Here is a 114,410-nt window from a genome sequence, read left to right as displayed (position 1 = left end):
GTCCGAAACGGCGCCAGGTGCGGCGACCTGCGCGCACAGGTCCGGATTCGCACTCGCGTCCTCCGAGGGCGATGCCTCGGGGTCGCCGGCGCAACCAGCGAGCATCAGCGCCGACACGGCGATGGTGGATACAACGGCAAGGGGGCGCAGGCGCACGATAGAACCTCGAAGCTCGTGGACGGGAGACCTCCATCCTGGCCCACCCGGCTTTGTCGCCGCTGAACGCGCCGCTGTCGAGCGCACACGGCGGGCGTCATTCCCGGTTCGGCATACGCGCTGGGTAGGATCATTCGAGTGAGTTCTGAGCAGACGGCATCGTCCCCCGAAGAATCGGAGTCCTCAGAAGAGGCGGAGAACAGCTCCCCGAGGCACGCGGGATTCAAGTACGCCGTCGGGCGTTCCATCGCCGCGCCACTGGCGCGACTGATCTACCGCCCCCGCATCGAGGGACGTGAGAACGTGCCCCGTGACGGCGCGGTGATCCTCGCGAGCAACCACCTCTCGTTCATCGATTCGATGGCCATTCCCGTCGCTGCCCCTCGCCCGGTGCACTTCCTCGCGAAGTCCAGCTACTTCGAGGGCACCGGGTTCAAGGGAGCCCTGTCCCGGGAGTTCTTCACTTCGGTCGGTGCCATCCCGGTACGCCGCGGAGCCGGACAGGCGGCGCTGGACGCACTGGATCAGCAGCGCCAGCTGCTGGACGAGGGGCTGGCCGTCGCCCTGTACCCCGAGGGCACCCGCTCGACCGACGGGCGCCTGTACAAGGGCCGCACTGGTGTCGCTTTCCTTGCTCTGCAGACCGGCGCTCCTGTCGTACCCGTGGGCTTGATCGGCACCGACCGGGTGATGCCCGTCGGGGCCACGATGCCGTCCGTGAAGGAGCGCGTCACGGTCAGGTTCGGCGAACCGCTGGACCTGTCCAAGCACGGCCCAGCCACCAGTGGCAAGGCCCGGCGTCATGCGACCGACGAGATCATGGCGGCGATCCACGCGCTGAGTGGTCAGGAACTGGCGGGCGTGTACAACGAGCCGCCCGCGGCCACCCCGATCGAGAAGATCAAGCAGGCACTCCCCCACGAGCGACGCTGAGCGCACTCACGCTGTCACGACGGCTTCGTGGAGCACGGGGAAGTTGACCGAGTTCGCGATGAAGCACCACTGGTTGGCCTGATGGTGGGCCTGCTGCGCGGCTTCGATCATCGATGGGTCGGCCACGCGCACGTGCGGGCGCAGCGTCACTTCGACGAACGCGCCGCCGCCCCGGCCGTCCTCGCGCATGAGTCCGGTCGCCTCATCGCGGTACTCGGTCACGACGACCCCGGCGGTCACACAGGCGTGCAGGTATGAGAGCAGGTGGCATTCCGACAGTGCCGCCAGGAGAAGGTCCTCGGGGTTCCAGCGGCTGCGGTCGCCGCGAAACGGCCGATCGGCGGATGCCAGCAGTTCGGGCTTGCCGTCGATGCTGATCGTGACGTCGCGCGCGTAGTCGCGGTAGCCGGACGTACCTGTGCCGCGGTTGCCGGTCCAGGTGGCGGTCAGTGCGTAGCGGTGATCTCCGAGGGGCATGCAGTCAGTCTGCCACCGACCGAGAGTCGCAGCGCGAGCCCGCGTTAGGCTGGTGTGGTGCTGGAGACTCTGACTGTTCGTGATGCTGTCGAACTCGCCGTCGTGGAGCGCAGCGGCTTCGTGGAATCCCGCCATGCGGGCGCCGCGGTCGTGCTCTCCCCCGATGGCGACGTCGTCGCCGTCCACGGCGCCGCGGATGCCCTCATCCTCCCCCGGTCGAGCCTGAAGCCCCTGCAGGCGATCGCCGCCGTCACGGCGGGCGCCGCGCTGAGCGGTGATGAGCTCGCGCTGGGTACGGCGAGCCACAGCGGCACCGACCGCCACGTCGAGGTGGTGCGTGAGATGCTCGCCGCCGGCGGACTCACAGAGGATGACCTCGGATGCCCGCCCGCCTGGCCGTCGGATGCCGCCACGCGCCGCGACATGGTGCGCGACCACGGCGAGGCGTCCCGCATCCGGATGAACTGCTCGGGTAAGCACGCCCTGATGCTGCGTGCGTGCGTCGCGACCGGCTGGCCGACCCAGGGGTACCTGGACGCCGAGCACCCGCTGCAGGTGCACATCCGTGAGGTCGTCGAACGACTCGCCGGCGAGAAGGTCGCACACACCTCGGTGGACGGCTGCGGCGCACCGGTGCACGCGATCACGCTCACGGGGCTGGCTCGCGCCATCCATCGCATCGGTTCAGCCTCGGAACGTTCACCGTTCGCCCTGCACCGGGTGGCCGGCACGCTGGTGCGCGCCGTGCGCGAGAGCCCCTGGACCATCGCCGGTCCGGGCGAGCCCGACACGATCGCCATCGAGACGCTCGGTGTCTTCGCCAAGGGCGGCGCGGAGGGAATCATGGTCATGGTCGCCCCGAACGGCTCGACCGTGGCGTTGAAGATGCTGGATGGCAACGGACGCGCGGCGACCCTCGTCGCGGCTCACCTGCTTTCCCGCGCCGGCGCACTCACCGAGTCGGATGTGCAGACACTGGCATCCGCTCTTCCGCTTTCCGTGCTCGGTGGCGGCCAGCCAGTCGGCATGCTCCGCGTGGCTCCCGGCCTCTGACCCGGACTCCTACCCGAGCAGGACACGCCGCGGTCGTTGTCCGGCGCTGACCGCCCAAGCGCGATCGGCGTGCATCCGCGCGAACGACGGCAGCTCACGTGCTCCCGCCAGCTGTCGTAGCTCGGCGGCGTGCTCGGCCGCCACGACCAGTTCGCCGCCGGTGCGCACGTTCTGCAGCAGCGCCCACTTCGCCCGCCATTCCTCCGGATCGCCGATGAGGATCGTCGGCGACGCCGGGTCGCCGGGCATCGGATGCCCGAGTGCGTCGGCGTCGGCCAGACCGAGCACGCGGTGGTCGGGGTACGCGGCAGCGAGCATCCGTCTGGTCGCATCGACTGCCCCGGTGACGACCCCGGCGAGGTTTGCCGAGGACCGCCAGGTGGGCGGCTCTCCCGTGCACCCGCCGTGCTCGTTGCGCCCTTCCCCGCTCTGCGGCGGGACGCACAACTGCACCTCTCGTCCGTCCCACCACGCGCGTCCCGCCGGTCGGGCCCGGTCGAAGGCATCCGGTTCTCCCCCGGACGCGATGTGCTCGACCTTGCTCGTCATGCGCAGCAACGCGCGCTTCGGCAGCGCGTCGACGAGCCGACCCACCGGGCCCGATACCCGCGACAGCGTGATCACCGCGCCGTGCGGCAACCGGACGATACGCTCCCACCTGCTGAGGAACAGCTGCGCATAGTCCGGCGGATACGACGACACGAGCACGTCGAGGTCGTCACACAGCACCGGTCCCGCTGCCCCTGCCGTCCCCTCGGCGAGCCGCTCGACGTGGTCCCATGCCTGCTCGGGGTCGGACGGGATCACCGTGACTCGGCTCGACTGCGCGGCCAGCATGGCGACCGCGCTGCTCTTGCCCGCACCGGGTCCGCCGATCACCGCCAGCCCATCGCCCGGTCGGAGAGTCACCCACGGCTGACGCTGCCGTTCGGGTTCATCGGCCAGGCCCAGCACGATGGCATCCGCCGGCGGCGACGCAGGCAGCGCGAGCGTCGATGGAAGCGGCGGCAGCCACGGACTCACGGGCGCGACGTGCCCGGCCCAGTGCTCGGTCGTCTCACGCAGGTCATCGGGCGCGGTCAGCGCGATGCGCGCAGCGTGCGCCTCGCCGTCGCTGGGTCGCCGCACGAACGCGAGCCCCCGTGACACGGTGCCACCGGGCAGCTGGGCGGCATCGTCGGACCCGATGACGAATCTGCTGTCGGCGGACTCGGCCACCCGCAGGCTCATCCGCAGCGGACAGTTCGCAGCCAGCGCGTCACGAATCACGCCGCTCGCGCGCTGCGTGCCCAGCACGAGATGCATGCCCAGCGCGCGGCCGCGCGCCGCGACATCGGTGAACACCGCGCCGAGGTCGGGATGCTCCTGAAGCAGCGCCGCGAACTCGTCGACGACGATCACGAGCCGCGCGAGATCCGGGCATTCGCTGACATCCCGCGCGCCGCTGTCGGCGAGGGCCGCCTCGCGCCGGCGCAGCTCCGCAGAGAGACTGCCGACACCGCGCCGGGCCCCGTCCGCATCAAGATCGGTCACGACCGCGACGACATGCGGGAGCACCCGCAGCGGATCGAACGCCGTACCGCCCTTGAAGTCGATCAGGACGAACGCGACCTGCTCGGGAGGATGCGCGGCCGCGATCGCCGCCACCCAGCTGATCAACAGCTCGCTCTTGCCCGTTCCCGTCATACCGGTGACGATCGCGTGCGGGCCGTCATCGATCAGATCGATCACGAGGTCACCGCGCTCGCCACGGCCGAAGATCGCGGCGAGCCCGCGCTGGTGTGCCGTGTCGAGCTCATCGAGCGCGACACGGTCGGGTACCTGTGCCTCGGTATCCGCACGGGCGGCGATGCCAGCCCCCAACGCGAGCGCCTGCTGCGCCGACAGCGCTTCCGTCACCAACTCGATGCTGCCCTGCGGCGTGCGGGCACGTGCTCGCGCCGGCACCCCGCAATCGATCACGGTGGTCACGCCGTCCGGTGGCTCCTCCCCCGGAGCGCGAACGCAGATCATCGCGTCCGCCCGGTCGCCATCCTCCCCCAGACGCAGCCGGAACCGCGCTCGGCGACGCCCGGCATGCGGGAGCTCCGCGAGCCCCCACCGGCTGACACCGTCTCCGGTGAGGCCGAGCTGCGCCGGCCCGAATCGCAGGCACAACTGCATCACCAGCGCGCGCACCACCGCGGCTGCCACGGGCTCCGCCGCCCGCACGCAGATCCCACCGCCGAGCGGTACGCAGATGGGGGCGTCGTCGAGCCGCGCCGCGCGTTCCCGAAACGACCGCGAGCGATCATCGTCGCCGCCCGTGGCGCGCACGCGACTGCGGGCCTGTCCCCGACCGATCACGACCGCCGTGTCGCAGTCAAGATCCGTGTGCCCACGCAAGGGCGGTTCGTCCACAGCACTCGCGACATCCGGGTCGCTGCGCCACACCTCGGTGTGCTCCTCGAGGTGCAGACGCTCCAGTTCCGCCTCGGCGCGCTCCCAGGCGGCATCCGCCTCGAGCTGCGCCCGCTTGCGCTCCCGGCCCCGCGACCGCAACCCATCGAAGAACGACGCCACCAGCATCAGCGGCCCCAGCGCGGCGAAGCACAGCGCGAACAACGACCCCGTCACGAGCCACAGCACGACGCCGGCGATCACGGGGACGATGGCCGCCAGCAACGGCAGCGACGGCTTGCGCGGCGGGGCGGGATCCGAGGGCAGAACGATGGTGGTGGCATCCATGCTCCCTATTCGAGCGCATCGGATGCCCGAGAAACGGCCTGTCCACAGGCCGATGGCGCTACTGCTGGATGTCGTCCTGTGTGGACGACGAGTCGGCAGCATCCGCCGAGGTGATCTCAACACGCACGACGATCATGGTGACGTTGTCGCGACCGCCGTTCTCGAGCGCGGCATCGACCATCGCATCAACAGCGGCAGCCGGATCGGTGTTCTCGCGCAAGAAGTGCAGGATGCCGTAATCGGTGAGCTCCTTGGTGAGCCCGTCCGAGCAGATCACCAGACGGTCCTGGTCCTGAAGGGGAACCGTCACGTAGTCCGGCGGAACGAGCTCGCTCGCCCCGACCGCGCGGGTGATGACGTTGCTGTAGGGATGCCCATCCGCTTCTTCCGGGCTGATCTTGCCCGACGCGATCAGCTCCTGCACCACCGAGTGATCCGTCGTGACCTGCAGCAAACGGTTCTCGCGCTCCAGATACACACGGGAATCGCCGATGTTCAACACGACCCACTGCCACCGGCCGTCCTCATCGTGCGTGAGGTAGGCGCCGGTCAGGGTCGTTCCGGTTCCCTCATCGGTGGTCTCCGGATGGGAGCGGATGTCGTCGACCGCGCTGTGCAGCGACTGCTCGATGGCCTCAGGAGATACGTCTCCGGCGTCAACCATCTCGCCCAGTCGCGCGACCGTGCTCTGGCTCGCGATCTCTCCCCCGGCATGGCCACCCATGCCATCCGCCACCACGAAGAGAGGGTACTTGACCAGGAACGCATCCTGATTGTTGTCCCGCCGGCGGCCACGGTCGGTGGTTCCCGCCCACGAGAGCTGCAGGTCGTCGCTGACGCGATACGTCTGCGTTGTCGTCTCAGGCACGAGTGTCTCCGTCAGGCCGGCGGGCGGCACCTGGCCGCGGGGCATTCATCCATCGTATCGGTGCTGCCGGTCACATCCGCGCCGCAGGATCCTCCGGCAACGGGAAGAGTGCGTCGATCGCCGCGAGATCGGCTGCATCCGGCGTCCATGCGTCCGCAGCCGCGGCATTGGCCTCGACCTGCGCCGGAGTCGTCGCGCCCGCGATGACGCTCGCAACGGCAGGGCGCGCCAGCAGCCATCCAAACGTCGCCTGGAGCATCGTGATGCCGCGCTCGTCGCAGAACCGCTGATATGCCTCCAGTGCATCCCAGGGCGCATCGGCCCAGATGTGCCGGCGCGTGTCCATGATGCGGGTCCCCGCAGGCCCGCCCTCACGGGTGAATTTGCCCGTGAGAAGCCCGTTCTTCAGCGGGAAGTACGGAAAGAAGCCCAGCCCGAAGCGTTCGGCAGCCGGAAGCACCTCACGTTCGGCGGCTCTCGCGAGCAGTGAGTAATGGTTCTGCGCCGAGATGAACCGACCGGTCGAGCGGGTCGCGGCGGTGAAATCGGCCTCGGCGATCTGCCAGCCGTCGAAGTTGGAGTGCCCGTAGTACCGGATCTTGCCCTCCGCGACAAGCTCGTCCAGGGCATCGATCGTCTCGGCGATCGGCGTCTGCGGATCCGGCAGATGCAGCTGGTACAGATCGATCCAGTCGGTGCGCAGCCGTCGCAGTGACTGCTCGACGGCATGGCGCACATAGCGTCGCGAACCGCGTCCACCGGGGAAGCCGTAGCCCATGTCGCGCTCATGCCCGAACTTGGTCGCGAGCACGGCCCGGTCACGGCGCCCTTCGAGCACCTGCCCCATCAGGTCTTCGCTGCGGCCGGCCTCGGCGCCGTACATGTCGGCGGTGTCGAAGAAGAACACACCATTGGCCAGAGCGGCATCGATCACGGCCCGGGTGCCATCAAGCGTCTCGGTCACCGTGCCGGCACGACCGAAGTTGTTGCATCCGAGTCCTGCTGCCGACACGACCAGACCGGATGCGCCGACGTGGCGCTGCGAAGTTGCCATGGCTCCACCGTATCGAACCGCGTGCCCGCAACGACAAGACGCCCCCGAACGGATCGGGGGCGTCTTGGTGATCAGGCCGGGGGCTGATTCGGGTCGCGGGGCTCTTCGGGAGCGGCTGCGGGAGGAGCAGGCGGCGCGGCCGGTGGTGCGGGCGGTGCCGTCGGAGGTGCCGGCGGCGCGGCGGGCGGCGGCACGGGTGCACCGGGGGCGGGCGGCATCGGAGCGCCGTACCCGGGCTGCGCAGGAGCTGCCTGACCGGGCTGCGGCGGAGCCGAGTAGCCGGGCTGAGCGGGCGGCTGGTAGCCCTGCGGGGGCGCGTACCCCTGGGGCGCAGCACCGTAGCCGGGTGCCGGCGGAGCGATGCTCTGGCCAGGCTGAGCGGGCACGCCCTCCCAGGTGGTCTTGTCGGCGAAGAACGCGTTGCCGGCCCACGGGGCGGGTGCGATCATGGCGTTCCATCGCGACTTGTCGAAGGCGAGAATGCCGAGCCAGACGGGGCTGAGGAACACGTAGAGGAGAACCCAGACGGCTTCCTTCTGCAGCTTCAGTCCCACGCGCCAGGCGGCCAGCGCTGACAGCGCGAATGCCGCGAGGCCCACGAGCTGACCGATCACGGGGATCCAGCTCAGGAACAGGCTCGCGCCAATGGCGTAGAGCACCAGCCACGGGCTCAGGTCACCGAGCTTGAACAGGATCATCGCGTTGTAGACGGGCACCCAGGCGCGCCACTTGCCCTCGACGCCGGCCTTTTCGAAGACCTTCATCAGGAAGAGCGAGACGACCACGTACATGATCGGGCCCAGGATCAGCAGCAGCAGGCTGACCAAGGCGATCATCGCCGAGAACGCCCCGTAGCCGTACGGATCGTAGTCCATGAGTCTTTTCACATCCCTTGTTAGGCGGAAGCCGGGTCGCTCCCGGGCGACGTCTGCCGCATCGGCCCCATGGTAGCGGGACGCGCACGCGGCGGGCAACGCACGACACGCGCTCGATACCGACCGGATATCACGCGGTGACGACGAGTTCCCACACGCGAGGGACGTCGGATGCCCGCAGGATGACGTCATTGTGCTCTGCCCATGCCAGCAGGTCGGACGTGCCTGTGATGACGGCGCCGGTCGTCGCGAGCGCCCGCACAAGCTCGCCCTTCGCCTTCTTGTTGAAGTGGTTCAGGGCGCGACCTGCCGCGGTGACGACACGAATGTACGCCGATTCGGCGCCGTCCGGCACCGGCCCAAGAGCGACATAGGCCTCGCTTCTGAGATCGAGCAGGAAACCGGCATCTGCCAAGGCCGCCGAGGTCGGCTCGGCCCAGAATCTGCGCAGCGGCGGAACGCCCGGCAGCGCGATTCCCGCGGCAAGGCGGTACGGCGGAATCTCGTCGAGAGCCGAGACCGGTCCGAACGGGGCCGAGTGGATCAGCACCTGGCGTCCGAGCCACGCACGGGACTGTTCGTCGAGCGTGGCCGCATCGAGCGCATCGAACAAGACACCCGTATAGCGATCCACGGCCGGCATCGTGGGCGCATCGAACAGCATCCGGTTGTGCTCGATATCGCCGGCCTGCCGGTCACTCAGCTTCAGCACGCGTTGCGCCTCAGCGGGGTCACCGGCGAGGGTGACCAGGGCGTGCGTTACCGCAAGGCGCTGGTCGAGCAATGACGATAGCGCGAGCGCATCGAGCCGCAACGGCGCACCGCTGCCTCCCGGGCGCTTCGTCTCGGACGGCGGCAGAAGGACCTTCATACTCTCCCCTACAGACAAAGACGTCCGCCCCGGCCCGTGCAGATACACGGTGCCGAGGCGGACGCCTCAGTGCTTTATCGTCAGGCGATCAGCGCGGCATTGCCGGCCACGATCGTCAGGGCGTCGCCCTCCATGGAGAGGAAGCCGTCCTGCGCGTTGGCGAGCACCTTGCTGCCGTCGGTCTTGGTGATCCGGACCTGGCCCTCGGCGAGGATGGCCAGCACCGGCTCATGACCGGACATGAAGCCGATCTCGCCCTCGACGGTCTTGGCGACGACGAGCGACGCCTCTCCCGTCCAGACCTCCGCGTCGGCGGAGACCAGACTGACATGCAGTGAGCTGGCAGAGTGCGCCATGATCAGGCGTTCTCCTTCTGGATCTTCGCCCATGCCTCTTCGACGTCCGAGATGCCACCGACGTTGAAGAAGGCCTGCTCGGCGACGTGGTCGAAGTCACCGCGGCAGATCGCATCGAACGACTCGATGGTCTCCTTCAGCGGAACCGTCGAACCCTCGACACCGGTGAACTTCTTCGCCATGTAGGTGTTCTGCGAGAGGAACTGCTGGATGCGGCGTGCACGCGACACGACGATCTTGTCCTCTTCCGACAGCTCGTCGACACCGAGGATTGCGATGATCTCCTGCAGCTCCTTGTTCTTCTGCAGGATCTGCTTGACCGTGGTGGCGACGCGGTAGTGGTCCTCACCCAGGTACCGCGGGTCCATGATCCGCGACGTCGAGGTCAGCGGGTCGATGGCCGGGTACAGACCCTTCGACGCGATCTCACGCGAGAGCTCGGTCGTCGCGTCAAGGTGCGCGAAGGTCGTCGCCGGAGCGGGGTCGGTGTAGTCGTCAGCGGGGACGTAGATCGCCTGCAGCGACGTGATCGAGTGACCACGCGTCGAGGTGATGCGCTCCTGCAGCAGACCCATCTCGTCGGCCAGGTTCGGCTGGTAACCCACGGCCGAGGGCATGCGGCCCAGCAGCGTGGAGACCTCAGAACCGGCCTGCGTGAAGCGGAAGATGTTGTCGATGAACAGCAGCACGTCCTGCTTCTGCACGTCACGGAAGTACTCCGCCATCGTCAGAGCCGAAAGGGCCACGCGCAGACGCGTCCCCGGGGGCTCGTCCATCTGGCCGAACACCAGCGCGGTCTTGTCGAAGACGCCGGCCTCTTCCATCTCGTGGATCAGGTCGTTGCCCTCACGGGTACGCTCACCGACACCGGCGAACACCGACACACCACCGTGGTCCTGCGCGACGCGCTGGATCATCTCCTGGATCAGAACGGTCTTGCCGACACCGGCGCCACCGAACAGACCGATCTTTCCACCCAGAACGTAGGGGGTGAGGAGGTCGATCGACTTGATGCCCGTCTCGAACATCTGGGTCTTGGACTCCAGCTGGTCGAAGCTCGGAGCCTTGCGGTGGATCGGCCACCGCTCGCTGACCTCGATGGTCTCGCCGGGCTCGAGGTTGAGCACCTCGCCGATCACGTTGAACACCTTGCCCTTGGTGACGTCACCGACCGGAACCGAGATCGCCTCGCCGGTGTCGCGCACCTCCTGCCCGCGGACGATGCCGTCGGTGGGCTTCAGAGCGATGGCGCGGACGAGGTCGTCGCCAAGGTGCTGCGCGACCTCGAGCGTGATCTCGGTGGACTCCTCGCCGATCGTGATCGTGGTCTTCAGCGCGTTGTAGATGTCGGGGATCGAGTCGTGCGGGAACTCGATGTCCACAACCGGACCGTTGACGCGTGCGACGCGCCCGACGACCGCGGTCGCGGCCTGGTCAGCCGTTGCGGTGGGGGTCATTTCTTCGTCTCTTTCCTGAGGGTCTGTCAGCTCGAAGCCAGAGCGTCGGCGCCACCGACGATCTCGGCGATCTGCTGGGTGATCTCGGCCTGGCGCGCGTTGTTGCGCAGGCGGGTGTAGTCGGTGATCAGCTTGTCGGCGTTGTCGCTGGCCGACTTCATCGCCTTCTGCGTCGCCGCCTGCTTAGCCGCGGACGACTGAAGCAGGGCGTTGAACACGCGGCTCTGGATGTAGACCGGCAGGATCGCGTCCAGCACGGTCTCGGCGTCCGGTTCGAACTCGTAGAGCGGGTAGACGGTCTTACCCGCCTCCGACTCGTCGGACTCCGCGATCTCCAGAGGCAACAGACGCACGTTCTCAGGCGTCTGCGTCATCATGCTGACGAAACGGTTGTACACGAGGGTGATCTCGTCGACACCGCCGGCCTCTCCCCCGCGGGAGAAGGCATCCAGCAGAGTCTGAGAGATCTCCTCAGCGGTGTGGAACGACGGCGTATCCGTGTCGCCGGTCCACTCGGCAGCCGATGCGATGCGACGGAACTGGAAGTACCCGACGGCCTTGCGGCCGACCAGGTAGAACACCGGCTCCTTGCCCTGCTCGCGCAGGAGCTCGGCAACTTCGAGACCCTCACGGAGGATCTGCGAGTTGAAGGCTCCGGCCAGACCGCGGTCCGACGAGAAGATGACCACCGCGGAGCGGCGGATCTTCTCGGGCTCGCGGGTGAGCGGGTGATCGACGTTCGAGTGCGTCGCGACGGCTGAGACGGCCCTCGTCACGGCCCGCGCGAAGGGGGTGGACGCCTTGACGCGTGCCATCGCCTTCTGGATGCGCGAAGCCGCGATGAGTTCCATCGCCTTCGTGATCTTCTTGGTCGTCTGAGCAGAAGAGATCTTCTGCTTGTAGACCCTGAGTTGAGCGCCCATGAATCAGTACCTCACGCGATTACGCGCGACGACCCTTGACGATCTTCTCCTGGTTGACGTCCTCCGCGTCCGCGGCGGCGTGCTCCTCGTGGCCGGGAGCGCCGATCGCGTGCCCCTTGCCACCCTGGAACTCCAGGATGAAGGCGTCCGTCTGCTTGTCCAGCTCGGCAACCGTTGCGTCATCGAGGACGTTCGTCTCGCGCAGCGTGTCGAGGATGCTGGTGTTGCGACGCAGGTAGTCGAGCAGGTCGCGCTCGAAGCGCAGCACGTCTTCGACCTCGATGGTGTCGAGCTTGCCGTTCGTTCCGGCCCAGATCGAGACGACCTGCTCCTCGACGGGGTACGGCGAGTACTGCGGCTGCTTGAGCAGCTCGGTCAGACGAGCACCGCGGGACAGCTGACGACGCGAGGCCGCGTCGAGGTCGGATGCGAACATCGCGAATGCCTCGAGCGAGCGGTACTGGGCGAGCTCCAGCTTCAGTGTTCCGGAGACCTTCTTGATCGACTTGACCTGTGCGTCACCACCGACTCGCGAAACCGAGATACCCACGTCGACGGCGGGGCGCTGGTTGGCGTTGAACAGGTCGGACTGCAGGAAGATCTGGCCGTCGGTGATCGAGATCACGTTGGTCGGGATGTACGCCGAGACGTCGTTGGCCTTGGTCTCGATGATGGGCAGACCCGTCATCGAGCCGGCACCGAGCTCGTCGGACAGCTTGGCGCAACGCTCCAGCAGACGGGAGTGCAGGTAGAAGACGTCACCCGGGTAAGCCTCGCGGCCCGGCGGGCGGCGCAGCAGAAGCGACACGGCGCGGTACGCCTCAGCCTGCTTCGACAGGTCGTCGAAGATGATCAGGACGTGCTTGCCGCCGTACATCCAGTGCTGGCCGATGGCAGAGCCCGTGTAGGGCGCCAGGTACTTGAAGCCGGCCGGGTCGGATGCGGGAGCGGCCACGATCGTGGTGTACTCCAGAGCACCGGCCTCTTCCAGCGCGCCCTTCACGGAGGCGATGGTCGAGCCCTTCTGACCGATGGCGACGTAGATGCAGCGCACCTGCTTGTTGACGTCGCCCGACTCCCAGTTGGCCTTCTGGTTGATGATCGTGTCGATCGCGATCGCCGTCTTACCGGTCTGGCGGTCACCGATGATCAGCTGGCGCTGGCCACGGCCGACGGGGATCATGGCGTCGATCGCCTTGATACCGGTCTGCATCGGCTCGTGCACCGACTTACGCTGCATGACGCCGGGCGCCTGCAGCTCCAGCTCGCGGACACCCTCGGACTCGATGGCGCCCAGGCCGTCGATCGGGTTGCCGAGCGGGTCGACCACGCGGCCGAGGTAGTTGTCGCCGACAGGAACGGAGAGGACCTCTCCGGTGCGGGTGACTTCCTGACCCGCTTCGATGCCGGTGAAGTCACCGAGCACGACGACGCCGATCTCGTGCTCGTCGAGGTTCAGAGCGAGGCCCTTGGTGCCATCGGCGAAGGTGACGAGCTCGTTGGCCATGACGCCCGGCAGTCCTTCGACGTGCGCGATGCCATCGGCCGCGTCGATGACGGTGCCGACCTCGGTCGCCGCGGCCCCGGTGGGCTCGTAGGCGTCGGCGAAGTTCTTCAGCGCGTCACGGATGACGTCGGGGCTGATCGATAGTTCTGCCATTGTCTTCCCTTTATGTGTCTGGGTGTGCGCGGTTCCCCGCGGCGAGTAGTTCAGCTCGCGAGCTTCTGGCGAAGGTCTGCGAGTCGGGCGGAGATGCTGCCGTCGATGACGTCATCGGCGATCTGCACACGCAGACCTCCGACAACCGTGGAGTCGATCACCTGGTTGATGGAGATCTCCCCGCCATAACGACCTGCGAGCGCATCACGGAGACGGGTCTCCTGTGCGGCGTTGAGCGGTGCTGCGGTGTAGACCGTGGCGACGGTGCGGCCGTCCTGTGCCGACACGATGCGGATCGCACGGCTCAGCAGCTGGCGCACGCGACGCTCACGGGGCCGGCGCACGAGCGATGACACGATCAGCACCGTGCCAGGCGCTGCCGACGCACCGAGAACACGCTCGACGAGCGCACCCTTCGCGTCAGCGTCGCCGAGCCGGCTGCCGAGTGCGAGCTCGAGCTCGGGGTTTGCCGCGACGACGCGCGAGAAGCCGAACAGCTCACCGGAGACGTCGACGCCAGTCGAGGCGATCGCCGCTGCGCGGATAGCGAGCTCCTCGACACCGTCGACGAGATCGGATGCCGATGACCAGCGCTGTGCCGCCACGGCGGTCAGCAGCGCGCGCACCGGAGCCGAAGCTGCGGCAAACACGCCGTCGACCAGGGCCGTACGCGCCTCGGCGGGAGCCGAAGGGTCGGCCAGCGCGCCGCTCAGCTGACCCGAGTCCCCGATGGCGCGGGCTGCTGCGAACAGCTCGGCCGCGCTATCGAGAGTCAGGGCCGACGCTGCGGCAAGGGCGTCCGTCGATGCCGCGAGTGCCTGAGTGGTCGCGCTGCCCATTACTTCGCCTTCTCGAGGTCGGCCAGGAAGCGGTCCACGACGGCCGTCGCACGCGTGTCGTCGGCAAGGGTCTCGCCCACGACGTTGCCTGCCAGGTCGATCGCCAGCGTGCCGACCTCGCTGCGGAGCGAGACGAACGCCGCCTGGCGCTCGGCCTCGATCTGCGTGTGAGCGGCCGCGGTGATGCGGTTCGCCTCGGCAGTGGCGGCGTCCTTCGCCTCGGTCACGATCTTCTTGCCGTCCTCACGGGCGGCCTCGCGGATCTCACCGGCTTCGGTGCGCGCCTCGGCGAGCTGGCGGGTGTACTCCTCCAGCGCCTCCTCGGCCTGCTTCTGCGCCTCGTCAGCTTTGGCGATGTTTCCTTCGATGGCGGCCGAGCGCTCGTCGAGCATCGCGTTCAGTCGCGGAAGAGCGACCTTCCACACGACGACGAGGATGATGACGAACCACAGGCCCGACCAGATGATGTCGTACCAGGCCGGGATGAGCGGGTTCTTCGGCTCTTCCGCGGCGAGGTTCGTGACAAGAGCGTTCAGCATCCTGTCTCCTTCAGAACTCGGGGCGGATTACGGGAAGGGGATGAATCCGACGGCGATGCCGACGAATGCAAGCGCCTCGGTGAAGGCGATACCGATCCACATGAGGACCTGCAGGCGACCGGCCAGCTCGGGCTGACGGGCGACGCCCTCGATCGTCTTGCCGACGACGATGCCCACACCGATGGCCGGACCGATCGCTGCGAGGCCGTAACCGACCGAAGCGAGGTGACCGTTGATGTCAGCGAGAACCGTAGTTGCGTCCACGGGGGTGTTTCCTTTCGGTTTCGAACAGCGGGAAGCTGCTCAGATCAGTGCTCTTCTGCGACCGCGAGCTGGATGTAGATCGCGGTGAGGACGGTGAAGACGTAGGACTGCAGGACGACGACGAGCAACTCGAAGACCGTGAACGCGCCGCCGAAGGCAAGCGTTCCGACACCGAGCAGGGCCCATCCGCCACCCGCAGTGAAGAAGAAGAACTGGGTGGCCGCGAAGCACAGCACCAGGATCATGTGGCCGACGACCAGGTTCATCATCAGACGCAGCGTCAGCGTGACGGGTCGGATGATGAAGGTCGAGATGAACTCCAGCGGCGTGACGATGATGTACACCGGCCACGGCACGCCCGACGGGAACAGCGAGTTCTTCCAGAACCCGAGCGGGCTCTTCTTCATGCCGGCGTAGATGAACGTCACGTAGCTGATGATGGCCAGCGTGAGCGGGACGGCGATGATCGCGGTGCCGGGCATGTTCAGGAACGGGATGATCCCGGTGATGTTCATGAACAGGATCATGAAGAACATCGTGGTCAGGATCGGCAGGAAGCGATCGCCGTCCTTGCGGCCGAGCAGGTCGTGGGCGATGCTGCCGCGGACGAAGCCGAGGCCCATCTCGACGAGGCTCTGAAAACGGCCGGGGACGACCTTCATGCGGCGGGTGCCGAGCCACAGCAGCAGAACCACGGCGGTGACCGAGAGCAACTGGATCAGGTGGATCCGGTTGACGTCGATCACGCCGAAGACCTGGAACAGCGTCTCGGGGAAGAACTCGTCCATCGAAGGACCGTGGAATTCACCGTCACCGGCAGTAGGACGAAGGGTCATGGTCGCAGCGAGGTTCAACAGCGCGGGCTCCAGCTTCGGGTCACCGGTCAGAACCGGGGCGACGAGGGACGGTGTGCATCACGGCGCAAGCGCTCGCGGGACGAGCGGCGGGCACCTGTAGAACACTACCAGACTCATTTCCCGTCCGATGCCGCCGGCGGGGTCTCACCGGCCTGATCGGTGGGCTCGTCCTCGGGATTGGTGGTCGGCAGGGTGATGTCGCTGACGTTCGGCAGCCGCATCCGGGTGAGGACGATGACGTCGACGATCAGCGACATGGCGACGCCCGCCACGATCGACAGGAAGAACACCAGCGGAACGACCCAGTCCTGGCTGCTGAGCAGCATCATCACGACCAAGAAGATGCCGAGCTTGAGCAGCCAGCCACCCAGCACGATCGCGAAGAACAGCTGTACGTAGATCGGGTCGCCGAACCAGCGGTTGGCGAACAGGATGCTTCCGGCGGTGATGCCGAGGAACAGGACGGCCAGCACCACGCCGAGCAGGCCGCTCCACAGGCCGTTGACGCCGGCCACGGCGAAGCCGATGCCCCCGGCGACAAGACCGAGCACCAGGGCGGAGACGGCCGACCAGATCAGGGTGCGGCGCAGGATCGGATTGCTTGAGACAGGGCTCGGGGTCATCGGGGCTCCAAGGGTTCGGAAGAGGCAGGTGCGGGCGCGCGGCCGGGCTTGCGGTGCCGCCCGGAGGGCAACAGGGTGACGACCAGGCAGGCGGCACTGCCCACCACGCCGAAGGCGATACCCATCAGGTATCCCCCGGGCCAGTCCTGGCGGGTGGCGATGTACATCAGCAGGACCGACAGCGAGATCACGGCCGTCCAGGCGTAGAAGATCAGCACCGCATCCCGATCGCGGTGGCCGAGATCGAGCATCCGATGGTGGAGGTGCTTGCGGTCGGGAGAGAAAGGGGACTTCCCGGCGCGCATGCGCCGAAAGACGGCCAGTCCGAAATCGAGCAGGGGCAACATGACGATCACCAACGGCAGCACGATCGGGATGAACGCACCGAGCAGCTGGGAGCGTCCGAACTGTTCCGGGTCGAACGCGTTGACGTCGCCCTGTCCGGTGAGCGCGATCGCGGATGTCGCCATGAGCAGGCCGAGCACGAGCGCGCCCGAGTCGCCCATGAACAGCTTTGCGGGGCTCCAGTTCAGCGGGAGGAATCCCAGGCACGCTCCGATCAGCACGGCGGCCAGGAACGTCGCCAGGTTGAAGTACGTCGTCGCGCCGGAGTCACGCGTGAGGATGTACGCGTACACGAAGAAGATGCCATTGGCGATGAGGCATACGCCGGCGACCAACCCGTCAAGACCGTCGATGAAGTTCACGGCGTTCATCACGACGACGATCGCGAACATCGTGATCGAGATGCTCACCCAGCTGGAGACGAGGATCATGTCACCGACCGGCAGAGTCAGGATCTGCAGACCACCGCCGACGGTGATGATCCCTGCGGCCAGGAACTGCGCCGCGAGCTTGATCATCCAGTCGAGGTCGACCAGGTCGTCCACGACGCCGATGACGGCGATCAGCACCGTCGCTGCCAGGATCGACCAGAGCGTCTGCGGCGGGATCCACATCCGCTCGAAGAAGGGGTTGGCGGCCGAGATCAGGATCGCCGAGGCGATCCCGAAGAACATCGCCACTCCCCCCAGCCGCGGCGTGGGGGTCTTGTGCACATCCCGTTCACGGATGCCGGGGTAGAGCTTGAACTTCAGGCTCAACCGCCAGACCACCCATGACAGCGCGAAGGTGATCGACGCCGTCAGGATGATCGTGAACAGATACTGCTTCACTCTTCGTCGACCGGACCCTGGTCGACGGCGTCGGCCGGCATGACGTCGCCGGGCTGCTCTTCAGGCTCGAGCAGGTCGCCGAGCACCTCGGCCAGTTGCTCCCTGCTGATCGCGCCCTCCCGCAGGATGCGCACGCTCGGGGTCTCGTCCTCAGTCGCGCCGACAAGCGAGGTCGCGTCGATGATCGTGGACGGGACGCCGTCATCGCTGTAGCCGTACTCGAGGTACACGGCGACGCTCTCACCGAGCATCTCCTGAGCGTCCGAGGCGATCACGGCAGCGGAGCGGCCGGTGAGGTTCGCGCTCGAGACAGCCAGCGGTCCGGTCTCGGCGAGAAGTTCCAGAGCGATGCGGTGATCGGGCATCCGCACCGCGACCGTGCCCTGAGTCTCGCCGAGGTCCCACGTCAACGACGGCTGCGCGGGCAGCACGATCGTCAACCCACCGGGCCAGAAGGCGTCCACGAGCCTCGTGACGGGCTCGGGAACCGTCTCGACCAATGCGGTGAGCACGTCGCGTCCAGCGACCAGCACGGGCGGCGGCATATCGCGCCCGCGTCCCTTCGCGTCCAGCAGTCGCTGCACAGCGGCCGGCGCAAAGGCATCGGCCGCGAGGCCGTAGACGGTGTCGGTGGGCAGCACGACCAGCTCACCGCGGGCGATGGCCTGGCGCGCGTGGCGCATGCCGGCGAGGATCTCGGAATCGTCGCGGCAATCGAAGACAGTTGACATGGCGTGCCCATTCTACGGTGGTCGCCGGTGGACGCCCCCGACAAGGCTCAGTCGCACTCAGCCGCGCAGCGCGGTGGTGACCCGATCGCGTCGGGTCAGATCCTCGTGCGTCGCCGCGGCGCGCCATCCGTCCGCGGTGAGGATGCCACGGATCGCCTCACCCTGGAGCTCTCCGTGCTCGAGCACGAGCAGCCCTCCCGCGTGCAGCAGATCTGCTGCGCGTCGGCTGATGATGCGCACCACATCGAGCCCATCGGGCCCGCCGTACAGAGCCGCCGCCGGGTCGTGGAGCCGCACCTCCGGGTCACGAGGAACCGCCTCATCCGGAACGTAGGGCGGGTTGGAGATCACGACGTCGACGTGCCCCCTCAACTCGTCGAACGCCGTTGCGAGGTCGCCATGCACCAGCGTGAGGTTCTCGACACCCGTGACGTTGCGCTTCGCCCACGCGTACGCCTGCTCCGAACGCTCGACGGCGAACACCCTGGCATGGGGAACCTCTGTCGCCATGGCCAGCGCGATCGCACCACTGCCCGTGCCCAGGTCGATCGCCAGCGGCGAGTCCGAGGCGTTCTCCAGGAGTGCGTCGATCGCGTACTGCACGACGGTTTCAGTCTCGGGACGCGGTACGAACACCCCCGGACCGACAGCCAGTTCCAGGTTGCGGAAGGCGGCGAGCCCCGTGAGGTGCTGCAGGGGCTCACGATCGGCGCGGCGGGACACCAACTGTGTGACGGCCTCGGCGGCCTCCGACGAGATCGCATCACCGCGCAGTGCGGCGGCCTGCACACCGCCGCGGCTCTGCCCGAGGATGTGGCCGGCCAGCAGTTCGGCATCCACCGATGGATCGGGGACACCGGCCTCGGCGAGGCGCTGAGCGGCGGCACGGAGGAATGCGGCAAGGCTATCGGGCATCTGTTCAGCGTATTTCGTTACGCGCCTCCGGTCATATTCGTGCCGACCACCTCGGTGCGCCGTAGGCTTGTGGACGCTGCATCCGGCAACGAAAGGCCCGAACATGACCGGCATCCACTCCGATATCACGACTGCATTCGGCAACACCCCGCTGGTGCGCTTGAACCGGCTGACCGAGGGGCTGGACGCGACCGTGCTCGTCAAGCTCGAGTCGTACAACCCCGCGTCGAGCGTGAAGGATCGCATCGGCATCGCGATCATCAACGCCGCCGAGGAGTCCGGTGATCTGCAGCCCGGTGGAACCATCGTCGAGGCCACCAGCGGAAACACCGGCATCGCACTGGCGATGGTCGGCGCGGCGCGCGGCTACCGGGTCATCCTCACGATGCCCGCGTCGATGTCGAAGGAGCGCCGCGTTCTGCTCAAGGCGTTCGGCGCCGAGCTCGTGCTGAGTGACCCGACCAAGGGCATGAGCGGTGCGATCGAGGCCGTCAAGGAGATCGTCGACAGCACGCCGGGTGCGATCTGGGCTCGCCAGTTCGAGAACGCCGCGAACCCTCGCATCCACCGCGAGACCACGGCGCAGGAGATCCTGCGCGACACCGACGGCGACGTCGACGTCTTCATCGCCGGCGTCGGCACCGGCGGAACAGTGACCGGTGTCGGACAGGCGCTCAAGGCCGCCAAGCCCGACGTGCGGATCATCGCCGTCGAGCCGACCGACTCCCCCGTGCTGACCGAGGGCCGCCCCGGTCCGCACAAGATCCAGGGCATCGGCCCGAACTTCGTGCCGGCTGTACTCGACCGCGATGTGATCGACGAGGTCATCACCGCCGGGTTCGACGAGGCACTGAGCACGGCACGCGATCTCGCCGCGAAGGAGGGCATGCTGGTCGGCATCTCCAGCGGCGCCGCGGTCGCACAGGCGCTGAAGGTCGCCGCGCGTCCCGAGAACGCCGGCAAGATCATCGTCGTCGTCGCCCCCGACACCGGGGAGCGCTACATCTCGACGGCACTGTTCGAAGACCTGCGCGAGGCGTGACCGACAGGTGAGCACGATCTCACGGATCCGCGAGGACATCGCGGCCGCCCGTCACCGCGACCCCGCTGCTCGCAGCGGGGTCGAGGTGGCTCTGCTGTACCCCGGACTGCATGCCATCTGGGCGCATCGGGTGTGGCATCGCCTGTGGCGCCGAGGCCTGCGGTTCCCGGCGCGCATGGGCTCACAGGTGACCAGGTGGTTCACCGGGATCGAGATCCACCCCGCCGCGCGTATCGGCCGACGGTTCTTCATCGATCACGGCATGGGCGTCGTCATCGGCGAGACCGCCGAGATCGGCGATGACGTGATGCTGTACCACGGCGTCACCCTCGGCGGCCGCGGTCCGTCGCACGGCAAGCGTCACCCGACACTCGAGGACGGCGTGGCAGTCGGCGCCGGCGCCAAGGTACTCGGTGCGATCACGGTCGGCGCGCGCTGCACGATCGGCGCGAACGCCGTGGTGACGAAGGACTCCCCAGCGGACAGCGTTCTGGTCGGAGTCCCGGCGAAGCCGCGACCCCGCAAGCCGGAGCAACCCAGCCGGGCCGTGCTGACGGCGCCGGACTACACGATCTGACGTCTCTGCGTCTGAGGTCTCTGTGTCGGGGCACGCCCCGGCGCAGAGCGGATCATTCGTCCGAGTTCTTCGCCTTCTGCACCGTCTTGCGCAGGAACAGCATCGGCAGAAGAAGCGTGGCCAGGGCCGTCACGGCCCAGATGATCACGGCGCTGAGGGTCCACGCCACGATTCCGCTGATGCGCAACCCGTCGATCGGCAGCAGCACGACCACGATCAGGGCGATCAACGTCGAGAAGATCCCGACTCCACCCAGCAGAGTCGGTGCATGGCGACGGGCGATCTTCACGACCCAAGGGCTCAGGATGCTCTGCAGCACCGCGAAGATCACGACGCACAGCACGAAGCCCCACCACCGGCTCCACACGATGGTGAAGTCAGGCAGAAGCAGGTCGGCGACGATCAGACCGAGCGCGGCGGAGGCGACGAACAGCACGCCCCGAATCAGAAGAGTGATCACCCGCTGAGCATAGCGCTCTGCGGTCGGGTTACGCGGCGTCGCCGCCGAGCGCGGCGAGCCGGGCCTCTTCATCGGCGTGGATCGCCGACTCGATGATCGGATCGAGCGCGCCGTCCATGACCTGATCCAGGTTGTAGGCCTTGTAGCCGGTGCGGTGATCCGCGATGCGGTTCTCAGGGAAGTTGTAGGTGCGGATCCGCTCGGAACGGTCCATCCCGCGGATCTGCGAGCGGCGGGCATCGGATGCTGCCGCGTCGAGCTCTTCCTGCTGCTTGGCGAGCAGGCGGGCACGAAGCACCCGCATGCCGGCTTCGCGGTTCTGCAGCTGCGACTTCTCGTTCTGCATGGACACGACGATCCCGGTGGGCACGTGCGTGATGCGCACGGCGGAGTCGGTGGTGTTCACCGACTGCCCGCCGGGCCCCGAGGAGCGGTAGACGTCGATCTTGAGGTCGTTCGGATCGATCTGGATCTCTTCGGGCTCATCGACCTCGGGGAACACCAGCACGCCGGTGGTCGAGGTGTGGATACGCCCCTGCGACTCGGTGGCCGGCACGCGCTGCACGCGGTGCACGCCGCCCTCATACTTCAGATGCGCCCAGACGCCCTGCGACGGATCGGTCGAGGATCCCTTGATCGCCACCTGGACGTCCTTGTATCCGCCCAGATCAGACTCGTTGCGCTCGAGCAGTTCGGTCTTCCAGCCCCGGTGCGCCGCGTACTGAATGTACATGCGCAGCAGGTCCGCCGCGAACAGCGCCGATTCGGCGCCGCCCTCCCCCGCCTTGATCTCCATGATCACGTCACGGGCGTCGTCGGGATCTCGTGGGATGAGCAGACGGCGCAGCTTCTCCTGCGCCACGCGGAGCCCCTCTTCGAGGACCGGGACCTCTTCGGCGAACGCATCGTCCTCGCGGGCGAGCTCACGGGCCGCGTCAAGATCCTCAGATGCCGACAACCAGGCCTCGTGCGCGGCGACGATGCGGTTGAGTTCGGCGTAGCGACGATTGACCCGCTTGGCGCGGGCGGCGTCGGCGTGCACCGCCGGGTCGGAGAGTTCCTCCTGCACCCGGCGGTGTTCCTCGATGAGGGCGTGGACGGATTCGAACACGTCTCTGTTCCGTTGCTCGATCAGCTCCGCGGCCGGATCAGCGGATGCTGTTCTCGTGCGCGTGCGACGAACCGGTCGACGTCGGTGCCGGGATCGACTTCTGCATCTGGAACAGGAACTCGACGTTCGAGCCGGTTTCCTTCAGCTTGCCGAGGACGACCTCCAGTGCCTGCTGCGGGTCGAGGCCCGCCAGGGCGCGACGCAGCTTCCACGTGATCTTGACCTCGTCGGGCGAGAGCAGCATCTCTTCGCGGCGCGTGCTCGAGGCGTTGACGTCGACGGCGGGGAAGATCCGCTTGTCGGCCAGCGCACGAGACAGACGCAGCTCGCTGTTGCCGGTGCCCTTGAACTCCTCGAAGATCACCTCGTCCATCTTCGAGCCGGTCTCGACCAGAGCGGTGGCGAGGATGGTCAGCGATCCACCGTTCTCGATGTTGCGCGCGGCGCCGAAGAAGCGCTTGGGCGGGTAGAGCGCCGAGGCGTCGACACCACCGGTGAGCACACGGCCCGAGGCGGGTGCCGCGATGTTGTAGGCACGACCGAGGCGTGTGATCGAGTCGAGCAGCACGACCACGTCGCGGCCGAGCTCGACCAGGCGCTTTGCGCGCTCGATGGCCAGCTCGGCGACCGTGGTGTGGTCCTCGGCAGGGCGATCGAAGGTCGAGGCGATGACCTCGCCCTTCACGGTGCGCTGCATGTCGGTGACCTCTTCGGGGCGCTCGTCGACGAGCACGACCATCAGGTGCACCTCGGGGTTGTTCTGCGCGATCGCATTCGCGATCTGCTGCAGCACGATGGTCTTGCCGGCCTTCGGCGGCGCGACGATCAGACCGCGCTGCCCCTTGCCGATCGGCGCCACCAGGTCGATGATGCGCTGGGTGAGCTTCTCGGGCGCCGTCTCCAGTCGCAGGCGCTCCTGCGGGTAGAGCGGGGTCAGGTCGCCGAACTCCACGCGGGTTTCGGCATCGTCGGTCGACAGACCGTTGACCGAGTCGACCTTGACCAGCGCGTTGTACTTCTGGCGCCCCTGCTGCTCGCCCTCACGCGGCTGCTTGATGGCGCCGACGATGGCGTCGCCCTTGCGCAGGTTGTACTTCTTGACCTGGCCGAGCGACACGTAGACGTCGCTGGGGCCGGCGAGGTAGCCGGTGGTGCGCACGAACGCATAGTTGTCGAGCACGTCGAGAATGCCCGCGATCGGGATGAGAACGTCGTCCTCGCCGATCTCGGTCTCGAACTCGTCGCCTGCCGCGTTGCCGCCGCCGCGGCGCTTGTTGCGCTGGCGGGTGCGTCCCGAGGACTGCTCGTCGTCGGAGTTGTCGGCGTTCGCGCCGCCCTGTCCGTTGCCGTTCTGCGTGGCGCCTCCGCGTCCGCGGCTGCGGCTGCGGCTACGGCTACGGCTGCGGCCACTGCCCTCGCCGTCCGACGAGTCGGCGTCCGAGGACTCGGAGCTGTCCGCCTCATTGCCCTTGGCGTCGTTCTTGGGCTCGTTGTTCTTGGCGTCGCCCTTGGACGTGTTCTTGCTCGCGCCGCCCTTGGAACGCTGGTTGCCGCGCGGGGAGTCTGCTTCCGTCTCCTTGGCGCCGCTCTCCTGCTCGGCGCCGTCCGAGGCGCGCTCGGCGGTCTGCGCGGCAGTGCTCTCGGCAGCGGCATCCGGCGCCGTCTCGTCGGCCGGCTTATCTGCGGTCTTCGCGTTGCGACGACCGCGTGCGGGGCGCTTGGCGGGTGCCTCCGCGGCGGCGTCGGTCGCTGCCGCGTCGCCCGCCTGCTCTGCCTTGGGCGCGTCGGATGCCACGGAATCGGATGCTGCGGATTCGTCGGCCGTCGCCGTCGCAGTCTTGGCCCTCGACGGGCGCTTGCGCGCCGGCTTGGCCGGAGCAGCGTCGGCGGGTGCCTCGGTAGCCGTCGCTTCCACCGCGGGTGCGTCGGCGGCCGGAAGGTCGAGCGTCTCGGCATCGGCCTTCTTCGCCCGCGTGCGCCGCGGTGCCTTGGCCTTGGGCTCGGCGGGCACGTCGGACGCCGTCTGCTCAGCGGCGGGCGCCTCGGCGGGCTTCGCCTCGTTCGCCGGCTCGGCCGTTGCAGCAGCGGCGGCGGCTGAGGCGGTGGTCGCACGGCGCGGGGTGCGCTTGCGTGCCGGTGCCGCCTCAGAGGCGGGGGCGGCCGTCTCAGCGGCCGGAGTGTCGTTCTGGGTCTCGGAGAAGTTCTCCACGAGTACTCCCTCATATGTCGTGGGAAATGAGCAATCCGATCAGCGCACGGCAACAGCCGCGCGCATCACACGCGCCGACGCAGAGCGTCTGCCAGCCGGTATCAGGATGATTCCAGGGTTTGCGTGCGGATTTCGCAGATGCGCGATGGGGCGAGATTCACGAAGTTACGTGGAGCCCTCCGCTCGATCCCTAACTGTACCACCACGCACGTCGACGGCCAGCATGTGCGCATCCCAGGGAGTGTCGGTCATCTCATCGGCAACCTCGACAGCTCTGGCGCGCGCGCCCGGGCCGTCGGCGAGCACCAGCACGCTGGGGCCGGCGCCCGAGACGACCGCGGCGAAACCCGCCGCACGCAGCGCCTGCACCAGGCGCAAGGTCTCGGGCATGGCGGGACCGCGATAGTCCTGATGCAGACGGTCGGCCGTGGCGTCGAGCAGAAGCTCCGGACTCTGCATGAGAGCCGCCACGAGCAGGGCCGAGCGCGACACGTTGAACACCGCGTCCTCACGCGATACCTGCGGCGGTTGCAGCGATCGGGCGAGCGAGGTCGACATCGTGAACCCGGGCACGAAGACGACCGGCGCCACACCGCGGTGCACCAGCAGCTTCTTGTGCTGCGGCCCGCTGTCGCCCGTCCAGGCGATCGTGAGGCCGCCGAACAGCGCGGGCGCGACATTGTCGGGGTGCCCTTCGAGTTCCGTGGCCAATCGCAACAGCGCGTCGTCATCGAGATCGACGTCGCCGGCCAGCAGGCCCTTGGCGATCAGCACGCCCGCCGCCACCGCGGCACCGGACGAGCCGAGCCCCCGGCCGTGCGGCACACCGTTCTCGGCGTGGATACGCAGGCCCGGCATCGTGCGGCCAGCATCCGCGTACACGTGCGCGATCGCGCGCACTACGAGGTTGCTCGCATCCCGCGGGATCTCCTCGGCGCCTGAACCATGCACGTCGATCTCGAGCCGAGCATCGTCGAAAGCCGACACGGTGAGCGTGTCGTAAATGCTCAGTGCCAGTCCAAGCGTGTCGAACCCGGGTCCGAGGTTCGCGCTCGTCGCCGGTACGGTCACCGTCACCGTGCGCACCGCGCCGTCGACCGCCGGGGCGATCGAGACCACGGGCTCGAGGTCGGCGGGGACGACCGAGACGCCCACTCTCACTCCCCCTCGACGCGCAGCACCGAGACGACGCGCTCGACGACGTCGCTCGCGGTGAGGCGCTCGACCGCGGCGCTCAGGGCGCTGTCGGCGGCACGGTGCGTGCCGATGATGAGGCGGGCAGTGGTGCCCTCAGCGCCGTCCTCACCGGCGACAACGGTCTGCACCAGGGTCGCGACCGAGACGCCGCCTTCGCTGAGCAGGCCGGCGATCGTGGCGAGCACACCGGGCTCATCGGCGACCTCGAGAGTGATCTGGTAGCGAGTCCAGACGTGGCCGATCGGAACGACCGGCAGGTTCGCCCTGGTCGACTCGCCCACACCCGTGCCACCGGCGATGTGCCGACGCGCGGCCGAGACGACATCGCCGAGCACGGCGGAGGCGGTCTGCACGCCACCGGCGCCGGCGCCATAGAACATCAGCGATCCGGCAGCCTCGGCCTCGACGAACACGGCATTGTTCGCACCGTGCACCGAAGCAAGCGGGTGCGTGCGCGGAACGAGTGCCGGGTAGACGCGCACCGAGATCGACTCGGTGTCCTCGCCGCTGAGTCGTTCGCAGACGGCGAGCAGCTTGATGACGAAGCCGGCGGCGCGCGCCTCTTCGATCATGGCCGCCGTGACGCCGGTGATGCCCTCACAGTGCACGGCGTCGAGCGGCACAGCAGTGTGGAAGGCGAGGGATGCCAGGATCGCTGCCTTCTGCGCGGCATCATGCCCCTCGACATCGGCGGTCGGGTCGGCCTCGGCGTACCCCAGGCGCTGTGCGTCCGCGAGCACGTCGGCGAAGTCGGCGCCCTCGGAGTCCATCCGGTCGAGGATGTAGTTGGTGGTGCCGTTGACGATGCCCATGATGCGCACGACGCGGTCCCCCGCCAGCGAATCGCGCAGCGGACGGATGATCGGGATCGCCCCGGCGGCGGCGGCCTCGTAGTACACCGAAGCCCCGACCCGATCCGCCGCCTCGTAGATCTCGGGCCCGTGTGTGGCCAGCAGCGCCTTGTTGGCGGTGACCACGTCGGCGCCGGAGCCCAGCCCCAGCAGAATGTTCGAACGCGCCGGCTCGATGCCGCCCATCAGCTCGATGACGATGTCAGCACCGGTGATCAGCGCCTCGGCATCTGTCGTGAACAGTTCACGCGGCAGGTCGACGTCGCGCGGCGCGTCGACATCGCGCACGGCGATGCCGACCAGCTCAAGCCGCGCCTCGGCGCGGTCGGCGAGCTCGTCGCCGTGACGCAGCAACAGGGACGCCACCTGCGATCCCACGGCACCGGCACCCAGCAGGGCAACGCGAAGTCGGCGATAGTCAGTCATCTGGGCTCCTCAGCACATCGGATGTGTTGGTCGTCGGGCGCGGTCGCCGCGGACGTCCGCTCACGGGGTGATGCCGGCGTCGCGCGCCAGCAGGTCTGCCATGCTCTCGCCACGCACGATCACATGCGCGGCGCCGTCGCGCACGGCCACGATCGGCGGCCGGGTGACGTGGTTGTAGTTGCTCGACAGCGGCGCGCAGTAGGCGCCGGTGGCCGCGACGGCGAGCAAATCGCCCGGTGCGACGTCGCCGGGCAGATACTCGTGGTCGACGACGATGTCTCCGGATTCGCAGTGCTTGCCGACCACCCGTACCAGCGCGGGCGCCGCTTCACTCACGCGAGAGGCGAGCCTCGCGGAGTACTGCGCGCCGTACAGCGCTGGTCGGGCGTTGTCGCTCATGCCGCCGTCCACGCTGACGTAGCGTCGGATGCCCTGATCGAGTGTGACGTCCTTGATCGTGCCGACCTCGTAGAGCGTGACTCCCGCGTTTCCGACGATCGCTCGCCCCGGCTCGAACGACAGCGCGGGCACCGCGATGCCGCGGCGTGCGCACGTCTCGGCGACCGCCGCGACGATCCCCTCGGCGAGTTCGGTGATCGGCACCGGGTCGTCGACGCGCGTGTAGGCGATGCCGAAACCTCCGCCGAGATTCAGCTGCGGCACGTCCCCGCCGGTCAGGAGCTGTTCGTGCAGCGCAAGAACGCGCTCGGCCGACTCGCGGAACCCGGCGACGCCGAAGATCTGCGAACCGATGTGGCAGTGCAGACCCACGAAGATCAGGCCCGGTGTTCGCCGGATGAGGGCGACGGCCTCGGGGGCGTCGACGAGCGGGAAGCCGAACTTCTGATCCTCGTGCGCCGTGGCGAGGAAGTCGTGCGTCTCGGCGTGCACGCCGCTGTTGACGCGCAGCATCACGCGCTGCTCGGCACCGCGGTCGGCGACGACGCGGCCGAGCCGCTCGATCTCGACCGTGCTGTCGATGATGATCGTGCCGACGCCGGCCTCGACGGCCCGTTCCAGTTCGGCGACGGATTTGTTGTTCCCGTGGAAGCCCAGACGCGCAGCATCCGCCCCCGCGCGGAGCGCGACCTCGAGCTCGCCCCCCGTGCACACGTCGACGTTCAGGCCCTCATCGAGCATCCACCGCACGATCGTCGTGTTCAGCAGCGCCTTGCCCGCGTAGTAGATGCGCGCGGAGGTGCCGTGCGCGGCAGTAGCCGCGTCGAATGCGTCGCGCAGGGCGGCGGCGCGACGCCGCACCTCACCCTCGTCGAGCACCTGCAGGGGCGTGCCGTGCTCACGCACCAGATCGCTCGCGGGGACGCCGCCGATCACGAACTCGCCGTCCTCGGTGCGGTGCGCCGATGCCGGCCACACCGCCCTGGCGAGGTCGTTGGCGTCATCGGGGGTGACGAGCCACTCGGGGGCGGGTGAGGCGGAGGTGGATTGCACAGAGCACCGATCTATCGCGAGGGAGTCGTGGGCTCCTCGCGCGGTTCGTACGGCGAGGATGCCCCCGATTCTAAAGCACCCCACGTGCTCGTCCCGCGCAGATCACGGCGGGTGACGCACCTGTTCCGCGACCACGGCGTCTAGTGTGAAGACGATGGACAGCTCGACGGGCACCGATTCCCGCCCCGCAGGCATCAACAAGGTGGCGCGGGCGCGGTATCTGCTGGTGCGATGGTTGCTGCGTCAGCGTCTCGTCCGCGCAGCGCTGCTCTACACCGGCAGCAGAGGCCCGGTTCTCGCCGACGCGGTGACCTACCGCGCCCTGTTCAGCGTGTTCGCCGGGGTGCTGCTGGGCTTCTCGCTCGCCGCGCTCTGGCTCACCCAGGACGACGGGGCGTGGGAGGCCGTCGTCGGTGCCGTGGATGCGGCGATCCCCGGCCTGCTCACGACCGCCGGCGGCGCGGGCATCGTCGACCCCGACACGATTCGCGCCCCGACAGGGCTCTCGGTCGCCGGCGCCATCTCGCTGGCCGGCCTGATCGGCTCGGCACTGGGCGCGATCAGCTCGTTGCGCACCGCCATCCGCACCGTGACCGGTACCGTGTCGGCGGATGTCGCCTGGTACCTGGTGGTGCTGCGCAACCTGCTGCTGGCCGCGTTGATCGGCCTCTCGTTCGCCGGCGCTGCGGCGCTGACCTTCTCCAGCGGTGTGCTGGTCGGTACGGCGTCGGATGTGCTGGGCGTGCCGGACGGCTCGGCGGTCGCATTCTGGACGACCCGGGTGCTGTCCCTGCTGGTCGTGCTCTCGCTGAATGCGGTGCTCGTCGCAGCGGCGTTCCGCATCCTCTCCGGGGTGCGCGCATCAGCGCGGGCGCTGTGGAGCGGCGCGTTGCTCGGCGCCATCGCGCTGCTCGTGCTTCAGGAGCTTTCGGGGCTGTTCGTCGGCGGAGCTCGTGCGAACCCACTGCTGGCCTCGTTCGCGTCGCTACTGGCGCTCTTGCTGTGGCTGAACCTGTCGACGCAGGTGATTCTGTTGGCGAGCGCGTTCATCACCGTATCGGTGCGCGAGGAGCACGACCGCGTCGCCAGCAGGTTCGGTGCCGAGACCTTCGCCGAGGCAGCGTTGTACGGCGCCGAGCAGAACGTGCGGACTGCCACGGTCGCGCTGCGCGCGGCACAACGCGCGGTCGCCGAGGAACGCGACAAGGACTGAGCCTCGACGGCGCTGCGTGGCTACGGGCAGACGCCTGGTTCGAGAAGCGCCTCGTCGACGGCGATCCGACCGTCCGCCGAGATCTCGGCCACGACGCTCGTGCCGTCGATGCGCAGACCGGTCAGCGTGATCCCGGTCGGCAGCTGATCCGCGATGCACACTCGTTGCGGCCCCGCCAGGGCCGCACCGATGTCGCCGAACATGCCGGCCAGCCGCTGCAGGTCGACGTCGGCACCGGCAACCTCAACGGCGATCGGCGTGAGCATCAGATCGCCATCATCGGCGCCCGGCGTCATGGTCAGCGACAGCGGGATCTCGGCGCCGAGTACGGAAATGCCACCGTGAACGGTCACGTCGGGCTCGTCGAGGGTGATCTCGGTGATCGGCAACTCGACGCGTTCGAGCAGGCCGGCGAACTGCGACTGGTCGATACTGACCGTGCCCTCGGCGCCGGCAAGCGCACCACCACGTAGCGGAACCTGCGTCGCTATCACCTGGGCCGCGCCGGTGACAACGCCGATCGTGACCTGATCGGATGACAGGCGCAGTTCATCGAGCGTGCCGCCGAGCAGCTGCGGCAGCAGCACGCCCTGCGTCTCGACATCGAGTTGCTGGTCGGCCGGCAGGTCGAGCGCGTCGATCACCAGTCCCCGCACGGTCGCCGGGACGACCGCGCGGGCGATCACCTCTGCGGCGACCACGAACACGGCGAGCAGCGTCACGACGACGAGCACGACCCACGGCCACCGGGCACGCCGTCGCGCCCGTCCGACCGCGGCCGTGTCGGTCATGTCACATCCGCTCGGGCGCCGAGACGCCGAGCAGCTCCAGTCCGTTGCGCAGCACCTGGCCGGTGGCATCGTTCAACCACAGCCGCGTGCGGTGCACCGTCTCGAGCGGGTCGTCGCCCTTCGGGATCACACGGCAGTTGTCGTACCAGCGGTGGTACAGACCGGCGAGTTCTTCGAGGTAGCGGGCCACACGGTGCGGTTCGCGCACCTCAGCGGCGAACGCCACGATGCGCGGGAACTCCTGGAGGGCGCCCAGCAGCGCGCTCTCGGTCTCATGCGTCAGCAGCTCGGGCGCGAACTCGGACCTGTCGACGCCGGAGTCGGCGGCGTTGCGGGCGACGTTGTGCGTGCGCGCATGCGCGTACTGCACGTAGAAGACCGGGTTGTCATTGGTGCGCTTCTGCAGCAGCTCGGGGTCGAGGTCGAGCGGCGAGTCGGCCGGCGAGCGCTCCAGTGAGTAGCGCAGGGCATCCGCCCCGAGCCAATCGAGCAGGTCGTCCATCTCGATGATGTTGCCGGCACGCTTGCTGAGCCGCGCTCCCCCGATCGACACCATCTGACCGATGAGCACCTCGATGTTCTTGTCGGGGTCCTCGCCCGCGGCGCCCGCAACGGCCTTGAGGCGGTTGACGTAGCCGTGGTGGTCGGCGCCGAGCAGGTAGATCTTGTTCTCGAAGTCTCGGTCGCCCTTGTTCAGGTAGTACGCGGCGTCGGCGGCGAAGTAGGTGTACTCGCCGTTCGAGCGCCGGATGACGCGATCCTTGTCATCCGTGAAGTCGGTGGTGCGCACCCACACCGCGCCGTCCTCGTCGAAGACATGCCCCTGCTCGCGCAGGCGGTCGATCGCGCGCTCGATCAGGCTGGGGCCGCCGTCCTCGGCAGCCGCGTGCAGTGTGCGCTCCGAGAACCAGACGTCGAAGGGCACGTTGAAGCGCTCGAGCGAGTGCTGGATCTCGGCCAACTGGTAGGTGTACGCCTGGTCGCGCGCGACGACGAGCTGTTCGTCGGCGGGCAGGTCCAGCAGCCCCGGATGCGCGTCGAGCACTCGACGGGCCAGGTCTGCGATGTACTCCCCCGGGTATCCGCCCTCGGGGGTCGGCTCGCCCTTGGCTGCGGCCAGCACCGACTGGCCGAAGCGCTCCATCTGGGCGCCGGCGTCGTTGATGTAGTACTCCCGCACGGCGCGCGCACCACTGGCGAGCAGCAGTCGCACGATCGAGTCACCCAGCGCGGCCCACCGTGTGTGCGCGATGTGCAGCGGCCCGGTCGGATTGGCCGACACGAACTCGACGTTCACCGAGACGCCCGCTTGGGAATCATTGGTTCCGTATGCCGCGCCCGCGTCGACGATGGTCTTGGCGAGTGCGCCGGCGGCACCGGCCTCGAGCCGGATGTTGATGAATCCCGGACCGGCCACGTCGACCGAGGCGATGCCATCGGTCTCGACCAGCCGGTCGGCGATCTGCTGCGCGAGTTCGCGGGGGTTCGCGCCGAGTCCCTTCGCCAGCCGCATGGCGATGTTGGTCGCCCAGTCGCCGTGGTCGCGGTTGCGCGGGCGGTCAAGGACGATGTCGGATGCCGTGAGCTCCAGCTCTTCGTCGGGTCGTCGCGCGGCCGCGATCGGGACGAGGACGGCGAGGACTGCGGCGGAGAGGGATTCTGGACTCATATCCGCTCCATTCTATGGCTCGCGGCAGCCCGCGAGGATCAGCGGAATGCGGTGAGGGTGTCGGTCAGACGCGTGAGCATGTCCTCATCCGGCCGACCGCCACCGGCTCGCACCGCGAGCATGGCCGCGCCCACGGCACCGTCGCTCACCGAGCGCATCTGCACCTGCTCAGCGCGGTCTCCCAGCCGCGCGAGGAATGCGTTTCGCAACGGTCCGGGCTGTGCCAGGACGCTCCCGCCGATCACGAGGGGGCCGGGGTCGGTGAGCACGGCGGCGAGTGTGTCGGCGAGGCTCTCGCCCGCGGCGGTCAGGATGCCGAGCGCGACGTCGTCGGGGTCATCGAACGCGAGCGGTGCGAGGCCGGCGAGATCGATCGGCGGATGCGAGTACAGCACGCCGATGATCTGCTCCAGCTCCGGCGACCGGCCATTGTGGCGGATGGTTGTGCGCGCAAGCCCGTGACGGGCGAGCAGGTGCTCGGTCAGGCGGGTGCGGGGCCCCGTGCCGTCCAGGTCCTGCACGACGGCCCTGGCGATGGCCTGGCCGATCCAGAAGCCGCTGCCACGATCACCCAGCAGCCAGCCCAGACCGTCGGCTGCTCCGTCTATCCGCCCGTCCTGCACGCGGATTACGCAGGCTCCTGTGCCCGAGACGAGGGCGTAGCCGAACGTCGATGCTGTTCCGCTGAAGTACGCCGCGAGCAGATCGGCTTCGAACGAGAGCACGCCGCTGAATCCCCGTTCGATGAGCCGGTCCTTCAGCCACGCGTCACCTCCGGCGGCACGCATACCCGCCATCGCCGCCACCACGACCGTCACGTCGGCGAGTGTGCGTCCCGTAGGCGCGAGCGCGGCATCGATGGCCGCCAGCACGCCGTCGGCGGCGAGCGCGGGTCCGGCTGAAATGGGGTTGCCCCGCCCGCCGACGCCGTATCCGAGGCAGTTGCCGGAGGCGTCTGTAAGCAGCGCACGGGTGGAAGTCCCCCCGGCGTCGAGGCCGATGAGGAGCGGTTCGTGATTCATTTGTGATCTTGTCCTGTTTGACGTTTTCGTCGCCTGAGAATAGTTTTCATTCCTACAGGGATCCGGATCGACGACGAGCCGGGCCACTTCGGAAGAAGTTGGAGGCAATGGTGCCACGGACCAACGGCGACGGCAACGGCCGCGGGATGACGATCGCCCGCCGCATCGCGGCACGGCGACGCACGATGCCCGCCGCGATGAGCAAGATCGCCGACGTCGTCACCGAGCATCCGACGGCGCCGGTCGAGCTGACGATCACCGAACTGGCCGAGCGCGCGGGTACCTCCGCTGCGACGGTGACCCGATTCTGCCGCGCGCTCGGGTTCGACGGCTACACGCAGTTCCGCGTCGGCGTGGCGAGCGAGATCGGCCGCGGCGGAGCCGATCAGAGCTGGCAGGCCGATATCGGCCGGGAGTTCGGTGCACACGACGAGGTCGGCAAGATGCTGCAGACACTGGTCGTGTTGCATGTGCAGAGCCTCGAGACCACCGCCGAGCACCTCGATCTCGATGCCGTCCTGCGCGTCGGCGATGCGATCGCCGCGAGCGACCATGTCGATATCTACGGCGTCGGCGGCAGCGGAGTGATCGCCCGGGAATTCCAGGCGCGGCTGTACCGCATCGGCGTCAGGGCGCACAGCTGGTCGGATGTGCACGAGGGGCTCACCAGTGCCGTCATGCAGAACCAGGACTCGGTCGCCATCGGTATCTCCAGCACGGGACGCACGGAAGAGACCGTGCAGATGCTGTCGCAGGCACGAGCGGCCGGCGCGTTCACCGTCGCCATCACGCACGACGCCGAATCGTGGTTGGCCGGCCTCGCCGATGTCTCACTGTCCACTACCGCGCCGACCCCGTATCTGCGACCGGATGACCTGTCGGTCAAGCACTCGCAGCTGCTCGTGCTCGATCTGCTCTACCTGCTGGTCGCGCAGCAGACGTTCGGCGTCGCCACCACACACCTCGCGGCGAGCGCGATGGCCGTATCCGGCCACCGCCGCGCCACCCGTACCGCTAAGACACCCGTGTTCCAGGAGGAGACCCGATGACCGCCACCCCGACCGACCTGCTACGTGAGGCGACGACCCGTCTGGAACGCCTCGCGGCGGATGCCGAAGCGGGCGCTCTCGACGACGCCATCGCCCTGATGGTCGGCGCGCTCGATGCCGGCGGCATCCTGCACGCGTTCGGCACGGGGCACTCCGAGGCGTTCGCGATGGAGATCGCCGGGCGCGCCGGTGGATTGATCCCCACGAACAAGTTCAGCCTGCGCGACATCGTCATGTTCGGCGACCGGGACGTCGCCGTACTCGACGGTGAACCACCGCTGGAGCGCGAACCCTGGGTGGTCGACGAGTTGATGGCGACCGTGACGGTGCAGCAGCACGATGTGTTCCTCATCGCTTCGAACTCCGGCGTGAACGGCTCGATCGTCGGCACAGCCCTGTGGGCCAAGGAGCACGGCCACCCGGTGATCGCCGTGACCAGCCTCGAACACACTGCGCGGGTCGAGCCCAAGCATCCGAGCGGCAAGCGACTCAGCGAGATCGCTGACGTCGTGATCGACAACCTCGCCCCCTTCGGCGACGCCACCCTCGACGTCTCCGACGGCGTCAGCGCCGGCGCGATCTCGTCGATCACCGCCGCGTTCATCGCGCAGTTGCTCACGCTGGGCGTGGCCCGCACGATCGCCGCGCGCGGTGAGACACCCCCGATGTACATCTCCGCCAACATTCCCGGCGGCGATGAGCACAACTCCGCCCTCGTGGATCGCTATCGCGACCGCATTCGGCGGGGAGCCTGATCGGGATCCCGGTCGGCCCGAAACCCACACACCGATCAACACATAAACGGAAGGTATAGAGATGGAACTCAACGAAGCATCCATCAGCCGTCGCAACCTGCTGCGCGGCGCGGCCGCCGCAGCGGTGCTGCTGCCGTTCGGCGCGACCCTCGCGTCCTGCGCAGCCCCCGGCGGTGGCGGCGGAGGCGGAGACGAACCGGCTGGCGAGGTCACCTCCGACAACCCGTTCGGCGTCGCCGCCAATTCGACCGTCGACGCCGTGATCTTCGACGGCGGCTACGGCATCGACTACGTCCAGAACGCAGCGAGCATCATGGAGGGCAACGCCGGTCTTGACGGTGTCACCGTCAAGGTCTCCGCCTCGACCAAGATCGCCCAGGAGCTGCAGCCTCGGTTCGTCGGCGGCAACCCGCCGGACCTCATCGACAACTCCGGTGCGAACTCGATCGGCTTCAACACCATCCTCGACCAGCTCGAGGACCTGTCCGAGGTGCTCGAATCGAACAACCTCGAAGGCGAGAAGATCGCCGACACACTGTTCGACGGTGTCAAGGCCCCGGGGACGTTCGGCGACAAGTTCGCCGCACTCAACTACGTCTTCACGACGTACGCGGTGTGGTACTCGGGCAGCCTGTTCGAGGAGAACGGCTGGGAGCCGCCGAAGACGTGGAAGGACCTCAAGGCTCTCGGTGCCGCCGCGAAGGAGAAGGACAAGTACCTCTTCCTGTGGGGCAAGGAGGCCGCGACCTACTACCAGACGTTCGTCGTCGACTCGGCGGTCATCCAGGCGGGCGACGATGTGCGTCTGCCGCTGGAGAACCTCGAAGAGGGCTGCTGGTCGCACCCGGCGCTGCAGGGCATCCTCACCGAGCTGCACAGCCTCATCGAGGCGGGCTACGTCAAGCCCGGCGGTGCCGGCACGCAGTTCACGCAGGCTCAGGCGCAGTGGAGCCTCGACCAGGAGGCGCTGCTGTACCCGTCCGGCTCGTGGATCGAGAACGAGATGAAGGACACCACGGCCGAGAACTTCCAGATGATGGGCGTGCGCGAGATGCCGCTCGACGACAGCGCGACGACCCCGGCGGGCTACATGCGTGCCGAGGCCGGTGAGCCGTTCATCGTGCCCACCAACGCGAAGAACCCTGCCGGTGGCAAGGAGCTGCTGCGCACGATGCTGTCGAAGCAGGCGGCATCCGACTTCTCGAAGAACAAGCTCGCCCCCACGGTCGTCAAGGGCACCGTGCCCGATGACGGTTTCGGGTCGACGGCGCTGGTGTCGCAGGTCGAGATGATCGACGCCGCCGGTTCGGGCATGTTCACCATCAAGTCGTTCAACCTGTACGGCATGAACTCCGACCAGCTGCCGATCTGGAACTCGTTCCTCGACGGCAAGATGAGCGTCGCCGAGATCACCAAGCAGCTGCAGGATCTGACCGACCGGATCCGCAACGACAGCTCCATCGAGAAGATCGAGATCAAGTGACCTCGCAGACCGCCTCTGGTGGTCCCCAGCTGCAGACCGCTGCGGCGACTGCAGCACGCACGGGGCGGCGCAAGCCGCCCCGTGCGGGGGTCCCGCGCAAACTCACGCTCGACTACGTGTCGTTCCTGATCGTGTTCCTGGGTCTCCCGGTCGCGATCTTCCTGATCTTCGTGATCTCGCCGTTCGTCCAGGCCGTCTACTACTCGATGACCAACTGGACCGGGTTCTCGGCGACCATGGACTTCATCGGCGTTCAGAACTTCGTGCGGCTGTTTCAGGATCCGACGTTCCTGCAGGCGATGGGCAACAACGCGCTGCTCGCGATCGTCGTGCCGCTGATCACGATCGCGATCGCCCTGATCTTCGCGAGCATGATCACCGTCGGTGGTCCGAGCCACGGACAGGTGCGCGGGCTGAAGGCCTCGAGCTTCTACCGGGTGGTGTCGTTCTTCCCGTACGTCATCCCCGCGATCGTCATCGCGATCCTGTGGAACATGATCTACACCCCCAGCGGTCTGCTCAACGGCCTGATCGGGCTGCTCGGCATCGATATGAACGAGTACGCCTGGCTCGGCGACGAGCGCACGGCCATGGGCGCGACGATCTTCGTGATCGTGTGGAGCATGGTCGGGTTCTACATGGTGCTGTTCGTCGCCGCGATCAAGGGCATCCCCTCAGAGACGCTCGAGGCGGCTCGCATCGACGGCGCAGGTCGATTCCGTACAGTGATCTCGATCCTGCTGCCGCAGATCCGCGACAACGTGCAGACCGCGTACATCTACTTGGGCATCCTCGCCCTCGACGCCTTCGTCTACATGGCCGGTCTGAACGCGACCGGCGGACCTGGCAACAGCACGCTGGTGATGAGCCAGTACCTGTTCCGCACCGCGTTCGAGAAGGGCCAGTTCGGACTGGCCAGCGCGATGGGTGTCGTCCTCGCCGTGCTTACCCTGCTGTTCGCCGCGCTCGTGATCGGCGTGTTCCGCCTGATCGGCGGCAAGGATGAAGGAGGTCGCGCATGAGCACCGACACGCGCGCCGCGATCACGATCGACCCGAAATCAACCTCGCGCAAGGGCCTGCGCACACCGAAGGACACGACGAGCGACAAGGTGGTCGGCGGTCTCTCGCATGGCGTCCTAGCGGTCTGGTCGATCGTGGTCATCCTGCCGATGCTGTGGACCCTGGTCGGCTCGTTCAAGACGACCAAAGAGATCTTCGCCTCGCCGTTCGGACTACCCGCCGACTGGAACTTCGACAACTACGTCAACGCGTGGGTGAAGAACAACTTCGGCGGCATGTTCCTGAACACCGTCATCGTCGTGGGCGTCGCCCTCGTCCTGGTGATGGTGCTCGGTGCCATGTGCGCCTATGTGCTGGCGCGCTTCGCGCTCCCCGGCAGCCGAGTGATCTACTACCTCATGCTCGCGGGCCTGACCTTCCCGGTCTTCCTCGCGATCGTGCCGTTGTTCTTCATCCTGCAGGGTATGGGGCTGCTGAACACTCTGCCGGGTCTGATCATCACGTACGTGGCGTTCGCCCTGCCGTTCACCGTGTTCTTCCTGTTCTCGTTCTTCAAGTCGCTGCCGTACGAGATCCAGGAAGCTGCCTACGTCGATGGCGCCGGCGAGTGGCGGACGTTCTTCCAGGTGATGCTCCCGATGGCCAAGCCCGGGATGGCCGCCATCGCGATCATGAACTTCCTGGGCCTGTGGAACCAGTTCCTGCTGCCGATCTCGCTGAACACGAACCAGGACAACTACGTGCTCTCGCAGGGTATGGCCAACTTCGCCTCGGCCGCCGGCTACCAGGTCGACTTCGGTGCGATGTTCGCCGCGGTGATCATCACGATCGTCCCCGTGCTCGTGGTGTACGTGCTCTTCCAGCGTCAGCTGCAGGGGTCCGTCTCGCAGGGCACGTCGAAGTAGCATCCGTGTTCGCCCGGATCGCCCCTGCCCGCTTCAGCGGCGCGGGGGCGATCCGTGTCTCTTCGTCCACCGCGCCCGAGTTCGCTCGACGCGCCGACTCGCCTACACTCGCCCCATGACCCTGCACCCGCCGACCCGACGGCGCCGCATGGTCATCGCGCTCGTCGGCGCATTCGCCGTCGTCCTCGCGGTGGTCATCGGCATCACACGCCCCTGGAACACACCGGCGGAGACCACGCCGATCGCCGCGGGGCAGGACGGTGCCGTGCCCGCTCCGCTGCACCTTGCCGAACGGCCCCGGGTGCTCGTGTTCGGCGACTCGTGGACGTATGGCTCGGCGGCGACCGAGCCGACGCTCGGCTATGCGTATCTGCTCGCCGACCTGATCGGCGGCGAGACCGTGGTCGCGGGGGTTCCGGGAAGCGGCTATCAGCGCCCCGGCCGCAACGGCCCGGCGTACGGTGAGCGCGTGGCGGCCCTGGATGCCACGATCGCGCCCGACCTCGTGATCATGCAGGGATCGATCAACGATCGCCGCGAGGATGCCGCCGGCTACCGCGCCGCTGTCACCGCCGTGTGGGACCAGCTGGTCGCCGTGTTCCCAGACGTACCCGTTGTCGTGCTCGGCCCCGCACCGCATGAGCTTCCCGTCGGCGCATCGACGGCGCGGATCGACCGGGACCTCGCGGACCTCGCCGCCGCGCGCAACTGGTGGTACATCTCGCCGGTGCAGCACGAGTGGATCACCGACCGGAACTACCTGGACGTGATCGATGTCGGCCCCGGGCGCAAGCACCCCTCGAACGCCGGCCACGAGTACCTCGCCGAAAAGGTCGCCGAGGCTCTGGCAGAGTTCGCGGATGCGCCTGTGACGGCCGCGGACGGCCCCGAGGAATCGCCTGTCGAGTAGCGACCATCGGTCGAGGCCGGAGACGAAGAAGACCGCCCGGGAACCCGGACGGTCTCTCTGTGTGTGCCCCCGACAGGAGTCGAACCTGCGACCTACGGTACCGGAAACCGGCGCTCTATCCACTGAGCTACGGAGGCGAACTCAACGAGCTTATCAGTTGCCGGGGCCGCCTCTGCGCACCCTCGGCGCGCCCGGATCGGCTCCGATCAACTGACCTGGCTCGGTCAGCTGACCTGCAGAGTGGTGATGCACGTGGGCGCCTCGGCCCCCCGTGTGGTGATCTCGACGCTACCGGCTTTGCCCTCGGTGGTAACCGCCACGGTCGCGTCGACGTCGCGGGGCAGCCAGTAGCCGATGAATCCGTTGTCGTAGGTCTCGGCCTGCTCGTCGACGTAGACCTCACCGGTGTCGGCGTCGGTGATGGTGATCTGAATATCGGTCTGCTGCATCTCGCCCACGCAGGAGTTGGGTGCGTGGAACGTGCAGTCGTGGGTTTGGGTGGCGAAAGGGGCGAAGGCGATGTAGACCTCGTCGTCGGGCATCGGCAGCAGCACGTCCTGGCCGGACTCGTCCACAAGAACCAGCTCGTCGGGGCGGATCGACGCCTGCAGTGTCTGCGGCCGATCGGTCAGCGCGGTGGTGTCGAGCTTCTCGATGACCTGCTTGGCGTCGAGTCCGTCGAGACCGTGCGCGCTCAACACATCGCTCTGCGAGGCGACGGAGCCGGCTGGTTCAGCAGCGGGCGAGCATCCGGTGATCAACAGGGTGAGGGCGAAGACGCCGGCGGCGAGCGCCGTGAGACGGGTACGCATGGCGCCACGGTAGTCACGACGTCTATGAACGCCCTGGTGCGCGGATCGGCTCAGACCAGAAACATCGGCAGCATGCCGGGGTTGTGCGCGTGCACCAGCACGGCGAAGACGACCGCGTCGAACAGCAGATGCACCGTGACCACGTACGCCAGGGAATGCGTGCGCAGGAAGATCCACCCCTGCAGAAGCGCGAACGGGATCGTCAGCAGCGGTCCCCACTCCCGGTACCCCAGTTCCCACAGGAACGACACGAACACGACGGCCTGCAGGATGTTCGCAGGCACAACGGGCATGTGCCGGCGCAGCAACGCGAAGACCGTGCAGATGAAGAACAGCTCATCCCAGATCCCTACCGCTCCGACGCCGACGAAGAGACGCGCGATGAGGTCGGGAGTGTCGACGACCGGCCAGTTCTGGTAGACCCCGCTGGTGATGAAGTAGAACGGCAGGATCAGCCAGCCCAGCGCCAGCACCCCGAAGAGCCAGATCCATTGCCAGCGCGCCCACCGCTGCCCCGTGCGCCACGGGAACGAGATCGCCCGGTCGCGGTACACGAATCGCGAGATCAGGTACGGCACCAGCACGGCACCGCCCAGCGCCAGCGTGAAGCGCAGCATCGCGAGGTCGTCGAGCTTCGCCTCGAGCGAGATGGCGTGCACGATCACCATGCCCACGGCGATGAGCGACAGGTCGCGTGTCAGCGAGGGGTCGGATGCCAGCATCCGACGTCTCTCGGCGACCGCGGCCGTCCCGATTCCGGTGATGAGCAGCACCCATCCCTGCCACGTCCAGCCCAGCACGAAGAACGCCGGTGCCGCCGCGCACACCAGCGCGGCGGCGAGGACGCTGCGCCAGGCGGTGACCGTCACGCGCGCGGTACCCGACGGTACGTGAGGTCGCGGATGTCGCGCCCCTTCGCGATGCCCTTGCGTTCGAACGCGGTCATCACGCGTCCGTCGAAGCGGTCGGCCCACTCCCCCTCGAACGCGCGCTCGAACTGCGGTGCCTCATCGAGCACCTCGCGCATCTGCAGGGCGTAGTCCTCCCAGTCGGTGGCCAGGCGCAGCAACCCGTCGTCAGCGATCGCCCGCGCGGCGATCTCGGGGAAGCCAGGCCGGATCATCCGCCGCTTGGTGTGGCGCTTCTTGTGCCAGGGGTCCGAGAAGAAGATCCAGACCTCGGATGCTGCCGCCTCGGGCAGGTACGTCGACAGCACCTCAGGGGCGTTCGCCTCGGCCAGGCGCAGGTTGCGCGCACCGGCCTTGTCGGCATCGAGCATGGTGCGGGCGAGTCCGGCGCGGAACACCTCGACGGCGAGGAAGTCATCGTCGGGTCGTGAGGATGCCGCCGAGACGATCGCGTGGCCCTGTCCCGAACCGATCTCGACGATCAGCGGTGCGGTGCGTCCGTATGCGGATGCCACGTCCAGCCGCGCCTGCGGGTGCACGGATGTGAAGGCGACGTCGCGCGGCACATCGAGCAGGTAGAACGGGGCGAGCTCGGCGAATGCCCGCTCCTGCCCCTCCGACATCCGGCCGCTGCGGCGCACGAACGAGACCGGTTCGTCGCGGAAGGTGCGTGGTTCTGGCATCCCTCCAGGGTACCGGCGCGGGTGTTCAGCCGCGGGCGTGCGGCTCGGTGACGAAGTCGATGAGCTCTTCGACCCGCCCCAACAGGGCGGGCTCCAGGTCTCGGAAGGTGGTCACCCGCGACAGGATGCGCTTCCAGGCGTGCGCGATGTCCGTCTGGTCGTCGGCGGGCCAGCCGAATGCCCGGCAGATGCCGGTCTTCCAGTCGGTTCCGCGCGGGATCTGCGGCCACGCACGGATGCCCATCGCCGTCGGTGTCACGCACTGCCAGACGTCGATGAACGGATGACCGACGATCTTCAGGTGGGCCCCGTGCGGGCCCCGCATGATCTGATCGACGATCCGGGTCTCCTTCGAGCCGGCGACGAGATGGTCGACCAGCACCCCATATCGGCGCGTCGCCGTCGGCGGCGCCTCGGCCAGCAACTCGTCGAGACGATCGAGCCCCTGCAGGTACTCCACGACCACGCCCTCGACGCGCAGATCGGCACCCCAGACCTTCTCGACCAGTTCCGCGTCGTGGCGGCCCTCGACCAGGATGCGGCTCGGCAGCGCCGTGCGTGCCCGGTCGTCAGCGGGTGCGTACGACCCCGACGCGGTGCGCCGCGGGCCCGACGGGGCGCGGGCGGGCATGACCAGGCGCACCGGACGCCCCTCAATGAGAAAGCCGCCACCGAGCGGGAAGCTGCGCCGGCGCCCCTTCCAGTCCTCGAGTTCGACCAGCCCCGCCTCGACGCGGGTGATCGCCCCGCAGTATCCGTCGTCGGCGACCTCGACGACGAGATCCCTCTGCGCTGCGACGTCGGTCGTCGTGGGTACACCCCGCTTGCGCCATCCGTCGGCGAGGACGTCGGTGCCGTATCTGTCGTCCATGCCTTCCAGCGTATGCGTCTGCGCCGACAGCGAACGCCGCACGCGCGGATGCTGTCGCGCGTCGGTCGCAGTGCATAGACTCGACGCATGGGGGCTCGGCAGCCGAGTGGAGGGAACACTATGCGAACACGGTGGCTGCTCTCTGCCGCCCTGCTGCTCAGCGCGGCGCTGACTGCCATCACCGGTTCAGCGGCCTCGGCAACCGCTCCGGTGACGCTCGATGCGGGCTACGTCACCGATACCGCCGGGGTGCTCTCGCCCGCGCAGGAGGAAGCCGCCGAACAACGCCTGCAGGAGCTGACCGAGAACTCCTCGGCCGATCTGTTCGTGGTGTTCGTCGACGAGTTCTCGTCGCCCGCCGATCGCGTCGCCTGGGCCGACACGGTCGCCGAGCAGAACAACCTCGGCCCCGAGCAGTATCTGCTCGCCGTGGCCGTCGAGCAGCGGGCGTACTACATCTCGGCAGCCAGCGGCGGCCCGCTCAGCGACAGCAGATTGAGCGCCATCGAGGACAGCATCCAGCCCCTCCTCGCTCAGAACGACTGGAGCGGCGCGATCATCCTCGCCGCCGACGAGATCCAGGGCGACGGCGGCGCGGGACTGCTGCGCGTCGTGCTGGTGCTGGTCGCCATTGCGGCCGTCATCATCGTCGTCTGGCTGATCGTGCGCGCCATCCGGCGACGCCGACGTGCGGCCGCGATCCGTGCCCGCGGGGCCATGCCCGCCACCCCAGACCCGAACGATCCGTTCTCGACGCTCACCGACGAGCACGTGCAGACTCAGGCGGGCTCGGCACTGGTGCAGGCGGACGACGCGATCACCTCGAGTCGCGAGGAGTTGGGATTCGCGATCGCTCAGTTCGGCGACCAGGCGACCGAGGGATTCGCACAGGTCGTCCAGACGGCACGCGAGAAGCTCTCCGAGGCCTTCGGCCTTCGCCAGAAACTCGACGACGAGATCGAGGACTCCATCCACGACCGGCGCGCGTGGAACATCCGGATCATCCAGCTGTGTGATGAGATCGAAGACCTGCTCGATGACAACACCGAGGCGTTCGAGGCGCTGCGCGCGCTGCAGCAGAACGCACCGGCCGAGCTCGAACGCGTACGTGCCGAGCGCGCCGCGCTCACGCCGTTGCTGGCACACGTCGGCCCGGCGCTGACGGCACTGCACGGCGAGTATGACGCGGATGCCCTCTCGACCGTCGCGGACAACCCCGAACAAGCGCACGAGCGGGCGATGCTCGCCGACCACGCCATCGAATCCGCCGCGGCGTCGATCGCCGCCGGACAGACCGGCCCGGCAGCATTCGGCATCCGCACCGCCGAGCAGGCCGTCGCGCAGGCGACTCAGCTCGTCACGGCCGTCTCGACGCTCGGTGACGAGCTGCACGCTCTCGAGACGCAGGCCCAGGCGCTCGTCTCTGAGCTGCAGGCCGATGTGACCGCCGCACAGGCCCTGCCCGACCCGGACGGGCAGATCGCCGCCGCCGTGAACTCCGTGCGCTCCCGGCTCGCCGAGGCCGCCGCGAATCTCAGCGGACAGTCGCGCAGCCCGCAACGGATGCTGAGTGCGCTGACCGCCGCCAACACGCAGATCGACGCCGCGATCGCCCGGGGGCACGAGACACTCGCACAAGCCCAGCGCCAGAAGGCGCTGCTGTCGCAGACTCTGGCTCAGGCAAGCTCCGAGGTGCGCGCCGCGCGCACCTTCATCGACACCCGTCGCGGCGGCATCGGCTCCACGGCCCGCACGCGCCTGTCGCAGGCCGAGGCGGCGCTGGACCAGGCGATCGCGGTTCAGCCCTCCGACGAACGCACCGCGCTCTCCGAAGCTGAACGCGCCCTTTCGCTCGCCCGCCAGGCTTCACAGCACGCTCGCAGCGACGTCGACGCGTACGCCCGCCGCGGCGCTCAGGACGGCTGGGCGAGCTGGGGCGGCGACCCCTTCGGCGGCGGCTCCGGTCGCAGCTCGGGCTCCGGAATTGCAGGAGACATCGTCGGCGGCATCATCGGCGGGCTGATCGCCGGCGCAAGCTCCTCACGACGTTCCTCCGGTGGTTCGCGCTCCCGCGGCTTCCGCTCGGGCGGCGGCGGTTTCCGCAGCTCAGGCTTCGGCGGCGGGCGGTCAGGAGGCCGCAGTGGCCGCTCCGGAGGAGGCCGATTCTGACCCCCGCTCATTCCGACTCGACTTCATGATCCCGTCCCCTGAAAGGAACAACCCATGACCAAGCAGTCCATCTTCGGGCGCATCTCGACCCTCGTCCGCGCAAACATCAACTCGCTCCTCGACTCCGCCGAGGACCCGCAGAAGATGATCGACCAGCTCGTGCGCGACTACACGAACAACATCGCCGAGGCAGAGTCGGCCATCGCCGAGACCATCGGCAACCTGCGCCTGCTCGAGCGCGACCACCAGGAGGACGTGCAGTCCGCCAAGGACTGGGGCAACAAGGCCATCGCAGCCAGCCGCAAGGCCGATGAGCTGCGCGGCGGCGGCCACACCGCCGACGCCGACAAGTTCGACAACCTCGCCAAGATCGCCCTGCAGCGTCAGATCGGCGCCGAGCGCGAAGCCCGTGCCGCCGAGCCGCAGATCGCGACCCAGACCGAGATCGTCGACAAGCTCAAGGACGGTCTCAACGGCATGAAGACCAAGCTGGGCGAGCTGAAGACCAAGCGCAGCGAGCTGCTCGCCCGCGCCAAGGTCGCCGAGGCACAGACCAAGGTGCAGGACGCCATCGGCTCGATCAATGTGCTCGACCCCACCAGCGAACTGGGCCGTTTCGAAGACAAGATCCGCCGCCAGGAGGCCCTGGCACAGGGCAAGGCCGAGCTCGCGGCCTCGTCGCTGGATGCACAGTTCGAGAGCCTGGAAGACCTCGGTGAGCTGACCGAGGTCGAGGCGCGGCTCGCCGCGCTGAAGGTCGGCGGCAAACCGCAGGCCGCCCTCGAATCCGAGTGATTCCCCGGGGCGGATGCCGGTGGCATCCGCCCCATCTCTCCCCCGGAGAACGTCATGACCCGATTTCTCATCACCCCGCAGTGGCAGGGATCGCCGTCGGCCCGCGCCATGATGCTGATCGATGGCGCAACAGCGATCTCGGGTGACCTGCCACGCAAGGACACCATCACCCTCGACGTGCCGATGGAGGCCGGTGAGGCGCTCGGTACCGGTGTTCATCGCCTCAGCTCACTGTTGCGCGTGCGCGAACTGCTGCGCGAGACGATGTCGCACTCCGACGAGACGACCATCGTCATCGGCGGCGACTGCAGCGTCAGCGCCTTCGCGCTGTCAGCGATCGACACCTCCGATCTGGCGGTGCTCTGGTGCGATGCCCACCCGGACCTGCACGACCCCGGCTCCTCACCCTCCGGGGCGTTCTCAGGCATGGCGCTGCGCGCCGTCCTCGGCGACGGAGAAGGCCAGTTGGCGCTATCGCCCGGCATTCCGCGCGAACGCGTCGTGATGCTCGGCACGCGCAACATCGACGCCGCGGAGCAGCCCGAGCTCGATCGGCTGACGCGGTTCTCCCCCACCGACTTCGACGCGGATGCTGTCGCCGAGGCGGTGCGCTCGACGGGGGCGTCGCGCGTCTGGGTGCACATCGACGTCGACGTGCTCGACCCCTCGACGATCTCCGGTGTGTCGGATGCCGCTCCGTTCGGCACCACGACCGCCGCACTGGTCACGGCGATCCGCCAGGTACGCGAGCACGTGCCGCTGGCGGGTGCCACGATCGCCGGCTTCGCTCCGCGCGGGCCCGAGGACGCTGTGCAGGACATGGGGTCGATCCTGCGGCTGATCGGCGCCGTGGCGTGAGCGACGACTGGCGTTCAGAAGCCGAACGCATTCTGCAGCGCGGGCGACGTCTCGATCGCCGCATCCCCTCGTTCCTCTTGCGTTCCCCGATCAGTCGCATCGGCTATTGGTGGGGCACCGCCGTCGGCTGGACCTGGGGCACCCTCTGGAGCACCGGCCGTGTCGAGCGACGAGAGGGCCTCTGGGTGTTGCGCGGGATGCCGAAGTGGACATTCATGCGCGGTGGCGTCTGCGTCGGCGGATGCTTCCTGACCGGCGATGCCTCGCCGTCCGATGCGGTGTTGCGACACGAGGCCGTTCACAAGCAGCAGTGGCTGCGCTACGGCTTCCTCACCCCGGTGATGTACCTGTTCGCCGGGAGGGATCCGCTACGCAACCGCTTCGAGATCGAGGCCGGTCTGGAAGACGGCGGCTATGTGCGCCGCCGACGCAATCAGCGCACGCTCAGGCCGTAGCGCTCCGGAGCGGTGATCGCCGTAGCATCCACAGTGAGTGTCTCTGTGAGGTGTTCGATGATGTCGGCCGTGCTCAAGAACCCGCCGAGCAGGGTCACCTCGGTGCGCAGCGCCTCGGGGCCGGCATCGCGGAGCATCTCATCGGCCCACGCGATGGCTGCCCTGGTGAGCGCCTCGCCGGTGGCGCATCGGCGAGCGGAGCCGATCGCTCCAACGGGGCGTGCCCGCGGCAACCAGGTGACAGTCATGCGCGGCGGCGCCGTGACGATGCTGACGTCGCCCGCTTCAGGCACCTCGATGAACACGCGGCCGACCGCACACAGCGGAAGAGTGGCCAGGACCGCCTCGAGTTCGGCGAGCGCGTTCTCGTCGGCCGTGATGAGGTGCTGCACCTGCGGGCGACGGGACGCCCGGCGCGCAGCGCGGGTGCCGGCGGCGGTCTCGACAGTGCTCATGATGCACTCAGTCTACACCCGATGTAGGCATGCCTTACCTACATAGCGCGTCACTCGACGAGGAAGGCCCGCAGCGCGTCGAGCTCGGCGCCCGACATCCCCACCGCGCGCAGGTACTCCGCCGCTGATCCGTAGCGCTCATCGATATCGGCAAGCAGCGCCGCCATCACCGGCGCCGGAGACTCGGTGGCGAGTTGGATCGCATTCCGCGAATCGGGCAGGTGCGTGCGAAAGTACTCCACCACCGCACGTGTGCGCGCCTCGGGCAGTTGCGAGGCAGTGAGCGCATAGTCGGCGACGACGGCAGCCCGATCCGCTCCCACGGCGCTCAAGGCCAGTGCCACGGTCACACCGGTGCGGTCTTTGCCCACCGTGCAGTGCACCAGCGTCGGCAGACCCTGCGCGATCAGACGCACCGCTTGCGCGAGCCGATCAGCAGACTCATCGACCAGGTGGCGGTACATGCCGGACAAGTCGATGTCCTCGGTGAAGAAGGAAGCGGTCGATCCCAGAAAGAGCGGAATCCTGGTCGTCGGCACCGACGCCAGCGCCGAGGGTTCGGCCCGGACCTCGTCATCCGCACGCAGATCGACGACGCGCTGCACGCGCCCGGCAAGCAAGGCGCTGCCCGCTGGGGTGAGGCCGGCCAACTGCCCCGAGCGCAATAGGCGGCCGGCGCGCACCCGACCGGCACCGACGGGAATACCGCCGACGTCGCGGAGGTTGCTGACCCCGGGAACCCGGATGATCGTCATCGGCACGTTCCGGGGCGTCGCGACTGACTCATGGCCCCAGCCTAGGCCAGCAGATCCGAGCAGTTCCCCACGGCGGAAATGCAGATAGCCAAGCAGGCAGAGTCAATTATTAGCATTACGATAGTTGTTTCGCGATGTGACGTTACGAATTGATCCCGCATTTCCTGCTGACCCCCGACGGATAGGACAATATCGTCGTGACAACACACGCCGACGAGTTCCGCTACCTGCCCGGCCAGGCCGAGATGCTCGGCGTCGCCGTGCCCGCAGCCCAACGCATCGCGCACACGCTACCGGACGGACGCACCCTGAGCGCGCTCGCCTACGGCGACGGCCCCGCCGACGTAACCCTGTTGCACGGCGCCGGCCTGAACGCCCACACGTGGGACACCGTCAACCTGCTGCTCGGGCGCCCCGCCCTGGCGATCGACCTCGCCGGACACGGCGACTCCTCGTGGCGCGAGGATCTGGATTACTCCCCCGGCTTGCTCGCCGACGACGTCGCACATGCCTTGCGCGCCCGCGCCACCGTCCCCCAGGTGCTCATCGGGCACTCGCTCGGCGGACTCGCGGCCGCGGTGGTCGCCGCCCGGCACCCCGAGTTGGTCCGTGAACTCATTCTCGTCGACGTGGTTCCCGGCCTCGACACCGATGCCGCTCCCGCTGTGCTGCGCGACTTCTACACCGTGACCGAGTTCGATTCCCGCGACGACGCGGTCGCCCGGGCCCGGTCGTTCGGTTTCGGCGGAACGATCCAGGACACCGAGCGCGGCGTCTTCTTCAACACCCGCGTGCGCGCCGATGGCCGCGTCGAGTGGAAGCACCACTTCGCCCAGATCATCGGCCACGCCTTCGACGCACTCAACGCCGAGCGACGGGCATCCGACGATCCCTGGCAAGATCTCGTCGCCGTCCCGGCACCGGTGTCGCTCGTTCGCGGTACCCGGGGATTCCTGCGCGACGCCGACGTCACCGAGTTCTCCCGCAGACTCCCTGCGGCAACCGTCGTCACCGTCGACGCCGGCCACAACGTTCAGGAGACGTCACCGGCATCCCTCGCCGATCTCGCCTCCGCCGCCCTCACCCGAACGCACCGCTGACCCGAGCGACGCGACACAGCACCCCTCCGAGAGGACCTACCCTTGTTTTCCTTCACCCGCGCACGTCAATCCGGACGCGTCGCCGCGATCGCCCTGATCGCCACCGGCGCGCTCGTGCTCAGCGCCTGCAGCAGCAACGCCCCCGAAGCGACGCCGACGGCCACCGGCGCGCCCGACCCGGATGCGACCCTCAGCGTCGGCCTCGTGCTCGAACCCACCAACCTCGACATCCGGCACACCAGCGGCGCCGCCCTCGAGCAGATCCTGGTCGACAACATCTACGAGGGCCTCGTGACCCGCACTCAGGACAACGAGATCGTCGAGCGCCTTGCCAGCGCATACGAGATCTCGCCCGATGGCCTCACCTACACCTTCACGCTGAACGACGACATCACGTTCCACGACGGCAGCGAGCTCACCTCAGCCGACGTGGTCGCCTCGTACAAGGCCGTCCAGTCCGACGCGGCAGTGCAGGGCAATGCGCAGTTCGCCGGTGTCGACTCGATCGATGCCCCGGACGCGACGACGGTGGTCATCACTCTCACCGAGCCCGACCAGAACTTCCTGTTCACTCTCACCGGCCCCGCAGGCCTGGTGTTCGCGAAGGGCGACAAGACTGACCTGAAGACCGCTGAGAACGGCACGGGCCCCTTCGTGCTCGACCGCTGGACCAAGGGCAGCTCAATCAGCTTCGACCGCTTCGACGAGTACTGGGGAGAGCAGGCCACCGTCGCTGAGGTGGTCTTCCACTACATCCCCGACTTCACCGCCGGCGTGAACGCGGCGCTGGACGGCACGCTCGACGTGCTCACGGCAGTCGACCCGAACCTGGCACCGCAGCTCGAAGAGACCGGTGAGTTCGTCATCACCACCGGACGCACCACCGACAAGGCCACTCTCGCCTTCAACAACGCCCAGGCGCCACTGGACGATGTGAAGGTGCGCGAAGCGCTCCGCCTGGCGATCGACCACGACGCGCTCATCGACGCCGTCGGGGCAGGGCAGACGCTGTTCGGGCCGATCCCCGAACTCGATCCCGGCTACGAGGACCTGTCCGACGTCGCTACCTACAACCCGTCGCGTGCGCGCGAGCTGCTGGCTGAGGCCGGACACGAAGAGCTCGACCTCACCCTGACGATCCCGTCGTTCTACGGCACGACCGCCGCTCAGGTGCTGATCTCGGACTTCGCGAAGGTCGGTGTGTCGCTCGAGGTCAAGCGCGTCGAGTTCGCCACCTGGCTCGAGGACGTCTACACCAACCACGACTACGAGCTGAGCTTCGTGCTGCACGTCGAACCCCGCGACTTCGGCAACTGGGCGAACCCTGACTACTACTTCGGCTACGACAACGCCGAGGTGCAGGACCTGTACACGCAGGCACTGACCGAGACCGACGCCGAGCGTTCCGCCGAGCTCCTGGCCGAGGCCGCGCGACTCGTCTCCGAAGATCACGCCGCCGACTGGCTGTACAACGGCGCCACCCTGACGGCGCTGCTGCCCGGCGTCTCGGGCTTCCCCGAGGACTCGATCAACTCGCGTATCGACCTCGCCGGCGTCACGAAGACCGCAGACTGACCTGTGCTCCGTTACACGCTCACACGAGGAGCCCTGCTTGTCGCAGGGCTCCTCGTGTCGAGCGTGATCATCTTCCTGACGCTGCGTGTCCTCCCCGGCGACGTCGCCCAGCTCATCGCCGGCACACAGGCATCCGCAGAGACGGTCGAGGCGTTGCGGCAGTCGCTCGGCCTGGACCGGCCACTCATCGTGCAATACCTGGAATGGATCGGCGGCGTTCTGCGCGGCGACCTCGGCACCTCGCAGCTCAGCGGCGCCTCGGTCTCAGCGGAACTGCTCGAGAAGGCACAGGTCACGGCGCCGCTCGGGCTGATGGCGCTGACGATCGCCCTGCTCATCGCTGTACCGTTCGGCATCGTCTCGGCCATGCTGCGCGGCCACGCCGGTGGCACGGCGATGAGCGTCAGCGCGCAGGCCGTCGCGGCCGTCCCGGTGATCTGGGCCGGCATGATGCTCGTCGTCGTCTTCGCCCACTGGCTCGGGTGGCTGCCCGCGCAGGGCTTTCCCCGCACCGGCTGGGCGACGCCCGGCAAGGCCCTCGAGGCGCTGCTGTTGCCGGCGTTGACGATCGGCCTCGTCGAGGGCGCCATGCTGATGCGCTTCGTGCGCAGCGCCACCCTGCAGGCGGCGGGCCAGGACTTCGTGCGCACCGCAGCAGCCAAGGGACTCACCCGCCGCCGCGCCCTGGTGCTGCACGGCATCCCCGCTGTCGGCCTGTCGATCGTGACGGTGCTCGGCCTGCAGATCGCGGGGATCATCGTCGGCTCGGTCGTGATCGAGCAACTGTTCACCCTGCCGGGCATCGGTCGGATGCTGGTGGCCGACGTCGGCACCCGTGATCTCGTCAAGGTGCAGAGCGAGTTGCTGGTACTCACCGGGTTCGTGCTGATCATCGGGTTCATCGTCGACCTGGTGCATCACGCCATCGACCCGCGACAGAGAGAGGCCGCATGATGCCCCGCTGGATGCGCGTGCTACTGTCGTCGGCGACCGGCTGGTTCGGCGTGGTCGTGGTGCTGACCGTCGCGCTGACTGCCCTGGTGTCGCTGGTGTGGACGCCCTTCGATCCGATGCTCACGGATGTCAAGGGGCGATGGGCACCCCCGGGGTGGCCCCATCTGCTCGGCACCGATGCGACGGGCCGCGACATCCTCAGTCTGCTGATGGCCGGAGCACGCACCACTGTGTTCGTCGCCGTGGGCGCCGGCATCGTGGCCACCGTGGTCGGCATGCTGCTGGCAGCCCTGGGCGCACTCACGGCACGCTGGATGCGCGAGACCGTCGCGGTACTGGTCGATATCCTGATCGCCTTCCCGGTGCTGATGATCGCGATGATGATCTCGGCGGTCTGGGGCGGTTCACTGTGGGTGGTCGTGATCTCGGTCGGCATCGGGTTCGGTGTGAGCATCGCGCGCGTCACCCGCCCCGAGCTGCGCCGTGTGCAGAAGAGCGACTTCGTGCTCGCCGGACGCGCCAGCGGATTGACGGCCGGGCAGAACCTCGCGCGTCACCTGCTGCCGAACGTGGCCCCCGTGTTCATCGTGCAGCTGTCGTGGTCGATGGCGGTGGCCGTTCTCGCCGAGGCCGGTCTGTCGTACCTCGGCTTCGGCGCCTCACTGGCCGATGCGTCGTGGGGCACGCTGCTGGCCGAGCTGCAGCGCTACATCGGCGTGCATCCGCTTTCGGTGGTGTGGCCGGGCCTGGCGATCACGATCACCGTTCTCGGCCTGAACCTGCTCGGCGACGCGCTGCGCGAGGCCACCGATCCGACGCTGTCACGCCGCGCGGCGCAGGTTCACGTGCCGGAGGTGGTGGCATGAGTCTGCAGGTGGAGGACCTGGTCGTCGAGATCGGCGGGCGACGCGTGCTCGACGGTGTCTCTTTCGAGGTGAGCGACGGTCAGCGTCTTGGCCTGATCGGCGAGTCCGGTTCCGGCAAGTCGGTGACGGCGCTCGCTGTGCTCGGGTTGCTGCCGGAGGGCGCGGTCGCGCGCGGCAGCGTCCGCTGGAACGGCATCGAGTTGCTGGGCATGCGCGATCGCGAACTGGCTGAGCTGCGCGGCGACGAGATCGGGATGGTCTTTCAGGAACCGCGCACCGCGCTCAATCCGATCCGCACCGTCGGCCGTCAGATCGCTGAGGCCATCCGCATCCACGAACGCGTGCCGCGGAGGCAAGCGCGCGAGCGGGCGGTAGCCGAGGCCGCCCGCGTGCACCTTCCCGACCCCGAGACCGTCGTCGACCGCTACCCGCACCAACTGTCGGGTGGCCAGCGCCAGCGCGTCGCGATCGCCATGGCGCTGGCCTGCCGGCCACGTCTGCTCATCGCCGATGAACCGACCACCGCTCTGGATGTCACGATCCAGGCCGAGATCCTTCGGCTGCTGCTCTCGCTGGTCGCGGAAGAGGGCATGTCGCTGGTCTTCATCACCCACGACCTTGCCGTCCTCTCGCAGGTGGCCACGCATGGCGTCGTTCTCGATGCGGGCACGGTTATCGAGTCCGCACCGATCGGCACTCTGCTGTCAGCACCGCAGGCACCGGTCACCCAAGCGTTGCTGCGCGATGCCACCGCCACCCTGTGGCGTCCCGAGGGAGACGCATCGTGACGCTCATCCGCGCCGAGGGCCTGAGCAGGCGCTTCCCCGTGCCGAAGCGGCACGTGTTCGAGAAGCAGCGCGAGTCGACCGCGCTCGAGCCCACCGACCTCGAGATCGCCGAGGGCGAATCACTCGGCCTAATCGGAGAGTCGGGTTCGGGTAAGTCGACATTGGTGCGGCTGCTGCTGGGCCTTGACCGTCCGTCCGGCGGTCGAGTGATCGTCGACGGACGCGATGTGGATGCCACGGCGCGCGCACGCTCGCTGCACTGGTTGCGGCGCCAGACCGGGCTGGTGTTCCAGGACCCGTACGCGTCGCTGGACCCGCGCATGACCGCGGGGCAGATCATCGCGGAGCCATTGTGGGCGCTCGATGTCCCCGGCGACCATCGTGCGCGCGTGCGCGATGTGCTCGTGCAGGTCGGCCTGGACGCCGACATGGCCGATCGTCATCCGCACGAGTTCTCGGGCGGCCAGCGACAGCGCATCGCCATCGCGAGGGCGATCGCCCACCGGCCGCGGATCCTCGTCGGTGATGAGCCGATGTCGGCGCTCGATGTGACCGTACGCGCCCAGGTGCTGGCGCTCTTCCAGCAGTTGCGCGCCGAGCAGGGACTGACTCTGATCGTCGTGTCGCATGATATCGGTCTCGTGCAGAACCTCAGCGACACCGTCGCGGTGATGAAGGACGGCCGCATCGTCGAGCGGGGCACCACCGCCGCCGTGCTGCAGCATCCGCGCGAGGACTACACGCGCCAATTGCTCGCTGCGATCCCGTCCATCCGCCGTCCCTGAGGCGGCCGGTGCGTGCTCAGTGCTCGCCCACCACCCGCCAGTCGATCTCGGCGGCGCCGTGCTGCTCGAGCAGGGCGTTGGTGCGCGAGAAGGGTCGCGACCCGAAGAACCCGCGCCGCGCCGACAGCGGTGAGGGGTGCGCGGACTCGATCGTCGGAACATCGCCGAGCAGCGGTTTCAGGCCTGCGGCGTCCTTTCCCCACAGGATCGCGACGAGTGGTTCACGGCGCGCGACGAGCGCACGGATCGCCAGCTCGGTCACCTTCTCCCATCCCCACCCGCGGTGGGATGCGGGGGCGCCGGGCCGCACAGTGAGCACGCGGTTCAGCAGCAGCACGCCCTGGTCGCTCCACGCGGTGAGGTCACCGTGGGGTGCAGGAGGGATGCCCAGATCGCTCTCGCGTTCGCGGTAGATGTTCACCAGACTGCGCGGCAACGGCCGCACCTCGCGGTCGACGGCGAACGACAACCCGATAGCGTGTCCCGGTGTCGGATACGGGTCCTGGCCGGTGATCAGCACGCGCACGTCGTCGAGCGGACGCTGGAACGCGCGCAGGACGTGCTCGTCGGCGGGCAGGTGTCCGATCCCCGCGGCCTGCTCGGCGTGCAGTCGCTCGCCGAGTGCGTTCAGCAGGGGTTGCGCCGGCGCGAGCGCGCGCGCCCAGCCCGGGTCGATCAGGCCCGCATCGGCCAGCTCGCCGAGGGACCGCACCATCAGTCGACGTCGGTGCGCACGTGCAGCGGGCCGCGGGCGAGCAGGTGCTGCGCGGACTGCGCCACCGGACGCATCGTGACCAGGTCGAGATTGACCCGGCGCGGTGCGCTGAGTGCGTACGCGATCACGTCGGCGACGTCCTCGGCCAGCAGCGGCTCCTCCACGCCCGCGTAGACGGCCTCGGCCGCGACGCTGTCGCCGCCGAGCCTGTTGAGCGTGAATTCCTCGGTGTGCACCATGCCGGGTGCCACCTCGACGACCCGGATCGGCTCACCGTTGAGCTCCTGGCGCAGCACCTTCACAAGCATCGCCTCCGCGGCCTTCGCCGCGTTGTAGCCCGCACCACCGGGGTACGCCGTCTGAGCGGCCGTCGATGTCACGAAGACCGTGTCGGCGTGGCCGTCGTCGGCCGCCGCGCGTCGCAGCAGGGGCAGGATGCCCGAAACCAGCCGCTGCGTCGCAAGCACGTTGGCGTCATACATCCACTGCCAGTCGGCGACGGAGCCCGCCTCAACGCTGTCGGTGCCACGGGCGCCACCGGCCACCTGCACCAGTGCGTGCACGGGACCGGTCTTCGCCAGCTCGTCGATCAGGGCATCCACCGCGCGCTGATCGGTGAGATCGCAGGCGATTCCAGTCGCACCGGTCTCGGCGGCGAGCACCGCGAGCCGCTCCTCTCGCCGGGCTACCCCGACAACGTCCCAACCGCGGGCGCGCAACGCACGCACCGTCGCCTCTCCGATACCCGTGCTCGCTCCGGTCACCACGGCTCGTCTGTTCACCATGCCTCCACCGTACGTCCTTTGCAGCGGGCATCCGACTCCGGCGTGTTACGTAACATTTCTGGGCGCTTGTTGACGCGTGCGCCGCATCCGTACTCTCACTACAAGGCATCCGCCGCTCGACCCCTACCCGCACCCTGACCTCGGGAGAACCTCATGTCCGCAACTGAGAACTGGCGCTTCGAGACCAAGCAGATCCACGCCGGCGCCGCACCCGACCCGGTCACCAAGGCGCGCGCCACGCCGATCTACCAGACCACCTCCTACGTGTTCGACACCGCCGACCACGCAGCGAACCTGTTCGCCCTGGCAGAGTTCGGCAACATCTACACCCGCATCCAGAACCCGACCCAGGACGTGCTCGAGCAGCGCCTCGCCGCACTCGAGGGGGGCACCGGCGCCCTCGTCCTCGCGAGCGGCCAGGCTGCGGCGACCTTCGCCGTGCTCAACATCGCTCAGGCCGGCGACCACATCGTCTCGTCGTCGTCGATCTACGGCGGAACCTACAACCTGTTCAAGTACACGCTCGCCAAGCTGGGCGTCGAGGTCACGTTCGTCGAGAACCAGGACGACGCGGAAGAGTGGCGCGCGGCGGTGCGCCCGAACACCAAGCTGTTCTTCGCCGAGACGATCGGCAACCCGCAGATCAACGTGCTCGACATCCGTACCGTCGCCGACGTCGCCCACGACAACGGTGTTCCGCTGATCGTCGACAACACGATCGCCACACCCTACCTGATCCGTCCGTTCGAGCACGGTGCCGACATCGTCATCCACTCCGTCACGAAGTTCCTCGGCGGACACGGCACCACCATCGGCGGCGCGATCATCGACGGCGGCAGCTTCGAGTGGTCGAAGAACGTCGAGAAGTTCCCGGGCCTGACCGAGCCCGACCCCTCGTACCACGGCGCCAGCTACACGACCGCGGTCGGTGACGGCCTGGCGTACATCATCAAGGCACGCGTGCAGCTGCTGCGCGACCTCGGCTCGGCGATCGCACCGCAGAGCGCTTGGAACCTGCTGCAGGGCGTCGAGACGCTGTCGCTGCGCATCGAGCGGCACGTGCAGAACGCCCAGCTGATCGCCGAGTGGCTCGACGACCACGACGACGTCGCCTCGGTGAACTACTCGGGGCTGCCCTCGTCGCCCTGGTACGCGAAGGCCAACCAGTACGCTCCGAAGGGTGTCGGCGCAGTGCTGTCGTTCGAGCTCAAGGGCGGCGTCGAGGCCGGACGCGAGTTCGTCAACAGCCTGTCGCTGTTCAGCCACCTCGCCAACATCGGCGACGTGCGTTCGCTGGTCATCCACCCGGCGTCCACCACCCACTCGCAGCTGTCGCCCGAGGCGCAGCTCGCCAGCGGCGTCACGCCGGGCCTGGTGCGTCTGTCGGTGGGTCTGGAGAACATCGACGACCTCAAGGCCGACCTGGACCACGCGCTCGCCGCTGCGCGTCGCGTAACCGAGGCTGCTCGCGCCTGACATCGGCACCTCCTCCGGCGGGCCCCACCTCTCCTGGTGGGGCCCGCCGTCGTCTTTTACGGCGGCGCTGTGTAACGTGCAGGCACCACCCGCACGCGCAGGCGAGAATGGAAGCATGGACTGGCAGACGACCTCCGAGGACACGGTGCCGTCGGCTCCCGTGACCGAAGCCGACGTGCGTCTGCTGCGCGCGCGCCCGCCCGCCACCGGCGCCTGGCGCGACGGCGATCCGACGGGCGACCGCCGGTTCACCGTGCTGAGCGACCTGCGCACCGAGAACGGCGACCATCTGCCGGTCGCACGCATCGCCTGGGAGTCCTGGGGGCAGCTGAACGCGGCCCGCGACAACGCGGTCCTGATCCTGCACGCCCTCACCGGTGACAGCCACGTGCGCGGCAACGCCGGTCCCGGGCATCCGACCGCGGGTTGGTGGCAGGACATCGTCGGCCCAGGAGCGGCGATCGACACCGACCGGTGGTTCGTGATCGCTCCGAACATGCTGGGCGGATGCCAGGGTTCGACGGGCCCGGCGAGCATCGCCCCCGACGGACGCGAGTGGGCGTCCCGCTTTCCGTACCTGACCATCCGCGATCAGGTCAGCGCGCAGATCCGCCTCGCGGACGAACTGGGCATCGACCGCTGGGCCGCCGTGATCGGTGGCTCGATGGGCGGCATGCACGCCCTGGAGTGGGCGGTCATGCAGCCCAAGCGCGTCGAACGCCTCGCCGTGCTGTCCTCTCCCCCGGTGACGACGGCCGATCAGTTGGCGCTGAACTTCGTGCAGCTGGAGACCGTGCGGATGGACCCGCGTTTCGCCGGCGGCGAGTACTACGACGCCGGTCTCGGTGACGGCCCGCACCGCGGGCTCGCACTTGCCCGCCGCATGGCGCTGCTGAACTACCGCAGCCCGATCGAGCTGAACCAGCGCTTCCAGCGCTCATGGCAATCGGGGGTGTCGCCGTTGGGTCGCGGCGGCCGGTTTGCGGTCGAGTCGTACCTCGATTTCCACGGCAACAAGTTCACACGGCGCTTCGACGCGAACAGCTACATCACAGTCGTCGAGGCGATGAACTCGCACGACATCGGACGCGACCGGGGCGGCGTCGAGCAGGCGTTGCACACCATCACCGCCCGTTCCCTGGTGCTCGGTGTCGATACCGACCGGTTGTTCCCCGTGGACGGGCAACAGCGCATCGCGCGAAGCATCCCGAACCTGATCGACGACGAGGCGGTCGTGCTGACCAGCGACTTCGGGCACGACGGCTTCCTGATCGAGACCGACCCCGTCGGTGCGCACCTCGAGCGGCTGCTCGCGTCATAGCGGTGTGCGCGGCACGGATGCCGTCAGCTGCGCTCGTACACCCAGGGCAGCGCGTCCATCGTGAGCCGGTGCCGCGCTCCGACTGCGCCCGGGGCATCCGGATAGTCCTCGTCGCCCGCCCACATCGCGCGTCGTCCGGTGGCGGTGCTGAGCATGCGTGTCTCGTACCGGGCGAGCTCACCGGCCGCGGCGAAGGCCGCATCGACGCTGGCGTGCGCAAGCAGCCCGCGCAGCGTCACCCAGGTCGGTGGGAACAGGGCGAGGCTGCCCGCGGCGTGGGCGTCAAAGGCACGTTGCGGGGTCATCCAGGCCGCATCGACGATCTCGCCGGGGTTGACGCGCACCTCGTCCCCGTGTTCGCGCGCCAGGAAGAACCAGGTGCGATAGCGCACCGGCGTCTCGGCCGGCGGCACCCACCGCGAGAGCGGCCGCAGCGAGTGCACCCGGATCGCCGCTTCCTCCTGCGTCTCGCGCGTGGCTGCATGACGGGCGGCATCCGCCTCATCATGTGCGCGAGCGCGGTCGGCGGAGTCGACGCGCCCTCCGGGGAACACCCAGGCGTCGGCGAACGACCCCGAAGACGGACGCCGCAGCAGCAGCGTCTCCAGTCCGTCGGCACCGTCGCGCAGCACGACAGCGGTGCCGGCGATGCGGATGCTGGACTCCGGGACTGACGCGTGCGGAGCGGGCTTCTCGGGGGTACTCACCCCGTCACTCTACGACGCGACGGCGAGCACGGCCTCGGCGCGGGTGCGCTCGACGCGGTATGACAGCAACGCGATCAGCAGGCCTCCGGCAGCGAGCGCTGCGCCGACCCAGGATGGCGCGGTGAACCCCCAGCCGGCGGCGATGACCGCCCCGCCGAGGAAAGCGCCGAGGCTGTTGCCCACGTTCAGCGCCGAGTGGTTCAGAGCGGCGGCGATGGACTGGTTGTCACCGGCGACATCCATCAGGCGGGTCTGGATGGTCGGACTGAGCACCGAAGAGACGACGCCGACCACCAGCACGAGCGCGCTCAGAGTGACGATCCAAGCCGAGACCAGCGCGAGCACGACGAAGACGACCGTCATCGCGGCGAGTCCCCACAGCAGAGTGCGGCGCAGATCGATGTCGGCCAGGTGCCCGCCGATGAGGTTGCCGACGGTCATTCCCACACCCATCAGCACGAGCACGATCGGCACGGTCCACTCGGCAGCGCCCGCGACCTCGGTGACGACGGGTGCGATGTAGCTGTACACGGCGAAGAACCCGCCGAAGCCGATGGCGCCGACCGCGAGCGCGAACCACACCTGCGTACTGCGGAACACGCCGAGTTCCTCTCGCATCGTGCGCCCCGGTGAGCCGGGGTGCGCGGGGACGAATCGAGCAATGCACAGGGCTCCGACGGCGAAGACCAGCGTCACCACGGCGAAAGCGGTGCGCCAGCCCCACTGCTGGCCGAGGAAGGTTCCCAGCGGCACGCCGATCACATTGGCGAGCGTGAGCCCGGTGAGGATGAACGCCACCCCCTTGGCGCGGTTGCCCGGGCCCATCACATCGGCCGCGACGAGCGCGCCGATGCCGAAGTACGCGCCGTGCGGCAGGCCGGCCAGCAGACGCGAGAGCGCGACCAGTTCGAAGGTGGGCAGCACCACGGTCAGGGCGTTGAACACGGTCAGTGCGATCGCGAGCACGATCATGACCCGGTGGCGCGGGAAGCGCGCGGCGAAGCCGGCGATGGTCGGGGCGCCGATGACGACACCCAGCGCGTACAGCGAGATCAGCCAGCCGGCGCGCCCGAGTGCCTCTTCGGGACTCTGCACCCACAGCGCGGGCAACAAGTCGGCGGCGATATCGGGTAGCAGCCCCATGACGACGAACTCGGTCATGCCGATGCCAAAGCTGCCGATGGCGAGAGAGAGGAGCGCCATCTTCGCCGCACCCCTCGAAGTCTTCGAGGGATTCACTCGTCCATGCTAGCGATCTTCCGAGGAGTCGATCGCCGCCTCGAGCCGCTCGACCTTGGCATCGAGCTCACCCGAGTACCCCGGCCGGATGTCGGCCTTGAGCACGAGCGAGACGCGTGAGCCGAACGGCGCGACCGCCTCGGTGGCGCGCTTGACGACATCCATCACCGTGTCCCAGTCCGGCCCCTCGATCTCGGTGAACATGCTGGTGGTGCGGTGCGGCAGGCCCGAGTCGCGCACGACCCGGACCGCGGCGGCGACGGCATCGTGCACCGAGGCGTCCTCTCGTCCGGTACCGGAGGGGGCGACGGAGAATGCGACGAGCATGGTTCCTCTTTCAGTCGAGTTGATCGCCCGTCAGACAGGACGGTGCGGTCGGCGCGCTGGCACACGCATGATCGATCGTACGGCGAACACGAGCAGCACGATCAGGGCCGCGTTGCGCACCGTGATCAGCACGATCGACAGCAGATGGGCGCGCAGCAGTCCGTCGTAGGTGAGCGGGTACACGGCGAAGGTCAGTGCGCACAGCATGAGCACGATGGCCGCCGGCGTCTGGGAGCGGGATCGGTCGAACACGATCCACAGAATCACCGGCACGAGCAACCAGGTCTGGAACTGCGGCGACCCGACCTTGTTCGTCACGATCAGCGCGGCAACGAGAGCCAGCGACAGCGGCGGCAGCAGACGCCGCCAGTCAGCCCCGCGCTGTGCTCGCCATGCGCCGAGCACGACGATGGCTGCTACCACGACGATCATCACCGGGGTGAGCAGTGCGGCGATGGCATCCGCTCCCGGAGCCCCGATCTGGAACGTCAGGATCTCGATACTGTAGTCGATAGAGGCCTCACCGAACAGGGCCAGCCACAGGAACGGTGTCGCGGCGACCGCCTCGATCTGCAGTCCGCGCCCGTTCTGCGTCGTCAGGAACCCGAACGCGTCGGCGCCGATGAGCAGTAGACCCGCGACCAGTACCGCGCACACGGTCGCAGCCGTCACCGCCACACGCAGGCTGCGCCGACCCGCGGCGATCGCGGCGAGCACCACGGCGCCGGGCCAGATCTTGATCCACGCGCCGAGCGTGAGCAGCACGGTCCCGACGACCGGCCGCCGTGCGAGCCACAGCCCGCCGACCACCGCCAGCGGAACGGTGATGGCGTCCAGTCGGTAGAGTGCGATCGGTCCGAGCATCAGAAGCGCTCCAGTCCAGAACCACCCCGCGGCACGGCGGCCGCGCTGCCGGCCCCGGCCGACGAGGACGGCGAAGGCGAGCAGATCGCAGACGGTCACCAGCACCGCCCACGCGATCAGATACGCCGCTGTGACACCGAGCGACGGCAGCAGCGGCACGGCAAGCAGCTGGGTGAACAGCAGGGGCACGAGAGCGAGCTGCGGATACACCCACGGCTCGGTGATGCCCATCACGTCCCCGCCCGAGAGCGCCGCACGAGCCCAGGGCTCGTACACCAGCACCACGTCACCCATGGGCTGATTCGGCAGCATCCACCCCAACCAAGCCACCACGGCGTGCGTAGCCACGAAGACGCTCCACAGCGCCAAGGCCGGCCACCTCATGCGCGGTGCCGGGTGGTCACGACAGCAGCTCCCCGACCGCGCGCGGCAGCGCCTCGGCGACGTCGAGCGCGACGATCGGATGCCCGGCGGCTCCCCCGACGCTGCCCGACGCCAGAGCGGCCGCGTGCCCGTGCAGCCAGACCCCGGCCGCGGCAGTCTCGTGCGGCGGCGCGGTGCCGCACGCAGCGAGGAGCGCGGCCAGGATGCCGGCGAGCACATCTCCGGTACCCGCCGTCGCCAGCCAGTGCGGCGCATTGTCTACGACGATCGGTATCTGCCCCGGGGTGGCGATCAGGGTTCGAGCGCCCTTCAACAGCACCGTCGCACCGACCCGGTCAGCAGTCTCGGTCACGGCCGCCACACGATCGTGCTCGGTCGTCAGGTCGGTCGCGGGCAAGCCCAACTGGTCGCGCAGTCGCCTCAGCTCACCGGCGTGTGGCGTCAGCACCAGCGGTGCCGCTGCACCGTCCGCGAGATCGAGAGCGCCCGCATCGACCACGACCGGTGAGGCACCGTCGAGGATCCGCTGCAGAGCTCGCTGCTCGTGCTCGCTGCGATGCGCAGCATCCGTTCCCGAACCGATCACCCAGGCACCCACCCGGGTGCTGCCGAGATCGTCACCGGCGACGGTCTCGGGCCGCCGTGCAAGTACCGCCTGAGCGGCGTCGCCGACGTAGCGCACGTAGCCGGCTCCGGTACGCCAGGCCGCCTCGACCCCGAGTACGGCCGCGCCCGGGTACGTCGCCGATCCTGTGCGCAGCGCGACGACACCCCGCGAGTACTTATCGTCGTGCGCGGTGGGTACCGGCAGCACGGCGATGGTGTCGGCCCGCGTCCACTCCCGCAACATGTTTCCAAGCTAGCGCCCACAGCCGTCCGTGCGGCGATACGGTCGTACCGTGAGTCTGCTCTTCTCCCCGTTGACCATCCGCGCCCGCACCTTCCGCAACCGGCTGTGGGTCTCGCCGATGTGCATGTACAGCGCTATCGATGGCATCCCGCAACCCTGGCACCGCGTGCACCTGCCGCAGTTCGCCTCCGGCGGTGCGGGGCTCATCCTCGCCGAGGCGACCTCCGTCACCCCTGAAGGACGCATCTCGCCGCGTGATGTGGGGTTGTGGAACGACGCGCAGCGCGACGCATGGGCGCCGATCGTCGATGATGTGCACCAGCGCGGTGCCCTGATCGGCGTGCAGCTCGCGCACGCCGGACGCAAGGCTTCCACCTGGTGGCCATGGGCGCCACAGCGTGGATCTGTACCGCACGAGCACGGCGGCTGGACCACGGAGGCGCCCTCCGCCGTCGCCTTCGAGGGCCTCGCAACACCAACGGCCCTTGATGCGGACGACATCGATCGGATCGTCGCAGCGTTCGCCGCAGCGGCGCAGCGCGCTCTCGACGCCGGGTTCGATGTACTCGAGGTGCATGGTGCGCACGGATATCTGCTGCACGAGTTCCTCTCGCCGCTGTCGAACCTGCGCACCGACGAGTACGGCGGCGCGCTGGCGGACCGCGCGCGACTGCTGCTCCGTGTGCTCAGGTCCGTCCGCGAAGCGGCCGGAGACGACATTCCGGTGTTCCTGCGCATCTCGGCCACCGACCACGCCGAGGGCGGGTTCACTCCCGATGAGGCCGCGCAGGTCGGCCTGTGGGCGATCGAGGCCGGAGCCGACCTCGTCGATGTCTCCAGCGGCGGCCTCGTCGCGCACCAGCACATCGACGTACACCCCGGCTACCAGGTGCCCCTCGCCGCCGCCGTGCGCGCCGGAGGCCGCGTGCGCACTGGCGCCGTCGGCCTGATCACGTCGGGCGCACAGGCCGAGGAGGTACTCGCCTCGGGAGCTGCGGATGCCGTCTTCGCGGGACGCGAATGGCTGCGCGATCCGCACTTCGGTCTGCGCGCAGCACACGAGCTCGGCGCAGCAGTGGAGTGGGCCCCGCAGTACGAACGCGCACGCTGGCGCTGAACCGCGGGCATCCGCCACCGTCGCGTGACGGCCGGGTCCCGGCATCCGATGCTCTGCGCATCGGATGCCGGGATGCGATCAGCGTCCGTGATGTCCGCGCCGCGTGGCGTCCTGCACCTCGCCGATGAGCTCCTCGAGGATGTCCTCGAGGAACAGCACCGCCGTGGTGGCGCCGCTGAGATCGCGCACATTGGCCAGGTGACGCCCCGCGCGGCGCATCGCCGCGAGCACGTCCTCGAGATCGGTCTCCTCGTGTACCGGCACCATGTGGTGGATGCGCTTGGCGGGCAGCGGCTCATCGACGTGCGCGTCGGGCCCCTCGGATGCCCGCAGGATGTCCTTCAGATGCACATAGCCCACCGGCTTGCCCGCACCGTCGACGATCACGTAGCGGGAGAATCCGTAGCGGGCCACGGCCCGCTCGACGTCGGCAGGCGTCGCCGTCTCGGGCAGGGTGATCAGCTCGGCGAACGGCACCGCGATGTCGCGCGCCTTCTTGTCGGTGAACTCCACCGCCGCTGCGACGGCCCCCGAGGTGTCCGAGAGCACACCCTCGCGTCGCGAGCGGTCGACGATCGTCGCGACCTCCTCGAGCGTGAACGTCGACGCCGCCTCGTTCTTCGGCTCGACCCGGAACAGGCGCAGCACGGCGTTCGCGATGCCGTTCAGTGCCCAGATGACGGGACCGAACACGCGCGACACCCACACCAGCGGCGGCGCCAGCAGCAGCACGGCACGATCCGGCAGCGAGAACGCGAGGTTCTTCGGCACCATCTCGCCGAACACGACATGCAGGAACGAGACCAAGGCGAGGGTGATGACGAATGATGTCACCGAGACGATCGACTCGTCCCAGCCCAGGGCGTGCAGCGGGATCTCGAGCAGGTGGTGGATCGCCGGCTCCGAGACGTTCAGGATCAGCAGCGAGCAGATCGTGATCCCCAGCTGCGACGTCGCCAGCATGAGCGTGGCGTGCTCCATCGCGTACAGCGCCGTCTTCGCTGCTCGCGAGCCCTTGTCGGCGAGCGGCTCGATCTGCGATCGTCTCGCCGAGATGACGGCGAACTCGCCACCGACGAAGAAGGCGTTGCCGATCAGCAGCACGACCAGCCAGACCAGGCCCATCCAGTCGCTCATCGCTCGACCTCCGTCGTGTCCTCGACCGGGTCGGCGGTGTACCGCACCCGATCGACGCGGCGTCCGTCCATGCGGGCCACGGTCAACGTCCCGTGCTCGACCCGAACCTCATCGCCGAGCACAGGAACCCTTTCGAGCACGCTCATCATGTACCCGCCGACGGTGTCGTAGATCTCCCCCTCCGGCACCGCGATACCGGTGCGCGCGAGGAGTTCGTCGGGGCGAAGCTCACCCGGGAACGTGATCGAGTCGACACGCCGCACGATGCCGGCGCGGGAGCGATCGTGCTCATCGGAGACCTCGCCGACGATCTCCTCGACGAGGTCCTCCAGCGTGACGATGCCCGCGGTACCGCCGTACTCATCGACCACGACGGCCATCTGGTACCCCTTGGAGCGCAGTTCGGCCACGAGCACGTCCAGGTGCACCGTCTCGGGCACACGCAGGGGTTCGGTGCTCAGGGCACCGACCGGCACATCGGCGCGCTTCTCGCGCGGCACCGACACGGCGGCCTTGACGTGCACCACACCGGTGATGTCGTCGAGGTCATCGTCGTACACCGGGAATCGGCTGTGACCGGTGCGGCGGGCGAGTTGAATGACGTCATCGGCGGAGTCGCCGACGCTGATCGCATGCATGCTCGGGCGCGGCGTCATGATGTCGTCGGCCGTCAACCGCGCGAAGGTGAGGCTGCGGTCGAGCAACGTCGCGGTGTCGCTCTCGAGCACACCCTGGCTGGCCGAACGGCGCACGAGCGATGAGAGTTCCTCGGCGCTGCGCGAGCCCGACAGCTCTTCTTTCGGCTCGACACCCATCGACCGCAGTACGGCGTTGGCGCTGCCGTTGAGCAGCAGCACAGCGGGTTTGAACACGGCGGTGAACGCCGTCTGGAACGGCACGACGGCCTTGGCGGTTGCCAACGGCAGCGCGAGTGCGAAGTTCTTCGGCACCAGCTCGCCGATGATCATCGACAGCACCGTGGCGATGAACATGGCCACCGTCACCGACAGCGGCACCGCGACGGCATCCGGCACGCCCCACGCCTCCATGACGGGCTCAAGGAGCGTCGAGATCGCCGGTTCCATGGTGTAGCCGGTCAGCAGCGTGGTGAGCGTGATCCCCAACTGCGCCGACGACAAATGCGTCGACGTGATCTTCAACGCCCGGATCGTCATCCCCAGACGGGATTCGCCGCGGGCCTGACGGGCTTCGAGTTCGGCACGGTCCAGATTGACAAGCGCGAACTCGCTGGCGACGAAGAGTCCCGTCCCGACGATAAGCAGGAGCCCCACACCCAGCATCAGCAGTTCCATCAGCTGAAGTCCTCGATGTCGACGAGGAGCGGGGAATGGGGCGTGGTACTACAAGAAGGAGGGTCGTCCATAGTGCGCTCGATATTACCGAATGCACATGTGACGCGACGCGCGGATGCCGGTTCTTCCTGTTCGACGCGGTGCCGGTCGCACACGTCGGGCGACCCCGATTGGCATTAGGCTTGAGGACTGTTACTACACATGTGCGGTCGATGCTCAGTCGTCGTCGTGCCGCACGCAGGGCTTCAGCGACGAAAGAGGGCGATAAAGCGTGTCGAACCAGGTGACCGGCGTCGGTGGCGACGGGGGGTTCGGAGCCAACTCGTGGCTCGTGGACGAGTTGTACGAGCAGTTCAAACGGGACCGCAACTCCGTCGACAAGGAGTGGTGGCCGATCCTCGAGAACTACTCCCCCGATGCAGCTGCACCGCCCGCGCCGGCGCAGAACGCGCACCCCGTCACCGCGCCCATTCCCGTGATCGGCGCCCAGCCGGTCGCGCGCACGACGGCCAAGCCCGCCAAGCAGGCGCCCATTCCCGCACAGGCCCCCAAGCCGCAGGCGAAGGATGAGACTCCCGCCGATGAGGAGAAGGTGACTCCGCTGCGCGGGATGCCGAAGACCCTCGCGGCGAACATGGACCAGTCGCTGCGTGTTCCCACCGCGACCAGCGTCCGCACCATCCCGGCCAAGCTGATGATCGACAACCGCATCGTCATCAACAACCACATGTCGCGCACCCGCGGCGGCAAGGTGAGCTTCACGCACCTCATCGGTTGGGCCCTGGTCCAGACGCTCAAGGAGTTCCCGAGCCAGAACGTGTTCTACGCCGAGATCGACGGCAAGCCGTCGGTCGTCGCGCCGGCCCACGTGAACCTCGGCATCGCCGTCGATGTCCCCAAGCCCGATGGCACCCGCGCGCTACTGGTCCCGAGCATCAAGCGCGCCGACACGATGACCTTCAGCGAGTACCTCGCCGCGTACGAGGACCTCATCGCCCGGGCTCGCACCAACAAGCTCACGGCCGCCGACTTCGCCGGCACCACGGTCTCGCTGACCAACCCCGGCGGCATCGGCACCGTGCACTCGGTGCCGCGTCTGATGCAGGGCCAGGGGTGCATCATCGGCGCCGGTGCGCTGAACTACCCGGCCGAGTTCCAGGGCTCCAGCGAGCGCACGCTCGCCGAGCTCGGCATCGGCAAGACGATCACGCTCACCAGCACCTACGATCACCGCGTCATCCAGGGCGCCGGCTCGGGCGAGTTCCTGAAGAAGGTGCACGAGCTGCTGATCGGTGAGCGCGGCTTCTACGACGATGTGTTCGCGGCCCTGCGCATCCCCTACCAGCCGATCCGCTGGCACTCCGACATCGCCGTCGACCTCGCCGAACGCGTCGACAAGCAGTCCCGCGTGCAGGAGCTGATCAACTCCTACCGCGTCCGCGGTCACCTGATGGCCGACATCGACCCGCTGGAATACGTGCAGCGGTCGCACCCTGACCTGGAGATCGAGAGCCACGGCCTGACCTTCTGGGACCTGGACCGCGAGTTCGTCACCGGCGGCTTCGGCGGCAAGCGCGTCATGAAGCTGCGCGATGTGCTCGGCGTGCTGCGCGACTCGTACTGCCGCACACTCGGCATCGAGTACATGCACATCCAGGACCCCGAGCAGCGCCAGTGGTTCCAGGACAAGGTCGAGGTCAAGTACGTCAAGCCCGGCCACGACGAGCAGCTGCGCGTCCTGCGCAAGCTCAACGAGGCCGAGGCGTTCGAGACCTTCCTGCAGACCAAGTTCGTCGGCCAGAAGCGTTTCTCGCTCGAAGGCGGCGAGTCGCTGATCCCGCTGCTCGACGAGATCCTCCAGGGCGCGGCCACCGCCGGCCTCGAGGGTGCCGCGATCGGTATGGCCCACCGCGGTCGACTCAACGTGCTCACCAACATCGCCGGCAAGACCTACGGTCAGGTCTTCCGCGAGTTCGAGGGCTCGCTCACGCCCGGCAACCAGCGCGGTTCGGGAGACGTGAAGTACCACCTCGGCACCGAGGGCACCTTCGTCGCCGAGGACGGCAGCGAACTGCCCGTCTACCTGGCAGCGAACCCCTCGCACCTCGAGACCGTCGACGGCGTGCTCGAGGGCATCGTTCGCGCCAAGCAGGACCGCAAGCCCATCGGCACGTTCGCCTGGGTGCCGATCCTGGTGCACGGCGACGCAGCGTTCGCCGGCCAGGGCGTGGTCGTCGAGACGCTGCAGATGTCGCAGCTGCGGGGGTACCGCACCGGCGGCACCGTGCACGTGGTGGTCAACAACCAGGTCGGTTTCACGACCCTGCCGACCGACTCTCGCACGTCGGTGTACGCCACCGACGTCGCCAAGACGATCCAGGCGCCGATCTTCCACGTCAACGGTGATGACCCCGAGGCCGTCATCCATGTGGCCCGCCTCGCGTTCGAGTACCGCGAGCGTTTCCACCGCGACGTCGTGATCGACCTGATCTGCTACCGCCGCCGTGGGCACAACGAGGGCGACGACCCCTCGATGACGCAGCCGCTGATGACCGACCTGATCCAGGCGAAGCGGTCGGTGCGCAAGCTCTACACCGACGGCCTGGTCGGTCGTGGCGACATCACCGCGGAAGAGTACGAGCAGGCCAACGCCGACTTCCAGAGCCGTCTGGAGGTCGCGTTCGCCGAGACGCACGCCGCCGAGACGGGCGCGACGCCCATCGCTCCCGAGCTCAGCCAGGTCGAGGATCAGGTCGGTGCACCCGATGTCACCGGTGTGCCCCTCGAGGTCGTGCATCTGATCGGCGACGCCCACGCGAACAAGCCCAATGGCTTCACCGTGCACTCCAAGCTGCAGCAGCAGCTCGACAAGCGCGTGACGATGAGCCGTGAGGGCAACATCGACTGGGGCTTCGGCGAGCTGCTGGCCTTCGGGTCGTTGCTGGTCGAGGGCACGCCGGTACGTCTGGCCGGCCAGGACTCGCGCCGCGGAACCTTCGTGCAACGGCACGCGGTGCTGCACGACCGCGCGAACGGTCAGGAATGGCTGCCGCTGTCGAACCTCTCCGACAACCAGGGCCGCTTCTTCGTGTACGACTCGCTGCTCAGCGAGTACGCCGCGCTCGGATTCGAGTACGGCTACTCGGTCGAGAACGCCGAGGCGCTGGTGCTGTGGGAAGCGCAGTTCGGTGACTTCGCCAACGGCGCGCAGTCGGTCATCGACGAGTACATCTCGTCGGCCGAGCAGAAGTGGAGCCAGCACTCCGGCGTCGTCATGCTGCTGCCGCACGGCTACGAGGGCCAGGGCCCGGACCACTCCTCGGCCCGCATGGAGCGGTTCCTGCAGCTGTGCGCGCAGGACAACATGACCGTCGCGCGTCCGTCGACGCCCGCGTCGTACTTCCACCTGCTGCGTCGCCAGGCCTACGCCCGCCCGCGCCGGCCGCTGATCGTATTCACGCCGAAGGCGATGCTTCGTCTGCGCGGCGCTACCAGCCCGGTCGAGGACTTCACGCAGGGGCGCTTCGAGCCGGTCATCGACGATGTCCGCGAGCTGGACCGCAACGCAGTCAAGCGCGTGCTGGTGCACTCGGGCAAGATCCACTGGGATCTGCGCAGCGAGCTCGACAAGAACCCCAACCCCGAGATCGCCCTGGTCCGCCTCGAGCAGCTGTACCCGACGCCGATCGACGAGCTCAAGGCCATCACCGACTCGTACCCGAACGCCGAGCTGGTGTGGGTGCAGGACGAGCCCGAGAACCAGGGCGCCTGGCCGTTCCTGGCGCTGGAGTTCGCCGAGGTGCCCGGCCCGCGCCAGTTCCGCGCGGTGACGCGTCCCGCTGCGGCATCCCCCGCGACCGGTTCGTCGAAGGTGCACGCCGTCGAGCAGGTCGCCCTGCTCAAGGAGGCGCTGACGCTCGGCTGACGTTGAATGTCGTAAAAGACGGATGCCGCCCTCCCCTTCTGGGGATGGGCGGCATCCGTCTTTCGGCTTTGCCCGCGCTGGTCAGTACCAGATGCCGAGCAGCGGCGCGTGGACAGTGCGGAAAGCGTCATCGAGCGCAGCGACCAGCGTGGGGTCCCCCTGGATGCGCCCGGCAGCGGCCAGACGAGTGGCGTGGACTCCCCCGGCGTACAGAGCCGAGAGTTCGGCGACGCCCAGACGTACGTCGGCGGGCGCTTCGGAGGACTGCACGTCGGCACGGCCGTCCTCGTCGATGCGCAGCCGCCATGTGCCTTCGGCGAAGCCCAGAACGTCCTCCACCTGCATCACCACATCGATCGCAGCACGGTACGTGCGCGCCTGCAGCGCGGCGGGGACGTCGAGCACTCGCAGCCAGCCATGGTCGTGCACTTCGGTGGTGACGGCGCGCTGGTCGGCGACGAGCCACGGCAGTGGGTCGTCCGTGGGTCGCAGACCGGCACTCACCCGGTCGACAAGATCGTGCGTCACGACGAACTGCCAGAGAGCACGCAGCGCCTCATCGGTGGTCGCCTGCATATGGCGGATGCGCAGCTCGAAGCGGAACGTACCCGCCAGCTCCGCAAGGGTGTAGGCCACCGCGCCGCGTACGACGCCGTCGGCGTCGAGATAGCGGATGCCCCGGACTGCCGCCGCGTCCTTATCCCCCTCCGCGAGTCCGGCCATGCGCTGCCAACGCCCGCGCCACCCGGCGACCTGGCCTGCGCGTGCCAGTCGGTCCTGTTCGTGGAGGGACTCGAGGTCTTCGGCCAGCGTCTGCTTGTCGGCGTAGACGATGCGACCGGGTGCTGCGGTGCCCACCCAACCAGCGCGCCGGGTGTCGACGGTCATGCGCGCGACCGGGATCGCCGACGCGAAGCCGTACCGGCCGTAGATCGTCGCTTCTGAGACCGTCAGGCCCGCGATGGCGGTACCCGCAGCGGCCGCAGCGCGCAGCTCACCCTCCAGCAGAGCCCGGGCGATACCGCGGCGACGGTGGGTGCCCGACACCGTGACCGAGCTGATCGCCCACATGTCGATCTCTCCGCCCGGCACGGTCAGCGGTGTGACCCAGGAGTTGACGGTCGCGACCGGGAGCTCACCGGCTGCGGAGTCGTACACACCGATGTTCCGGCGCAGGCGCATCGTCTCGCGCATCTGCGCGATGACGGCGTCGGTCGGCTCCTCATCGAGAAATCCGCGCGCGTCGGCGCGAAGAAATCCTTCAGCATCCGCATCCACCGACATATCGGCGATGCGGTAGTCGAGACCGCCTGCGCTGAGACGGCGGTGCGATTCGGGGTCGACGGGAATGAGGTTCTCTTGCGGTGCGCTCATCCGACCAGCCTAGAGGGCGGTGGTGACAGGCCCGCGAACTCAGTGCGACGTGCTCTGCACGATCCGCAGGCGGGCGAAGACCTGCTCACGCAGCTCCTCGGGTGCGGTCTCCTTGCACGCGCGGGCCACGACCTCTGTCAGGGTCTTGGCGACCAGGGCCTCATCCTGGCAGGACTGGCAGTTGTCCAGGTGCTCTCGAATGTCGGAGTGCTGGGTCGCACAGATCTCGTTGCGGAGGAACTCCTCCAGATCCTTGCGCGCCTTCTCACAGCCGCAATCGCTCATTTCGTGCTCCTCGGTTCAGCCGCCGCGATACCTCGCTCGGCGGCGTAGTCGGCCAGCAGCTCGCGCAGCATCCGCCTGCCACGATGCAGACGGCTCATCACGGTGCCGATGGGGGTCTTCATGATGTCGGCGATCTCCTGGTAGGCGAAGCCCTCGACATCGGCCAGGTACACGGCCAGGCGGAAGTCCTCAGGAACCTCCTGCAGCGCGTCCTTGACCGCGGATGCCGGCATCCGATCGATCGCCTCGGCCTCGGCCGAGCGGCTGCGAGTGGCGGTCGTCGATTCCGCGCCGCCGAGTTGCCAGTCCTCGAGGTCGTCGATCGTTCCCTGGAACGGCTCGCGCTGCTTCTTGCGATAGATGTTGATGTAGGTGTTGGTGAGGATGCGGTACAGCCAGGCCTTGAGGTTCGTGCCCTGCGAGAACGACGACCATGCGCCGTACGCCTTCACGAACGTCTCCTGCACCAGGTCGGCGGCGTCGGCCGGATTGCGCGTCATGCGCATCGCTGCCGCATAGAGCTGATCCATGTAGGGGATCGCCTGCTCCTGGAAGTCGCGCCGAGCGTCATCGGATGCTGTGTCGTCCATCACGGGCAAGTCTAGGCGCGCGGAGCGCGCGTTGTCCGGACCATCGGCGCTCAGATCTGTGCCGACGTGCTCACGCGCGAGAATCGCCGTCATTCGTCACCCTCCGCTCCCGATGTCACAGGCTTCACTAGGCTAAGAACCGATGAGCACTCAACGGTATTCCCCCGCACCGGCGCGCGGCGCGTACCTCGCGCCGGACGTCGCCCTGCCCGTGCACGCGTCCGTCACCATCCCGGGCTCGAAGTCCCTCACCAATCGCGAGCTGATGATCGCTGCGATCGCGGATGGCCCCGGCCGTCTGCTGCGGCCGTTGCACTCCGACGACTCGCGCCGCATGGTCGACGCATTGCGCTCGCTGGGCGTGGGCATCGAAGAGGTGCCCTCGGACGGCGAGTTCGGCCCTGACCTGCTGGTCACGCCCGCGCCACTGACCGGCGGGATCACCATCGATTGCGGACAGGCCGGTACCGTGATGCGCTTCATCGCGCCGCTCGCGGGCATCGCCGACAAAGACGTGCATCTCACCGCGGATGAGAACGCCCTGCACCGTCCGATGGGCGCCATGATCTCGGCACTGCGCGACCTTGGCATCGACGTCGACGACAGCGGCACGTGGTCGTTGCCGTTCACGGTACGCGGTCACGGCCGCATCCGAGGCGGCCGGGTCGAGATCGATGCCTCCGGGTCGAGCCAGTTCATCTCAGGCCTCCTGCTGGCCGCGCCCAAGTTCGACGTCGGACTGCACCTGGTGCACACCGGCAGCACACTGCCGAGCGTGCCGCACATCGACATGACGATCGAGTGCCTCAGCCGCCGCGGCATCCGCATCGAGCGCCCCGCCGTCGGCGAGTGGCTCGTCGAGGCCGGCACCCCGCGCGGCAAGGACGTGGCGATTGAACCCGACCTGTCGAACGCGGCCCCGTTCCTGGCCGCGGCGATGATCACGGGCGGCGACGTCACGGTCAGCGACTGGCCGTTGCACTCCACGCAGCCCGGCGCGTTGCTGCCCGACATCCTGCATGCGCTGGGAGCGCACAGCAGCCGGCATTCGGGTGCCCTGACCGTCCGCGCCGGCGACCGCATCCGCGGGCTCGAGCTCGATCTGTCGGCCGCGAGCGAGCTGACACCGACCATCGTCGGCCTGGCGGCGTTCGCCGATGCCCCGACGACCATCCGCGGCGTCGGGCACATCCGCACCCATGAGACCGACCGGATCGCCGCACTGATCGGCAACCTGCGCGAACTAGGCGGCGAGGCCGAGGAGTTGCCGGATGGTCTGCGCATCATTCCCCGGCCGCTGCACGGCGGCACGTGGCGCGCGCACCACGACCACCGCATCGCCACGACGGGCGCGCTGATCGGACTGCGGGTTCCCGGCGTCGAGATCGACGACATCGGCACGACCGCGAAGACGCTGCCGGAGTTCACCCTGCTGTGGGAGCGCATGCTGAAGGGCGCCATCGCGTGAGCTGGCTGGGCGACGACGAGCTCGACGATGTCGAGGACTTCGACGAGAGCAGCATCCGCATGCGCCCGAACCCGAAGGCCAATCGCCCCCGCACCAAGCGCCGTCCGGCGCATGAGGATGCCCGGATCGGACGCGTCCTCGGAGTCGACCGGGGCCGCTACAGCGTCCTGATCGACGAGGACGGCCCGGATGAGCGCACGGTGACGGCGGCGCGCGCCCGCGAGCTGCGCCGTACCCCGATCGTCACCGGCGACAGGGCCCGTGTCGTCGGCGACACGTCCGGCGCGGACGGCACCCTCGCGCGCATCGTCGGGCTCCGCGATCGCACGTCGCTACTGCGGCGCAGCGCCGACGACACCGACCAGGTCGAGCGGGTGATCGTCGCGAATGCCGACCAGATGCTGGTCGTGGTCGCCGCAGCCGACCCCGAGCCCCGCGCCCGACTCGTCGACCGCTACCTCGTCGCAGCGTTGGATGCCGGCATCCGCCCTCTTCTCGCGGTGACCAAGACCGACCTGGCCGATCCTGCGGAGTTCCTCACCCACTTCGACGGGCTCGATCTCACGGTGTTCACCAGCGCGCGCGGTCAGATGCCCGTCGACGAGATCGGCGCCGAGCTGGTCGGGCATTCCACCGTCTTCGTCGGTCATTCCGGGGTGGGTAAATCGACGCTCGTGAACGCGCTCGTGCCCGAGGCGCGCCGCGCGACGGGCCACGTCAACGAAGTCACCGGACGCGGTCGGCACACCTCTTCGTCGACAGTCTCGCTGCGCTACCGCGCCCCCGAGGGCAGCGGGTGGGTGATCGATACCCCGGGCGTGCGCTCCTTCGGACTCGGACATGTCGACCCGGCGAACATCTTCGCGGCGTACACCGATCTCGCGCAGATCGCCGAGCACTGCCCCCGCGGATGCACACACCTGGCCGATGCCATCGATTGCGCGCTCAATGAGGCGGTTGCCGACGGATCGCTCAGCGAGACGGGCCGGGCACGCCTGGATTCACTGCAGCGCCTGTTGACCACGTTCGGCGGCTGAACGGTGGGGCGGATAAGGTGAGTGTGTGACGAACGCGCGCCTGGAACCCGGTACACCCGCCCCCGATTTCGCCCTGCTCGACCAAGACAGCACGACCGTCAGCCTGTCGTCGCTGCGCGGCACGAAGGTGATCCTGTACTTCTACCCGGCCGCGATGACGCCCGGATGCACGACGCAGGCGTGCGACTTCCGCGACAGCATCTCGTCGCTGCAGAGCGCCGGATACACGGTGCTGGGTGTCTCGCGCGACACCCCGGAGAAGCTGCAGGCGTTCCGCGAGCGGGATCAGCTGACGTTCGAGCTGCTCAGTGACCCCGACCACTCCGTCCACAGTGCATATGCCGCCTGGGGCGAGAAGATGAACTACGGCAAGGTCGTCGAGGGCGTGATCCGTTCGACGTTCGTCATCGACGAACAGGGTGTGATCACCCACGCGCAGTACAACGTGAAGGCGACCGGACACGTCGCCCGACTGCGCAAGACGCTGGGCATCGACGCCTGATCATCTGCGCCGAATCCTGTGTCAGGCGCTGCGGCGCCTGACACAGATCATTTCTCGTCGTCGGCGCGCCGCCCCGGATCGACCGACGGCAGCCGGGGGTCGGACTCACCGTCGCGTCGTGTCGCCGAGATCAACACGATCAGCCCCACCAGTGCGGTTCCGCCGACACCGAGCGTGAAGAGCCAGATCCGCGGCTCGACCGTCAGAGATGCCAGTGCGAGAGCCAGCCCGAGCACCTGAATGACGATGCCACCCGAACGCGCCCAGGATGCGCGACGCAGGGTGCCGACGGCGAAGGCCCAGAGTGCGAGAGCGGTGATCATCGTCAGCACGATCAGCGCGATCGCGCTCGTGGTGGATGCCGCACCTCTCGACCCGAGCGCGAACAGCTCGAACAGCGCGACGGCGGTCAGCGCGAGGCCTTCCACGGCCAGGACGATCGCGGCGAGGATGGCGGGGCCGGAAGGGCGCACACGAACTCCTTCCAAGAGTTGTCTGAAAACCCTTGATCTCAGCTTACTTCTGTAACAGAATGGACAAAGCCATGTGCTCCCACATCGGAGTGGGGCGGGCCGTTGCCTGCATGACCAGGGTAGCCGACCACCCGATCTGCTCCCTAACTCACCCACCGCAGACGCGGTGACCACACCGAACCCCTCAGAGGAGCAACCTATGGATTGGCGCGACAAAGCCGCCTGCCTGACCGTCGACCCCGAACTGTTCTTCCCCGTCGGGAACACCGGGCCCGCCGTCGACCAGATCGAGAAGGCGAAGGCGGTCTGCGCCACGTGCACCGTCACCGAGATCTGCCTGCAGTACGCCCTGGAGTCCGGTCAGGACTCGGGCGTGTGGGGCGGCCTTTCCGAAGACGAGCGTCGCGCGCTCAAGCGCCGCGCTGCCCGCGCCCGCCGCGCCGGCTGACACCGAGCTCATACGAAGCGCCGGACGCCCCTCGGGGTCCGGCGCTTCGTCGTTCACGTCGAGCTGACGGTGCTCAGGCGACGATCCACCGCATCGGGATGTCGATGATCACCTGGGTGCCCTCGCCCTCGGCGCCCTTCCATTCGATGGTGCCGCTGAGCTCACCCTGAATAAGAGTGCGCACGATCTGCGTCCCCAGCCCCTGGCCCACGCGCCCTTCCGGCAGACCGTGCCCGGAGTCGGTGACGGTCACGCGCAGATGCTCGGCGGTGCGGGTCGCCTCAATGCTCACGACCCCCTCCTGCCCCGACAGGCCGTGCTCAACAGCGTTGGTGACGACCTCGGTCAGCGCAAGTGCGAGCGGTGTCGCGTACTCACTGGGCAAGACACCGAAGCGGCCCGTACGCTGCGTGCGGGCGCGGGTGTTCGGCGCCGATGCCACCTCGGCCACCAGTTTCAGCACGCGATCGAACACCTCGTCGAAGTCGACCGTCTGCGCCAGACCACTGGCCAACGTGTCGTGCACAACGGCGATCGACTCCACGCGACGCATCGCCTGCGTCAGCGCCTCACGCGCCTCTTCGGAGTGTGTGCGGCGCGCCTGGATGCGCAACAGGGAGGCCACCGTCTGCAGGTTGTTCTTCACGCGATGGTGGATTTCGCGGATCGTCGCGTCCTTGGTGATCAACTCCTGCTCCTGGTGACGCAGCTCGGACACGTCGCGGCACAGCACGATCGCACCGATGCGTGTGCCGTGGTCCTTGAGCGGGATGGCCCGCAACGACACGGTGACGCCGCGGGCCTCCATGTCGGTGCGCCACGGCGCACGGCCGGTCACGACCACGGGGAGCGACTCGTCGACTTGGCGCGACGGCGGCACGATCCGGGTGGTCACCTCGGCGAGCGACTCCCCCTCCAACTCGTCGTCGAACCCCATCCGGTTGAATGCCGACAGCGCGTTGGGACTCGCGAACGTGGTGATGCCGTCGACATCGAGACGGATGAGGCCGTCGGATGCCCGTGGCGCGCCGCGTCGGGGCGCCGTCGGCGCCGCAAGATCGGGGAACTCCCCCGTCGAGATCATGTGGAAGAGATCGTTGGCGCACTCGTCGAAGCTGATCTGCTGCCGGGACGGCGTACGCACCTCGCCGAGGTTCGTGTGCCTGGTCAGCACGCCGATGATCGTCCCCTCGGCCGATCCCTGCGAACGCACGATCGGGACGGCGCGCACACGCGTCGGCGTCTCCTCGAACCAGTCCGGCGACGAGGAGTCCACGATCGCACCGGATTCGAAGGCCGCCTGCACCTGGGTGCGCCACTGCGGCCTCACCTTCTCACCGACCAGATCCCGGTAGAAGAGGGTTGCGGCGCCGCTGGGCCTCGAGTGGGTGACGGCGATGAACGAGCCATCGGGGGTCTCGACCCAGATCACCATGTCGGCCGACGCGAGGTCGGCCAGCAGCTGACCGTCACCGGCCAGCCGGTGCAGCCATTCGACGTCGGCGTCGGTCAGACGCCCCTGAGCGTGAACGAGATCGCTGAGTGTTGACACCCGTTCAGCCTACTGGTCGGCGCCCCGCCGCCCGCGTTCAGCGACGGTTCACAGCACCGCGAGCGACGCAGCCCGCCAGCGCCCGTCGAGCCCCTCGAGGCGGATCGCGACGGCACGGGTGCGCCCGGGCCCGGCCACGACCACCGCGGCCTCGACGGCGTTGTCGGTGGGTGAACTCTGGTGCACGGACAGGATCTGGTAGCTCGGTCGCGTCGGGCTGAGCCCGCGCGCGCTGCGCGCCCGCGCAGCGAGATTGGCGCGCTTCACCAGGTTGCGGAATGCTTCTTCGCCGAACCACCGGGCCAGCTGATCGACCTCGCGCACTCCCGCGAGCACCTCGAGCACTCCGTAGGTGAGGCTGTGCAGCAGCGTGGTGGGATCGGGGAGTTCGCTGACCGAGGTGGGTTGTGGAGCGAAGTACTCACTCAACGTCGTCGTCATCTCGTGGTCCCCCCAGATACAGCTGGTCATCGATGCAATCGTGCGTAGCGAACGTCCCAGAAAGTAGAACACGTCCCCCTCGATCGCGGAACCCGCACCCGCAGATCTGTGGATAACTCAACCGCGCGCGGCGCCGGTGGCCTACTGTCGTTCCCGTGGAATGGGATCACCTCTTCGATGACCTCGAAGGACAGCTCGCTGCGGAGTGGGAGTCCGAGCGCGCCGCCTTGGATGCCGAGTCCGAGCGGCTGCGGATCTCCAAGCTCACCCTGCATGACCGGCTGCGATCGATGACCGCGGGCGAGAACCGCGTCCTGCTGGAACTGACTGGCGGCGAGCACTGGGATGCTGTGCTTCGCGTGATGGGCGCTGACTGGGTCGGGGTGAGTTCGAGCGGAGACCCTCGTCTGCGCCTGGTGCCGTTGAGCGCCGTCACCACGATCGGCAGCGACCACGGCGTACTGCTGTCGAGCCTGTCACCCGCGCACGGCGAGGCGGGTCTGCGCGAGCGCATGACCTTCGGGTTCGTGTTGCGCGATGTCGCGCGCCGTCGCACCCCGGTGACGATCGGTCGCGCGGATGCGGATCCGATGCAGGGCACGATTGATCGAGCCGGCGCCGATCACCTCGATCTCGCGGTGCACGACGTGGGTGAGCCCCGCCGAACACGCGCCGTGCGCGGCTTCCGCAGCATTCCGTTCGCGGCCCTCGCCTGGGTGCGTTTGGAGAGCGCGACCGGCGTCGTGTGAGCGACGCCTCCACGGACGATCGTCAGTTGCGACGGAACGGCGTGGTGCCCCATACCTCGGGAAAGCTGGCTTCGTCCGCCTGTCGCCACAGCGCCATGCGCCGTGCCTCCTCGGACTGCGCGGCCAGGTATTCGGCGATGCTGGATTCTTCGATGCGCCAGCGCGGAGGCGAGCCGAGCTGCGCCCCGCGCAACTGCCCCTCGTGCACAAGCGCGACCACGTCATCGACCTCGATGCTCAGCAACTCAGCGACCTGCGCGGGCGCGAGGAAGCGAGGTGCGGGATCGGATGCTTCGGGCATGCTCTCATTCTCCCCCCACCAGCGGGTGGCGGCACAGCGGGAACGCGGGCATGTGGATAACTTTTCTGCCACGTCCGCGGAATCTGTGACGATGTCTGCATGATGCACTCCCGCGCCCGCAGGCCCGTGTTCGGCGATATCCGATTCGTGATCGGCGTCGTCCTGGTCATCGTCTCCGTCGCGGGCGTCTGGCTGCTCGTCTCTTCTTCTCGCCAGACCGCACCCATGCTGCAGACCACCCGCACGGTCGTTCCCGGCGACACGATCGGCTCGGCGGATCTGCAGGTCGTCGAGGTGAGCCTCGGCGCGCTCGGCGACGAGTACCTGGCACCACACGACCTGGAGCCCGGGTCGATCGCGATGCGCACGATCCCCGAGGGCGAGCTGCTGCCCCGCTCCGCGGTCGGTGACGCGGCGGATGCCCGCTTCACCACCATCGTCGTCGGCAGCACGGCGGTGTCGGAGGGGATGACCGCGGGGACGAAGGTCGAGGTGTGGCATGCCCCCGCGCAGGAGGACGGACGCACATACGACGAGCCGAGGATCCTCGTCGGCGATGCCGTCGTCGTCACCGTCGCCGAGCAGGACGGGATGCTGTCGAACAGCCGCACCGACGTTGAGCTTGCCATCGAACGCAGCGCGGTCTCCGATGTACTCGCCGCTCTCACCGGCGGCGACGCGATCTCACTCGTGCCAGCCGGAGCGGGCTCATGACCTCAGTGCTCATCGCCATCGCGCACGACGACGCCCGGATGCTGGCATCCGATCTCGAACTGGAGGGGTGCGACGTCCGTGCCGTCTCCCCCGATGAGCTTTCCGCCGTCTCACTCGCATCCTTCGATGCCCTTCTGCTGACGCCGAGTCGCACCCTGCTCACCGCAGATCTGGTCGGCGCCTGCGACCGCGCGGGCGTGCGACTTGTGCCGATCGGACCTGCCGACTCGCGTCTGGCTGCGCGGTTCGGGCTCCCCGCTCCGCTGCCGTACGACACGCCCGCTGCGCACATCGTCGCGACGCTGTCGGCTCCGCCGGACACCGCCTCCGCCGACAGCACGCCGCATCGCCCGCCCCGCGTGATCGCGGTGTGGGGTCCGCACGGTGCGCCGGGTCGTACGACGGTTGCGATCCAGCTCGCGGTCGAGCTGGCTCGCGCGGGCCGGCGCACCGCACTCGTGGATGCCGACAGCGTTGCACCCTCGGTCGCGCTGCAGCTCGGGCTGGGTGACGAGTCGCCGGGACTCGCCGCGGCGTGCCGACGAGCCGAGCTGGGCAGCCTCGACGTCGCCGAGCTGACGCGTCTGGCGTCGATGGTCGAGACCTCGGCCGGCACGATCGACGTGCTCAGCGGGTTGAACCGGCCAAGCCGATGGCCTGAGCTTGCCGCAGGCCGTCTGCGAACGACCCTGAGTGTGTGTCGCACGTGGGCGGACGACACCGTGGTCGATGTCTCCGCCGAGTTCGACGAGGATGATGATCCCCTCGACCCCGGTGCCCCGGCACGCCACGCGGCGACAGCGGCGGCGCTGCTCGACGCCGATGAAGTGGTGGCCGTACTCTCGGCCGACCCACTGGGAGTGAGCCGGTTCATTCGCGGTCATGCCGAGCTGCGACATCTGATCGGTGGTACGCCCGTCACCGTCGTGGCGAACCGGGTCCGTCCCGGTCCGCTCGGCATCGATGCGCGCGGCCAGGTGCGCCGCACTCTCGAACGCTTCGCCGGCATCAATGAGGTCGCCTTCGTTCCGCACGATGCCAGGGCTGCGGACGCCGCTGCACTGCACGCACGCGCGATCGCGGATGTCGCTCCCCGCTCTCAGCTGGTCGCCGCCGTCCGTCGCGTGGCCAACGCTCTCGACGCCCGGGCGCCCGTTACTGCCGGTAGCTCGCCAAGAAGTTCCCGAGCCGCTCGACAGCCTCACTGAGCACGCGCGCTTCGGGCAGCGTCACGAACCGCAGGTGGTCGGGTGTCGGCCAGTTGAACCCCGTGCCCTGCACGAGCAGGATCTTCTCGGACACCAGCAGGTCGTACACGAGCTTCTCGTCGTCGCGGATCTCATGCACGTTCGGATCGAGCCGCGGGAATGCGTACAGGGCGCCTTCGGGTTTGACGCAGCTGACCCCGGGGATCGAATCCAGCCCCTGCCACGCGATGTCGCGCTGCTCGTGCAGGCGCCCCGACGACGCGATGAGCGCGTCGATGGACTGCACCCCGCCGAGTGCGGCCTGCACGGCGTGCTGGGCCGGCACGTTGGGACACAGTCGCGTCGAGGCGAGCAACGTGATGCCCTCCAGGAATCCCCTGGCATGCGAGCGCGGACCCGTGATGACCATCCAGCCCGATCGGTACCCTGCCACGCGATAGGTCTTCGACAACCCGTTGAAGGTGAGGCAGAGCAGGTCCGGCGCCAGCGTTGCGGTCGGAATGTGCTCGGCGTCGTCGAACAGGATGCGATCGTAGATCTCGTCGGAAAGCAGCAGCAGCTGGTTCTCGCGAGCGATCTGCACGATCCCTTCGAGCACCTCGCGCGAGTACACCGCGCCGGTGGGGTTGTTCGGGTTGATGATCACGATCGCTTTGGTCTTCGGTGTCACCTTGGCGCGGATGTCTTCGAGGTCCGGCTGCCAGCCGTTCTCCTCGTCGCACAGGTAGTGCACCGGGGTGCCGCCGGCGAGCGAGGTCATCGCCGTCCACAGCGGGTAGTCCGGCGCGGGGATGAGCACCTCATCATCCTCGTCGAGCAGTGCCTGCATCACCATCGTGATCAGCTCGGACACCCCGTTGCCGAGGTACACATCATCGGGGTCGAAACGCGGGAAGCCCTCGATCTGCTCGTAGCGGCTGACGACGGCCCGTCGTGCCGAGATCACACCCTTGCTGTCGCTGTAGCCATGTGCGCTGGGCAACGCGGCGAGCATATCGCGCACGATCTGGTGCGGAGCCTCGAATCCGAAGATCGCCGGGTTCCCGGTGTTCAGTTTGAGGATCTGGTGCCCCTCGGACTCCAGTCGCGCCGCCTCGACCAGTGCCTTGCCGCGGATCTCGTAGAGAACGTTTTTCAGCTTGGAGGACTGGTCCAGTGTGCGGCGGGTCATCCGCCAAGGATACCGGGGCGCGCGGGCGCCCCGGTCCACTGCTACCTCGGGGTTCAGCCCTTCTTGCGCTGCTGGGCCCGGCGCTGCTGACGGTTCTGCCCGGCGGTCTCGGCGCCGGCATCCGCTGCCTGGCCGAAGGCACCACGCGCGTCGCCACCATCGGCCGCCGCGCGGCCGCGCGCGGTCGAGGCGCGCTGCACCTGGCCGCGCTCGTTGCGCACCTCGACGTCTCCGGAATCGTTGGGAGCCGAGTACTCCAGCTTCTGCTCGGGCTGCGAGTCGACGAGCCCCTTGGCCTCGACCTCGGTGTGGTCGTCGCCGGCCCGGCGCACCTGCACCTCGAGGTTGTAGAGGTAGCCGACCGACTCCTCCTTGATCTGCCCCATCATCGACTGGAACATCGCGTAGCCCTCGCGCTGATACTCGATCAGCGGGTCGCGCTGGGCCATCGCCCGCAGGCCGATGCCGTCCTTGAGGTAGTCCATCTCGTAGAGGTGGTCGCGCCAGCGGCGGTCGAGCACCTGCAGAACGACACGACGCTCAAGCTCGCGCGTGGCAGCCTCGCCGAGGGTCTCCTCGCGCTTCTCGTATGCGACGAGAGCATCCGAGAGCAGCTCGCGCTTGAGAGCCTCCGCGCTGATCCCCCCCTTGCGGTCACCTGCCTCAGAGACGACCTCGTCGATCGTGACGTCCATCGGGTAGAGCGTCTTCAGCTCGGTCCAGAGCGCGTCGAAGTCCCAGCTCTCCGCGTGCCCCTCGGCCGTGTGGTCGTCGACGACGCCGGCGATGGCGTCCTCGATGAAGTGCCGCACCCGGTCAGCGATGTCGTCGCCGTGCAGGATCTGCCGGCGGTCGGCGTAGATCGCCTCGCGCTGACGGTTGAGCACGTCGTCGTACTTGAGGACGTTCTTGCGCATCTCGGCGTTGCGCGCCTCGACCTGGGACTGGGCGCTGCGGATGGCGCGGCTGACCATACCCGACTCGATCGGCACATCATCCGGGAAGTTCGTGCGGGCCAGGATCGCCTCGGCCGCGCCCGACTGGAACAGGCGCATCAGGTCATCGGTGAGGCTGAGGTAGAAGCGACTCTCGCCGGGGTCGCCCTGACGGCCCGAGCGTCCGCGCAGCTGGTTGTCGATGCGGCGGGACTCGTGGCGCTCGGTGCCGAGCACGTAGAGGCCGCCGGCCTCGGCGACGCGTTCGCCGTCCTCCGAGACCTTCTTCTTCATCGCCTCGTAGGTCTCCTCCCACGCGGCCTCGTACTCCTCCGGCGTCTCCTCGGGGTCCAGCCCCTTGCCGCGCAGCTCTTGAACGGCGAGGAACTCGGCGTTTCCACCGAGCATGATGTCGGTGCCTCGACCGGCCATGTTGGTGGCGACGGTCACGGCGCCGAGCTTTCCGGCAAGGGCGACGATCTCGGCCTCACGCGCGTGGTTCTTGGCGTTGAGCACCTCGTGCTTGATGCCCTTCTTCGCCAGCAGGCGCGAGAGGTACTCGCTCTTCTCGACGCTGACGGTTCCGACCAGCACCGGCTGGCCGTTCTCGTGACGTTCGGCGATGTCCTCGACGACCTGGGCGAACTTGACCTGCTCGTTCTTGTAGACGAGGTCCGGCTGGTCCTTGCGGATCATCGGCCGGTTCGTGGGGATCGGCACGACACCCAGCTTGTAGGTCGACATGAACTCGGCAGCCTCGGTCTCGGCCGTACCGGTCATGCCGGCGAGCTTGTCGTACAGGCGGAAGTAGTTCTGGAGCGTGACGGTCGCGAGAGTCTGGTTCTCGGCCTTGACGGGCACGTTCTCCTTCGCCTCGATGGCCTGGTGGATGCCCTCGTTGTAGCGTCGCCCGACCAGGATGCGGCCGGTGTGCTCGTCGACGATCATGACCTCGTCGTTCATCACGACGTAGTCGGTGTCCTTCTTGAACAGCGCGAGTGCCTTGATCGAGTTGTTCAGGAACGAGATGAGCGGTGTGTTCGCCGACTCGTACAGGTTGTCGATTCCGAGATAGTCCTCGACCTTCTCGATGCCGGGTTCGAGCACGCCGACCGTGCGCTTCTTCTCGTCGACCTCGTAGTCGACGCCGGCCTCAAGCGTGCGGGCGATCTTGGCGAACTCGGTGAACCAGCGGTTGGCCTCTCCCGAGGACGGCCCCGAGATGATCAGCGGGGTGCGTGCCTCATCGATGAGGATCGAGTCGACCTCGTCGACGATGACGAAGTGGTGGTCGCGCTGGACGAGGTCTTCCTGTCGCCACGCCATGTTGTCGCGCAGGTAATCGAAGCCGAACTCGTTGTTGGTGCCGTACGTGATGTCGCACAGGTACTGTTCGCGCCGAACGGCGGGCGTCTGACCCGACACGATCGTGCCGGTGGTCATGCCAAGCGCGCGGTAGACACGGCCCATGATCTCGGCCTGGTAGCTCGCGAGGAAGTCATTGACCGTGACCAGGTGCGCACCCTTGCCGGGGATCGCATTGAGGTACATCGCCAGCACAGCGGTGAAGGTCTTACCCTCACCGGTCTTCATCTCGGCGATATTGCCGAGGTGGAGGGCTGCACCACCCATGAGCTGGACGTCATAAGCGCGCATACCCAGCGTGCGCTTACCGGCCTCTCGTACGGCGGCAAAAGCCTCGGGCATCAGCTCGTCGAGCGTCGCGCCGTTCTCATAGCGCGCGCGCAGCTCTGCGGTCTCGCCGCGCAGCTCGTCATCGGTGAGCTTCTCGAAGTCGTCTTCCAGCGCGTTCACGGCCTTGACGACCTGCTTCAGGCGCCGGAGGACGCGGCCTTCACCGGCGCGCAGCAGCTTCTCGAGAGGATTCGCCACGGATGTCTCCCTTGGATGTTCGGCCCGGCGACCGTTCCACGCCGGACATACCGTGCCATGCTACCGGCCGACGCGCGGCGGATGCTGTGGATGGGCACGTTCGGGAACGCTGAGGGCGAACGGATGCCCCGCACCACACTGTTGCACCCGTGCACGTTTCCCCATATACATATACGCAGAAATGCAATACCGGCAAACGATCGGAGCGCATCATGTCCGTCCGCCAGAGCCTGCTCGCCATCCTCGACCAGGGACCGTGCTACGGCTATCAGCTACGCGCGGAGTTCGACCGACGGACCGGGTCGACCTGGCCACTGAACGTCGGCCAGATCTACAACACGCTGGAGAGACTCGAACGCGATGGCCTGGTCGAGAAGGGCGATACCGATGAGCACGGCCATGTCTACTACGAGATCACCGGGGCCGGCCGGCTCGAGGTGCAGGCGTGGCTGGACTCACCAGTGCAGCGCGGCACCGGCACCCGTGACGAACTGGCGATCAAGCTGGCGGTCGCAGCGACTCTGCCCGGGGTGGATCCCTTCGTCGTGATCCGCGGCGAGCGCGATGCGGCGCAGGCTCGATGGCAGCGCCTTCACGACAGCGTTCGCAGCGGTGCCGAACCGACGGTGCCCGAAGAACTGGCGCACGCCCTGGTCCTCGACGCACAGCTGTTCGCTGCGGAGGCGGAGCTGCGGTGGCTCGACCACGTCGAGCAGAGACTGCACGGGCATCCATCGCACCTTCGAGAGCTGGAGCTCTCCGCCGAGCGCCCCCGACGAGGACGACCGGTCCGCGAGGTCGCCTGAGCCCCGGCATCCCCCACCCACTCCGTCGAGACCCCCACCTGCTGTCGACACCCCGGGTTATGGACGACCATACCCAGGGGTGTCGGCGGTAGCACGGGGTGTCGGCGCGGGCGTTCGCCGAAGGCGCACCCGCCCACAGCGTCGGCATCGCCTGCTCCCCGTAGGATCGTGGGCATGGCCGGTTTCTGGGGCAGACGCAAACGTGAGCAGGAAGCGCAGCAGGCGCAGGACGCAGATCTGGCGCGCCAGGCGCAGCAGGCGCTGGTCGCGGCGGATGAGCGAATCCGCACGGCCGGCGATGAGCTGGCATTCGCCCAGGCCGAACTCGGCGACTCGCTGACGGCCGACCTGGGTGCGGCGCTGCACGCCGTGCGCACGCATCTGCGCGAGGCGTTCCAGCTGCACCAGCTCAACCACGACGAGATCCCGGACACTGAAGAAGAACTGCGCACCCGCAATGCGCGCATCGTGCAGCTGTGCGAGTGGGCGGACGGCCTGCTCGACGAGAAGACCTCGGCGCTCGCCGACACGATCGCGAAGGTGCGCAACGCTCCGCAAGTGGTCGCGCGTGTGCGTGCGGATGCTGACGCACTGAGCAGCCGGGTGCCGCAGGCGCGCGCCACGATCGAGCGTCTGTCGTCCCGATACGCCGAGTCCGCGATGCACCGCATCTCCTCCGCCGCCGAGGAGTCCGAGCAGCTGATCGCGTTCGCCACACACGGCGCCGATGTCTCTGAGCGTCGCCGTGCTGCACAGCAGAATCAAGAGGCCAACCTCGCGCTGGAGACGGCGACGGAGGCCGTGCGCCGCGCCGGCGCCATCCTCGACGCGGTCGAGGATTTCGAGATCGAGGCGCTGCGTGCCGAGTCGACGCTCGCCGATGTCGTCGCCGATTCGCGCGAGGACATCGCCGCGGCCCGCAACGCTCCGCAAACGCCCGAGGTGGTCGCGGCCACCGCCGCGCTGAATGCTGCACTGCGGGCGCTCACGCCGACCGGCCAGCCCAACGATCCGTTCGCCGAGCTCAGCGATCTGCGCACGGCCAACGCCGCGCTGGATGCGGCCATCGATAAGGCGAACTACCGCGCCCAGCATCCGCTCCCCTCGCTCGAGCACGTGCAGCACTCGCTCGACGATGCCGACCGCCAGCTGGGGGTTGCTCGCGGCCTGATCGCCGGCCACCGCGGGTGGATCGGCGCAGATGCCCGCACCCGCCTGGCCGAGGCTGAGCGACTGCGCACCGATGTGCCCGCGCTGCTCCCCGCCGAGGAGACCCGCGAGCAGGCGCTCTCGGCCGCCCGCCGGGTCGCGCAGCTGGCATCCGAAGCCCTGCAGCTCGCGCAGCGCGACATCGACTCGGCCCGCCCGCAGGATCAGGGCTGGGGCGGCAACCAGGGGTGGGGCCCGGGCGGCCGACGCGGCGGCGGTGGCGGCGACATCGTCAGCGGCGTACTCGGCGGACTCGTCATCGGCAGCATCCTCGACGGCATCTTCGACTGACGCCGCCACTCGCATTCAGACGAAGGCGCCGCCGGGCTGAGCCCGGCGGCGCCTTGCTGTGTGCGGCTACTCAGGCCGTGCGGCGGCGCACCACCATCAGCGCGCCTGCGGCCGTCAGGACGAACGCGACGAGCAGCACACCAAGCACGCGCAGGGTGTCAGCACCCGTCGTGGCCAGTTCGCCGTCCGAGCCGGCATCCGCCGCGCCATCGCCGGAATCGATCGGCTCCTCCGGATCGGTCGGCTGCTCCGGATCGACGGGCTTCTCCGGATCGGTCGGGACCTCGGGGTCCGTCGGAACCTCCGGATCGGTCGGCACCTCCGGATCAGCGCGGACGGTGATGATGTGCTCGACCTGCTCGCCGCCCACCGTCAACCGGATCGTCGCGGTTCCCTCGCCGGTCGCCGTGAGCATTCCCGTGACCGGGTTCACTCGCAGCACAGCCGCCGGCACAGCCTCAGCGGCGCTGAACGCCCGTGCCCCGCTGGGCACGACCGAGCCGTCATCGACGACCACCGCATCGCCGCCCCACTGGGCGCTCATCGGCCACCCCACCGGCACGATGCGGCCGCCGTCCTGCGAGATCGTCGCATCGATCGACACGCTCTCGCCGACCGTCATCGCCGCAGGGATCGGCACACTCGCCCCGAGGGTGACCGCATCGACGCGCGGCGTGACCTCTGCCCGCATCCAGTCGGTGCGGCTGACCACCGGATCAGGCGCGTCGCCGACGACACCCGCCCCGGGCTCGATGCCGAGCATCGCCCAGCCGGTGAAACCACCGTTCTCCGGCAGACCGGAGGGCGACTTGCCGCTGTTTCCGGTGAGCAGGTTCGACACGCCGTCGAAACTCGACGCGTGGAACACCCCAGCGTGCGCGCTCACGGCAGCGATCGACTTGCCCGTGTCCGCGCGGAACTCGGCGAGACGCTCCGCGAACCGGCGCGCCTCCAGGCGATCCGAGATCTGGCTGTCCTTGCTGGGCTTCGGGTCATCGACAGGATGGTGCGCGAAGACCAGCACGCCGGTGATGTCATCGTCATTGCCGGCCGTGGCCAGAGCCTGCTCCAGGAATCGCAGCTGCGTCGGATCGGACCGGTTGAACGACCCGTGTGAGGTGTCCAGCGTCACGATGAGTGTGCTGCCCACGCGTGTGCTGTGTCGCGTCGGACCGAACTCGTCGATGAAGTTCTGAATCGGACCGCCCATCACCTCGTGGTTTCCCGGCACATAGATCCACGGCAACCTGTCGCCGATCTCCTCGTCGAGGATCCGGCGCGCGAGGTCGAAGTCCTCAGGCGCGGCCTCATCGACGAAGTCTCCGGTGATGATGAACATCTCCGGTTCCGCGGCGAGGATCTCGCGGAGCGTCTGCCGAGCGCCCTGCACATTCGGCCCATCCGGGTTGCGCGCGACGAACTGGGCGTCGCTCATCACCGCGATCCGCTGCGTGCGGTCATCGACCGTGCCGTTGGTGACGATCACCGCGTCGTGAACCGCTTGTGCGACGGGCTGTTCGACATCAGGTGCCACGACAGCGGTCAGCCCGGCGAACATCGTCTCACCCTGATACTGGCGCGCCCCGGAGGTCTCCATCATCCGCACCCGCTGGATCGAGAGCGGGAACGCGGTTCCGGTCGGCACCGGGAACCTGACCTGCTGCCACCCCGTCCAGCCGGTGTGGGGGCCGTCGAGGTTCATGGTGGTGCCATTGCCCGTCTTGACCTGCAGCCGCGGCCACGTCGCGTTGCCGTCACCATGAAGCCACATCGTGATCGCCTGCGGCTGCCCCGGCACCTCGATGCCCTCCGGTGCTACGGCATAGGCACCGCGCGTGCCCGTCGAACTGGCGAAGTCGTAGGTGAGCTTCAGCGCCGTCAGACCGTCCGGCCCCTCGGCCGTGCTCAGCGTGCCCGTGGCGCGGTCCGAGCGGAAGATCCACTCGGTCGCGTCGGCCAGATCGGTGATCCCCCGCTCTTCCAGGCCGACGGTCACGGCGACATCAACGCGATGCTCACCGACCGAGAAGCTCACGGTGGCGGCTCCGGAGGCCGTCTCCGGCACAATCGTGAAGGCGTCCCGACCATCGGACTCCACCCGCACATCTGCACCCGAGGTGACGGTGATGTCGCGCGCTTCCATGGGCGCGGTGAACCCATCGGCATCCACACCCGTGATCCGCACCGTCGCCGTGGACGCGGCGTCCTCCAACGCGATCACGCTGCTGCTCGCCCGCAACTGGTGCAGAGCACCGAGCACGCGCAGCGAGACCGTGGACGAGTGCCCCTCGGCGGCGAACGTGACGGGCGCTCGTCCGGCGGTGATCCCCGTCACGACCGCGGTCGCGCCATCGAGCAGGGTCAGTTCAGCATGATCACCGGTCACGTCGAACTCTCCCGTCGCGGGAACAGCCGTCAGGTTGGCGTCCAACCCCGTGGCGGAGAGCGTGCGCGACAGGCCGGGGAAGACGTTCGTCGCGGTATCCGCGTCGATCACGGGCGTGACCGCCACGCCCTCGACGCCGCCCTCCGGCGCCGTCGACGAGAACACCAGGCTGTTGGGTACGCTGCGCAGCACTCCATCGGAGGGAGCGTTGGCGACACTCAGCGCGGTCGTTCCCGGTTCACGCAGCAGCAGCGAGCTGGAGCCGCCGCCGTCGAGGTTGACGGCGTTGTGCGCGCCGAGCTCGACGAGGAACTCACCGAGCTCATCCAACCGCATTCCGCGAGAGTGGCTCTGTCGGCCATCGATCGAGACGATGTAGACCGTCGTTCCGTCGGCGCTCACCCCCGCGGCCGTGCGCGGCTCGCTCGAGCCGTTCTGACCGACGACCGTGCCGTCGACGACGAGTCGCTGGTTGCCGCTGATCGCCATGTCCACGTCAGCATCCGCGCGCACCGTCACAGGTAGCGGGTCGCCGACGGCGACACCGGCGAGCAGATCGACGGCCGCTCCCCGCGCGAGCAGGATCCCGGTGCCGGTGGGGATGGCGGCCGGTTCGGTGATCTCAGTCAGATCGGAGCTGAAGCGGGCAACCTGCCCGTCGCGGATCTCGACGCGCAGGAAGGAAGGGTCGATGTTGGCCGGTCCGCCGATCGCCCGCGCCAGTGGATACTCCCCCCAGATGGACGTGAAGTACCCCAGCCCGCCAGCCGGGATCGAGATACTGTTCACCCCCGCGACGGCGTGCGTCACCTCGCCGATCTCGACCGTGGCCGCCGAGCTCAACCGCTGCACAGCCGCGATGCCGGCAGAGAGCGTGAGGCTCTCGGTCGGTGCCGGGCTCGTGGTCTTCAGACCATCCGCCACCGAGATATTGGTGCCCTGCGCGACACCGGAGTTGTTGATGTCGAAGAACGAGCCGTTGACCGCTGCGACAGCGCTCTCTCCCAGCGCATGCTCCGTCAGCGGTGCGGGCCGGCTCAACGCGCCCGAGTCACTGATGTCCATCTGCAGCGTCGAGGTGGACAGGTCGGCGACCAACACGTCGCCGGTGACCCAGCCCTCCGGCTGCAGACGATCGAAGCTGGTCGCCTCCAGACCGGGGGCGATACGGCGTGTATCAGCCCGCAGCAGGCTGGACTCGCCGTTGTCGAGATCGAGCCCTCCGGTGTCCGGGGCCGCATAGGCTGCGGGCTGCGGGGGTACGGCCACCACACCGACGGTGAGCCCCAATGCGAGCCCAACAACCACCGTGGATTTAAGACGGGATAACGACGACGAAGCCACGAGAACAGTTCACCTTTCGAGTTGTCAAGCGCCGTACGGGGAAGTCCGGTGACGGCCTGAACGGCCACGCCGGGGCGCCACGGCGAAGCTACTCATGCCCGGTGACGCCGGGATGAACCACAGATGACCGGGCGTTCGCGCACACGAAAGGCCCCGGTGAGCGAGTGCTCACCGGGGCCTTTCAGACGTGCTGTGCGGGACCTTCCCGTCCGGACGACATCTCGGAGTGCGGGGCGCCGCCCGCCGGTCGGGATCCCGCTGTCAGGACGCGAGTGCCTCGGCGGGTGGTGCCGCGGTCGTGAGCGAGATCACGCCGTAGTCCCAGCCCTTGCGCCGGTAGACGACGCTGGGGTGGTCGGTGCGGGCGTCCACGAACAGGAAGAAGTCGTGGCCCACGAGCTCCATGCGGTCGACGGCTTCTTCGACCGTCATCCACTCCGCATCGAAGTTCTTCGTGCGGATGACCACGGGCGAGTACTCCTCCTCTTCCTCAGCCACGGGCACTGCGCCGGTCGCGACGGCCTGCAGCACGTCGACGGATGCCGGCTGCACGTCGATTCCCGCGAGTGCGCCGATGCCCTTCTCGAAGTGCGGCCCGCGGCTCTGGTTGCGGCTGTCGATGCGCTTCTCCTTGGCGCGTCGCAGCTGCTCGGCCAGCTTGTCGAGTGCCATGTCCAGCGCCGTGAACTTGTCGGGGTCGATCGCCTCGGCACGAACGACCGGTCCCTTGCCGAGCAGGGTGAGCTCGACCGTCTCATCGGGACGACGACCGTTGCGGTAGGCGCGGTGCGTGACCTTGATCTCGAGTCGCATCGCTCGCGGTGCGAGCGTCTGGATACGCGCTGTCTTCTCCTCGACAACCGTCCGGAACCGATCGGAGATGCTCACTCCGACGCCGACGATGCTCGTTTCCATCACTGCCTCCTTGTCCCGGTCCACCCGGCCAAGGGCGGACCGCGGTCGCCTTGTGACCCCCTACGCTAGTCCCCGTTCCGGCTCATGTCACTACCCGCGAGCCGTGTCTTTTCAGAAGTTTCCGGTGAGCTCGATTCGACGTGGTGTCGCGGCGAGCGCAACCGCTCCGATCGGGTTCAGCCCGGCCGCACGCAACGCCCGCGCGGCCTCATCCAGCGTGGCCCCGGTGGTCACGACGTCGTCGAAGATCACCACCCGGGTGCCAGGCGCAGCACCGCCGCGCACACGCAGGCTGCCGGCGACGTTGCGCGCGCGTGCCTCGCGGTCGAGCGCGCGCTGATCCCGGGTGCGACGTGCGGATGCCAGCATCCGATGCGCACGGAGTCCCGCTCTGCGCACGAGCAGCTCCGGCACGCGGTATCCGCGCCGCCGGTACGCGGCGCGGCTGGTGGGGACGGGCACGACGGCGGCATCGGCTTCGGCGAGGATGCCGGCGACGGCGGCTCCGAGCGGATGCGCGAGCATCGTCGCGCCGTCCTCCTTGAGACGTCGGATGCTCCGCGCCGCCACACCTTCGTACGTCAGTGCTGCCCGCACAGCAAGGCCTTGCGGGGTCGATACGAGGATCGGCTGCGGCGCCAACAGCGACCGGCACGAATCGCACAGGAGCGCGCCGGGAAGATCGCATCCTGGGCACGTCGCCGCCAGAAGGAAGGCAAGTGCCTCCCGCCCGAGCCGGGCCCAACCATCGGCGTCCATGCGTTGACACTGGCGCACATGCACACACCGCAGAGGCCGCCAACGCGCATTCCGTGCACAACCTGCCCGATCCCGTCCGATGTGCACGGACGGTCAGCGAGTGTTCAGTACCCGGCGCGGGTTCCCAGCACGAGCACGTCTTCCACGGCCTTCTGCCAGGACGAACCGCGCAACGCGTACACGGATCCGTCGTCGGACAGCACACGCAGGCCGGTCGTCGTCCGTGCCCCCGCCAGCGAGACGGCGTCCACCGGAGCTGGTGAGGACGAGGCCGGACCACCGATCACATACGTGGTCAGCGTGGAATCCGGCGCAGTGGTGAGCACGGCGACCGAGTCCGAGCCGACCCATGCCAGCCCACGGCCCGGACCGTTGAGCACCGCGATCTCGGGTATCTCTGACGAGAGTGCGAGCGGCACCCCGACTTCATCGCGGATGATCGACGCGACCAGCAGGCGGTGTTGCCCACCGTTCGTGACGATCGCGGCGACCCTCGCGCCGTCCGCGGCCACGCGCACGTGGCTGATCTGCTCCGCCCCCGGCCACGCACCCGCGACGGAGTGCGGGACGACATCGGTGCTCCAGGCCTGCAGATCGGCGGGAGTACCGCGCGGTACCGACCACGCGTAGCCGTACGGGTCGAGCGACGGCACGATCAGCCCTGTTCGGCTGTCAAGCTCGGTCGTGCGCCCATCGCGCACGGCGTACACGTGCCCGTCCTGCAGCTGCGTCGCCGCGAGCAGCGCATCGAGCGACACGTCGATCGAGCGCAACGGTGAGGCGATCGCGTCGATCTGCGCGCTGAGGCCCGTCACGGGAGCGACCTCGCCAGCAGAGGCCGTGCCGAACGCATCAGAGGTCTGCACCATCACGCCCGGGTCGGTGATCGGTTGGTCAAGCGACACGGTGCCGGCATCCAACGGCGCGCCCTCGACGAAGAACCTGACCTCGGCGACACCGGTTCCGGAGAGGCTCTCTTCCAGTTGCGTCCGCATCCGCGCGAGCACGGTGCCGGATGCCGACAGCGCCGACCGGGACAGCGACACCGAAGCGACCCTCGAAGAGTCGATCGGTACGGCGTCACCGACGAGCGACACATCGGCCGGGAACGCCGTGCGCACTGCGGGGTCGAGCCAGTCACTGGGCGTTCCCGAGATCAGCGAGCGGGTAACAGTGCTGGCCATCGCTTCTAGCCGTGGGAACCAGCGCACGTCGGGGACGAGGTGATTCCAATTCGGGTCGAAGTACTTCAGTGAGAACTTCTCATAGACCTGACCGAACGTCCCGATATCCAGCGTGATGCCGTCCTGTGCCTCGGAGATGCGCCACTCACCGCCTTCGGGCCGGACGAGCCGGTAGGTGGCCTTGGCCGTGCCGTCTGCGGCCGTGTACGCGCCATCGCCGTCCACGCCGGCGATCTGCTCGAGCTGAACCGTGACCTCCGCCGTCGTCGCCGACTCGTCGTCCGCGTCCACCGTCGAGGTGAACTCTCTCGTGAGGATGGACGAGTCGATCGCGACTCCGCTGTCAGGATCCCACTCGGGAGAGAACTCCTCAGTCAGGAACTGATGCGCGATCTCCCAGTTGTTCCGCGGCGTCATCGACGCCTCCAGGAAGCGCGAGACGATCTCCTCGGGTCCAGCCCCCGGTTCGGGACCGCGCGCGATCGGCGTGAAGCTGGTGGCGTCACCGTCCTCGCCGACGGGAAGCCCGGCGTTGGGAGGTCCGGATGTGGGCAACCCGGCGCATCCCGCCAGAAGCAGCCCCGCCGCGAGTACCGCGATCAGGCGGATGCCGATGCGCAATCTCATAGTCGTCCCCCCTCGATGTCCGGTGTCGGCGGTATGACGATCGGCTGCGTAACGTCTCCCAGTCCCGGCAGCGTCTCCTGCGGCTCCAGCGGCACGGGTCCCTGTCCGGTGGGCATCGAATCGCCGGAGCGCGGAATCGTGAGGACGAAGTTTGTTCCCACGCCGAGCTCGGACCAGACCTCCAGGTTGCCGCCGTGCAGTTTGGCGTCGCCCAGGGCGATCGACAGGCCGAGCCCGGTGCCGCCGATGGTGCGCCTGCGCGACGGATCGGCGCGCCAGAACCGGTCGAAGACGCGTTCGGCGTCTTCGGAGCGCATCCCGAGTCCGAAGTCACGCACGCCGACGGCGACGGCATATTGATTGCTGTCCACCGTGATCACGACGGGCCGCCCTTCGCCGTGCTCGACCGCGTTGCCGATGAGGTTTCGCAGCACACGGCGAACCCGTCGCGGGTCGAGATCGACCGGTGAGTACCCACCGGGAGCCACCATGCGCAGTTCGGTGTCGTGCGCCGTCGCGAGCGGACGCAGCTCATCGACGATCTCCTCGGCCAGCTGTGCGAGGCTCGTCGCCTCGACCTCCAGTTGCACCGAACCGGCGTCGTACCGGCTGATCTCGAGCAAATCGGAGAGCAGCAGCTCGAAGCGCTGCACCTGGGTGTGCAGGAGCTCTGCGGTGCGCGCCGTCGTGGGATCGAACTCATCCTTCTGATCGTTGATCATCTCGGCCGCCAACCGGATCGTCGTCAACGGAGTGCGCAGCTCGTGCGAGACGTCCGAGACGAACCGCTGCTGCACGAGCGAGAGCTCCGCCAGCTCGCGGATCTGACTCTCGATGCTGTCGGCCATAGCGTTGAACGAACGTCCAAGCGTCGCCAGTTCGTCCTCACCACGGACGGGCAGCCGTACTTCGAGATCGCCGGACGCCAGGCGCGCACTGGTCTCGGCCGCTTCGATGATCGGCCGAGACACCGACCGCAGCACGAGCCACGAAATGCCCGCGATGATCGCCACGAGTGTGATCCCCGCCAGCCACAGCGTGCGTTGAACGAACAGCAGCGTCTCATCGGCGTCAGCGAGATCGTACGCGAGATAGATGTCGTACGACCCGACATCGCGGATGGTCAGCATCTGCCCGACGACGATGCCCGCGGTCGTGGTCCCATCGTCCTGAGGTAACGCCACCGACTGCCACGCCTGGCGGCCAGGCACCGTCACGACGCGCGTGCGCAGTTCGTTGCTCAGTGTCGGGAACGGCCGCAGGCTGCGGAACCCCGACGGGGCGAACCCGTCGCCTGCACTCTCGGCGAAGAACCCGACGATCCGGTCGGTGGAGGCGGCGCGTCCGAGCACGCGCTGCGCCTCGCCCCACAGGGCGGCGGTCGCCGCACGATCATCGCCGACCTGCGCGGAGTCGAGGAGCTTCTGCGCCTGCAGCACCGACACCTGCGCATTGTGCAGCGCTTCGTCTTTGCGCGATTCGAACAGGTCATTGCGGATGACCAGCGCCATGGCCACACAGGTGATGAAGATCGCCAGTGCCGTGAGCAGCATGGTGATCGCCGTCGCACGGAACCGCACCGAACGCCGCCACTCCAGTCCGAGTGCGATCTGCCACCGGCGCGGAGCCCGCCACAACGATGGCGGCACCGGCGTCGGATTCGTCGCGGTCACCCGCGGTCCCCTATCCGACGCTCCCGGCCCGGTAGCCCACGCCCCGCACCGTCATGACGATCCGAGGGTTGTCCGGATCCAGTTCCACCTTGGCGCGCAGGCGCTGCACGTGCACGTTGACCAGCCGGGTGTCAGCCTTGTAGTGATAGCCCCACACCTGTTCGAGCAGCATCTCGCGCGAGAAGACCTGCTGCGGCTTGGACGCCAATGCCACCAGCAGCTGGAACTCCAGCGGCGTCAGCGCGATCGGCGCGGTGCCGCGCCGCACCTCGTGCGCGTCGACGTCGATCGTGAGATCGCCGATGCGCAGCACCTCGGAAACGCTGTCGGGCGTGGGGCGAAGCCGCGTGCGGATGCGGGCGACGAGCTCTTTGGGATTGAACGGCTTGACGATGTAGTCATCAGCGCCGACCTCGAGGCCGCGCACGACGTCGGCCGTGTCGCTGCGAGCGGTGAGCATGATGATCGGTACGCCCGACTCGCCTCGGATCCGGGTGCAGATCTCGATGCCGTCCATGCCCGGCAGCATCAGATCGAGAAGGACCAGGTCGGGACGCGCGGTGCGCCATTCGTCGACGGCTTGCGCACCATCGGCACAGAAGAGCACGTCGAACCCTTCAGTGCGCAGGACGATACCGATCATCTCGGCCAGCGCCGTGTCGTCATCGACGACCAGGATTCGCGAGGTCATATTTCTACCCTGCCTCCGCTTTCTCTGTTCGTGCGGACGGCGGGATCCCCATGCTGCCGCAACGCCGTTCAGCCTACTTGAGATTCGTTCCGGCTCCCAGGAGCCCGCGCACGGCGTGATCGGACGTGTGCCACGATGGGACAGGCACAGGGAGGGAGTGCGCATGAGTGGTCAGACCTGGACCCCGGCACCGAAGAAGGGCGCCATACCGCTGCATCCAATGACGTTCGGGACGATCCTGGGTCGCTCGTTCGCCGCGCTTCGTCACAACCCCAAGGTGTTGTTCGGTTTCGCGGTGGGCGTGCAGTTCGGCATCACTCTCGTGGCGATCGCCGTGACCCTGCTGGTGACGTTCTTCACCGCCGCGCGCATCGAGAGCGTGCCGGCCGGCTCGCCGGATCGGGGCCCGATCATCGCCGGTTCGATCGCGCTGGGCATCGTGGTGGCGATCGTGGTCACCCTGGCCAGCGTCGCCTTCACCGTCATCGTGCAGGGACTGGTGGCCGCCGACGTGTCTTTCGCCGCGCTCGGCCGCAAGGCTCCCCTGCGTCCGCTGTGGCACCGAATGCGCCCGTCGTTCTGGCGACTGTTCGCCTTCGCCCTGCTGCAGGGCTTCGCGGTGTTCATCTGGTTGCTCGCGCTGACCGGGGTCGTGATCGGAGTGATGGCGAGCACCGGATTCGAGGGTGCCGGCATTGCGATCGGCGTCCTGGTGGCTGTGCTGCTCGTGCTCGGCAGCATCCCCCTCCTGGTCTGGTTGGGCACGAAGCTGCTGGTCGTTCCCGCCGCGCTCGTCCTCGAGCGCGCAAGCATCCCGCAGGCGATGGTGCGCTCGTGGCGGCTCATCCGCGGTCGGTTCTGGCCAGCGCTCGGTGTCATGTTCCTGATCGGCGCGATCATGGGTCTCGCCGCTCAGATCGTCAGCATTCCCGGTAGCGTGCTCAGCACTCTTCTCGGCGGCGTGCTGGCACCGACCGGAGCCCAAGACGCGACTGCGGTCATCGTGCTCGTGGCGGCGACGATCCTGCCGCAGGCACTCGTCTTGGCATTGCAGGCCATCACCCTGGTCGTGCAGGGCACCGGGGCGACGCTTATCTACCTCGACAGCCGCATGCGCTACGAGGGGCTGGACCAGACCCTGATCCGCCATGTCGAGCGTTCGTCTGTCGGGGTGGCCGATGAGGACCAGGGCGACCCCTACGCGGTCGATCCGACTCGAGCGGTCTCGAAGAACCCGCCGCTTGCCCAGCCGGCCCCGGCACCGGGGTACGTGGCATATCCGACGCCTCAGCCCGGATACGCACCTCAGCCCGGGTATGCACCGCAGCACGGAAACGCTCCCGCCGCGTCCGCTACGCCGCCACCGCCGCCCGCTCCCCCGGCGCCCCCGGCACCCGCCCCGCAGCCGCCCTCGGCACCGCCGCAGAGCTGGGCGGCGCCCGGCGGCTCGGAGTGATGAACCTGCTGTTCGCCAGTGACGTCCTCGTCCCCGACGGCGACGAAGCCCGCGAGCGAGCACAAGATGAGCTGTCTCGCGCGGAGTACCAGGCCGCCACGCCGACCTGGTTCGATCGGCTGGCCGCAGACGTGGCCGAGTGGTTCTTCGGCCTGTTCCGCGGCGACGGCGCGGGTGCGGTCGCTCCGGTCGCGGTGACGATCATCGTCATCATCATCGTTGCAGCCCTCCTCGTCGCACTCGCGATCTGGGGTCGCCCGAGGGCCTCTCGCTCGGTGCGTCGCCGCGCCGAGCTGCTCGGCGAGCAGGATGACCGCACGGCCGCTCAGCTACGTGCCGAAGCCGAACGCCGCGCGAAGGCACACGACTGGGACGGCGCGGTCGTGCTGCGGTTCCGTGCTCTGGCCCGCAGCCTGATCGAACGCGACGTGATCGAGCCCGCACCCGGCGCCACGGCACAGGCCATCGCGCGCGAAGCCAGTGTCGCCTTCCCTGGCTTCGGCGATCGGCTGCACTCCGCCGCAACGGCGTTCGACGCGGTGCGCTACCTCGACCGCCCCAGCGATGCCACGGCGTACCGGGTGCTCGCCGAGACTGACGACGACGTGCGTGCGAACGCACCGACGGATGCCGCTGCCCCGGCGGTTCCGGCATGAGCGCGATGACCGACGACACGAACACGGCGGAAGACGCCGTCGGGCATTCCACCGCTGCCGTACCACCGCGAGGTCGTGTGGGGCGCGCCCTGGCGTGGTTGTCGATCGTCGTCATGGTGGTTGTCCTCACCCTCATGACCCTGCGGCTGCTGACCATTGCCCCCGACCTGAGTGGCCCGCTCAACCCCGAGAGCCCCGGCCCGAACGGCGCCAAGGCGATCGCCGAGTTGACCCGGCAGGAGGGCGTGCAGATCGAGATCACGCGCAGCCGCGCCGTCGCCGCGGCCGAGGTCGGGCCGGACAGCACGCTCGTGCTCACCGATCCGGCCGCGCTCAGCGATGCCGCGGCGCTGGAGCTGATCGAGAGCGCGGATCGCGTCGTCCTTCTCACCAGCAGCGCGCGGATGCTGCGCCTGCTCGACCTCGGCGAGCGGGGCCTCCCGACGGGGCTCGTGTCAGCCGGTTGCGACCTCGCCGAGTTCGCGCGCGTCGGATCGATCGACGCCGACCGTGCGTTCACGCCCGCGTCCGGCGTGATCGGCTGCTTCGCCGACACCAGCGGAGACGCGGCTGTGCTGCGCAGCACGGATACCCAGACCGGCCGGTCTGTCACCATGGTCGATGCCAGTGGCCTGCTCACCAATCAGCATCTGGCAGAGAACGGCAACGCCGCCCTCGGGCTGGCGCTGCTCGCCCAGACCGATGAGGTCGTCTGGTACGTCCCCACCTTCGAGGACGGCGACCGTACCGACGGTGGCCCCGCAGACCTCGGTGACCTGACCCCGGACTGGCTGACCCCCGTGATCCTGCTGTTGCTGCTCGCGGGCGTCGCCGTGGTGGTGTGGCGCGGGCGCCGGTTCGGGCCGCTGGTCACCGAATCCCTGCCGGTGACGGTGCGGGTGTCGGAGACCATGCACGGGCGCGCGCGCCTGACCGCGAAGTCCGCAGACGCCGCGCACGCGGCATCCGCGATCCGTGACGGCAGCCGGCGTCGCCTCGCCGCCCGACTCTCACTGAGCCCGACAGCAGGAGCACACGAGGTCGCGGATGCCGCCGCCGACCGGTTGCGGGTGCCCCGCGGCTCGCTGCACGAGCTGCTCGCCGGCTCCCCACCGCACAGCGATCATGACCTCGTCGATATCGCCCGCAGACTCGCCGACCTCGAGACGGCTGTCGACGCAGCCGTCCACACCGAAAGGAACCTCCCGTGAGCGACGAGACCATGAACGCCACGACACCCACCGATGACGACTCGCTGCGTCAGGCGATGCACCGGGTGCGCACCGAAGTCGACAAGGCCGTGGTCGGCCAGGCCGGCACGGTCACCGGTCTGCTCGTCGCTCTGCTCGCCCGCGGGCACGTACTGCTGGAGGGTGTCCCCGGCGTGGCGAAGACACTGGTCGTGCGCAGCTTCGCGCGGGCTGTCGGCCTGGACACGAAGCGCGTGCAGTTCACCCCCGATCTGATGCCCGGTGATGTCACGGGTTCGCTGGTGTACGACGCGCGCACCGGAGAGTTCGAGTTCCGTCCCGGCCCCGTCTTCACCCACATTCTGCTCGCGGACGAGATCAACCGCACGCCGCCGAAGACCCAGGCGGCGCTGCTGGAGGCCATGGAGGAGCGCCAGGTCTCGGCAGATGGCGCGAGCCGCACGTTGCCCGACCCGTTCCTCGTCGCCGCGACACAGAACCCGATCGAACACGAGGGCACCTACACGCTGCCCGAGGCGCAGTTGGACCGCTTTCTGATGAAGCTGGTCGTCGGGATGCCCGAGCGTGACGCCGAGGTGTCGGTACTGCGTCTGCACGCCGACGGGTTCTCGCCCCGCCTGCTCACGGGTGTCTCGGCGGTCGTCACCGCCGACGAGATCCGCGCCGCACAGGACGCCGCGGCCCGAGTGCAGGTCACCGACGATGTGCTGGGCTATGTCGTCGATCTCGCGCGCGCCACCCGCAGTGCGCCGTCGGTCGAGCTGGGAGCGAGCCCGCGCGCCGCGACCGCGCTGCTGGCCGCGGCCAAGGCGTGGGCCTGGCTGAACGCATCCAGCGCCGTTACCCCCGACCATGTGCAGACCATGCTCATGCCGACGTGGCGCCACCGCCTGCAGTTGCGTCCGGACGCGCAGATGGAGGGCGTCACCGCGGATGCCGTGCTGCAGTCGGTCGTGCAGCAGACTCGGGTACCGATCTGACATGTTCGTCTCTGCACTGCTCGCTCCGCTGATCGCGCTGGGCGTCGTCCCGGTCGTGCTGCTGAGCAGCATCGGCGTCTCCCCCTGGCTGTCGACACTGGGGTGGTTGTTGCTATGCGCCGCGCTGGTCGCGACGGACGTTGTGCTGTCCGCCGCCCCGCGCGCTGTCGCGATCACCCGGCGGGTGCCGGAGCGGGCGCGCCTCGGCGAGCCGGTCACGGCGAGCGTCGCGGTGCAGAACCTCGGCACTCGCACGGTGCACGGCTGGTTGCGGGATGCCTGGCAGCCCACCGCGGGCGCCCCGGACAGCCGTTCCCCCCTGAGCATCCCGCCGGGTGAGCGTCGCCGCGTGCACATCGAGTTGCATCCTCGGCGACGTGGCGAACTGCGCAGCGAGTTCGTCGTGGTGCGTTCGCGAGGCCCGCTGGGGCTGGGCGGTCGCCAGTCCCGGCACGACGTGCCCGGCGCGCTGCGGGTGCTCCCCGCCTTCACGTCGCGCAAGCACCTACCGTCACGCCTCGCTCGTCTGCGCGAACTGGATGGGAACACGTCAATCCAGGTGCGCGGGCAGGGCACCGAGTTCGACTCGCTGCGCGAGTATGTGCGCGGTGACGACATCCGCTCGATCGATTGGCGGGCAACGGCGCGCGCCGGCACCACCATGCTGCGCACGTGGCGTCCCGAGCGCGACCGCCAGGTGGTGATCGTGATCGACACCGGCCGCACGGCAGCGGCTCGCGTCGGCGACGGGACGCGCCTGGATGCCTCTATCGAGGCCGCTCTGCTGCTGGCCGCTCTCGCGAGCCGTGCCGGTGACCATGTGCATCTGCTGATGTACGACCGCGTCGCCCGGGCGCGCGTGAGCGGTGTCGATGGTGCGAGCCTGCTCCCCGCGCTCACGGACGCCATGGCGCCGGTGCACCCCCGTCTGGTTGACACCGACTGGGCGAGCGCGTTCGCCGCTGTGCGTTCGCTGACGACGCGCCCGTCGCTGATCGTCGTGCTCACCGCGCAGGATGCAGCCGAGTCGGCCCGTGGTTTCCTCGGTGCCTTCCCCACCCCCTCGCGCGCGACGACGGTGTTGGTCGGTTCAGTCACCGATGAAGAAGTCGAACAGCTCGCTCGGCAACGAGCGTCGCGCGCCGATGTCTACCTGGCCGCCGCCGCCGAGCAGACACTGCGAGACGCGCGGACCGTGTCGGATGCCATCCGCCGTGCCGGCAGCGAGGCGATCGCCGCCGACCCCGAAGCGCTACCACCCCGAATCGCCGACCGCTATCTGGAGCTGAAGGCCGCCGGACGCCTGTAACCTGCATTTAACCGAATGGTTCCTTTATCTGAATGATTCAGAATAAGGTACGATGGAGTCATGTCCTCCCCCGCGCTCGCCGACTTCCCCGCGCTGCTGCGCGGCGCCGGCCTGCGCGTGACGACGCAACGGGTGCACGTACTCGACGCTCTTCGTCGGCATCCGCACTCCTCCGCCGACACGATCTTCGCCGGCATCCGCGACAGCCTTCCCGGCATCGCCGCAGGCACCGTTCACGGCATCCTGAACGACCTGACCGACGCCGGCGTCGTCCGCCGTGTCAGCCTGCCCGACGTCGGCAGCGCCCTTTACGAACTGCAGGGCGACGACAACCACCACCACCTGCAATGCGTGCAGTGCGGTCGTGTCGAGGACGTCCCCTGTGCGATCGGCGCGGCCCCCTGCCTTCATCCCTCTCACGACCACGGCATGCGAATCCTCGAAGCCGCGGTCACCTACCGAGCCCTCTGTCCCGAATGCGAAAGGAACGGCAATGGCTGACAAGCCCGCAACCACCACTCAGACAGGAACCCCGGTCGCCAGCGACGCGCACTCGCTCACCGTGGGCGCCGACGGCGTCACCGCGCTGCACGACCGCTACCTGGTCGAGAAGCTCGCGTCGTTCAACCGCGAGCGCGTTCCGGAGCGCAACCCGCATGCCAAGGGCGGCGGTGCCTTCGGTGAGTTCGAGGTCACCGAGGACGTCTCGGCGTACACCCGCGCCGCGGTCTTCCAGCCCGGAGCCAAGAGCGAGACGCTGCTGCGCTTCTCGTCGGTCGCCGGTGAGCAGGGCTCGCCCGACACCTGGCGCGACGTGCGCGGCTTCTCGCTGCGCTTCTACACCACCGAGGGCAACCTCGACATCGTCGGCAACAACACCCCGACGTTCTTCATCCGCGACGGCATCAAGTTCCCCGACTTCATCCACTCGCAGAAGCGCCTGGGCGGTTCGGGCCTGCGCAACGCTGACATGCAGTGGGACTTCTGGACCCTCTCGCCCGAGTCGGCCCACCAGGTGACCTACCTCATGGGCGACCGCGGCCTGTCGCGCTCGTGGCGTCACGTCAACGGCTACGGCTCGCACACCTACCAGTGGGTCAACGCCGCCGGCGAGCGCTTCTGGGTCAAGTACCACTTCCTGTCCCAGCAGGGCGTCGAGCCGATGTTCGCCGACGAGGCCGAGCGCATCGCCGGCGCGGACGCCGACTACTACCGTCGCGACCTGTACCAGGCCATCGAGAACGGCGACTTCCCGAAGTGGGACGTCTACGTGCAGGTCATGCCCTACGAGGACGCCAAGACGTACCGCTTCAACCCGTTCGACCTCACCAAGACGTGGCCAAAGGCCGACTACCCGCGCATCAAGGTGGGCACGTTCACGCTGAATCGCAACCCGCAGAACTTCTTCGCCGAGATCGAGCAGGCCGCCTTCTCGCCCGGCAACCAGGTTCCCGGCACCGGCATCTCGCCCGACAAGATGCTCATGGCCCGCGTGTTCTCGTACCCCGACGCGCAGCGCTACCGCATCGGCGCGAACTACAACCAGCTGCCGGTGAACCAGCCGCACGCAGCTGAAGTGCGCAACTACATGCACGAGGGTCAGATGCAGTACCACTTCAACCCCGCCGAGCACCGCGTCTACACCCCCAACTCGTACGGTGCCGTCGGCGGCCCCGAGGCCGACCCGCTGCTCGGTGTCGAAGCCAGCTGGGAGTCCGACGGCGAGCTCGTGCGCTCGGCCGCGACGCTGCGCCAGGACGACGGTGATTTCGTCCAGGCCGGCATCCTGTACCGCGAGGTCTTCTCGGACGAGGAGCGCGAGCGCTTCGTCGAGACCCTCGTCGGGCAGTACAGCGGCCTGACGGTGCCCGCGATCCAGGAGCGCTTCTTCTGGTACTGGGGCCAGGTCGACCAGGCTCTGGGCGAGCAGCTGCGCGCCCGTACCGCTGCGCAGGTCAACGCGTAGCATCCGCCTCCGAAACCCCTCCGTCGCCGCGCGATGGAGGGGTTTCGGCGTGTGTACCCGGCTCCCGTGCGCGGGATGCTGGATCATCGGAGCACGGACGGCGCCGCGCCGCTCGACGACGAAAGGCCAGGGCAATGACCGATTCCTCGATTGAAGCCACCCCCGAACCGGGTGGCCCACTGACCGCACCGCTGGGAACACGCCTCGCCGCCGAGGGCTTCGGCACCTTCCTGCTCGTGTTCGGCGGCGTCGGCACCGCCGTGTTCGCGTCGAACCACTTCACCGAGCCGGGCACCGAATCGGCCGTGTACGTCGCCATCGCCCTCGCGTTCGGACTCACCGTGCTCGTGGGCGTGTACGCCTTCGGCCCGATCTCTGGTGGGCACTTCAACCCGGCTGTGACGCTGGGGGCCGCTGCCGCGGGGCGCACGCCGTGGCGCGATGTCGGCCCGTACATCGTGGCGCAGGTCGTCGGCGGGGTGATCGCCTCGACAGCGCTGACGCTGATCGGGCTGTTCGGACCGCAGGGCTGGCTCCCGGCCGCGCAAGACGCGGGCTTTGCCAGCAACGGCTGGGATGCCCTCTCACCGAGCGGCTTCGGCATGCCCGCGGCCATGATCATCGAGGTCATCCTGACCGGGTTCTTCCTGCTGGTGATCCTCGGTGCGACGCACCCGAAGCGCGGCACGGCCTTCGCCGGAGTCGCGATCGGCCTCGCACTGACCCTGATCCACCTCATCTCGATCCCGGTGGACAACACCTCGGTGAACCCCGCTCGCTCGATCGCCGCAGCCATCTACGGTGGTCCCGAGGCGCTGGTTCAACTGTGGGTGTTCCTGGTCTTCCCCGTCATCGGTGCCCTGCTCGCCGGCTTCGCCTACCGTGCGTTGTTCGACGGCACGGACGCCGCTGCCCGGCGCTGATCGGAGGCGCTACCCGGCTGTCAGAGTGGGAGTGCCGGCTTCGTACTCGACGAGGTCGCCGCTCTCACCCTGGCGGGCGGCACGCCGCCCGATGACGAGCATGTAGACCAGGAAGACGGCCAGCGCTAGTGCTCCGATCCCGATCTTCACCGGCCACGGCAGCGCCGAGCCGGTGATGAATCCCTCGACGAGGCCCGACAGCAACAGCACGAAGATCAGGCCCATGGCGACGGTCGCCAGCGCGCGTCCCTCCGACGCGAGCGCGCGTCCACGCGAGCGAGGGCCGGGGACGGCCCACGCCCAGAACACGTGCAGTCCCGCAGCAGCGGCCACGAAGATCGCCGTCAGCTCCAACAGGCCGTGCGGCAGGATGTGCAAGATCATGGTGTCGAGGTGGCCGTAGGCCGCCATCACTGCCGCGGCGACACCCAGTCCGACAGCGTTCTGCACCAGCATCCAGATCGGCCACAGGCCGGTGACGCCGAAGAGCACGCACTGCATAGCGATCCACGCGTTGTTGAACCACACCATGCCCGCGAAGGACGCCATCGGCTCGTAGTACTCGACGAAGTCCTCCTCGGCGTACTGCTGCAGCACCTCGGGCGCCCCGAGAGCGGCGATGCGCGACGGGTCGGACGCGATCCATGCCGCGGTCAGGGCTCCGATCAGGACGAACAGCACCGCAATGACGCCGGTGGTCCAACGGATCCGGTACAGGGCCGCAGGCAGCTGCCGAGTGAAGAACCGTGCCGCCTGGGCGATCACGTTGTCGCCGGCGCCGGTGAAGCGCAGCCGGGCGGTTGCGAGGATGGTCGAAAGGTAGTCGCCCTGTGGGGAGGTGCCCACCGAGGTCTTGAGTTCGGCGAGGTCGGCGGATGCCGCCCGATAGCGCACGATCAGCTCATCGACCTCAGCGCCGGACAACCGGCGTCGTCGGCTGAGTTCATCGAGCCGTTCCCACTCGGGGCGGCGTGCGTCGGCAAGAGCATCGGCATCCACCTGATTTACTGTACTCATGTCTGCCGAGATCGCCGATGAACAGGAGATCCTGTCTGGAGAGGCCGTCGCCATCGATGTGCAGCCGGTGGGGTTCGTGTTGCGCGCGGCGGGAGCGCTGATCGACATGCTGTTGGGCTTCGCCGTATTCACCGGGTTCGTCCTGGTGCAGGTGTGGCTGCTGACGCTGGGGGTCTTGGACGAGCACACCGCTCGGATCCTGTCCATCTGGGCCGCTGTCGTCAGTTTTCTCGTGCTGCCGATCACCGTCGAGATGGCGACCCGTGGCCGCAGCCTGGGAAAGCTCGCCGTCGGGGGCCGCATCGTGCGCATCGACGGCGGCGCGATCACGTTCCGGCACACGTTCATCCGGGCTCTGCTCGGCGTGCTGGAGATCTACATCACGGTCGGCGGCATCGCCGTCATCACGGGCGCACTCACGGCCCGTTCGCAACGCCTTGGTGATCTCGTTGCCGGCACGTACTCGCAACGCGTGCGCACGCCACACCTGGTGCAGCAAGAGCCCGTCATGCCGCCGTCGCTCACCGGGTGGGCGACGGTCGCGGACGTCGCGCGGATGCCGGACCGTCTGGCCCGGCGGATCTCGCAGTTCCTCGTCAACGCCGACCGGCTCTCGCCGGCTGCGCGACTCAGCGTGGGCCGGGAACTGGCGGCCGAGGCTGCACCGTTCATCTCCCCCATCCCGGATGCGGGGCCCGAGGAGATGCTGCGTGCGGTCACGGTGCTGCGGCGCGAGCGTGAGCGCCGGGCACTGACGCTCTCCGATGACCGTGCCGAACACCTGAGCCGGACGCGGATCCGCGTCTGACCGATCAGCCGTTCAGCCGCGTAGCGTCGCGTGCCGCACGACCAGCCACCCGGCCGGAACCGACAGTCGATCGGCGTGCTGTGCGCAGAGATCGTGGGCGTGCGGATCGCCAGCCGGGCCGAGTGGACCGAGCGCGGCCATCTGATCGCCGTAGTCATAGGTCAGCGTCGCTGCGGCTTCACGCGCGCACGCCACTTTCGAGCAGAGCCGCTCGTGCACATCGAAGCTGTCGTTCATCCCCCTCAGCGTAGGGCTGAGCGCAGACGTTCACCCGCGGGCGCGCGGCACGGCCTAGACTTTCGGGATGCCTCGCTCTCGCCAGACGCCCGTCCGACGCGGTGCGCGCCACGGCCGCCACGGGCGCCTCGGGCGCAGTGAGGTGGTGCGTCCGCCCCTGCCTCCGCTCGACGGCCGTCTCGATCGCTTCGAGATCACGGTCGGCAGTGCCGTGGAGTTCCTGCGCGGCTCCTGGGAGGAACTGCGCGACGTGCGCTTCGAAATGGCCGCGATGCCCACTCACGACCGCGGAGACGGCATCCCCCTGTGGCGTGTGGATCATCTGGGCCGCCGGGTGACGCTCTACCGTGTGCCCATCGAACGGTTGCTGCCAAAGGGGCACGACGACGCGCTACACCGCCGGATGGCGATCGAGAGCGCCGTGTTCCATGCCGCCGCGGAGTACATCGGTCGCGAGCCCTGGGAGCTCGGCCCCGACGGTCGCGATCACTGACCAGCCATCCGAACTCAGTGGTGCACGAGGTCAGTGGTGCACGATGTCAGTGGTGCACGATGATCGGCTGCTGCGTCGCCGGCGGTGACCACAGGGGCCATCCCGCGATCGCCGGTTCATCGGACTCGCTGAGCAGGCTCACAGCGGCGTGCACCGCCGAGGGTGCTTTCAGCGTGTAGGAACCGGCGTTCAACGGAACCTTTGCGGTGCCGCCGGCAGCGAGCTCGATCGTGGGATCGTCGGCACCCTCCACTGTAACCGTCACCGATTCGGCCTCCGCGTTCCGCAGGAACAGAACCCCGGGCGCCCCGCGCGGCACCTCGAACATCACATCGCCCTGTAGACGCGGCGCGGGCAGCATCCACGAGAAGTCCTGGTTTCGGCCCGACCGCTGGGTCTGCCGCGCAGCCGCTACGACGGGCTCCGTGGCCTCGATGTGGATGTCGTAGGCACCGCCAGGCAGGTTCGTCAGAGCGATCTCGTTGGGAATGCCCGCGGAGAGGTCGACAGTGTACTCATCACTCGCCGCGACGGCGCCTTCGGCGTACACGCGGACAGTCGCCTGCGCTTCGTCGTCGGGAGCGAGCATCCGCAGCACGACGCCGGTGGCGTCGTCGCCGGTGGCGTCGGGCACGGCGCGCACTCCGACGATCGTCAATTGCGACTGCGGAGCGCCGAGGCCGTCCTGCAGGTCGATTCCGGCGGGCTCCAGCGTGCGGGTGAGCGCCGACTGCAGCGTCGCACGCACCGGGGCCCCGGTGGACACGACTTCGACGACGGGGCGCTGCTGTCCCGACGCGACGGATGCCAGTGGCAGACCGATCTGAGTGAGCGGCGGCACGATCGTGGTCGAGGTCGCGCGCTGCACGCCGTAGACGGTGAAGTCGACGGTCGCGGGGACGCTGCCCGGATTGCTCAGCAGAATGATGTCGGAGGCGCCGGTGGAGATGTCCCCGCCGACAAGCCAGTGGCGCATTCCGGCCGGACGGCACGGTGCGGCCGCGAAGCCGCGCAGGTCATCCTCTTGTAGACGGATCGACTCGCCCGCCGCCACCAGCGGAACATCGCGGTCCTGAACGCGAGCGGTCACCGCCTGCGCTCCTTCGCCACCGACGACTTCTGGCATGCGCAGCGGATCAGTATCGACCGCATCCTGCTGCGCATCGACAACCAGGTCGGGCAGGCCGGCCGACACCATCAGGTCTGCCTGCCCGGATTCCCTCCCGAGCGCGCGGAACGACCCATTGCACACCAGCGTGGTGTCGCCGGGCACGGGCGTCACGATCGTCGTGGCGGGTTCATTGTGCAGGCTCGGCCAGGGTGCCGCAACGGCTGCGATGACACCGATCACACAGGCGACGGCCACAGCCGCCCCCGTCGCAACGCGTGCGCCCGTCGCCGCGAGTCTCAGCGTGCGCTGCTTCATCGTCGTCCCTCCGCGTCGATGTCGGGTTCTGCCAACGCGGCCGCACCTTCCGGTGCCGACGGCTGCGGTGCCGATGACTGCGGTGCGACGGTGACCTGCCCTGTGTACGGCTCTTCTTCCCGCCATCGCCGCCGGGGCGGTAGCGGCGGCTCGTCTGGAGCGCGTCCGACGACGCGGGATCGGGCTCTCGCCGCGCGCCGAGATGCACGCGTCGGAATCGCCAGCAGCAGAGCCGCGAACACGACGATGATCTGCGCGATGCCGACGACCCGGGCGATACTCTGTTGTGTTGCGTCTGCGCGGGTGCGCTCCGCAATCGGGACGTCGATGCTCCAGAGCACGCCGTGTGCGGTCTCACCGGCCTTCACAAACCCCGTACGTTCGTCGATGGCCTCGACGGCGTCGTCGTGCATGCCGTGCGCGATATCATTCGCACCGGGTTCCTGCTCGAGCAGCACGAAGCTGATCGCCTCTTCGCCGAGCGCCGCCGCGGCGTCGAAGTCACGCGCCGAGACCAGGTCGACGGCGTCCTGAGCGACGCTGCCTGCAGGTGGCTGCGTAGCGGTGCTCAGCATGGTGGTCTGCGCGCCAAGCGTGGCGCTGGCTCCCCAGATGACCTGCGCGGCAAGCGATCCGTCGTTCTGCGGAGTGATCACCAGGGTGGCACGGTCTGGTTCGCTGGTGGCTTGAGCCGCGACGAGAGCCGGCAGGGTGCTGGGCGAAGCGTTGCGTACCTCGCTGTGCCCGGTGTTGACCGCGAGCAGTGCGGGAAGTGCGCACGCCGCGACGCCGAGACCCGCGACGAGAGCCGCGCCGATGCGCAACGGTGCGAGCGCGACGACCGTGTCGAGGGTGATCAGTGCCGCGCCCACCACTCCGAGCCAGGCGAGGCTCAGGCCGCTTCCGGGCCACAGCGCAACCCCACTTCCGTGTACGAACGACACGACCACGCCGACCGAGATCATGGCGGTCGCGGTTCCCAGTACGGCGACGAGCAGCAACGCGTATCCCGCGCGCCAGCGCGGCGACAGCGCGGAGGCCAGGGCGAGGACCGCGACCGGGGCCAAGAGCAACGGCGCCCAGACCGCCATCTCGGCACCGATGAACCACTCCCAGCCGGCCAGGTCGGCAGTCGGGAAGCCACCGGCGATCGCTGCGCGTCCGGCGGCATCCGCACCGACCTGATCGAGCACGCGCACCACGGCGGGATCGGCGAGCAGCGCCCACGGGTCGCCCTGACGGATCTGCCAGATGATCAGCGGCGCGAACATGATGACGGTGGGCACGAGCAACCACGCCAAGCGAGCCGCTGCACGCAGGCGCCGGAGCGAGAATGCGAAGATGAGCGCCACGGCCCACAGCAGCACCAACGCGGGGGCGAGCGATGGTGCGCACGCGAGCGCCGCGGCGATGAGCAGGGATGCTGCGCCGGATGCCCCCCAGGAACGGTGTGCGACTGAGGCGGTGTGGAAGACCCAGGGCAGCAGCAGGTGCAGCAGGACGGCGGCCGGCCGCCCCTGCACCAGCGCGTCGAGGAAGGTCGGCGCCAGCGCCCACAGGACTCCCCCGAGAATCCGCAGACCTGAACGATCGGTGACACGGGTGGCGGCGAACCAGCCGCCGAGCACAGCCAGCGGCAGGGCCAGCAACCAGAGCAGCACGAGCGCGTAGGACGGCGATCCCGGCCACAGCGAGCCGAGCAGTGCGAGCACGGCGGTGAACGGGTCGGCGGGGCCGACCACGCCGAGGCCGAGGTCGCGGAGCCCCCACGCCGTGTCCGACCACAGCGCTGCCACGGTATCGCGCATCGGCAGCAACCCGCCGCCGCCGATCGCGGGCCAGGCGAGCATCGGAACGAACACGACGAGGCTCACCAGCAGGGCCCCGAGCACAACCCAGGCACCACCGCCGAAGAACCGAAGCTCACTGACCGCGCCGCGTTCGCTGCCATGTCCGTCGTCGAGACGTTGACGCAGCTGATCGTGAGTGACGCGCAACGGCGCGATAGATGCCCATGACCCGCGACGGAACGAGCGGATGGCGGAGCGCGAACGGAAGACGCCTCCGAACGCCACCATGGCGGCCAGAGCGGCACCCCACTCCGGGGCCACGTCGCCGGGACGCTTGCCGATCAGGTGCAGGATCGAGCGCCACAGCGCGAGCGGCAGCAGACTCACCCAGTGCAGCGGCAGCGCGAGTGCCGGCGCGTACGCAAGACGCCGGTGTAGCTGCGCACGCCGGGTGGCCCACGCGCGGCTGACGGCACTGCGCGGCAGGGCAGCGGGGCCGTGCGGGCGGACGCCAACCCTGGCTTTCGGAACGAGCACGACACGTGCGCCGCCGAGTCGGGCGCGCACGCCCAGGTCAAGCCCCTCATCAGCGCCTCGGAGCGCAACATCCGGGCGCAGCACGGCCGGGGCCTCGGCCCGAATGAGCATGCCACGGACGTCCGCGCCAAGGGCGTCTTCGGTGGCGTCGTGCTGGCCCTGGTCGAGCTCGCCCGCGGTCAGCTCGACCGAGCGCCCGAAACGGGTCATGCTGACCCCGAGGGACTGAATCTCGCGGTCGTCATCCTGGCGGACGAGCTTGGGCGCGGCGATCGCGGCGGACGGCGAGCGCTCCAGGGCGCCGATCAGAAGCTGGAGTGCGTTGCGGCGGGGAACGGTGTCCTGCGCGAGCAGCCACACAGCGGCCCCCTCGGCGATGCGAGGCCCGGCGAGCGCGACAGCCTCGGCGTACGTGGTCGTGGGGCGCGCCTCGATCACGCTCTCGACGATGTCGCCGAGTCCGGATGCTGCGCGCACGGCGGAACCGTCCCCCAGGACCACAACGGTCACAGCGGTCGGGCGGGTTGTCTGGTCGCGGATCGCATCCAGGGTGTGCAGTAGCTGTGCGCTGGCGGATTCTCCGGTGCGCACGACGGCGATGGCATGGACTCGTGCTGGCATGGCACTTGTCAGCCTAGGCAGGTGCGGGCGACGCGCCGGACAGGGCGTCCGGCGCGCCCGCGATCAACTTGCGCGACGCTTGAGCTTGCGGCGCTCGCGTTCACTGAGGCCACCCCAGATCCCGAAGCGCTCGTCATTGTTCAATGCGTATTCCAGGCACTCCCCGCGCACGTCGCACGACGTGCAGATGCGCTTGGCATCCCGAGTCGAGCCGCCCTTCTCGGGGAAGAACGCCTCCGGATCCGTCTGTGCGCACAGCGCATCCGCCTGCCAGGCGAGTGCGCCATCGTCCTCCTGCTCGACCCGGCGTACTCCTGGTACTCCCAGATCAACCGGATCGACGAACCAATTCTCGGGAACGTCTGAGCGGTAACCCGTCATCTCGATCTCCCAACCCTGCTTAAGCCCCCCTCGGGCCGTTCTTCACCTAATTACACCCGTGTCATTCGCCATGGTCAAGTCGCAGATCGTAAACCCTCAAGAGGGCGTTTAAGGTTCATTGCGCACTGTCGGCGTGTCGCGGAGCCGCGTGGGGCCTTGAGGGTCAGACGCGACCGGGCTGCGCGATGAACGCCTCGCCATGACCGCGCAGGGTGATCTTCCCTTCATCCGCCGTGATAAAGGCGGCGGAACCGACGGCGATCGGCGCGGTGCCGCCAAGCGCCGACTCGACGGACACCAGGCCAGACGTGGCCAGCACCATGGTCGGTCCCGTCACGTCGAACGCCGCGGCGCCGTCAACCTGCACACGGCGCAGCGCGAAGTCCTCAACCGGCACGGTGTAGTCGGTCACGGAACCAGTCCCGGCCTGCACGGGGACCGGGCCGGGCGTGGTGTCGACGATTGCAAGCAGCTCATCGACGTCGATGTGTTTGGGCGTCAGGCCACCACGCAACACGTTGTCACTCGCCGCCATGATCTCGACCCCCAGGCCAGAGACGTACGCGTGCAGCAGACCGGCACGCAGGAAGATCGCCTCACCGGGACGCAGCACCACAAAGTTCATCAGCAGTGCCACCACCACGCCGGCGTCGCCCGGGTTGCGCCCGGCGATGGAGCGCACGGCGGCCAGCGGCTCTGAGAACTCCTCCGAGCGTGCCTGCGAGACCGCCGCGATGATGTCATCCACCTCTGCCTGGGCGTCTCCCGACAGAACCCACGCGATCGCGTCGCGCAACGCGACCGCGTCGTCATCGGATGCCAGCCGCGCGCGCAGCGCGATGACACCGGGCGCATCCGGCAGCACCGCGAGCAGACGACGGGTATCCGCCAGCGGGCGCAACCCGGCGAGAGCCTCGAAGCGATCGCTGAGCGCCACGATCAGTTCAGGCTTGTGATTGTCGTCGCGGTAGTTGCGGGTCGGGTCACCGGCATCCATCCCCGCCTCGCGCGCGAAGCCCTCCCGCGCCTGCGCACGTGTTGGATGCACCTGGATCGACAGCGGCGCAGCCGCGGCGAGCAGCTTGAG

The 114,410-nt window shown here is 68.4% G+C and carries 108 protein-coding genes and 1 tRNA gene (2 of these 109 cut by a window edge); 44 read left to right on the top strand and 65 right to left on the bottom strand.

The window, feature by feature from the left end; genetic code table 11:
• Positions 1-156 carry the 5' portion of an FKBP-type peptidyl-prolyl cis-trans isomerase gene (locus tag PTQ19_RS05705; RefSeq protein ID WP_179411153.1) on the bottom strand. Its footprint begins 792 nt before the window's first position, so 156 of the gene's 948 nt are visible here — the first part of the coding sequence; it begins with the start codon at positions 154-156; the stop codon falls past the left edge of the window.
• Between the two features lie 138 nt (positions 157-294).
• Here PTQ19_RS05705 and PTQ19_RS05700 point away from each other — a divergent pair, with 138 nt between their 5' ends.
• On the top strand, positions 295-1,089 hold the full coding sequence (locus PTQ19_RS05700; protein ID WP_425313192.1) for a lysophospholipid acyltransferase family protein: 795 nt from the start codon (positions 295-297) through the stop codon (positions 1,087-1,089).
• A 6-nt stretch (positions 1,090-1,095) separates the two neighbouring features.
• Here the strand turns inward: PTQ19_RS05700 and PTQ19_RS05695 are convergent, their stop codons facing one another.
• On the bottom strand, positions 1,096-1,566 hold the full coding sequence (locus tag PTQ19_RS05695) for an OsmC family protein (protein WP_206550075.1): 471 nt from the start codon (positions 1,564-1,566) through the stop codon (positions 1,096-1,098).
• Positions 1,567-1,623: 57 nt separating this feature from the next.
• On the opposite strand from PTQ19_RS05695, the gene PTQ19_RS05690 reads away from it, so the two are divergent.
• Positions 1,624-2,619 carry an asparaginase gene (locus PTQ19_RS05690; protein ID WP_274368773.1) on the top strand — a complete coding sequence of 332 codons (996 nt, stop codon included), beginning with the start codon at positions 1,624-1,626 and terminating at the stop codon, positions 2,617-2,619.
• Between the two features lie 9 nt (positions 2,620-2,628).
• On the opposite strand, the gene PTQ19_RS05685 is transcribed toward PTQ19_RS05690, so the two are convergent.
• The 17 genes from PTQ19_RS05685 to prmC all read right to left on the bottom strand — a co-directional run bounded on the left by PTQ19_RS05685 (position 2,629) and on the right by prmC (position 19,353).
• Positions 2,629-5,346 (bottom strand): FtsK/SpoIIIE domain-containing protein, encoded by a 2,718-nt coding sequence (locus PTQ19_RS05685; protein ID WP_274368772.1) that lies wholly within the window; start codon positions 5,344-5,346, stop codon positions 2,629-2,631.
• Positions 5,347-5,404: 58 nt separating this feature from the next.
• Positions 5,405-6,214 carry a PP2C family protein-serine/threonine phosphatase gene (locus PTQ19_RS05680; RefSeq protein ID WP_425313202.1) on the bottom strand — a complete coding sequence of 270 codons (810 nt, stop codon included), beginning with the start codon at positions 6,212-6,214 and terminating at the stop codon, positions 5,405-5,407.
• 70 nt (positions 6,215-6,284) lie between these two features.
• Positions 6,285-7,268: an aldo/keto reductase gene (locus PTQ19_RS05675; RefSeq protein ID WP_274368770.1), complete on the bottom strand. Its 984-nt coding sequence runs from the start codon at positions 7,266-7,268 to the stop codon at positions 6,285-6,287.
• Positions 7,269-7,339: 71 nt separating this feature from the next.
• Positions 7,340-8,143 (bottom strand): DUF5684 domain-containing protein, encoded by an 804-nt coding sequence (locus PTQ19_RS05670; protein ID WP_274368769.1) that lies wholly within the window; start codon positions 8,141-8,143, stop codon positions 7,340-7,342.
• A gap of 130 nt (positions 8,144-8,273) precedes the next feature.
• Entirely contained in the window at positions 8,274-9,014 is a 741-nt protein-coding gene (locus PTQ19_RS05665; protein WP_274368768.1) for a YaaA family protein, read from the bottom strand.
• Between the two features lie 80 nt (positions 9,015-9,094).
• Entirely contained in the window at positions 9,095-9,370 is a 276-nt protein-coding gene (locus tag PTQ19_RS05660) for a F0F1 ATP synthase subunit epsilon (protein ID WP_179411162.1), read from the bottom strand.
• A 2-nt stretch (positions 9,371-9,372) separates the two neighbouring features.
• Complete coding sequence (gene atpD / locus PTQ19_RS05655) at positions 9,373-10,827, bottom strand: F0F1 ATP synthase subunit beta (RefSeq protein WP_274368767.1); 1,455 nt, start codon at positions 10,825-10,827, stop codon at positions 9,373-9,375.
• A gap of 26 nt (positions 10,828-10,853) precedes the next feature.
• Positions 10,854-11,750: a F0F1 ATP synthase subunit gamma gene (locus PTQ19_RS05650; protein ID WP_274368766.1), complete on the bottom strand. Its 897-nt coding sequence runs from the start codon at positions 11,748-11,750 to the stop codon at positions 10,854-10,856.
• A gap of 19 nt (positions 11,751-11,769) precedes the next feature.
• Positions 11,770-13,410, bottom strand: coding sequence for a F0F1 ATP synthase subunit alpha (gene atpA / locus PTQ19_RS05645; RefSeq protein ID WP_179411165.1), 1,641 nt, complete (start codon positions 13,408-13,410; stop codon positions 11,770-11,772).
• A 50-nt stretch (positions 13,411-13,460) separates the two neighbouring features.
• Entirely contained in the window at positions 13,461-14,249 is a 789-nt protein-coding gene (locus PTQ19_RS05640; protein WP_274368765.1) for a F0F1 ATP synthase subunit delta, read from the bottom strand.
• Positions 14,249-14,788 (bottom strand): F0F1 ATP synthase subunit B, encoded by a 540-nt coding sequence (locus PTQ19_RS05635; RefSeq protein WP_274368764.1) that lies wholly within the window; start codon positions 14,786-14,788, stop codon positions 14,249-14,251. The genes PTQ19_RS05640 and PTQ19_RS05635 overlap by 1 nt, the downstream gene beginning before the upstream one ends.
• 27 nt (positions 14,789-14,815) lie before the next feature.
• A complete protein-coding gene (atpE, locus tag PTQ19_RS05630) occupies positions 14,816-15,052 on the bottom strand; it encodes an ATP synthase F0 subunit C (RefSeq protein WP_042541851.1) in 237 nt (78 codons plus the stop codon).
• 44 nt (positions 15,053-15,096) lie between these two features.
• Positions 15,097-15,840, bottom strand: coding sequence for a F0F1 ATP synthase subunit A (gene atpB / locus PTQ19_RS05625; RefSeq protein WP_274368763.1), 744 nt, complete (start codon positions 15,838-15,840; stop codon positions 15,097-15,099).
• Between the two features lie 182 nt (positions 15,841-16,022).
• Positions 16,023-16,532 carry a hypothetical protein gene (locus PTQ19_RS05620; protein WP_224817624.1) on the bottom strand — a complete coding sequence of 170 codons (510 nt, stop codon included), beginning with the start codon at positions 16,530-16,532 and terminating at the stop codon, positions 16,023-16,025.
• Positions 16,529-17,707 (bottom strand): MraY family glycosyltransferase, encoded by a 1,179-nt coding sequence (locus tag PTQ19_RS05615; protein ID WP_274368762.1) that lies wholly within the window; start codon positions 17,705-17,707, stop codon positions 16,529-16,531. Before PTQ19_RS05615 ends, PTQ19_RS05620 begins: the two co-directional genes overlap by 4 nt.
• Positions 17,704-18,438 (bottom strand): L-threonylcarbamoyladenylate synthase, encoded by a 735-nt coding sequence (locus PTQ19_RS05610; protein ID WP_179411171.1) that lies wholly within the window; start codon positions 18,436-18,438, stop codon positions 17,704-17,706. The genes PTQ19_RS05615 and PTQ19_RS05610 overlap by 4 nt, the downstream gene beginning before the upstream one ends.
• 57 nt (positions 18,439-18,495) lie before the next feature.
• The gene (gene prmC, locus PTQ19_RS05605; RefSeq protein WP_274368761.1) at positions 18,496-19,353 is read right to left on the bottom strand and encodes a peptide chain release factor N(5)-glutamine methyltransferase; all 858 of its coding nucleotides are present in this window, start codon (positions 19,351-19,353) and stop codon (positions 18,496-18,498) included.
• Between the two features lie 103 nt (positions 19,354-19,456).
• Here prmC and cysK point away from each other — a divergent pair, with 103 nt between their 5' ends.
• Positions 19,457-20,395: a cysteine synthase A gene (gene cysK / locus PTQ19_RS05600; RefSeq protein WP_274368760.1), complete on the top strand. Its 939-nt coding sequence runs from the start codon at positions 19,457-19,459 to the stop codon at positions 20,393-20,395.
• Positions 20,396-20,402: 7 nt separating this feature from the next.
• Entirely contained in the window at positions 20,403-20,972 is a 570-nt protein-coding gene (gene epsC, locus PTQ19_RS05595; RefSeq protein WP_206820697.1) for a serine O-acetyltransferase EpsC, read from the top strand.
• A gap of 52 nt (positions 20,973-21,024) precedes the next feature.
• Here the strand turns inward: epsC and PTQ19_RS05590 are convergent, their stop codons facing one another.
• The 6 genes from PTQ19_RS05590 to lysA form a co-directional block, all read right to left on the bottom strand.
• Entirely contained in the window at positions 21,025-21,432 is a 408-nt protein-coding gene (locus tag PTQ19_RS05590; RefSeq protein WP_274368759.1) for a hypothetical protein, read from the bottom strand.
• Between the two features lie 28 nt (positions 21,433-21,460).
• Positions 21,461-22,543, bottom strand: a complete 1,083-nt coding sequence (gene prfA / locus PTQ19_RS05585; protein ID WP_274368758.1) for a peptide chain release factor 1 — start codon at positions 22,541-22,543, stop codon at positions 21,461-21,463.
• A gap of 37 nt (positions 22,544-22,580) precedes the next feature.
• Positions 22,581-24,752: a transcription termination factor Rho gene (rho, locus tag PTQ19_RS05580; RefSeq protein WP_274368757.1), complete on the bottom strand. Its 2,172-nt coding sequence runs from the start codon at positions 24,750-24,752 to the stop codon at positions 22,581-22,583.
• A 165-nt stretch (positions 24,753-24,917) separates the two neighbouring features.
• Complete coding sequence (thrB, locus tag PTQ19_RS05575; protein WP_224817695.1) at positions 24,918-25,862, bottom strand: homoserine kinase; 945 nt, start codon at positions 25,860-25,862, stop codon at positions 24,918-24,920.
• Positions 25,863-25,909: 47 nt separating this feature from the next.
• Complete coding sequence (locus PTQ19_RS05570; protein ID WP_179411178.1) at positions 25,910-27,226, bottom strand: homoserine dehydrogenase; 1,317 nt, start codon at positions 27,224-27,226, stop codon at positions 25,910-25,912.
• A 60-nt stretch (positions 27,227-27,286) separates the two neighbouring features.
• Positions 27,287-28,678, bottom strand: a complete 1,392-nt coding sequence (gene lysA, locus PTQ19_RS05565; RefSeq protein ID WP_274368756.1) for a diaminopimelate decarboxylase — start codon at positions 28,676-28,678, stop codon at positions 27,287-27,289.
• 154 nt (positions 28,679-28,832) lie between these two features.
• Here lysA and PTQ19_RS05560 point away from each other — a divergent pair, with 154 nt between their 5' ends.
• Positions 28,833-29,891: a YhjD/YihY/BrkB family envelope integrity protein gene (locus PTQ19_RS05560; RefSeq protein WP_274368755.1), complete on the top strand. Its 1,059-nt coding sequence runs from the start codon at positions 28,833-28,835 to the stop codon at positions 29,889-29,891.
• Positions 29,892-29,911: 20 nt separating this feature from the next.
• Here PTQ19_RS05560 and PTQ19_RS05555 read toward each other — a convergent pair whose 3' ends face one another.
• The 3 genes from PTQ19_RS05555 to PTQ19_RS05545 are packed head-to-tail and all read right to left on the bottom strand — an operon-like array spanning position 29,912 to position 33,373.
• Entirely contained in the window at positions 29,912-30,682 is a 771-nt protein-coding gene (locus PTQ19_RS05555) for a DUF2993 domain-containing protein (protein WP_274368754.1), read from the bottom strand.
• Position 30,683: 1 nt separating this feature from the next.
• Positions 30,684-32,351, bottom strand: coding sequence for an arginine--tRNA ligase (gene argS / locus PTQ19_RS05550; RefSeq protein ID WP_206823540.1), 1,668 nt, complete (start codon positions 32,349-32,351; stop codon positions 30,684-30,686).
• Positions 32,352-32,389: 38 nt separating this feature from the next.
• Positions 32,390-33,373: an N-acetylglucosamine kinase gene (locus PTQ19_RS05545; RefSeq protein ID WP_274368753.1), complete on the bottom strand. Its 984-nt coding sequence runs from the start codon at positions 33,371-33,373 to the stop codon at positions 32,390-32,392.
• Between the two features lie 107 nt (positions 33,374-33,480).
• Between PTQ19_RS05545 and PTQ19_RS05540 the strand changes: the two genes are divergently transcribed.
• From PTQ19_RS05540 to PTQ19_RS05515, 6 genes are all read left to right on the top strand, one after another.
• Complete coding sequence (locus PTQ19_RS05540; protein WP_274368752.1) at positions 33,481-34,422, top strand: MurR/RpiR family transcriptional regulator; 942 nt, start codon at positions 33,481-33,483, stop codon at positions 34,420-34,422.
• Positions 34,419-35,177 (top strand): SIS domain-containing protein, encoded by a 759-nt coding sequence (locus PTQ19_RS05535; protein ID WP_274368751.1) that lies wholly within the window; start codon positions 34,419-34,421, stop codon positions 35,175-35,177. The genes PTQ19_RS05540 and PTQ19_RS05535 overlap by 4 nt, the downstream gene beginning before the upstream one ends.
• 61 nt (positions 35,178-35,238) lie before the next feature.
• Positions 35,239-36,660 carry an N-acetylglucosamine/diacetylchitobiose ABC transporter substrate-binding protein gene (ngcE, locus tag PTQ19_RS05530; protein ID WP_274368750.1) on the top strand — a complete coding sequence of 474 codons (1,422 nt, stop codon included), beginning with the start codon at positions 35,239-35,241 and terminating at the stop codon, positions 36,658-36,660.
• The gene (locus tag PTQ19_RS05525) at positions 36,657-37,682 is read left to right on the top strand and encodes a carbohydrate ABC transporter permease (RefSeq protein ID WP_318247839.1); all 1,026 of its coding nucleotides are present in this window, start codon (positions 36,657-36,659) and stop codon (positions 37,680-37,682) included. Before ngcE ends, PTQ19_RS05525 begins: the two co-directional genes overlap by 4 nt.
• A complete protein-coding gene (locus PTQ19_RS05520; protein WP_274368749.1) occupies positions 37,679-38,587 on the top strand; it encodes a carbohydrate ABC transporter permease in 909 nt (302 codons plus the stop codon). The genes PTQ19_RS05525 and PTQ19_RS05520 overlap by 4 nt, the downstream gene beginning before the upstream one ends.
• Positions 38,588-38,702: 115 nt before the next feature.
• The gene (locus PTQ19_RS05515; protein WP_206550098.1) at positions 38,703-39,497 is read left to right on the top strand and encodes an SGNH/GDSL hydrolase family protein; all 795 of its coding nucleotides are present in this window, start codon (positions 38,703-38,705) and stop codon (positions 39,495-39,497) included.
• 64 nt (positions 39,498-39,561) lie between these two features.
• Here the strand turns inward: PTQ19_RS05515 and PTQ19_RS05510 are convergent.
• The 5 genes from PTQ19_RS05510 to PTQ19_RS05490 all read right to left on the bottom strand — a co-directional run bounded on the left by PTQ19_RS05510 (position 39,562) and on the right by PTQ19_RS05490 (position 42,771).
• Positions 39,562-39,634: transfer RNA gene (locus PTQ19_RS05510), tRNA-Arg, on the bottom strand.
• 87 nt (positions 39,635-39,721) lie between these two features.
• Entirely contained in the window at positions 39,722-40,309 is a 588-nt protein-coding gene (locus PTQ19_RS05505) for a CueP family metal-binding protein (protein ID WP_179411221.1), read from the bottom strand.
• Between the two features lie 50 nt (positions 40,310-40,359).
• A complete protein-coding gene (locus PTQ19_RS05500; RefSeq protein WP_274368748.1) occupies positions 40,360-41,178 on the bottom strand; it encodes a CPBP family intramembrane glutamic endopeptidase in 819 nt (272 codons plus the stop codon).
• The gene (gene trmB, locus PTQ19_RS05495) at positions 41,175-41,900 is read right to left on the bottom strand and encodes a tRNA (guanosine(46)-N7)-methyltransferase TrmB (RefSeq protein WP_179411223.1); all 726 of its coding nucleotides are present in this window, start codon (positions 41,898-41,900) and stop codon (positions 41,175-41,177) included. Before trmB ends, PTQ19_RS05500 begins: the two co-directional genes overlap by 4 nt.
• A 25-nt stretch (positions 41,901-41,925) precedes the next feature.
• Positions 41,926-42,771, bottom strand: a complete 846-nt coding sequence (locus tag PTQ19_RS05490; RefSeq protein WP_274368747.1) for a DUF3097 domain-containing protein — start codon at positions 42,769-42,771, stop codon at positions 41,926-41,928.
• 120 nt (positions 42,772-42,891) lie between these two features.
• Between PTQ19_RS05490 and PTQ19_RS05485 the strand changes: the two genes are divergently transcribed.
• Genes PTQ19_RS05485 through PTQ19_RS05470 form a run of 4 tightly spaced genes read left to right on the top strand, consistent with a single transcriptional unit; the run spans position 42,892 to position 47,048 of the window.
• Entirely contained in the window at positions 42,892-44,940 is a 2,049-nt protein-coding gene (locus PTQ19_RS05485) for a TPM domain-containing protein (protein ID WP_274368746.1), read from the top strand.
• A gap of 54 nt (positions 44,941-44,994) precedes the next feature.
• The gene (locus PTQ19_RS05480; RefSeq protein WP_179411226.1) at positions 44,995-45,735 is read left to right on the top strand and encodes a PspA/IM30 family protein; all 741 of its coding nucleotides are present in this window, start codon (positions 44,995-44,997) and stop codon (positions 45,733-45,735) included.
• 54 nt (positions 45,736-45,789) lie between these two features.
• The gene (locus tag PTQ19_RS05475) at positions 45,790-46,593 is read left to right on the top strand and encodes an arginase family protein (RefSeq protein ID WP_274368745.1); all 804 of its coding nucleotides are present in this window, start codon (positions 45,790-45,792) and stop codon (positions 46,591-46,593) included.
• Positions 46,590-47,048, top strand: a complete 459-nt coding sequence (locus PTQ19_RS05470; protein WP_274368744.1) for a Fe-S oxidoreductase — start codon at positions 46,590-46,592, stop codon at positions 47,046-47,048. Before PTQ19_RS05475 ends, PTQ19_RS05470 begins: the two co-directional genes overlap by 4 nt.
• Here the strand turns inward: PTQ19_RS05470 and PTQ19_RS05465 are convergent.
• Positions 47,027-47,503 (bottom strand): SIP domain-containing protein, encoded by a 477-nt coding sequence (locus PTQ19_RS05465; protein ID WP_274368743.1) that lies wholly within the window; start codon positions 47,501-47,503, stop codon positions 47,027-47,029. The two genes, PTQ19_RS05470 and PTQ19_RS05465, sit on opposite strands and share 22 nt — an antisense overlap.
• 50 nt (positions 47,504-47,553) lie before the next feature.
• Positions 47,554-48,258, bottom strand: a complete 705-nt coding sequence (locus PTQ19_RS05460) for a tyrosine-protein phosphatase (protein ID WP_224817608.1) — start codon at positions 48,256-48,258, stop codon at positions 47,554-47,556.
• Between the two features lie 197 nt (positions 48,259-48,455).
• Here PTQ19_RS05460 and PTQ19_RS05455 point away from each other — a divergent pair, with 197 nt between their 5' ends.
• Genes PTQ19_RS05455 through PTQ19_RS05430 form a run of 6 tightly spaced genes read left to right on the top strand, consistent with a single transcriptional unit; the run spans position 48,456 to position 54,326 of the window.
• Positions 48,456-49,358, top strand: a complete 903-nt coding sequence (locus PTQ19_RS05455; protein WP_274368742.1) for an alpha/beta fold hydrolase — start codon at positions 48,456-48,458, stop codon at positions 49,356-49,358.
• A gap of 42 nt (positions 49,359-49,400) precedes the next feature.
• Positions 49,401-50,933 (top strand): ABC transporter substrate-binding protein, encoded by a 1,533-nt coding sequence (locus PTQ19_RS05450; RefSeq protein ID WP_274368741.1) that lies wholly within the window; start codon positions 49,401-49,403, stop codon positions 50,931-50,933.
• A gap of 3 nt (positions 50,934-50,936) precedes the next feature.
• The gene (locus PTQ19_RS05445; protein ID WP_274368740.1) at positions 50,937-51,887 is read left to right on the top strand and encodes an ABC transporter permease; all 951 of its coding nucleotides are present in this window, start codon (positions 50,937-50,939) and stop codon (positions 51,885-51,887) included.
• Entirely contained in the window at positions 51,887-52,753 is an 867-nt protein-coding gene (locus tag PTQ19_RS05440; protein ID WP_274369037.1) for an ABC transporter permease, read from the top strand. Before PTQ19_RS05445 ends, PTQ19_RS05440 begins: the two co-directional genes overlap by 1 nt.
• Entirely contained in the window at positions 52,750-53,541 is a 792-nt protein-coding gene (locus PTQ19_RS05435; protein WP_274368739.1) for an ABC transporter ATP-binding protein, read from the top strand. The genes PTQ19_RS05440 and PTQ19_RS05435 overlap by 4 nt, the downstream gene beginning before the upstream one ends.
• A complete protein-coding gene (locus PTQ19_RS05430) occupies positions 53,538-54,326 on the top strand; it encodes an ABC transporter ATP-binding protein (RefSeq protein WP_274368738.1) in 789 nt (262 codons plus the stop codon). The genes PTQ19_RS05435 and PTQ19_RS05430 overlap by 4 nt, the downstream gene beginning before the upstream one ends.
• Positions 54,327-54,342: 16 nt before the next feature.
• Here PTQ19_RS05430 and PTQ19_RS05425 read toward each other — a convergent pair whose 3' ends face one another.
• Together PTQ19_RS05425 and PTQ19_RS05420 are read right to left on the bottom strand one after the other, a co-directional pair.
• Positions 54,343-55,041, bottom strand: coding sequence for a uracil-DNA glycosylase (locus tag PTQ19_RS05425; RefSeq protein ID WP_274368737.1), 699 nt, complete (start codon positions 55,039-55,041; stop codon positions 54,343-54,345).
• Complete coding sequence (locus PTQ19_RS05420) at positions 55,041-55,826, bottom strand: SDR family oxidoreductase (protein WP_179411235.1); 786 nt, start codon at positions 55,824-55,826, stop codon at positions 55,041-55,043. The genes PTQ19_RS05425 and PTQ19_RS05420 overlap by 1 nt, the downstream gene beginning before the upstream one ends.
• A gap of 153 nt (positions 55,827-55,979) precedes the next feature.
• On the opposite strand from PTQ19_RS05420, the gene PTQ19_RS05415 reads away from it, so the two are divergent.
• Positions 55,980-57,302: a bifunctional o-acetylhomoserine/o-acetylserine sulfhydrylase gene (locus PTQ19_RS05415; RefSeq protein WP_274368736.1), complete on the top strand. Its 1,323-nt coding sequence runs from the start codon at positions 55,980-55,982 to the stop codon at positions 57,300-57,302.
• A gap of 115 nt (positions 57,303-57,417) precedes the next feature.
• A complete protein-coding gene (gene metX, locus PTQ19_RS05410; RefSeq protein ID WP_274368735.1) occupies positions 57,418-58,623 on the top strand; it encodes a homoserine O-acetyltransferase MetX in 1,206 nt (401 codons plus the stop codon).
• 23 nt (positions 58,624-58,646) lie between these two features.
• Here metX and PTQ19_RS05405 read toward each other — a convergent pair whose 3' ends face one another.
• The 5 genes from PTQ19_RS05405 to PTQ19_RS05385 are packed head-to-tail and all read right to left on the bottom strand — an operon-like array spanning position 58,647 to position 62,994.
• The gene (locus PTQ19_RS05405) at positions 58,647-59,330 is read right to left on the bottom strand and encodes an NUDIX hydrolase (RefSeq protein ID WP_274368734.1); all 684 of its coding nucleotides are present in this window, start codon (positions 59,328-59,330) and stop codon (positions 58,647-58,649) included.
• A 9-nt stretch (positions 59,331-59,339) separates the two neighbouring features.
• Complete coding sequence (locus tag PTQ19_RS05400) at positions 59,340-60,533, bottom strand: MFS transporter (RefSeq protein ID WP_274368733.1); 1,194 nt, start codon at positions 60,531-60,533, stop codon at positions 59,340-59,342.
• Positions 60,534-60,578: 45 nt separating this feature from the next.
• Complete coding sequence (locus tag PTQ19_RS05395; protein WP_179411243.1) at positions 60,579-60,896, bottom strand: thiamine-binding protein; 318 nt, start codon at positions 60,894-60,896, stop codon at positions 60,579-60,581.
• A 30-nt stretch (positions 60,897-60,926) separates the two neighbouring features.
• Entirely contained in the window at positions 60,927-62,108 is a 1,182-nt protein-coding gene (locus PTQ19_RS05390; RefSeq protein ID WP_274368732.1) for a hypothetical protein, read from the bottom strand.
• A 52-nt stretch (positions 62,109-62,160) separates the two neighbouring features.
• Positions 62,161-62,994, bottom strand: a complete 834-nt coding sequence (locus PTQ19_RS05385) for an ADP-dependent NAD(P)H-hydrate dehydratase (protein ID WP_274368731.1) — start codon at positions 62,992-62,994, stop codon at positions 62,161-62,163.
• A 49-nt stretch (positions 62,995-63,043) separates the two neighbouring features.
• On the opposite strand from PTQ19_RS05385, the gene PTQ19_RS05380 reads away from it, so the two are divergent.
• Entirely contained in the window at positions 63,044-64,111 is a 1,068-nt protein-coding gene (locus PTQ19_RS05380) for an NADH:flavin oxidoreductase/NADH oxidase (protein ID WP_274368730.1), read from the top strand.
• A 78-nt stretch (positions 64,112-64,189) separates the two neighbouring features.
• Here the strand turns inward: PTQ19_RS05380 and PTQ19_RS05375 are convergent, their stop codons facing one another.
• The gene (locus PTQ19_RS05375; RefSeq protein WP_179411247.1) at positions 64,190-65,248 is read right to left on the bottom strand and encodes a hemolysin family protein; all 1,059 of its coding nucleotides are present in this window, start codon (positions 65,246-65,248) and stop codon (positions 64,190-64,192) included.
• Positions 65,245-66,561, bottom strand: a complete 1,317-nt coding sequence (locus PTQ19_RS05370) for a hemolysin family protein (protein WP_179411248.1) — start codon at positions 66,559-66,561, stop codon at positions 65,245-65,247. The genes PTQ19_RS05375 and PTQ19_RS05370 overlap by 4 nt, the downstream gene beginning before the upstream one ends.
• Before the next feature lie 271 nt (positions 66,562-66,832).
• Here PTQ19_RS05370 and PTQ19_RS05365 point away from each other — a divergent pair, with 271 nt between their 5' ends.
• Entirely contained in the window at positions 66,833-70,486 is a 3,654-nt protein-coding gene (locus tag PTQ19_RS05365; protein ID WP_224817589.1) for a multifunctional oxoglutarate decarboxylase/oxoglutarate dehydrogenase thiamine pyrophosphate-binding subunit/dihydrolipoyllysine-residue succinyltransferase subunit, read from the top strand.
• Positions 70,487-70,567: 81 nt separating this feature from the next.
• On the opposite strand, the gene PTQ19_RS05360 is transcribed toward PTQ19_RS05365, so the two are convergent.
• Genes PTQ19_RS05360 through PTQ19_RS05350 form a run of 3 tightly spaced genes read right to left on the bottom strand, consistent with a single transcriptional unit; the run spans position 70,568 to position 72,828 of the window.
• Positions 70,568-71,860: a GNAT family N-acetyltransferase gene (locus PTQ19_RS05360; RefSeq protein WP_274368729.1), complete on the bottom strand. Its 1,293-nt coding sequence runs from the start codon at positions 71,858-71,860 to the stop codon at positions 70,568-70,570.
• Between the two features lie 39 nt (positions 71,861-71,899).
• Complete coding sequence (locus PTQ19_RS05355) at positions 71,900-72,145, bottom strand: zf-HC2 domain-containing protein (RefSeq protein WP_206820725.1); 246 nt, start codon at positions 72,143-72,145, stop codon at positions 71,900-71,902.
• On the bottom strand, positions 72,142-72,828 hold the full coding sequence (locus PTQ19_RS05350; RefSeq protein ID WP_425313188.1) for a sigma-70 family RNA polymerase sigma factor: 687 nt from the start codon (positions 72,826-72,828) through the stop codon (positions 72,142-72,144). Before PTQ19_RS05350 ends, PTQ19_RS05355 begins: the two co-directional genes overlap by 4 nt.
• A gap of 49 nt (positions 72,829-72,877) precedes the next feature.
• On the opposite strand from PTQ19_RS05350, the gene aroA reads away from it, so the two are divergent.
• Genes aroA through bcp form a run of 3 tightly spaced genes read left to right on the top strand, consistent with a single transcriptional unit; the run spans position 72,878 to position 75,742 of the window.
• Positions 72,878-74,203, top strand: coding sequence for a 3-phosphoshikimate 1-carboxyvinyltransferase (gene aroA, locus PTQ19_RS05345; protein ID WP_179411258.1), 1,326 nt, complete (start codon positions 72,878-72,880; stop codon positions 74,201-74,203).
• Complete coding sequence (gene rsgA, locus PTQ19_RS05340; RefSeq protein ID WP_274368728.1) at positions 74,200-75,240, top strand: ribosome small subunit-dependent GTPase A; 1,041 nt, start codon at positions 74,200-74,202, stop codon at positions 75,238-75,240. The genes aroA and rsgA overlap by 4 nt, the downstream gene beginning before the upstream one ends.
• A 25-nt stretch (positions 75,241-75,265) precedes the next feature.
• A complete protein-coding gene (gene bcp, locus PTQ19_RS05335) occupies positions 75,266-75,742 on the top strand; it encodes a thioredoxin-dependent thiol peroxidase (RefSeq protein WP_179411260.1) in 477 nt (158 codons plus the stop codon).
• Positions 75,743-75,789: 47 nt separating this feature from the next.
• Here bcp and PTQ19_RS05330 read toward each other — a convergent pair whose 3' ends face one another.
• A complete protein-coding gene (locus PTQ19_RS05330; RefSeq protein ID WP_179411261.1) occupies positions 75,790-76,215 on the bottom strand; it encodes a hypothetical protein in 426 nt (141 codons plus the stop codon).
• A gap of 199 nt (positions 76,216-76,414) precedes the next feature.
• Between PTQ19_RS05330 and PTQ19_RS05325 the strand changes: the two genes are divergently transcribed.
• On the top strand, positions 76,415-76,663 hold the full coding sequence (locus tag PTQ19_RS05325) for a WhiB family transcriptional regulator (RefSeq protein WP_071641453.1): 249 nt from the start codon (positions 76,415-76,417) through the stop codon (positions 76,661-76,663).
• Positions 76,664-76,736: 73 nt separating this feature from the next.
• Here PTQ19_RS05325 and PTQ19_RS05320 read toward each other — a convergent pair whose 3' ends face one another.
• Positions 76,737-78,215, bottom strand: coding sequence for a sensor histidine kinase (locus PTQ19_RS05320; RefSeq protein WP_206550127.1), 1,479 nt, complete (start codon positions 78,213-78,215; stop codon positions 76,737-76,739).
• A 48-nt stretch (positions 78,216-78,263) separates the two neighbouring features.
• On the bottom strand, positions 78,264-78,686 hold the full coding sequence (locus tag PTQ19_RS05315) for an Rv3235 family protein (RefSeq protein WP_179411263.1): 423 nt from the start codon (positions 78,684-78,686) through the stop codon (positions 78,264-78,266).
• Positions 78,687-78,811: 125 nt separating this feature from the next.
• Here PTQ19_RS05315 and PTQ19_RS05310 point away from each other — a divergent pair, with 125 nt between their 5' ends.
• A complete protein-coding gene (locus tag PTQ19_RS05310) occupies positions 78,812-79,405 on the top strand; it encodes a hypothetical protein (protein WP_274368727.1) in 594 nt (197 codons plus the stop codon).
• 22 nt (positions 79,406-79,427) lie between these two features.
• Here the strand turns inward: PTQ19_RS05310 and PTQ19_RS05305 are convergent, their stop codons facing one another.
• A complete protein-coding gene (locus PTQ19_RS05305) occupies positions 79,428-79,706 on the bottom strand; it encodes a helix-turn-helix domain-containing protein (RefSeq protein ID WP_179411265.1) in 279 nt (92 codons plus the stop codon).
• Positions 79,707-79,805: 99 nt separating this feature from the next.
• On the opposite strand from PTQ19_RS05305, the gene PTQ19_RS05300 reads away from it, so the two are divergent.
• Both PTQ19_RS05300 and PTQ19_RS05295 read left to right on the top strand, forming a co-directional pair.
• Positions 79,806-80,420, top strand: coding sequence for an SAF domain-containing protein (locus PTQ19_RS05300; protein WP_274368726.1), 615 nt, complete (start codon positions 79,806-79,808; stop codon positions 80,418-80,420).
• A complete protein-coding gene (locus tag PTQ19_RS05295) occupies positions 80,417-81,628 on the top strand; it encodes an AAA family ATPase (protein ID WP_274368725.1) in 1,212 nt (403 codons plus the stop codon). The genes PTQ19_RS05300 and PTQ19_RS05295 overlap by 4 nt, the downstream gene beginning before the upstream one ends.
• On the opposite strand, the gene PTQ19_RS05290 is transcribed toward PTQ19_RS05295, so the two are convergent.
• Entirely contained in the window at positions 81,576-82,799 is a 1,224-nt protein-coding gene (locus PTQ19_RS05290) for a pyridoxal phosphate-dependent aminotransferase (RefSeq protein ID WP_179411268.1), read from the bottom strand. The genes PTQ19_RS05295 and PTQ19_RS05290 overlap by 53 nt on opposite strands.
• 53 nt (positions 82,800-82,852) lie before the next feature.
• Positions 82,853-85,627, bottom strand: a complete 2,775-nt coding sequence (gene secA, locus PTQ19_RS05285) for a preprotein translocase subunit SecA (protein ID WP_206820731.1) — start codon at positions 85,625-85,627, stop codon at positions 82,853-82,855.
• Positions 85,628-85,839: 212 nt separating this feature from the next.
• Here secA and PTQ19_RS05280 point away from each other — a divergent pair, with 212 nt between their 5' ends.
• Complete coding sequence (locus tag PTQ19_RS05280) at positions 85,840-86,433, top strand: PadR family transcriptional regulator (RefSeq protein WP_179411270.1); 594 nt, start codon at positions 85,840-85,842, stop codon at positions 86,431-86,433.
• Positions 86,434-86,607: 174 nt separating this feature from the next.
• Complete coding sequence (locus PTQ19_RS05275; RefSeq protein WP_274368724.1) at positions 86,608-87,933, top strand: hypothetical protein; 1,326 nt, start codon at positions 86,608-86,610, stop codon at positions 87,931-87,933.
• A gap of 70 nt (positions 87,934-88,003) precedes the next feature.
• Here the strand turns inward: PTQ19_RS05275 and PTQ19_RS05270 are convergent, their stop codons facing one another.
• From PTQ19_RS05270 to mtrA, 6 genes are all read right to left on the bottom strand, one after another.
• Positions 88,004-91,627 (bottom strand): phosphodiester glycosidase family protein, encoded by a 3,624-nt coding sequence (locus PTQ19_RS05270; protein WP_274368723.1) that lies wholly within the window; start codon positions 91,625-91,627, stop codon positions 88,004-88,006.
• Between the two features lie 297 nt (positions 91,628-91,924).
• Positions 91,925-92,578 (bottom strand): ribosome hibernation-promoting factor, HPF/YfiA family, encoded by a 654-nt coding sequence (gene hpf, locus PTQ19_RS05265; protein WP_179411273.1) that lies wholly within the window; start codon positions 92,576-92,578, stop codon positions 91,925-91,927.
• A gap of 111 nt (positions 92,579-92,689) precedes the next feature.
• A complete protein-coding gene (locus PTQ19_RS05260; protein WP_274368722.1) occupies positions 92,690-93,337 on the bottom strand; it encodes a ComF family protein in 648 nt (215 codons plus the stop codon).
• Positions 93,338-93,441: 104 nt separating this feature from the next.
• A complete protein-coding gene (locus PTQ19_RS05255; protein ID WP_274368721.1) occupies positions 93,442-95,148 on the bottom strand; it encodes an LpqB family beta-propeller domain-containing protein in 1,707 nt (568 codons plus the stop codon).
• The gene (mtrB, locus tag PTQ19_RS05250; protein ID WP_425313187.1) at positions 95,145-96,821 is read right to left on the bottom strand and encodes an MtrAB system histidine kinase MtrB; all 1,677 of its coding nucleotides are present in this window, start codon (positions 96,819-96,821) and stop codon (positions 95,145-95,147) included. Before mtrB ends, PTQ19_RS05255 begins: the two co-directional genes overlap by 4 nt.
• A gap of 10 nt (positions 96,822-96,831) precedes the next feature.
• The gene (gene mtrA / locus PTQ19_RS05245; protein WP_206550140.1) at positions 96,832-97,512 is read right to left on the bottom strand and encodes an MtrAB system response regulator MtrA; all 681 of its coding nucleotides are present in this window, start codon (positions 97,510-97,512) and stop codon (positions 96,832-96,834) included.
• Between the two features lie 163 nt (positions 97,513-97,675).
• Between mtrA and PTQ19_RS05240 the strand changes: the two genes are divergently transcribed.
• The 8 genes from PTQ19_RS05240 (at position 97,676) to aqpZ (ending at position 106,013) form a co-directional block, all read left to right on the top strand.
• Positions 97,676-98,968: a hypothetical protein gene (locus tag PTQ19_RS05240; RefSeq protein ID WP_274368720.1), complete on the top strand. Its 1,293-nt coding sequence runs from the start codon at positions 97,676-97,678 to the stop codon at positions 98,966-98,968.
• On the top strand, positions 98,968-99,624 hold the full coding sequence (locus PTQ19_RS05235; RefSeq protein ID WP_274368719.1) for a DUF4129 domain-containing protein: 657 nt from the start codon (positions 98,968-98,970) through the stop codon (positions 99,622-99,624). The genes PTQ19_RS05240 and PTQ19_RS05235 overlap by 1 nt, the downstream gene beginning before the upstream one ends.
• Positions 99,621-100,835, top strand: a complete 1,215-nt coding sequence (locus PTQ19_RS05230; protein ID WP_274368718.1) for a DUF4350 domain-containing protein — start codon at positions 99,621-99,623, stop codon at positions 100,833-100,835. Before PTQ19_RS05235 ends, PTQ19_RS05230 begins: the two co-directional genes overlap by 4 nt.
• An 11-nt stretch (positions 100,836-100,846) precedes the next feature.
• Complete coding sequence (locus PTQ19_RS05225) at positions 100,847-101,815, top strand: AAA family ATPase (RefSeq protein ID WP_179411903.1); 969 nt, start codon at positions 100,847-100,849, stop codon at positions 101,813-101,815.
• 1 nt (position 101,816) lies between these two features.
• Positions 101,817-103,124 carry a DUF58 domain-containing protein gene (locus PTQ19_RS05220; RefSeq protein WP_274368717.1) on the top strand — a complete coding sequence of 436 codons (1,308 nt, stop codon included), beginning with the start codon at positions 101,817-101,819 and terminating at the stop codon, positions 103,122-103,124.
• A gap of 60 nt (positions 103,125-103,184) precedes the next feature.
• Positions 103,185-103,625 carry a Fur family transcriptional regulator gene (locus PTQ19_RS05215; RefSeq protein WP_274368716.1) on the top strand — a complete coding sequence of 147 codons (441 nt, stop codon included), beginning with the start codon at positions 103,185-103,187 and terminating at the stop codon, positions 103,623-103,625.
• Complete coding sequence (locus PTQ19_RS05210; RefSeq protein WP_274368715.1) at positions 103,618-105,090, top strand: catalase; 1,473 nt, start codon at positions 103,618-103,620, stop codon at positions 105,088-105,090. The genes PTQ19_RS05215 and PTQ19_RS05210 overlap by 8 nt, the downstream gene beginning before the upstream one ends.
• 134 nt (positions 105,091-105,224) lie before the next feature.
• Positions 105,225-106,013 carry an aquaporin Z gene (gene aqpZ, locus PTQ19_RS05205; protein ID WP_274368714.1) on the top strand — a complete coding sequence of 263 codons (789 nt, stop codon included), beginning with the start codon at positions 105,225-105,227 and terminating at the stop codon, positions 106,011-106,013.
• Between the two features lie 9 nt (positions 106,014-106,022).
• Here the strand turns inward: aqpZ and PTQ19_RS05200 are convergent, their stop codons facing one another.
• A complete protein-coding gene (locus PTQ19_RS05200; protein WP_274368713.1) occupies positions 106,023-107,012 on the bottom strand; it encodes a stage II sporulation protein M in 990 nt (329 codons plus the stop codon).
• A 16-nt stretch (positions 107,013-107,028) separates the two neighbouring features.
• On the opposite strand from PTQ19_RS05200, the gene PTQ19_RS05195 reads away from it, so the two are divergent.
• Positions 107,029-107,838, top strand: coding sequence for an RDD family protein (locus PTQ19_RS05195; RefSeq protein WP_274368712.1), 810 nt, complete (start codon positions 107,029-107,031; stop codon positions 107,836-107,838).
• Between the two features lie 12 nt (positions 107,839-107,850).
• On the opposite strand, the gene PTQ19_RS05190 is transcribed toward PTQ19_RS05195, so the two are convergent.
• Entirely contained in the window at positions 107,851-108,057 is a 207-nt protein-coding gene (locus PTQ19_RS05190) for a DUF3499 family protein (protein ID WP_179411904.1), read from the bottom strand.
• A gap of 85 nt (positions 108,058-108,142) precedes the next feature.
• On the opposite strand from PTQ19_RS05190, the gene PTQ19_RS05185 reads away from it, so the two are divergent.
• Positions 108,143-108,568 carry a hypothetical protein gene (locus PTQ19_RS05185; RefSeq protein WP_224817565.1) on the top strand — a complete coding sequence of 142 codons (426 nt, stop codon included), beginning with the start codon at positions 108,143-108,145 and terminating at the stop codon, positions 108,566-108,568.
• A gap of 46 nt (positions 108,569-108,614) precedes the next feature.
• On the opposite strand, the gene PTQ19_RS05180 is transcribed toward PTQ19_RS05185, so the two are convergent.
• The 4 genes from PTQ19_RS05180 to manA all read right to left on the bottom strand — a co-directional run.
• Positions 108,615-109,994: a DUF5719 family protein gene (locus tag PTQ19_RS05180; protein WP_274368711.1), complete on the bottom strand. Its 1,380-nt coding sequence runs from the start codon at positions 109,992-109,994 to the stop codon at positions 108,615-108,617.
• Entirely contained in the window at positions 109,991-112,942 is a 2,952-nt protein-coding gene (locus PTQ19_RS05175; protein ID WP_274368710.1) for a glycosyltransferase family 2 protein, read from the bottom strand. Before PTQ19_RS05175 ends, PTQ19_RS05180 begins: the two co-directional genes overlap by 4 nt.
• A gap of 63 nt (positions 112,943-113,005) precedes the next feature.
• The gene (locus PTQ19_RS05170) at positions 113,006-113,323 is read right to left on the bottom strand and encodes a WhiB family transcriptional regulator (RefSeq protein ID WP_179411288.1); all 318 of its coding nucleotides are present in this window, start codon (positions 113,321-113,323) and stop codon (positions 113,006-113,008) included.
• 163 nt (positions 113,324-113,486) lie between these two features.
• On the bottom strand, positions 113,487-114,410 hold the 3' portion of the coding sequence (manA, locus tag PTQ19_RS05165; RefSeq protein WP_274368709.1) for a mannose-6-phosphate isomerase, class I. The gene runs 195 nt beyond the window's last position; 924 of the gene's 1,119 nt are visible here — the last part of the coding sequence; the start codon falls outside the window, past its right edge — the gene reads right to left on this strand; it ends in the stop codon at positions 113,487-113,489.

The sequence above is a fragment of the Microbacterium esteraromaticum genome (genome assembly GCF_028747645.1).
Lineage (GTDB): Bacteria > Actinomycetota > Actinomycetes > Actinomycetales > Microbacteriaceae > Microbacterium > Microbacterium esteraromaticum_C.
Note: the sequence above shows the minus strand (reverse complement) of the source record. Positions and strands in the feature narration are given on the sequence as shown.

Bases quoted from the DNA above. Each gene is read 5' to 3' on its own strand.
- metX (WP_274368735.1), top strand. From the start codon at position 57,418: ATGGACTGGCAGACGACCTCCGAGGACACGGTGCCGTCGGCTCCCGTG.
- argS (WP_206823540.1), bottom strand. From the start codon at position 32,351: ATGAGTCCAGAATCCCTCTCCGCCGCAGTCCTCGCCGTCCTCGTCCCG.
- PTQ19_RS05540 (WP_274368752.1), top strand. From the start codon at position 33,481: ATGGTGCCACGGACCAACGGCGACGGCAACGGCCGCGGGATGACGATC.
- PTQ19_RS05460 (WP_224817608.1), bottom strand. From the start codon at position 48,258: ATGACGATCATCCGGGTTCCCGGGGTCAGCAACCTCCGCGACGTCGGC.
- mtrA (WP_206550140.1), bottom strand. From the start codon at position 97,512: ATGACCTCGCGAATCCTGGTCGTCGATGACGACACGGCGCTGGCCGAG.
- PTQ19_RS05440 (WP_274369037.1), top strand. From the start codon at position 51,887: ATGCCCCGCTGGATGCGCGTGCTACTGTCGTCGGCGACCGGCTGGTTC.
- PTQ19_RS05415 (WP_274368736.1), top strand. From the start codon at position 55,980: ATGTCCGCAACTGAGAACTGGCGCTTCGAGACCAAGCAGATCCACGCC.
- PTQ19_RS05315 (WP_179411263.1), bottom strand. From the start codon at position 78,686: ATGACCAGCTGTATCTGGGGGGACCACGAGATGACGACGACGTTGAGT.
- PTQ19_RS05675 (WP_274368770.1), bottom strand. From the start codon at position 7,268: ATGGCAACTTCGCAGCGCCACGTCGGCGCATCCGGTCTGGTCGTGTCG.
- atpB (WP_274368763.1), bottom strand. From the start codon at position 15,840: ATGGACGAGTTCTTCCCCGAGACGCTGTTCCAGGTCTTCGGCGTGATC.
- PTQ19_RS05425 (WP_274368737.1), bottom strand. From the start codon at position 55,041: ATGGTGCGGTCCCTCGGCGAGCTGGCCGATGCGGGCCTGATCGACCCG.
- PTQ19_RS05485 (WP_274368746.1), top strand. From the start codon at position 42,892: ATGCGAACACGGTGGCTGCTCTCTGCCGCCCTGCTGCTCAGCGCGGCG.
- PTQ19_RS05515 (WP_206550098.1), top strand. From the start codon at position 38,703: ATGACCCTGCACCCGCCGACCCGACGGCGCCGCATGGTCATCGCGCTC.
- PTQ19_RS05665 (WP_274368768.1), bottom strand. From the start codon at position 9,014: ATGAAGGTCCTTCTGCCGCCGTCCGAGACGAAGCGCCCGGGAGGCAGC.
- ngcE (WP_274368750.1), top strand. From the start codon at position 35,239: ATGGAACTCAACGAAGCATCCATCAGCCGTCGCAACCTGCTGCGCGGC.
- PTQ19_RS05545 (WP_274368753.1), bottom strand. From the start codon at position 33,373: ATGAATCACGAACCGCTCCTCATCGGCCTCGACGCCGGGGGGACTTCC.
- PTQ19_RS05325 (WP_071641453.1), top strand. From the start codon at position 76,415: ATGGATTGGCGCGACAAAGCCGCCTGCCTGACCGTCGACCCCGAACTG.
- PTQ19_RS05280 (WP_179411270.1), top strand. From the start codon at position 85,840: ATGTCCGTCCGCCAGAGCCTGCTCGCCATCCTCGACCAGGGACCGTGC.
- PTQ19_RS05370 (WP_179411248.1), bottom strand. From the start codon at position 66,561: ATGGAACTGCTGATGCTGGGTGTGGGGCTCCTGCTTATCGTCGGGACG.
- PTQ19_RS05375 (WP_179411247.1), bottom strand. From the start codon at position 65,248: ATGAGCGACTGGATGGGCCTGGTCTGGCTGGTCGTGCTGCTGATCGGC.
- PTQ19_RS05175 (WP_274368710.1), bottom strand. From the start codon at position 112,942: ATGCCAGCACGAGTCCATGCCATCGCCGTCGTGCGCACCGGAGAATCC.
- PTQ19_RS05420 (WP_179411235.1), bottom strand. From the start codon at position 55,826: ATGGTGAACAGACGAGCCGTGGTGACCGGAGCGAGCACGGGTATCGGA.
- prmC (WP_274368761.1), bottom strand. From the start codon at position 19,353: ATGCCCGATAGCCTTGCCGCATTCCTCCGTGCCGCCGCTCAGCGCCTC.
- PTQ19_RS05170 (WP_179411288.1), bottom strand. From the start codon at position 113,323: ATGACGGGTTACCGCTCAGACGTTCCCGAGAATTGGTTCGTCGATCCG.
- PTQ19_RS05275 (WP_274368724.1), top strand. From the start codon at position 86,608: ATGGCCGGTTTCTGGGGCAGACGCAAACGTGAGCAGGAAGCGCAGCAG.
- PTQ19_RS05355 (WP_206820725.1), bottom strand. From the start codon at position 72,145: ATGAGCGATTGCGGCTGTGAGAAGGCGCGCAAGGATCTGGAGGAGTTC.
- PTQ19_RS05620 (WP_224817624.1), bottom strand. From the start codon at position 16,532: ATGACCCCGAGCCCTGTCTCAAGCAATCCGATCCTGCGCCGCACCCTG.
- PTQ19_RS05670 (WP_274368769.1), bottom strand. From the start codon at position 8,143: ATGGACTACGATCCGTACGGCTACGGGGCGTTCTCGGCGATGATCGCC.
- PTQ19_RS05210 (WP_274368715.1), top strand. From the start codon at position 103,618: ATGGCTGACAAGCCCGCAACCACCACTCAGACAGGAACCCCGGTCGCC.
- PTQ19_RS05255 (WP_274368721.1), bottom strand. From the start codon at position 95,148: ATGAGATTGCGCATCGGCATCCGCCTGATCGCGGTACTCGCGGCGGGG.
- PTQ19_RS05435 (WP_274368739.1), top strand. From the start codon at position 52,750: ATGAGTCTGCAGGTGGAGGACCTGGTCGTCGAGATCGGCGGGCGACGC.
- aroA (WP_179411258.1), top strand. From the start codon at position 72,878: ATGAGCACTCAACGGTATTCCCCCGCACCGGCGCGCGGCGCGTACCTC.
- PTQ19_RS05635 (WP_274368764.1), bottom strand. From the start codon at position 14,788: ATGCTGAACGCTCTTGTCACGAACCTCGCCGCGGAAGAGCCGAAGAAC.
- PTQ19_RS05650 (WP_274368766.1), bottom strand. From the start codon at position 11,750: ATGGGCGCTCAACTCAGGGTCTACAAGCAGAAGATCTCTTCTGCTCAG.
- PTQ19_RS05235 (WP_274368719.1), top strand. From the start codon at position 98,968: ATGAACCTGCTGTTCGCCAGTGACGTCCTCGTCCCCGACGGCGACGAA.
- PTQ19_RS05660 (WP_179411162.1), bottom strand. From the start codon at position 9,370: ATGGCGCACTCTGCCAGCTCACTGCATGTCAGTCTGGTCTCCGCCGAC.
- PTQ19_RS05520 (WP_274368749.1), top strand. From the start codon at position 37,679: ATGAGCACCGACACGCGCGCCGCGATCACGATCGACCCGAAATCAACC.
- PTQ19_RS05480 (WP_179411226.1), top strand. From the start codon at position 44,995: ATGACCAAGCAGTCCATCTTCGGGCGCATCTCGACCCTCGTCCGCGCA.
- PTQ19_RS05570 (WP_179411178.1), bottom strand. From the start codon at position 27,226: ATGACTGACTATCGCCGACTTCGCGTTGCCCTGCTGGGTGCCGGTGCC.
- PTQ19_RS05610 (WP_179411171.1), bottom strand. From the start codon at position 18,438: ATGTCAACTGTCTTCGATTGCCGCGACGATTCCGAGATCCTCGCCGGC.
- PTQ19_RS05395 (WP_179411243.1), bottom strand. From the start codon at position 60,896: ATGCTCGTCGCATTCTCCGTCGCCCCCTCCGGTACCGGACGAGAGGAC.
- PTQ19_RS05195 (WP_274368712.1), top strand. From the start codon at position 107,029: ATGTCTGCCGAGATCGCCGATGAACAGGAGATCCTGTCTGGAGAGGCC.
- PTQ19_RS05360 (WP_274368729.1), bottom strand. From the start codon at position 71,860: ATGAGCGCACCGCAAGAGAACCTCATTCCCGTCGACCCCGAATCGCAC.
- PTQ19_RS05215 (WP_274368716.1), top strand. From the start codon at position 103,185: ATGTCCTCCCCCGCGCTCGCCGACTTCCCCGCGCTGCTGCGCGGCGCC.
- PTQ19_RS05695 (WP_206550075.1), bottom strand. From the start codon at position 1,566: ATGCCCCTCGGAGATCACCGCTACGCACTGACCGCCACCTGGACCGGC.
- cysK (WP_274368760.1), top strand. From the start codon at position 19,457: ATGACCGGCATCCACTCCGATATCACGACTGCATTCGGCAACACCCCG.
- PTQ19_RS05640 (WP_274368765.1), bottom strand. From the start codon at position 14,249: ATGGGCAGCGCGACCACTCAGGCACTCGCGGCATCGACGGACGCCCTT.
- aqpZ (WP_274368714.1), top strand. From the start codon at position 105,225: ATGACCGATTCCTCGATTGAAGCCACCCCCGAACCGGGTGGCCCACTG.
- atpD (WP_274368767.1), bottom strand. From the start codon at position 10,827: ATGACCCCCACCGCAACGGCTGACCAGGCCGCGACCGCGGTCGTCGGG.
- PTQ19_RS05465 (WP_274368743.1), bottom strand. From the start codon at position 47,503: ATGAGCACTGTCGAGACCGCCGCCGGCACCCGCGCTGCGCGCCGGGCG.
- PTQ19_RS05555 (WP_274368754.1), bottom strand. From the start codon at position 30,682: ATGACCGACACGGCCGCGGTCGGACGGGCGCGACGGCGTGCCCGGTGG.
- PTQ19_RS05300 (WP_274368726.1), top strand. From the start codon at position 79,806: ATGATGCACTCCCGCGCCCGCAGGCCCGTGTTCGGCGATATCCGATTC.
- PTQ19_RS05490 (WP_274368747.1), bottom strand. From the start codon at position 42,771: ATGGACGACAGATACGGCACCGACGTCCTCGCCGACGGATGGCGCAAG.
- PTQ19_RS05230 (WP_274368718.1), top strand. From the start codon at position 99,621: ATGAGCGCGATGACCGACGACACGAACACGGCGGAAGACGCCGTCGGG.
- PTQ19_RS05220 (WP_274368717.1), top strand. From the start codon at position 101,817: ATGTTCGTCTCTGCACTGCTCGCTCCGCTGATCGCGCTGGGCGTCGTC.
- PTQ19_RS05385 (WP_274368731.1), bottom strand. From the start codon at position 62,994: ATGTTGCGGGAGTGGACGCGGGCCGACACCATCGCCGTGCTGCCGGTA.
- PTQ19_RS05180 (WP_274368711.1), bottom strand. From the start codon at position 109,994: ATGAAGCAGCGCACGCTGAGACTCGCGGCGACGGGCGCACGCGTTGCG.
- PTQ19_RS05295 (WP_274368725.1), top strand. From the start codon at position 80,417: ATGACCTCAGTGCTCATCGCCATCGCGCACGACGACGCCCGGATGCTG.
- PTQ19_RS05535 (WP_274368751.1), top strand. From the start codon at position 34,419: ATGACCGCCACCCCGACCGACCTGCTACGTGAGGCGACGACCCGTCTG.
- atpA (WP_179411165.1), bottom strand. From the start codon at position 13,410: ATGGCAGAACTATCGATCAGCCCCGACGTCATCCGTGACGCGCTGAAG.
- hpf (WP_179411273.1), bottom strand. From the start codon at position 92,578: ATGGAAACGAGCATCGTCGGCGTCGGAGTGAGCATCTCCGATCGGTTC.
- PTQ19_RS05505 (WP_179411221.1), bottom strand. From the start codon at position 40,309: ATGCGTACCCGTCTCACGGCGCTCGCCGCCGGCGTCTTCGCCCTCACC.
- PTQ19_RS05685 (WP_274368772.1), bottom strand. From the start codon at position 5,346: ATGGATGCCACCACCATCGTTCTGCCCTCGGATCCCGCCCCGCCGCGC.
- PTQ19_RS05560 (WP_274368755.1), top strand. From the start codon at position 28,833: ATGGACAGCTCGACGGGCACCGATTCCCGCCCCGCAGGCATCAACAAG.
- PTQ19_RS05350 (WP_425313188.1), bottom strand. From the start codon at position 72,828: ATGACGGCGATTCTCGCGCGTGAGCACGTCGGCACAGATCTGAGCGCC.
- PTQ19_RS05225 (WP_179411903.1), top strand. From the start codon at position 100,847: ATGAACGCCACGACACCCACCGATGACGACTCGCTGCGTCAGGCGATG.
- PTQ19_RS05305 (WP_179411265.1), bottom strand. From the start codon at position 79,706: ATGCCCGAAGCATCCGATCCCGCACCTCGCTTCCTCGCGCCCGCGCAG.
- PTQ19_RS05290 (WP_179411268.1), bottom strand. From the start codon at position 82,799: ATGACCCGCCGCACACTGGACCAGTCCTCCAAGCTGAAAAACGTTCTC.
- trmB (WP_179411223.1), bottom strand. From the start codon at position 41,900: ATGCCAGAACCACGCACCTTCCGCGACGAACCGGTCTCGTTCGTGCGC.
- PTQ19_RS05185 (WP_224817565.1), top strand. From the start codon at position 108,143: ATGCCTCGCTCTCGCCAGACGCCCGTCCGACGCGGTGCGCGCCACGGC.
- PTQ19_RS05240 (WP_274368720.1), top strand. From the start codon at position 97,676: ATGAGTGGTCAGACCTGGACCCCGGCACCGAAGAAGGGCGCCATACCG.
- PTQ19_RS05475 (WP_274368745.1), top strand. From the start codon at position 45,790: ATGACCCGATTTCTCATCACCCCGCAGTGGCAGGGATCGCCGTCGGCC.
- PTQ19_RS05400 (WP_274368733.1), bottom strand. From the start codon at position 60,533: ATGGCGCTCCTCTCTCTCGCCATCGGCAGCTTTGGCATCGGCATGACC.
- PTQ19_RS05260 (WP_274368722.1), bottom strand. From the start codon at position 93,337: ATGGACGCCGATGGTTGGGCCCGGCTCGGGCGGGAGGCACTTGCCTTC.